The organism is Phenylobacterium sp. FG114, assembly GCF_057809855.1.
Map to the genome: position 1 here is coordinate 1 of NZ_JBMDKU010000014.1, position 109,324 is coordinate 109,324.

Below are 109,324 nucleotides of genomic sequence, written 5' to 3' on the forward strand. Positions count from 1 at the left end.
CCTTTGGTCGGGCGGACTCTAGCTATTCCTGGCTGAGTTTCAGGGGGTCACGTCAAACGCCATGCGTCTGGCACGCGACTTGTTGCGTAACGCGTTAGGCGAGCCAATTCGGCACGCTGGCCCGAATGGAGACTTACCGATGGTGTCTTCCGTTGTCGTGGCCCGGACCAAGTCGGACGGGCTTGAGTACCTTGCGGAAGCTGCGCCGGTCGCGTGGACCGACGCCTCTGATTCCGCGCAACACTTCCAGAACGTTCGCGACGCCACCCGCGCCGCGATGCGTCTGCCCAGCCGGTTCCGGGCCTTCGCCCTGCCGGTCACCGACCTCGCCAACTAAGGCGTCGCCTCGCCCCACTCGTTCCAGCCGGCAAAGCGCGGGGTTCCAGGGACGTACATGCTGTCCTGACGCCGCACCGTGAACCCGGCGGCCGCGATCGCCGACGTGACCGGGCGCGTGAGGTGGCAGCCGCCGGCGAGGCGTTTCCAGACCGGCTCGATCCGGCGCTGCCACTTGGCGACGTCGGGCTCGGGCGCCAAGCCGTGCTCGCAGTAGAGGAAGCGTCCGCCAGGCTTCAGCACCCGCCGCGCCTCAGACAGGGCCGCCGCCGGCGCCTGCACCGAGCACAGGGTGAAGGTGCAGACCACGCAGTCGAAGCTGCCGTCCTCGAACGGCAGGGCCTCGGCCGTGCCGTCCTCCACCTTGACCGACAACCTCGGATCGCGCGGCGCGGCTTCCGCCACCGCGCGAAGCTCCGGCGCCGGATCGACGCCCGTAACGCTCTCGACCTTCGCCGCGTCGTAGAAGCCCAGGTTCAGGCCCATCCCGATGCCCAGCTCCAGCACCCGGCCGTCGGCCAGGGGCACGACCTTGGCGCGCTGCTTCATCATCGGCTTGGCCGAGCAGGCGCACTTGAGAAGCTTGGGCAGGACGAAGCGATCGTAGAGCGAAGCCATGCGCCCAGCATGGCCCAGTCAGTTCGGTTCGTACACCTTGGGTGCAGGGGCGATGGCGACGGGCCCCAGCGTCGTTTGCCCCGCCTCGAAGTTGAGCGTGGCGCGGGCGACGTCGCCGTCCTGGCGCGCCTGGGCGACGGCGGCCGCAGCGTCGGCGCGGTCCTGCGGGATCGTCCCGGTGGAGCCCAGGGCGCCGAGCGCACGGGGCGCCTGGCGGAGCGAGACGTCCAGCACCCCGACGGCCCGTCCGTCCGTTCCGACCCGCAGCGTGCCGGCGTTGACGCCGATCAGGGCGTCGCCCGCCGTAAGGCCGCCGCGCTTGACGCTCATCTGGCCACCGGCCGCGGTCCAGCTCCGCACGGCGCTGGGCCAATCGCGGCCGTGGAAGGCGCTGATCTTCGACATCCTGCCGTCCCATTCGATGGAGATCGGTTTCTCGCCGGCGATGCGCCCGAGGAGGCCAGAGAGTTGGGCCTTGCCATTCTTCACCGTCAGCCAGACGCCGCCCTCGTCGCCGACCTCGCTAGGGGCTTGGCGCAGGTGGAACTCGACCCGTTCGGCCGCTTGCAAGCCAAAGGGCTGGGCGCCGGCCGCGGGCTGGAAGCGCAGTTCCGCGCCCTCGAACGAGAAGTTCGGCGGGGTGTTGGTCAAGTGACTGATGCTCGCTCGGATCAGCTTGCCGGTGACCTGCACGGGACCGCCCAGCGGACGCACGAACGTCAGGCCCTGCGGCGCGGCGATCAGCCAGGTGGTGGGCGCGTGCATGAAGGCCTGGGCCTCCAGCTCGGGCGTTTCCAGGGCCCAGCCGGAGCGGTCTCGAATCCGCGCGTCGGTCAGCTTCACGTTCAGCCGGAACGGATAGCCGCCGATGCTGCGCTCCTTCCAGGCCACCTCGTAGCCCGCGGTACGCAGCGCCTCGGCGCCGGCGTCGATGCGGGACTTGGCTTCGCCCCGCGCCCAGATCCAGGCGGCGGTCCAGGCAATGACCAGAACGAAGGCCAGCCCGAAGGCGACATAGAGGCGGAGGCGGCTCAGTTTGCGGGGCGCGGACGGATCGGGCACAGACGTCTTCAGGATGGTTCGAGGGGCGTATGGCGTCGGAACGGTGGGTCTTCGGCTATGGTTCGCTGATGTGGCGGCCGGGATTCCCGTTCGCGGAGCGGCGAGGCGCCACCTTACACGGGCGCCGCCGGGCCTTCTGCATCTATTCAGTCCATCATCGCGGCACCTATGAACGGCCGGGCCTTGTGCTGGGCCTGGCGCCGGGCGGGGCCTGCCGCGGGGCCGGCTACCGGGTCGACGACAAGGATTGGGACGAGGTCTACGCCTATCTGCTGGAACGCGAGCAGCCGACCGAGACCTACATCGAGGCCCGCCGCTTCGTTCGCCTGGACGACGGCCGGCGGGTCGAGGCGCTGTGTTTCCTGTCGGACGTGCATCACCCGCAGTGGGCGGGCGCGCTGAGCCATGAGCGCCAAGCCGAGCTGATCGCAGGCGCCACGGGCCTGTCCGGCAAGAACGTCGACTATCTCCGCGACCTGGTGGACCACCTGCGCGAGATGCGGGTGCGGGACGTAGGCATGGAGCGGCTGCTCGGCATGGTGGAGGCGCGCGAACTCGCGGCCTAGTTTCCGACCAGGGCGTTCGATTTCGCTTCGATCCGCTCTTCGAGGATGCGCATGAACTCGGCGCGCTTCAGCCCGGGTGGGATGGGTTCGAGGTATTCGTAGACGATCAGGCCGGGCTTCAGTTTGAGGCCCTTGGCGGACCAGTGCTCGCCGGCGTTGGTGGCCACCGGATACACGGGCACGTTCAGCTCCTTGTAGAGCGCGGCGATGCCGGGCTTGTAGTCGGGCGGCGCGCCGATCAGCTGGCGGGTGCCTTCCGGGAAGATCACCACCTGCGCGCCCCACTTGAATCGCTCGGCGCCCTCGCGGATGAGCTGGCGCATGGTCTTGGCCGCGCCCGCCCGGTCGATGACGATCGCGCCGGCCTTTTTCCCGTACCAGCCGAACCACGGGATCCAGGCCAACTCCTTCTTCATGACGAAGGCGTTGGCGGGAAGCCACGTGAACTGGGCGAAGACGTCCAGCATGCACTGGTGCTTGGGCGCCACCAGGGCGGCGCCGGTGGGGATATGCTCGGCGCCGCGCAGTTCGACCCGGACGCCGACCAGGCCCAGGAGCGCGATGACGCCCTTGCCCCAGACGTTGAACATGCGGTGCGACCAGTGGCGGGGGCCGAAGAGGATCGGCGTGCAGCCGACGGCCACGATCGATGTCCAGGCGCTGAACAGAACGAGGTAGACGATCGAACGGAGGGCGTTCACGAGCCGGCCTTCTGCTGCGCCGCCGGGGCTTCGCGGGGCCCCAGCCCCAGCACCGCCTCGCGGCCGAGGATCGCCAGATACTTGCAATACTCCACAACCATCAACCGCGCGGCCCGCGGATTGCGCCACCAGCGGCGCGCCTTCAGGGCCGGGGTTGGGACGGCGTAGGTCTGGGCGGTGACGCCCGTGCCACGCAGCACGGCATTCAGCTCCAGCATGGCGCGGGGCATGTGGTAGTCGGCGGTGACGATGATCAGCCGGTCGTAGCGCATGGCCTGGGCCCAGGCGGCGGTCTCGCGCGCGTTGCCCACGGTGTCTGCGGCGGTGAACCCGAGGTCCACGCAGCAGTCGTAGAGCCGGCGCACGGCACGCGAAACGTTGCGGATGTCCTCGCGGCTGGCCTTGCGGTTGACCCCGGACACGAGGACGCGGCGGCCATAGCCGTCCTCGAGTAGCCCCATGGCTGCGGCCAGCCGTTCGTTGGATCCGGCGCCCGTGAGGGCCACGATCCCCTGGGCGGGGACCGGCGCGCGGGCGGGCGTCTGGTGCTGCACCCGGCTGGCATAGGCGAGCAGGCCGGAGAACCAGATCAGCGCCACGACGAGGAAGGCGGCGATCGACTTCATCAGAGCTTCTGTATCAGCCGCCGCGCCGTCACGCGCGCCGCCACCGCCGCAACGAGGGCGGCGAGCACCGGGCAGGGGAGGACGGCCAGCAGGTCGATCCAGGCGATGGGGAGAGCCGGCGTGATCCCCTGGCCGCCGCCGACCAGCCGCAGCACGGCCCCCAGCATCGCGGCCGCCAGCGCGCCGGCCGCGCCGGAGATGGCCGCGATGCGGGCGAAGCGCAGCTCGAACAGATTGGCGATCTGACTGTCTTCGGCCCCGGCCAGATGCAGGACCTCGACCACGTCGCGGCGGGCGGCCAGGCCGGCGCGGGTGGCATAGGCGACCACCGCGCCGGCGGCGCCTGCGATCAGCAGCAGCAGGGTCCCGGCGGTCCAGCGGACGACGCCGGCCGCGTGGCGGATGTCCTTGATCCACACGCTGTGATCGTCGACGACGGCGTCGAGCCCATGGTTCTTGAGCGCCGCTCCGAGCGCGGCGGCCGTCGCGGGCTTCTTGTCGTCAAGTCCGACCGCCACCAATCGCGGGACGGGCAGGTCGTCGAGATCTGCCACGTCGCCCAGCCACGGCTTGATCAGGGCGTAGGCCTTTTCCTTCTCCAGGGCGCGCGCCTCGGTGACCCCCGGCACGCCGGCCAGGGCCTCGGCGGCGCGGGCGGCGGCGGCATCGGGGGTTTCGCCGCCGCGGGCGCGGACGATGACCGTGGCCTCGCCGGTGAGCTGGCTGGCCCACCCCTGGGCTGCCCGGTTGCCCGCGATCACGCCCAGTCCGGTCAGGCAGGCCAGGAAGCACAGCACCGCCACCACGAACAGCAGCGCGGGATCGCGTGCGTCTTCCTCGGGCAGGAACGAAGCCGGCCGCCAGCGCGAGGGATCGAAGGGTTCGCTCATTCCGCCGGCTCCGCGACGGGACCCTGCGGCGGCAGCGGACGCAGGCGGCCCTTGTCGAGGTGCAGCACGGGTCGCGCCGACCGGGCGACCAGGTCCTGGTCGTGCGTGGCGATGATGATCGTGGTGCCCAGGCGGTTCAGTTCGACGAACAGGCGGTAGATGCGCAGCGCCATCTCGTGGTCGACGTTGCCGGTGGGCTCGTCGGCCAGAAGGATCTCGGGCCGGTTGACCACCGCGCGGGCGATGGCCAGCCGCTGTTTCTCGCCGCCGGCGAGGGTTGGCGGCAGGGCGTTCATCCGCTGGCCGAGGCCCACCCAGGTCAGCAGCTCGGCGACGTCGTTGCGGTATTCCGAGGGCTTGTGGCCGGCGATGCGCAGGGGCAGGGCCGTATTGTCGAAGGCCGACAGATGGTCCAGCAGCAGCAGGTCCTGGAACACCACGCCGATACGGCGGCGGATCGGCGGCAGATCTCGCGCGGACAGGGCGTCGATGTCCTCGCCGAACAGCCGCACCGAACCCGACGAGGGTCGCGCCGCCAGGTAGATCAGCTTGAGGAGCGAGCTCTTTCCAGCCCCGGACGGCCCCGTGACGAAATGGAACGACCCGCGCGGCAGGCTCAGCGAGACGTCGCTCAGGACCTCGGGGCCGCGTCCGTAGCGCATGGAAACGCCGGCGAAACGGAGGATCTCGTCGGCCGATGTATCAACCGGCGGCGTCATGGGCGTTTCTGGACATGGAGGCCGAAATCGGCGACCTCGGAGTGAGGGTGCTGGAGCGTCCGATTCGACCTCATGATACTGACCTGCCCAGAGTGCGCCACCAGCTATTTCGTCGACGACCTGCGCATCCCGCGGGGCGGGCGCATGGTCAAGTGTACGACCTGCGGGAACCGGTGGCGCGCGTACCAGGACCGATCGATCGCAGAGGGTGAGCCGCCCGAGGACGAGATGCTGGTCGAGGGACCGCGGCCGCCCGCGCCCGAGGACGACCTCGAGTTCGTCGCCGCCCCCACGGTTTCGGCCCACAAGCCGGCTGAGAAGAAGAAGGCATCGCGTGGCCTGGTCGTCGGCGCAAGCATCGCCGCGGTGCTGGCCGTCGCGCTGGGCGCGGCGGTAATTTTCAGGCAGCAGGTGGTGGGCGTCGCACCCGCCACCGCGCCCGTGTTCGCCGCCATCGGCTTGCCGGTGAACATGTTCGGCCTCGTGATCGACGCCAAGTCGCAACCGGTGCTGCAGGGCGGCAAGCCTGTCTGGTCGGTGACCGGGTCGATCCACAACGTCAACAAGCAGGCCACCGAAGTTCCGCCGATGCGGTTCAGCCTGCTGGACAAGGCGGGCAAGCCGGTCGCCAGCCTGCTGGCCCAACCGTTGAACGCCCGGATACCGCCCGGCGCGACGCGCTACTTCGCCGTTTCGCTGCCGGATCCGCCGGCGGGCGCCGACGTGCTGGATATCGCCTTCGAGCCCGCCGCCAAGGAGCACGCGACGCCGGTCGAGACCCAGGCCGAGCCGGCGGCGCCGGCCGCCGTGGAGGCCCAGCCGCTTCCTGCCGACTCTCCTCACGCCCTGAAAAAAAATGAGCAGCACTGAGCAGCAGCCCACCGTCCTGATTCCCGAGGACGAGATCGCCAGCCGGATCGAGGCGTTGGCCGCGCAGATCGCGCCGCGCATCGACGACGAGACCGTGGTGGTCTGCCTGCTGACCGGGGGCATCTGGTTCGCGGCCGACATCACGCGCGCCCTGGCGCGACAGGGGCGGACGGTGCGGTTCGACGCCCTGTGGCTGGCCTCGTACAAGGACGAGCGCCAGTCGAGTGGCCGGTGCGAGGTGCGCGCCGACCTGCAGCGGCCCATCGCCGGCCGGAAGGCCCTTGTGGTCGACGACGTGTTCGACACGGGCCTCTCGCTGTCCGAGGCTGCCCGCCTCGTGAAGGACTCGGGCGCCACCGAGGTGCTGACCGCCGTCTTCGCGCGCAAGCCGTGGCCGACGCCCCGGGCGATGGAACCAGATTTCGTCGCGTGGGAGGCGCCAGGGCGGTTCCTCGTGGGCTACGGCCTGGATGTGGCCGGGACGATGCGCGGCCTCCCCTACATCGGCGCAATGGACTAGACATCCTGAAATTCGTCTCTCATAGGAGACGAATGGATAGTTTAGTTGACGACTCCTCGGCGAAGCTCGCGCGGCGCATCCTGCTGGAACGCGAGGCGCGCGGCTGGTCCCTCTCAGAACTGTCGGAGCGCTCGGGCGTCTCCAAGGCCGCGATCAGCAAGATCGAACGCGGGGAGGTCAGTCCCACCGCTGTCATCCTAGTCCGTCTGGCGACAGCTTTCGAACTTACTTTGGCGGGCCTGCTGCTGCGGGCGGAAGGCGACGCCGGGCGGCTGGCGCGGTCCGAGGACCAGGCGGTGTGGCGAGACCCTGACACCGGCTACGTCCGTCGCCAGATCTACAGCCGCCCGGATCACCCGCAGGAGCTGGTACAGGTCGAGCTGCCGCCGGGCCGGCAGGTTGAGTTCCCAGCCTCGGCCTACGCCCGCATCCGTCAGGCCGTCTGGGTGACCGCCGGCGAGCTGGTCGTGCACGAGGGCGGCGAACGCCACGTTCTGCGCGCCGGCGACTGCCTGGGCTTCGGCGCGCCGGCGCCCGTCGTCATCGCCAACCAGAGCACGCTGCCGTGCTCGTATGTCGTCGCCCTCGTGAGGATCTGACCATGGACGCCGCCCTCGTTCCCCTCATCGTGCGTAGGGACGACCTGTCGAACCCGCAGACCCAGGACCTGCTGCGCCTGCATCTTGCCGGAATGCAGGACAGCTCGCCGCCGGGGCATTGCTTCGCGCTGGACGACTCTGGCCTTCGGGAGCCGGAGGTCACGCTCTGGAGCGCCTGGCGCGGCGACCGGATCGCCGCCATCGGGGCCCTGAAGGCGCTGGGTGACGGCACGGGCGAGATCAAGTCGATGCGCACCCACCCCGATCATTTGCGACGGGGCGCGGGTGCAGCGATCCTTGATGAGATCATCGCGGAGGCGCGCCGCCGCGGCTTCCGCCGCCTAAGCCTGGAGACCGGCAGCGGCGAGGCGTTCGAGGCGGCGCTGGCCATGTACCGCGCGCGGGGCTTCCAGCCGGGCGGCGCGTTCTCGGACTATGTCGGCAGCGCCTTCAACCAGTTCATGCACCTGGAGCTGTGACTCAGGCCTCGTAGGCGGCCGTCAGCATCAGCAGGAGGCGGTTCAGGGCCTTCTCGACGTAGAGCCTGGCCTGTGGCCGGCCTTCCAGTTCGTAGGACTGGATCGAGACCACGGTGTCGATGGCGGGCATCACCACGATATAGCGGCCGCCGTTTCCGGCCGCGGTGTAGCTGCCGGGCGGCAGGCCGCTGGCCGCCGGGTCGGCGTCGACCCACCAGAGATAGCCGTAGCCCGACATGATGCCGGGATCGCCGGTGCGGGAGATCGCCCGGGTGCTCTCGGCCACCCACGAGGCCGGGATCAGCTCGCGGCCCTGCCATCGGCCCTTTTGAAGGACGAGCTGGCCGAAGCGGGCCATGTCGCGCGCGGAGAGCCAGAGATTGTAGGCCGGGAAGCGCGGCTGGGCGGTGTCGTAGCCCCAGCGCGCGTGCTTCAGCGGATCGAAGTCCTGGAAGCCCAGCGGCCGGGCGAGCTGGTGTTCGAAGGCGGTGAACAGCGGCGTGCCGGTGAGGCGCTGATAGGCCTCGCCCAGGGCGTTGAAGTCCCAGTTGTTGTAGTACCAGAACGTCCCCGGCGGGTGGCTGCCGCGGGCGGGCCGTGCCGCCTTCATCGCCGGCGTCTCGGCCGACGAGGGTATGTAAACGCCCGAGCGCGCCTCCAGTAGCTGGCGGATCGTGGCGCCGCGCTCAACCTCGGTGAGGGGCGTGTAGTCGTCGACCCCGACCTGGGCGAGGGTCTGATCCAGGTCGATCTGCTTGTCGCGCACGGCGATGCCGTACAACGCCGACAGGAACGACTTGCGCACCGAGGCGATGCGGTCGGCGGCCGAGACGTCGCCATCCGAGACCAGGGTGTGACCGGCGTGCAGGACCACCAGGCCCTTGACCTCCAACGCCTTGGCCTCGGCGCGGAACGCGTTCAGCTTGGGCTCCGACCAACGGGCCCTGGCATACGCCGGGGCGGCGAGGGCGGCCGCGCCGGCCGCCAGAACGGTCCTGCGGCCGATCAGTCCAGCCATGGGGCCGAGCGTTCCTTGTCCAGCATGTCCTGATAGGTCGGTCGCGGACGGACGACAGCGAACTGGTCGCCCTTCACCAGCACCTCGGGAACCAGCAGGCGCGAGTTGTACTCGCTGGCCATGGCCGCGCCGTAGGCGCCGGCGCTCATGAAGGCCACCAGGTCGCCGGCCTGCATCGGCGGCAGCGGCCGGTCACGGGTGAAGGTGTCGCCGGTCTCGCAGACCGGGCCGACCACGTCGTAGGTCACCAGCTCGCCGTCCCGCGGCTTCAGGGGCCGGATGTCGTGGTAGGCGTCGTACATGGCGGGACGCAGCAGGTCGTTCATGGCCGCGTCGAGCACCAGAAACTTCCGCCCCTCGGGCCGCTCGTGCACGTGGTTCACCTGGGCGACGAGAACGCCGGCGTTGGCGGCGATCATCCGGCCGGGCTCGAAGGCGAGCTGGACCTCCAGGCCACGGGTCACGCGGCCGATCATGGCGGCATAGTCGGCGGGCGAGGGCGGCTCGGGCTGGTTGAAGTAGGGCACGCCCAGGCCGCCGCCCAGGTCGAGCCGCTCGACCGACAGACCCTCGGCCTTCAGCCGTTCGACAAGGCCGCGCATCTTGGTGAAGGCCGCCTCCATGGGCGCCAGGTCGGTGATCTGGCTGCCGATGTGGCAAGCGACGCCGGCGGGGCGGACGCCGGCCATGTTCGAGGCGTTGGCATAGAGCCGTTCGGCTTCGGAGAAGCTGACGCCGAACTTGTTCTCGGCCTTGCCGGTGGCGATCTTGGCGTGCCCCCCGGCCTCGACGTCCGGGTTCACCCGGATGGCCACGGTGGCCCGCTTGCCCATCTGCTGGGCCACGCGGTTGACCAGGTGCAGCTCGGGCTCGGACTCGACGTTGATCTCGGCCACGCCGGCGTCGACCGCGAAGGCGATCTCGCCCTCGGTCTTGCCGACGCCCGAGAAGACGATCCGTTCCGGCGGCACGCCGGCCGCCAGGGCGCGGCGAACCTCGCCCTCGGACACCACATCAGCGCCAGCGCCCAGGTTGGCCAGGGTGCGCAGCACGGCGACGTTCGAGTTGGCCTTCACAGCGAAGGCGATCAGCGGATCCTTCAGGCCGGCGCCCGTCAGGGCGTCGCGCAGGACGGTGAAGTGCCGTTCCAGTGTCGCCGACGAATAGACATAGACTGGCGTCCCGACCGCCTCGGCGATGCGGGACAGCAGAACGCCTTCACACGCGAGCTCGCCCTCCAGAAGCTCGAAGTGGTTCATCGCGGGTTGGAATAGGGGTCGGGCATGGCGCTTTGCGGGGCCACCGCGCCGGGGCCGCGATTGGTGCCCGGGATCGGCAAGGTGCGCGGCGGCGCCGGATCGGTCGAGCGGTCGCGCGGGTCGACGGTGTCGACCGGCCGTGTCGGGTCCTGCTGCCGCTGGGCGTCGTCGGCGTCGCGGGTGCGGTTGCGCTCGGCGCCGAACAGCGGGCCGGGGCGCTCGAGCTGGCCGACCTTGCCGCAGCCGGCGAGACCGGCGGCCAGGATCAGGGCGCTCGTGAGAGCACCCGCGCGGCGTCGCCGCGCTACCTTGGCTTTCGCGCCTTCCGGACGTCGAACCGGTTCCCACTTCGACTGAAGACGCGTGCGACGGCTCATGCCAGGGCTTCCTTCCAACGCTTGATCTGGGCGCGGACCTGGTCCGGCGCGGTTCCACCATAGCTCTTCCGGCTGGCCACGGAGGCCTCCGGCGTGAGCACGTCGTAGATGGCAGGCGTGATGCGTTGATCCAAGGCCTGAAGTTCGCCGATGGGCAGGTCGGGCAGACCGACGCCCAGTTCCTCGGCCTTCTTCACGGCGCCGCCCGTCACGTGGTGGGCGTCGCGGAACGGCAGGTTCAGTTCGCGCACCAGCCAGTCTGCGAGGTCGGTCGCGGTGGAGAAGCCCGCGCCGGCGGCGGCGGCCATCGTCGGGCGCACCGGCTCCAGATCGGCGACCATGCCGGCCATCGCCCGCAAGCTGAGCTCCAGGGCGTCGAAGGCCTCGAAGGTGGGGACCTTGTCCTCCTGCATGTCCTTCGAATAGGTCAGCGGCAGTCCCTTCATCACCACGCTGAGCTGGGTGAACGAGCCCAGCAGGCGGCCCACCTTGGCGCGCACCAGCTCGGCGGCGTCGGGGTTCTTCTTCTGCGGCATGATCGAGCTGCCGGTGGTGAAGGCGTCACTGAGCCGGATGAAGCCGAACTGCGGCGTCATCCAGATCACGATCTCCTCGGCCAGGCGCGACAGGTGAACCGCGCAGATGCTGGCGGCGGCGAGGCTTTCCAGGGCGAAGTCCCGGTCGGCGACGCTGTCCAGCGAATTGGCGGTCGGCCGGTCGAAGCCCAGCGCCTTGGCGGTCATGTGCCGATCGATGGGGAAGGGCGAGCCGGCCAGGGCGGCGGCGCCCAGCGGGCTTTCGTTCATCCGCGCGCGGGCGTCGGCGAAGCGGGCGGCGTCGCGGCCGAACATCTCCACATAGGCCATCAGGTGGTGGCCGAAGGTGACCGGCTGGGCGGGCTGCAGATGGGTGAAGCCGGGCATGACCGCATCGGCGTGCTCGTCCGCCTTGGCGAGCAGGGCCTTCTGAAGCGCCCGGATCTGGCCGGCGGTGCGATCGCAGGCGTCGCGGACCCACATGCGGAAGTCGAGCGCCACCTGGTCGTTGCGCGAGCGGGCGGTGTGCAGTCGGCCCGCGGCCGGGCCGATCAGCTCGCGCAGGCGCGCCTCCACGTTCATGTGGATGTCTTCGTACTCGTCGCGGAACGGGAAGGTCCCGGCCTCGATCTCGGCCTCGATCGTCTCGAGGCCCGCCTGGATGGTCGCCTCGTCCTCGCTTGTAATCACGCCCGCGGTGCGCAACATCGCGGCGTGCGCTCGGGACCCGGCAAGGTCCTGCGCCGCGAGCCGCTTGTCGAAGCCGATGGAGACGTTGATCGCCTGCATCAGCTCGGCAGGCTTGTCGGAGAACCTGCCGCCCCACATGGCCTGTCCCGCCCCCGACGACCCAGGGGAGGACGGTCCAGCGGGCGGGGCTGAGGAAGAATTGGTCATATGAGCGAAGGTCCGGAAACAGGCGCGGCGGGCAAGCCCAAGGCCGGCGCTTTGACCTGGGGCCTGTGGGGCGCCGCCCTCGCGGGCGTCGCGGCGGTTGTCTACATCATCGGCTCGGCTTCCACCACGCCGCCTGCGCCGACCGCGAAGAACACCGGCGCGCCCGCGGCGGTGGCGTCGCTCGCCAGCAAGGTCACGACGCCCGCCCAGCCGACGCCGGCGCCCGACTACACCTTCTACGACGCCGGCGGGAAGGCGATGAAGATCGCCGACCTCAAGGGCAAGGTGGTGGTGATGAACATCTGGGCCACCTGGTGCGGGCCGTGCGTCACCGAGATGCCGACCCTGGCCAAGCTGCAGGCCGCCTACAAGGGCCAGCCGGTCGAGGTCGTGACCGTCAGCATCGATTCCGAGAGCTCCGCGGCCAAGGCGCGGCTGTTCATCGCCCAGCACGAGCCGCTGAAGTTCTACCACGACCGCGAAATGAAGCTGCCGTTCAAGCTCTCGCCGCCGGCCCCCGGCGCGCCCACGACGGTGATCTACGGCAAGGACGGAATGGAAGTGGCCCGCGTGGCCGGCGAAGCCGACTGGTCGGGCGCGGAGGCCCGCGCGCTGGTGGACAAGGCGCTGGCGGGTTAGGGGCGGGAGTCCGACCCCAGTCGGACATTTCGCGAGTTGCTCCTCTCCCACGGCGCTGCCGCGCCTGGGAAAGGAGATGGCTCCCAACCACCCATCCCGGACGTTCGCCCTGGCCGCTTCTCGATGTCGGCGCATGCGGAAATGCGCCAGGGCGCGTGCGGCTGGCGTTGGGTGGTCGGCTGGCTGAGGTCGAGGCGGTAAGCGCAGTGTTCGGGGGGGCGACCTCAGGACGAATCCACGAGGCGAAGCACGGCGGCGCCGGCCATCAGGCTGGCGCGTGGGGGGCGCCCGGGCGTGGAGACCGGGCGGGGCCGCAGGGCCCGGACGCCGCGGCGAAGGCGCGCGACGCCGGCCTCCAGGGCCGCGTCCAGGCGCTCGAGGTCGATGGGCTCGTCCTCCGGCGTGTCGGCCAGGCGGTCCAGTTCGTCGACGAGTTCGTCGCAGTCCAGGCGTTCGTATTCGTTCCAGCCCGTCGGTTCGGTCCGCTACCGCGTCGCGTTCCGACGTGGGCGGCTGGGTCGCCGCGCCGAGCTGGCCCGCGCCACTCGCGAAGCCCTCTTGGCCGAGGTTGAGCTGCAGCGCGTGGCGACGATCTCTTCGGCGACGCCGTGAACAAGGCCAGCCACCTGGGCGAGGACGTGGCCAAGCGGGGCCAAGTGTTGTTGACCGATGTGGCGCTCGACTCGCTGGCGGTATCACTCGAGCCATAGCCGTCGCGCTTCTGAACTCGCCGCGTTCGATGCGGCCAGAAGGAACGCCACCGTCGCCATGACCAGGCGAAGCAGCTTCCTAGGCGGGCAGCAGGCGGGACTTCAGAATGCGCCGCAACCACGGGTCCCAGAAGCGGTCGGCGAGATCCGCGCTTACCGCGACTACAGCCATCGCCGCAGTGACGACTAGGACGGGCGGAACACCGAACGCCTCTAGCACCATGATCGTGGCATAGCCCACCGGGACGTGAAGGACGTAGACGGCGTAAGAAGTTCGCCCGAGCCACCTTGCCGCCGTGCTGGTGAGCGGTCCTGGTTCTACGGCTGCTGCAGTCAGGATCACGAGCGGAAAGAGGATCATCGTCGTCGGAAGGTCGAACCACCAGCGACCAGGACCGAGGGATAGCGCAAGGGTCAGCACGACAGCGATCGCCGCCACTCGCCCGTCGGACTGGGTATTGGCCCCTGAGAATAGGCGTCGCAGGAGGACGCCGACCAAGAATCCAAAAGAGACGCGTACCGTCGCCAACGGGATGCCGTCCCAGGTTACGCCACGGTTCAGCCAGCCGCGATAGATCCCGCCCAGGACGAGCAAGACGGCCAGCACGGCAATCATGCTCACGAGCCGGCGCGTGGTCAGGAGACTGACGGCTAGGGCGAAGGCGATGTTGATCGCCATCTCATAGGCGAGCGACCACGTCGGATAGTCAGCGAGGAAGAACCAGCCGTGGGGTGACAGGGCGGGCGGCGTGGGCAAGTAGAACAAAGCCAAGGCGCTCGCGACAGCCACGTTCACCAGGGCTGTGCCCTCCGCCAGGAGGTAAAGGGCGCTAAGGCCAACTCCAAGAGCCAGCAATGGCCAAAGGCGTACGACGCGGATCCAGAAGAACTGCATCGGCCCCATGCCATCCTTCAACCGCTCCTCGTAAGCGGTCGCGATCACGAAACCGCTCAGCATGAAGAAGAAGTCGACAGCAAGGTAAGCGCTGGGCGACGCTGGTAAGCTCAGCGGTCCGCAAAGATGCATCAGCGCAACGGCCAACGCCGCGACGCCCCTAAGCCCATCTAGAGTTTCAAATCGGCGCCCCACCACCATCGTATGGGGCCGCCGCGGGCGCCCGTAGTCAAGCCATCTCGCGCTCGGAGCGAGTGGGCGGTCCGTAAGACCCCGATAATGGGCTGCTCGCGGCCGCGGCCCTTCAGCGGCTCGGTGGGATCGAAGATTGAGCCCTGAGCCACTGCATCACGAGATCCGGCAAGGCGGCCCGGGGCGGCCTTGTCGGGGTCCGCTCGGCCAATCCGGACATCAACGGACCCGTGGCGCCGCCGACCTTCGCGACGCCGTCGACCAGTTCGTAGGTGGACTTCTAGATGCGGCCGTCGACTTCAAGGCTGATTGGATTGAACCTGGGCATGACCGCCAACCTGATATGGCGAAAGCTGATGGGCAAGGCGTCTCGCCCGGGCGCTGGGCGGGGCGTAGGGAGCGGGCGGGCTTGGCGCCTTCGACCGGTCAGACGAATGGACGACGCACCCGCGCCCACGCTCAGCGCGCTCCTCCCCCCGGAGAACATCCACTTGGTTGTGGCCTGCACCTTCGGCGGACGCCGCCACAAGGCGCGATGGTCCGCGCTCCAGCCGTCCAGCGCCTCGGCCCCGACTGCACCGTGGCCGAGGCCAAGCGCCGCCTGCGATGCGCCAGGTGCGGCCGGAGGGGCTGCGGGAACTGGATTGACGTCTATCCCTGCACGCTGGACGCTGGCGCGTCCTGGGCGCACCGGCAGCAGACGACATCGGCAGAGATGCCGCCCTGGTCCCTGGAGGAGGCGCTGGCCACGTATCGGCAGCTGCTGGGGGGTAAGAGCTGGGCGGGGACGGCCCCGTTCAGTGGCCGGTTCGACGGGGCTTCGAACGGCCTGTGAAGGCCGCTCAATCCCGGCCCGCTATTTTCTAAGGCACTCTAGAACCAAGTGTCCCGCTGCACCACTTTCGCGAGCCGCCAGAGCAGCGCGATCTCTTCGTTCATGGCCGGACGCGGCGGGCATTAACTGACATGACGCAGTGATCAATCTCCCGCTCTTGCCTCGGCCTGTCATGCATCTTTTGCGGGACGAGGGGGTGTTTAGGTGAGAACGTAGTTGCCGAGTCACTTTCGACAGGCGTATAGGGGAGGTCATGAGCAATGACCCCAGAGCCCTAGTGTCTGCGCTTCAGGACCAACTGAGGCGTTGGATGGATGAGCGCGCTGCCTTGCAGGCGGCAATTGATGCGCTCGACGCGAAGCTGGCCAACGCGGCGCAAGCGTTCGGGCTTGACCCCGAAGTGCTGCCGATGCCCCGCGCCGACGCGCACTATATGAAGCGGGGGCCGGGCAAGCCGCGCGAAGGCACGATGACGGAAATGATCATCAACCTCTTGGCCGCCGCTCCTGATGGGATGGAGCGTCGCGAGATCGGCCGGGCGCTGGAGGCGTCGGAGTTCGGCGATATGCACCGCGTGAACCCCAACAACATGTACAACATCGTCCGCCGCGCCCTGAATAAGGGGGAGTTGGTTGAGGTCGACAAAAAGATCTATCACTCGACGCGCCAGCCGAAGGAGTCTTCTGACGTAGAGCGAAAGGCGCACGTTCTGTTCGCGGTTTCCGGGAATGAGGGGTGATGATCGTGTGATCTAGATAGCAAAAGGCCCGCGCGAGGCGGGCCAATCACCGGTCGGAATCCAAAGGCTTCCAACGCGTCTAAGCACCGCGCAGCCTACGGATTCCGGCCCAAAAATCAAGCCTTTCCGTGGGGGCTGGAATGTCCAGTCATGCCTTGGGCTGGCGGCGTAGTCCGCTCGTCCTCCCGCACCGCAAACGCCAAGGGTACCGGAAGCCTAAGCCGCGTCCGCATCCTCGCCGCTAGTCAGGGGCCGCCGGGGGCAACCTCGGCGGCTATTGGTTCTCTCCACCACTTAGACTACGGACTCCGCCTTTAGGCCTAGGTACCCGTTGACGACCCTCGCCCAAACCAAAGCCCACTATGAGGGATTGCGGAACGCCGCGTGTTTGCAGGCTGGGAAGGCCTTGAGGGCGCATGGCGTGGACGTGCGCCTAATGACAGCAAGTCGGCGGGCATGGGAATATATTCGCGAGCACTGGACCCCAGCCGGACGCCATCCTGACTGCGCGCATTGGGATTGGGAACAGCTTTGCAGAGAGCATCGCGCGCCGAAGACACTTGAACTTGCGATCTGGACGCCAGATGAGCGGTTGGCGGGGATGGTGCTGGCGACACTGAGCTCGGAAGCGGCCTTTATAAGGCGGGTAGAGGGCGACCCGAGGGACGGCTGCCAGCTCCGCGGAAAGCGCGTCCTGATCGCGTTGGAAACCGTGGCGAACTACGCCCAGGGCGCCGGGCTGAGCGAAATCAGGCTGGAACCGATCAATGCAAAGTTAGCTTCTCTGTACGAAACCGTGTATGGTTTTGAATTGCACCAACCTCGGAAAGCCTCGCCATATCATCGGAAGGCGATTTAGAGATGACCGCGCTCCTAGCTCTACTCCAAGCCCCGTTTAAGCGGGTGTTCCTCCACAGCAAGCCGCTGCCGGATCCCGAGCCTGTGCGCCCCGCCGCCCGTCCGATGACCGGCTTTCTAGCGACGCTCACCCCAGATCAACGCAGGGAAGCGCTTGCTTATTGCGGCGAGGATCATCACGGCTGACATCGGTCATCCGTCGCCCTTTACCCGTTTCTGACGCGCCTCTTCGGTTTTCAACTGCTCCGGCGTAACGCGGAAAAGCCCCCTCGCGAGGGCTTCGAAGTTACCGCGAGTGACCTTGTCCTCGGGCGCCTCGTTTTCCGCGTCCTTGCGGACGCCTTCAGGCGGCGGATGAGAAGGCATGGCTCGTCAGGTCTTTCCACGTCAGCCGCTTACCGGCGACCGATCCTAGCACAGAGCGGAAGCGGGTCAGATCGGTTCCCTTCCGCTCGTTGTAGGGGAAGGCCTGTTCGCCGATGTAGGCGTTCAGGTGCTGGGGATCGACCGAGACGTACGTGCCCTTGATCGACCGCTTCAGAAGGCTCCAGAAGTTTTCCACTGAGTTCGAGTGGACGTTGCCTTTCACGTACTCGATGGCGTGGTTCACGTAGGCGTGGACGTATTCCTTGCCGAGCCCGCGATAGGACATGTGGGTCGGTGTAGAGGTTCGCGCCCGCCTCGACGTTGGCCCGCACGAAGCCCTGAATGTTCTTCGCGTTGCGGTCGCGGATCACGCGGGCGTGGACGCGGCTTGCAACGGTGCCGTCGCCGCGCTGGATGATGCCCATGACATCGGCCTTGTCGGCATCGCCGCCGCCAGCCGTGACGCGCTGCTTGCGCTTCTTCTCGTGCATGTTCTTCGCGAGCCCGCCGATGAACGTCTCGTCCGCCTCGACGGTGCCGTTGAACTTCTCGATGCCGCCCGCGTCCATCGCGACCCGGATGCGATGCAGAACGAACCAAGCCGACTTCTGCGTCACGCCGGTAGCGCGGGCCAGTTCGTACGAGGAAATGCCGTTCTTGCAGTTGGCGACCGACCAGATCGCGACGAACCACACGTCCAGCGGAAGGGCGCTGTCCTCAAAGATCGTCCCGGTCTTCACGGTGAACTGCTTCTTCGGGTGCCTCTCCTTGCACTCGAACAGGCGGCGCGGGGTCTCCTTGCCGGTCTTGCGGTTCTTCGTGGTCGCCACGAAATAGCGCACGTCGGTGCGGCCGCAGGTCGGGCAATGGACGCCGCCCGGCCAGCGGAGTTGAACCGCCAGGTCATGGGTGCGCTGCGCGTCGGCGAAGTACCGAACCGCTTCCATCAGCGTCTTGGGTTGGGGCAGCGTTTCCATGCGCCAAAAATAGGCGCGGGCAGTTACTGCGTCAAGTCAATTATTGCCACGCGGCGATATGAACAAAACGAGAACATCAATAGGCGCGCGCGTCAAGCCTCAAGATCAGAGGAGGGCCGCCGCTCCCGCCGGAGGCTTCGCTCGGCTTCAGACCGGGACGGTTCGCCGGGCCGCGTCGCCGGCCGCCTGCTGGTTGATGAGCGTGCGGACCAGGTTGACCAGGGAGCTGCGGACCTCGGGCGCGAGGCGCTCATAGGCCGACAGCAGCTCGAGGGCGCCTGGCGTGCGCATCCGCGTCAGCAGGTCCAGGTCCTCGGCGGTCTCCTTGTCGGCGCCGTCGAAGACATCCATCAGGTCGGTCACGCGGCATCGGAGCGCGCGCGAGATCTGCACCAGGCGCGAAAACGAGATGCGGTTCGCGCCGTTCTCGTACTTCTGGATCTGCTGGAAACTGACCCCGCACTGTTCGGCGAGCGCCTCCTGCGACATCCCGATGGTCCTGCGCCGAATGCGCACCGCGGCCCCGAGCGCGATGTCCATCGGATCAGGAGCCTTGGTCGAAACCTCGGCCATCTGTTTCAATCCTTCCCTTGCGCGATGTCCCCGTCCGACACCGCAAGCCCTAGTTGCGACTAAAGTCCTTTGTCTTGGAACTGCAAAGCTTTTTCAGCCCTGAGGAGAGTCCCGTGCAACCAGCTGCGTTTGCGGCGTCGGTCGCGCGGTCAAGGTCTTGGTAACCGAAACACCGCGGAACTGCAGGTCGTAGGAGTAACGATTCCCAAGGCCATGCGCGTCATTCAGCTGCATCCCCCGTTCGACCACGGCGCCGCGCTCCGGGTTCCCCCGGCGCACGACAAAAAAAACTGGTCGGTGCTTTGGCAGTGGCTGGGCGAGGACGCCCAGTCGGTGGCCGAGGCGTCCGCCGCCGTCCAGGTCCGCACGCCCGAAGGACCGGTCGTCGCCCATTGCGGCGACTGGATCGTGCTCTCGCACTCGGGCTCGTTCCACGTCGCTCACACCTCGCGGCCGCTGGATTCGTAGGTTCCGTGCGCCGAGATCGCCCAACGAGCCGTGTCATCCCCGCTCTCCGCTGCGCTCCGGCTCGGATGACAGATCTTTTTCTTTCTGACGCTCGAGAGCCCGCGACCTCAGGGCTTCCAGGAGATCCTGACGCCCAGCTTGTGGGGCTTCATCTCGACCGCCGGGCTCGGGCGGTAGGCCGCCAGGGTCGCGGCGTTCCATGACAGGCGGTAGCGGACGAGATAGCCGTCGTGGTCCGAAAGGGCGCGCTTCGACGACGTGGCCGTGAACAGCGCCTCGCTGCGGATCGGCTGTACGCGGACCGCGCCCTGGCTGAAAGCCTGCAGGTCCTGGGTGCGGAGCCAGGGCTCGGACGTGGCGTCGGCAGCGCCCTCGCCGCAGCCCGAGGCCGGCTGGCTGCAGAATTCGCCGACCACCGTGTAGGGCCGCTCCATCGCCTCATAGTAGTAGCGCGCCGGCGAGTTGCGGATGTTGAAGTCGCCGCCCAGCAGCAACGGGTTCGCGCGCTCGCGGTTGGCGTCCAGGAAGGCCGACAGTTCGCGGACCTGGCCATTATGGGCCGGCAGGGTGCGCGAGCGCGGCGCCATCGAGGCCTTGCGCGAGTTCATGTGGGTGTTGACCACGTCGATGGTGGCGGGCACCCCGGCCGGGGCCAGGCGCACCAGCATGGCGCCCTTGTTGGCCAGGCAGTCGAAGCCCGCGCAGTTGTTGTAGGCGGCGCTGCGCACGTCGAGGATCGGCGCGTCGCTGAAGACGTGCAGGCCGCCGCCCATCAGCTTGCCGACGCCCTCGCCGCGGAAGACGTCGCGGGCGGCCAGGACGGCGCCCTGGAATGGCGTGCGGTCGGCGCGGCCGGGACCCTGGGCCCAGTAGCGATAGCCGCTCTCCTCGAAGAGCCGGCGGACCTCGCCGCGGAAGCCTTCCTGGATCAGGACCACGTCGGGCTGGCGGCCCTCGCGGCGGAGGGCGGCCAGTTCGCGGCCGATCTCCCGCAGCGCGGCGCCGCGCCCCAGGGCGATGGGCCAGGGCAGGCCGCGCACGTTGTAGGTCAGGACGCTGAGCTCGGCCTGCCGGAGCGACGGCTGGGAAGAGACCGCTCGAAGCGGCGCGGTCGACGTGACGCCCCCCGCCGTAATCTCGGCGGCCGGAGCCGAATAGGCGGCCGGCGGGGTAATCGGTTCCAAGTACATCTCTCGCCGCTCCAGGACATGCGGCCCCGTTGCTTGGCGGAAATCCCCCGATTCCGCGGCGACGAAGCATCGCGTTGTTCAAGTACGGCCCGATGTATTTTCGATCTTGTCCGGGCGAGGCTGGAAATGACCTGAATCGTTTACCGGCATGTGACAGTTCGAACGTCGTTTCGCGACATGCAGGACCCGCCGCAGGGGGTGACGCGGAGGCAGGCGCGATCTGGGCCATAGTCGCCGCCGGACACTTCGGAGGACGGCATGAGCGATATCCTAACGGTCGAGGACCTGGAGGGCGGCGCCCAGCGCCTGACCATGAACCGGCCCGACCGGCTGAACGCCCTCAACCAGCCGATGGCCGAGGGACTGCTCGCCTATTTCGAGGGCCTGCGGCGCAACCGTGACGTCCGGGTGGTGATCGTGCGCGGGGCGGGCCGGGCGTTCAGCGCCGGCGCCGACCTGAAGGCCATGGGTAGCCCCGAGGCGCTGCAGGACGGGCCGCGCGGCGACTGGGTGCTGCGCGACCTGATGCGGGCGATGCGCGTCTGCCCGCAGCCGCTGGTGGCCACCGTGCGCGGGGCGGCGGCGGGCGGCGGAATGGCCATCGCGCTGAACTGCGACATCATCCTGGCCAGCGAAGGCGCCGCGTTCCACTCGGCCTTCACGGCGATCGGCCTGTCCGGCACCGAGTTGGGCGTGAGTTGGCGTCTGCAGCGCATGATCGGGATCTCCAAGGCGCGAGAGGTGCTGATGGCCGGTCGGCCGCTGCCGGCGCAGGCGGCGCTGGAGGCCGGGCTGCTGTCGGCGGTGACGCCCGAGGAGGGGCTGGACGAAGCGGGCCTGGCCATGGCGCGCGACATGCTGAAGGCGGCGCCCGACGCGCTGCGCCTGTCCAAGCGCGCGATGGACGCCTCCCTCGAACAGCCCAGCTTCGACGCGGCGGTGGAGGCCGAGGAACGCAGCCAGATGCTGATGATCGTGCGGCGCGGCCGGGAGTAGGCTTACGCCGGCAGCACGCCGCGTCGGTCGTTCCGACCTGGGATGACAGGGAGATCAACGAGGCCCTGCCTAGCCCGCCTCCTCCGGGATCACGTCCACCTCGACCTTCAGGGTCTGGACGCCCGAGGCCAGGATGACGCCGTCGATCGGCGCGACGTCGGCGTAGTCGCGGCCGATGGCCAGGACGAGGTGGTCGTCGCCCGCCAGGATCGCGTTCGTGGGATCGAAGCCAACCCAGCCCAGCGCGTCGCCGCACCAGACCGAGACCCAGGCGTGAGTGGCGTCGGCGCCTTCCAGCCGCGGCTGGCCCGGCGGAGGGATGGTGCGCAGGTAGCCCGAGACGTACTTGGCGGGCAGGCCCAGGCCGCGCAGGCCGCAGATCATGATCTGGGCGAAGTCCTGGCAGACGCCGTGGCGCGCCTCGAACGCCTGGGCCACGGGGGTCGAGACCTCGGTCGCGCCCGGATCGTACTTGAACTCGGCGAAGATGCGCCGGTTGAGCTCGGACAGGGCGGCGACGATGGGCCGGCCGGCCGCGAAGCTCTGGCGCGCATAGTCGGTGATCGCGGGAACGATGGGCGTGCGGGGCGTGGGAAACAGGTACGACGCGGGGCCCTCAGGCGAGAGATCGGCGGTGGCCAGCGCCCGGCCGCGGACGGCCTCCCATGGCGGGCTGGCGTCGGGATCGCCGGGCGGCGGGACGTGGACGTCGATACGAGAGGTGGCCTCGATCACCAGGGCCTTGTGCGGCGTGTCGACGGTGACGGTGAGGATTTCTGCGCCGAACGGGCCGATGCGCGCGACGCGGGCCGACGGCGGCGGGGTGACGGCGATGGCGCTCTCGAGCACCGTCTGGGTGGCCGAGGCGCGGGGCGTCAGGCGCAGGACGCAGCGGGCGAACGACACCTCCTGCTCGTAGCTGTAGGTGGTGCGGTGCCGCAGCCGGTACCTCACGCCAGCCCCACCAGCTTGACGGTCGGGACCGCGTTGGCGCCCTGCAGGAAGAAGCGGTCGGCCACGGCGTTGGACAGCCGCATCAGCGCGCGCTCGTAGCCCAGCACCTTATCGGCGTGGAGGGCGGCGGCGTCGGCGGTCTCCAGCTCGGCGGCGAGCGGCAGCAGGATCTTCGACGGCTCCTCCAGGATGCCGTCCTCCTGCAGCGTCGGCAGGACGGCCAGGTGATCCTTCAGCGCCGCCACCTGGAAGGCGACCGAGCGGGTGTTGTACGGGTCGAGCATCACCAGGTCGCGGACGGCGGTCAGCGCCAGGCCGACGAGGTAGCGGGCGCGGTAGGTGATCTGGCTGTCGTTGAGGTCGAGCAGCAGGTCGAGGTCGTCGATGGTGGCCGCGTCGTGGGCCAGGGTGCGGGCCAGCTGGCAGGTGGCGGCGCCCCGCTCGATGCGCCGGCCCATATCGAGGAAGCGCCAGCCGGCGACCCGGTTCATGTTCTCCTGGGTGAGGCCCGCCAGCCCGGCGATGTGGCGGAGCGCGTTCTCGACCTGCTCCAGGGCCTGGGCCTCGGAGTTGATTTCGTTGGCGCCCCCGGCCAGATCGCCCTCCAGGTCGACCAGCAGCCCCCAGAAGTCGGCGGACAGCCGCTCGCGCATGCCGGAGGCGGTGCGCTTGGCCGCGCGGACGAGGTAGGTCACCGAGCCCCAGGCGCCGGCGTCGTGCAGGGCGTCGCGGGCGGAGTCCAGGGCGCGGGCGGGCCGCGCCTCGCCGCTGAGCGCGCCCCAGTCGACCAGCACCTTGCGCAGCGACTCGAAGGTCTGGCCGCGACCGTGCAGCGAGGACTCGGAGTCCATCAGGCTGGAGCACAGGGCGCGGACCATCCGCAGCGTCGCCTCGGTGCGCTCGATGTAGCGGCCCAGCCAGAACAGGTTGTCGGCGGCGCGGCTGGGCAGATGGCCCAGGATGCGCCGCACCTTCACCTCGTCGCCCGCGGCGATGAGGGTGAGGCGTTCGACCGGCTTGTCGTCGACAACCCAGACGTCGGCGGTGCGCGCGCCCTCGCCCATGGAGATCACCCGGGCGTCGAGATGGTCGGAGGTGCGGCAGAAGCCGCCGGGCAGGATGCGCAGGCCCTCCGGCGTCATGGCCGCGAAGACCCGGAGGGTGAAGGGGGCGGGCTGCAGCCGGCCGTCGCGCAGGACCGGCATGGTGGAGAGCTGGGCGATCTCCTGGCCGACGAAGTCGCCCGGCCGCTCGGCCATCCGCTGGCGGAGCAGGGCCTTGTCGCCGGGCGTGAGGTCGGCGGCGAGGCGCGGGCCGGCGAAGAGGCCGGGGTTCTGGAAGGCGGGGGCGATGGCGAGCTGGTCGAGGCGGCTTTCGACCAGGGCCTGCTCCGTGGGCTGGCCGCACCACCAGGTCGCGATGTTGGGCAGCTTCAGGGGCTCGCCCAGCAGGCGCTCGCAGAGGCCGGGCGCGAAGCTCATCAGGGCGCGGGACTCCACCAGGCCCGAGCCCGGCATGTTGAGCACGGTGACCCCGCCGGCGCGGATCGCCTCCAGCATCCCCGGCGTGCCCAGGCGCGACGCGGCGTTGAGCTCCAGCGGGTCGAGGAAGTCGGCGTCGACCCGGCGCAGGATGACGTCGGCGCGCTTCAGGCCGGCGATGGTGCGCACCCAGACCTTGCCGTCGCGGGCCACCAGGTCGTCGCCCTCGACCAGCAGGAAGCCGAGGTAGCGTGCGAGATGGGCCTGCTCGAAATAGGTCTGGCTGAACGGGCCGGGGGTGAGCAGGCAGATGCGCGGCTCGGCCCGGTCGGCGGTGGCGGCCAGCCCGCGCCGCAGGGCGTCGAAGAAGGGCGCCAGGCGGTGGACGTTCAGGCCGTTGTAGAGGTTGGGGTAGGCGCGGGAGACGACGAGGCGGTTTTCCAGCGCATAGCCCGCGCCCGAAGGCGCCTGGGCTCGGTCGTCCAGCACCCACCAGCGGCCGTCGGGGCCGCGGCCGAGGTCGGCGGCGTAGAGCTGGAGGTAGCGGCCGGCTGGCGGTGGCGCGCCGCGCATGGAGCGCAGGAAGTCCGGACTGCCGGTCACGACGGCGGCGGGCAGGGCGCCTTCGCTCACCAGCCGGCCCTCGCCGTAGATGTCGCGGAGGATGGCCTCCATCAGCTCCGCGCGCTGGGCGACGCCGGCGGCGATCCGGTCCCATTCGCCCTGGGGCAGGATCAAGGGCAGCGGGTCCAGTGGCCAGCTACGCTCGGTCTCTTCCCCGTAGATGCGGTACGAGGCGCCGGAATCGCGAATGTGGCGCGCGGCCATCCCGAAGCGGCCGTCCGAATCCGCGTCGGGGTAGCTTGCGAACTCACGCAGGAAGCCGAGCCAGTGCTCGCGGGGCCGGCCGTGGGCGTCCACCAATTCGTCCGGCACGCCGGGCAAGGGGCGGTAGCCCGCCAGCCATTCGGCCAGCCGGCCTTCGTTGGCGCGCGCCGCGGTGGAAGTCCCTGCCACTTCTGCGTTCCCTGCCCGACGCCTGATCTTTCCGAGACCGTAGCATATCCGGCTAGTATGGCGGGGCTTCAGCCGGGGGATTCGATGCTTCGCCTGTTCCTGTCGGTCGACATGGTGGGTTCGACCGAGTTCAAGGCCCGCTTCACCGGCCAGGGGTCGGAGGGCTGGCTCGGTATTTTCCAGACCTTCTTCACCAGCTTCCCGCTGATGGCCGCCGGGCAGATCGGCATGGAGTTCCTGGACGACGACGCGACGCCGGCGATCGACGTCTGGAAGGTGATGGGCGACGAGGTGGTGTTCGTCACCCGGCCGTCCTCGCCGGAAGAGCTGACCTCGATCCTGATCGCGCTGCTCAGGACCATGCAGCTCTACGAGGACCGCCACTTCCAGCAACTGCCGCTCCGGCTGAAGGGCACGGCCTGGCTGGCCGATTTCGCGGGCCAGAACATCGAGGTGGAGATCCCCGAGCTCTCCAGCGGCACGGGCGCGCACCTGGACTTCATCGGGCCCGACATCGACCTGGGCTTCCGGATCAGCAAGTTCGCGCGGCCGGGCAGCCTGGTGATCTCGCTGGACGTGCTGGAGGTCGTGCTGGGCGCCCGCAACGCCGGCGAGGCGGCGCTGTACCTGATGGGCAAGGAACCGTTGAAGGGCGTGATGTTCGGTCGCCCCTATCCCATCGTCTGGCTGCTGGCGGCCGACAGCAAGTTCGCCTTCCTGCCGTGGGAGGTGGAGCAGGATCCGCTGATGGCCCAGGCGCTGAGGACCGAGCCCGCCTCCACCGCCGACCTGCGCCGCGTCATCGACGACATGCGCCACTATCTGAAGAAGGTGCACGGCCGGGAACGGCCGCCGGTGAAGCTCGGCTAAGGCCGACGCGCGCCCCCGCCGGGTCGGCGAGGGCGCGGCTCGACCTCGGGCGCCGCTAGAACGCGCCGCCCATCGGCCGGACGATGATCTCGTTCACGCCCACCTCGGCCGGTTGCTCGATCGCGTAGCGGATGGCCCGGGCGATCACGTCGGGCTTCAGGGCCACGGCGCGCGCCTCGTGGATCGCGGCCGCCGTCGCGGGGTCGGTGATCGTGCCGGCCAGCTCGCTCTCGACGACGCCTGGCGAGATGATGGTGGCGCGGATGTCCGGATGCTCCTGGCGGATGCCGTCGGTGATGGCCCAGACGGCGTATTTCGTGGCGCTGTAGACCGCGCACGTCGGATAGACTTGGTGGGCGGCGACCGACGCCACGTTGACGAAGTGCCCGCCGCCTTGGGCCTGGAACCGCGGCAGGGCGGCGGCCACGCCGTTCAGCACCCCACGGATGTTGACGTCGATCATGTTGTCCCATTCGGCGGTCTTGAGCGCGGCCAGGGGCGATAGCGGCATGACGCCGGCGTTGTTCACCAGCACGTCGATGCGTCCGAAGCGGGCCTCGGCGAAGGCGACGAAGGCTTCGACATCCTCGCGGCGGGTGACGTCCAAGGCCTGGAACTCGGCCTCGCCCCCGGCGGCGCGGATCTCCTCGACCAGCTTCTGGAGGCGCTCGGTTCGGCGCGCGCCGACGACGACCTTCATGCCGGCAGCGGCGAGCAGGCGGGCGGTGGCCTCGCCGATGCCGCTGCTGGCGCCGGTCAGGGCGACGACTTTCTGAGAGGTGTCGGACATGGTGTTGGCTCCTTTCGGCCGGCCGCTTCGTGCCGCCGGCGATCGAGCCGTTGTGCTTCCGCCCGCCGCCAGGGCGGTAGAACGGCCCTCCAGGATTCTTGCACGATCCTACGACGCCGCCGCGCCGGATGTTGCATCTGCTCCCGTCCGATGAGAGGACAGAGCATGTCCAAGATTGACGCAATCGCCGACGTGATCGCTCGCCATGTTCCGGCGAACGGGATGCACGCGAGCGCGCTGCCTCGCGTCAGCCTTGTCCGATCCTGCACGCCGACGGACTCAGTGCACACGGTCTACAAGCCGTCGCTCTGCATCATTGCCCAGGGCAGCAAGCAGGTGGAGCTTGGCGGGCGCAGCTATTTCTACGACCCGGCGACCTACCTGGCCGTGTCGGTCGACCTGCCGCTGGTTGGCTCGGTGCTGGAGGCCACGCCCGAGCGGCCCTACCTGTGCCTGGTCCTGGACATCGACCTCGCCGTCCTGTCCGACCTGATGCTGCGGCATCCGCCGGAGCCGGGCCCCGAACCCAGGGGACCCGCGATCGGGGTCAGCGAGGTGGAACCCGGCCTGTTGGACGCGGTGTTCCGACTCGTCAGCCTGCTCGACGCGCCCAAGGACGCGGACGCCTTGGCGCCGCTCGCCGAACGGGAAATCCTCTATCGGCTATTATCGGGCGGCCAAGCGGACAGCATCCGCCGGATCGCCAGCGCCGAGGGCCGGTTGCGGCAGGTGAGCCGCGCGATCACCTGGCTGCGCGAGAACTATGCCAAACCGGTCAGCGTGGAGCGGTTGGCGGTGGACGTCGGCATGAGCCCGTCGTCGTTCCACAGTCACTTCAAGGCCGCCACCACCATGAGCCCCTTGCAGTTCCGCACCCGCGTGCGGCTGCAGGAGGCTCGGCGGATGATGGTCGTGGAGGGGATGGACGCGGCCAGCGCCGGGTTCGCGGTGGGCTACGAGAGCCCTTCGCAGTTCAGCCGAGACTACAGTCGCCTCTACGGCGCCCCGCCCCTGAAGGATGTGCTGCGGCTGCGCGCGTCGCCCGAGTACGCGATGGTGGCCTAGGCGAGGTCGGCCGAAGTCCCGGGCGTCAGGCTCCCGCCCCTTCGTACCGCACCACCAGGATGGCGATGTCGTCGGACTGCGGCGTCGCGCCGACGAAGACGCGGACGTCTTGCGCCAGGCCTTCGGCCAGGTGACGGGCGTCGTCCTGGGGCCGGGCGGCGTTGAGCGCGGCTTCGATGCGAGCCGTGGTGTAGAGATCGTCGTCGGCGTTGGCGGCCTCGGACACGCCGTCGGTGAACAGCAGCAGGGCGTCGCCGGGGCTCAGGGCGAAGGTCGAGGTCTGGTAGGGGGCGTCCTCTATGACGCCTAGGGCCATGCCCTTCAGCTTCGGCAAGCGCTCCACCTTGCCGTCCGCCCGGCGGACGAAGGGCGCCTCGTGGCCGCCGTCGGAATATTCGACCACGCCGGTGCGCAGGTCGAGGATGCCGGTGAAGGCGGTGACGAACATCTCCTGGGCGTTGTCGCGCGCCAGCTCGTTGTTGACCCGCGACATCAGATCGCCGGTCGAGGCCGCCGACAGGGCGGTCGCCTTGAAGAGGGTGGTGGTCATGGCCATGAACAGGGCCGCCGGCACGCCCTTGCCCGAAACGTCGCCCACCACGAAGAACAGCCGGTCGCGGTCGAGCAGCGCATAGTCGTAGAGGTCGCCGCCCACGTGCTTGGCCGACTCCAGGAGGGCGAAGACGTCGATGTCGCGGCGTTCCGGGAAGGGCGGGAACACCCGGGGCAGCATGCCCACCTGGATGTCGCGCGCGGCCGACAGCTCGCCCTCGACCCGCTCGCGCGCGGCGGTGGCCTGTTGCATCTCGAGGAGGTAGCGCTGCAGCCGGGCGATCATGGCGGTCATGGCCTCGGCCAGGCTGCCCACCTCGTCGGGCCGCCGCCGGCTGATGGCGTTCATGGCCGCCAGTTCGCGCTCGTCGGGCTGGAAGTTGCGCTGGCCCATGTTGCGCGTGAATTCGGTGAGCCGCATCAGCGGGCCGACGATCCGGTCGACCAGCAGCCAACCGAGCGCCATCGAGAGCGCGAACATGGCCGTGCCGACGGTCACCGACATCTGCAGCGCCTTGATCAGGCGTTGCTGCACCATGGCCAGGTCGACGTCGGCGCCGATGACGTAGGTGCGCTCGTCGACGCCGCGGACGGGCAGGTAGATCGAGCGGAAGCGGCCGAAGCTGTCCTTGTATTCGTCGAACCGAACCTCACCATCCTCGAAGGCCTGGTAGAGCGACTTGGGCGCGGTGTCGTAGAGGGCGAAGAACGGGGTCTGGGCGCGCTTCTCGATCTCGCGCGGGGTGGCGCTGGTGGCGACCGTGCGGATCTCGTCCCCGAACTTCATGTAGGTATAGACGTAGACCAGGTCGGAGCGGGCCGCGAAGCGCGACAGGCGGTATTGCAGCCGATCATACTCGGCCTTCGGGATCGACTCGGGGCCGATGATGCGGGCGTGGTACTCGTCCGGGACGATCTCGTTCACCGCGAGCACGGCCGTGCGCAGCCGGCCGTCGATGCCCTCGACGATCTCGTGGCGGTCGATGTTGTAGAGCACGACCGAATAGGCGGTGGCCGAGATCAGGCTCAGCGCGAACAGCAACAGCAGCAGCTGGGTCTTCAGCCCGAACCGCCGGCGGCGCGCGGCCATTTCTGCGGCGGGCTCGTTCATCGCGCTGGCGGGACCTGTCGGCGAAGGGTTCGGGAAGGCGAAGCTAGTCTATAGAAAATTAGGGCGTGGACGTTAACGCGGTACGAGCGGCGTGACCGCCGCGGGGAAAAACGTGCAGCTCCTGTTGAATCGTCTGTTCCGGGTCGAGCGCGGCGAGTGGCCGAAGCTCCTGCAGTTCGGGCTGTTCGGCCTGCTGCTGCAGACCGGCATGGGCGTTGGCTTCGCGGCCGGGGACGCGGCGTTCCTGAGCCACGTGGGCCCCGACAAGCTGCCGGTGATCTTCCTGCTGACGCCCGCGGTGATGCTCGTCTACACGGCGATCTTCTCGTACCTGCTGGTGCGGTTCTCGATCGACCATGTGGTGGACGTGACGCTGGCGGCGCTGATCGCCGGCGGAGCGATCCTCTGGGGGCTGATCCAGCTGGGCCTGCCCGAGCCGTTCCAGACAGGGCTCTACTACGTCCTCAAGCTGTACCTGGCGATGTGGTACATCGCGCTCTACTCGCTGTTCTGGAACTTCACCGACGCCTACTTCGACATCCAGGACGCCAAGCGGCTGTTTCCGCTGTTCGCCGCGTTCTGCGCGCTGGGCACCACGATCGGGGCGCTGATCGTCAGCCTGTTCGCCGCCGTCATCCCGATGCACGGCTTCCTGCTCGTCTGGGCGGCGGTCGCCCTCGCCACCGCGCCCGTGGCGCTGCTGCTGCGCAGGCGATGGACCCGCATCGCCGACAGCGACACCGACCTCGACGCCGAGGACAAGGGCGTGCTGAGCCAGCTCGGCCAGGTGGGCCGGGCGTTCAAGACCTCGCCTTATGCGGTCACGCTGGTGCTGACCCTGTTCGTCACCCTGCTGATGACCAACTTGGCCGAGTACCAGTACTCGACGGTGCTGCAGAAGGGCCGGAGCGAGGCGGATCTCGCCGCCCTGTTCGGCCAGCTGTATGCGGGCGCCAGCATCTTCAACCTGGTCGTCTGCCTGTTCGTGTTCAACCGGCTGGTGACGCGGGCGGGCGTGCGCAACGTGGCCCTGATCCTGCCGCTGACCTATTTCGCGGTCTTCGCCTATTTCTTCCTGGCGGGCGGCACGCCGGCGGCCCTGGCGGCCTTCTTCGCCTATCACGGCGTGCTGACCTCGATCGAGTACAACAACCAGAACCTGCTGTTCAACGCGACCCCGTCGCAGGTGAAGCGGCCGTTCCGCACGGTGGTCGAGGGCCTGGCCGAACCGCTGGCCAGCCTGCTGGCCGGCGGCTTCCTCCTGCTGGCGGCCAAGAACGCCGACATGCGCGAGCTATCGGGAATCGGCGTGCTGCTGGGCGCGGCCCTGATCGCCGTGGTGATGGCCCTGCGCCACTTCTATCCCGCCGCCATGGAAGCCAACATGCGTCGAGGCTGGCTGAACTTCGGCGACCCCGACCTGCAGGCGCCGAAGTTCGACGAGGCGGCGACGGCCATTCTGCGCGAGACGTCCGGCCAGGCGGACTCCGGGGCGGCGGCCGCGGCCCGGGCGCTGCTGCACGGCAAGGCCGGCAAGGCCGCGCCGCGGGAATCCGCGCTCGAGGCCGAGGCGTCCGAAGCCACCGAGGCCTTCGCCGCGAAGCTCTCGGATCCGTCGCCGTCCGTGCGCAAGGCGGCGCTGCTGTCGCTGGCCAGCCTGGTGGGGCCCGGCGACATCGGCCTGGTGGCGCCGCTGGTGCAGAGCCTGCCCGCGATGGATCGCGCAAGCCGGGCGACGATCCTCACACTGTTGGGCGTCATCGGCGACGTCGAGGCGATCCCGCAGATCCTCGCCGCGGCTGCCCGGCTGAGCCCACGCGAGCTGCGCGCCACTGAGGCCCTGCTGGTCGACCTGGGCGAGGCGGCCATCCCACGGCTGATGCAGGCGCTGACCAGCTACCAGACGCCCTACCGCGCTCGCGCCGTGGCCGCGCGCGCGCTCAGCAGCCTGTCGCACGCCCAGTTCGTGTCGCAGCTGGACCGGTTGGTGCGCGAGGAGCTGGACGAGACCGGCCACAGGCTGGCCGTCGCCGAGCGGTTCGCCGCCGAGCGTGACCGCTCTCCCGCGCTGGAGCTGCTGGCCGAAGCCTATCGCCAGCGAATCGGCGAGTCGGTGGACTTCACCCTGGAACTGCTGGCCCTGGGCGGCCTGCTGCCCGACTTCGACCTGTTGATCGTCTCGTTGCACTCGGCCAACCCGAAGGTGCGCGGCAATGCGGTGGAGACCATCGCCACCGGGGTCGGACATGCCACGTGGCGGCGGCTGGAGCCGCTGATCAACCGCACGGGCGCCACGGTGGCGGCCGGGGGAGACCTTGTCGAACTGCTCCGCGGCGCGGTCGAGGACGGCCAGGGTTTCGAGGCGGCGGCGGCGGCGCAGGCGCTGCGCGACCAACTTCCGCAGGCCGAGCTGGCGGGCGCGCTGCGGCGGGGCCTGAAGCCCGGCCTGGCGCCGATCTTCCGCGATAGCTTCGCCAGCCTGCTGGCCCTGGAGAGCGGCAAGCCGACGGTAGTGGACCTGGTGGCGGCGGTGCGCGCGGCCCCGGACTTCGCCTCCGCCTCCATCGACGCCCAGGTGGCGCTGGCCGAACGGGCGACGACCCAGCCCACGGCTGCCCGGCGCGCCGTGGAACTCGCCGTCGGCGGACGTCCGTTCTGGATCCCCCGCGCCGACGTGGAGGAGGTGGCCGCCCGTTACGCCGACCTGGCGCTGACGATGCTCAAGGCGAAGGACGACCGGTCCTATGCCGTCTGACGGGACACCAATCAAAACCCTGCTGTGGCGGACGTTCACCCCCGCCATCCTGGTGCTGGCCATCGCCCTGGGCGCGCTGGTCTACAATCGCCTGTACGACACCATCCTGGACGGCTTCTCGCGCAAGCTGATCACCACGAGCGCGCTGACCGGGGCCCTGATCGATCCCGCCGACCACGACTTCCTGCTCCGCGCGGCGCAGGTGAAGGCGCCCGCCGAGAACGTCGAGGAGATGGCGCAGTACCGGCGCAACGTCGAGCCGATGCGGCGCATCCGCCGCGAGCTGGGCCTGACCTACCTCTACACCCAGGCGCTCGGCGGGCTGAAGGACGTGATCTACGTCCTGGATTCCACCGAGGGCGACGAGCACTCGCTGATCGGCTCGGAGGACGAGCTGACGGCCGAGACGCGTACCGGCCTGCGGCGCACCACGCGGGACGGCACGATCTATGTCTCGCCGATCGAGTTCCAGGAGCAGTGGGGGCTGCTGAAGACGGCGGCGGCGCCGGTGCGCAGCCGCGAGGGCAAGATCGTCGCCACCGCCGGCGCCGACGTGAACATCTCGGTGATCGAGGTGGCGACCCAGAACGCGCTGTTCGCCAGCGCCCTGATCGGCGTGGCCTCGCTGGCGGCCTCGGCGCTGGTGACGTTCCTGATCGTCCGCTGGGTGGCTCTGCCCATCGAGGGGCTGAAGGCCGATGCGCTGCGCATCGCCGCCGGCGACCGGGCCCCGCCCGCGAAGATGAAAGGTCCGCGCGAGGTCTCGCGGCTGCGTGAGGCGCTGGCCGAGCTGGCGACCCACCTGATCGGCGCCATGCGCCAGGCGTGGGTGGACACGCTGGTGCTCGACGGACAGCGCAACGCGGCCCGGCTGACGGAAGCGCTGCCCGAGGCCGCGCCCGTGCGCCTGGTCGACGGGGTGACCTGGACGCCGCGCGGCGAGGGCCTGGAGGTCCGCCTGGAGCATCGCGCGATGGTGGAACTGGCGCGGCGCTTCGCGGCCGATCCCAAGCTGGCCACGGGCTGGCGGGACCTGGCGATCGCCCGCCATGGCGAGTTCTCGGAGGCGCGCGCATGATCGGGCCGGAGATCGTTCGGCGCCTGTTCGCGCTGCGCGCCATCGGTCCGTTCCAGCGGCTGGAGGACGCCGAACTGCTGCTGATTGCCCGCCACGCCCGGTCGCGGACGTTCGCGCCCGGCAGGCTGGTGATTCCCGCCGGAACGGTGGCCGACGCCCTGTTCGTGGCCGTCGCAGGCGCCGCCCTGGCGGATGGCAAGCCGACGCCTGCGGTGTTCGATGCGCCCGGGCTGCTGTTCGGCCTGGCCACGCCGAGCGATCATTCCGCCGGGCCGGAGGGGTTGGAGGCGCTGGTGATCGCCAAGCCGCACGTCTTCACCATCGCGCGCGAGTGCCCGGAATTCGTCGTCGGCCTGCGCGACCTGGTGGGGGCGGCATGAGCATTCGCCGGACCTTCCTCCTGCTGATCGCGCCGCTGTTCCTGCTGCTGGCCGGGGTGAACGGCGCGCTGCTCTATTGGTGGGAGCGCGCCGAGGCCGAGCGGGGGCTGGCGAGCCAGGCCATCGCCGCCGCCGTGACCACCGCCGCCTTCGCCGACGCGTCCGAAGACCTGGCGGGGGCGTTGGCCGAACCGGGCCGGGCCGCGGCCTTGCGCGACGCGGTTCACCGCGTGGAGGGGCTGAAGGGCCTCTATCTCGTCACGCCCGACGGCGCGACCCGACGGCTCGCCGGCCAGCCATCGACGTTCTGGCCGGGTGTGTTCGAGGCGCCGCGCGCGCCGGTCTCCGCGCCGATCCACTCCGACGCGTCGGGGCTGCGACGGGCGACGGGGTTGGCGCCCGTCAGGGGCGGCGGCTTCGTGATCGCCCAGATCGACGCCGAGCCGCTGTTCGCGCAGGTGGCGGGCCTGCAGCGGCTGGTGGTGGGCCTGGTCATCGCCGCCGGCCTGCTGGGGCTGGTGATGGCGCTGGTGATCTCGCGGATCATCGTGGGCGAGCTGGCGCGCAACAGTGCGACCATCGCCGCCATCCGGGCGGACGTGCCCGCCGAGGACGCCGACGGCTTCGCGATCCGGGAAACCCGCGACCTGGCGTTGGCGGTGCGTCTGATGCGGACCAGCGTCGCGGGCCGCCTGGCGCGGGGCCGTCGCGAACTGGCCCGCCGCGATCGCGCGCGCGACGAGGCGGTGAGCGTCGCGGCCTATCGCGAGACCTCGTTCCCGCCGCTGGCAGCCGACGCCGCCGGGGCGGCGGTGGCCGCGCGGATGCTGGGCGACGCGCCGCCGGGCACCTTCCACGTGCTGTGCGTAGGCGGCGAGCGGGCGGTCCTGGTGCTGGGCATATGCCGGGGCGACAGCCCTTCGGCCGCCCTGGCGCAGGCCCTGGCCGCGCGCGGCTTCCTGGAGCAGAGGCTGCTGGAAGGATCGCCCGCCGACCGCATCGAGCAGGCCCGCAGCGCGTTCGCGCTCGAGCGCGTCGCCTGGTTGGAATGGTCGGCGAGCGCCCCGCCGGCGGCGCAGGCGCTGGCCCTCCTGGAGGGGGATGCGGCCGAACGGGTGCAGGCCTATGTGGCGCGCGCGGCGGGGGTCAGCCCCGAGGCGATGATCGACGATCTCGCCCTACTGCTGGACGCCAACGGCGTGCTGGCGTTCGTGAACTCGACGTCAGGTCAGGCCGGCCAGGGCTGAGTCGACGTCGGCCTCGATGCTGAAGATGCTGGAGAAGCCGGAGATGTCGAACACCTCCCGAACCGACTCCGAGAGCCCGGTGAGGACCAGCTTGTGTCCCTTGGCGCGGGCGGCCTTGGCGCCGATCAGCAGGACGCGCAGACCCGCGGAACTGACGTAGGGCACGTCGGCCAGGCTGAGCACCACCTTGTCGTTGGCCTGCACCCGGGGCGGCAACACGGCCTCCAGCTCACCGGCCGAGCCGGAGTCGAGCCGTCCCGAGGCCGAGAGCACGAGCGCGCCGCCGCGGGTTTCTTCCTTGATCTGCATCGGGGCCTCGGGATCGGCCGCGCGGGCGGCCGTTGAGATAGTTCGCGGGGCGACTAGACTGGCAACCGTGAGTCCCCGCAAGGCCCCGGAGCCCGCGCGATCTATGGAACCCGACTTCGCCCATAGGCTGCCCGCGGGGGGCGGAGGCCTGACGACGCTGCTCGACACCCTGGAGGCGGAACTCGCCGGCCGAGGCGTGCCGATGGCGGCGGTCAGCTCGGTGCTGATCGCGGCCGACGAGGTGATCAGCAACGCCCTCAACCACGGCGGCGCGGCGGCCTCGGTGGAGGTGGCGGGCAAGGTGGCGGACGGCGAGGTGACGGTGCGCATCACCGACAACGGGGTGGCGTTCGATCCGCTGGCGGCCGAGGCGCCGGACACCACGCTGTCGCTGGAGGAGCGGGAGATCGGCGGCCTGGGCGTCCATCTCGTCCGCAAGTTGATGGACCACGTCGCCTATACGCGCCTGGGTAAGTATAACTGTTTGCAGTTTTCCAAGAGCTACGCGGCACCGTCGGATTCCCGACAGACCGCCGACGGGGCATCCTAGGTCGAAATGCCAGCTTCCCACGAATCGCAGGCCCCCGGCGCGCCGGACGAGGCCCTCGAAGTCTGCGACACCGATTCCGAGTACGGATTGGGCGTCCGCACGCTGGTCCCGCGCGGCCGCGGCGAGGTGATCCATCGCTTTACCGGCGTGGTCACGCCCGAGCTTAAGCAGCACACCCTGCAGGTCAGTCCCGGGCTGCACATCTCGGAGACGAAGGTCATCGGCTTCCTGTCGCACAGCTGCGAACCGGACTGCCGGCTCGACATGGCGCGGTCGGAGGTGCTGGCGCTGCGCGACATCCGGGCCGGCGACCTGCTGACGATCGACTACGCCGAGACCGAGGACGTGCTCTTCCGCCAGTTCGCCTGCCACTGCGGCGCCAAGACCTGCCGGCACTGGATCACCGGCCGGCTGGAGGCGCCGAACGCCGAGGGACAGGCCTATCTGGCGAGGCTCGAACGGTGAGCTCCGCCGGTGCGGGGTTCTGGTGGGCCCGCGACGACCTCGGCTTCGAGAACGGCCGGCTCTGCCTGGCGGGCCAGGACTTGGGCGGCCTCGCCGAGACCGTCGAGGGGCCGGTCCACGTTCTGAGCGCGGCGCGCGTGGCGGCCAATCTGTACCGGGTGCGGGAGGCGCTGGCGGCCACCGGCGGGCCCTCGCGGCTCTACTACGCCATGAAGGCGAACCGGTTCGAACCGCTGCTGCGGGCCATCGCCAAGAGCGGCCGCTGCGGCGTGGACATCTGCTCGCCGAACGAGCTGGACCGGGCGCTGGATTGCGGCTTCGCCCCGGCCGACATCAGCTTCACGGGGACGGCGGTGTCGAACCGCGACCTGGACCGGCTGCTGGCCGAACCGGACATCACGATCAACTGCGACTCCATCGGCATGATCCGGCGGATCGGCGAGCGGATGCCTGGTCGGGCCATCGGCATACGCGTGAACCCCGAGCGTGGGACCGGCTACAGCGGGGCGGAGAAACTGACCTACGCCGGCGAGGCGGTGACCAAGTTCGGCGTCTATCGCGAACAGTGGGCGGCCGCGCGCGAGACGGCGCGGGCCCACGGGCTGCGGATCACCGGCCTGCATTTCCACGTGGGCTGCGGCTGGCTGAATCGCGAGCTGGAGGCCTGGGACGCCGCGGTCGAGGCGGGGCTGGCGTTCGCCGACGACCTGCCGGACCTGCGCACGGTCAATGTGGGCGGGGGCCTGGGCCTGCCGCACCGCGAGGGCGACGTGGCGCTCGACCTCGGCCTCTGGGCGGCGGCGCTGCGGCGGCGGTTCGCGGGCCGGGGCGTCACCGTGGCGGCCGAGCCCGGCGACTACATCGTGAAGGACGCGGGCGTCCTGGTGCTGCAGGTCACCGACGTGGAGCGCAAGAAGGACGTGACCTTCGCCAGCGTGGACGGCGGCTTCAACCTGGCGCCCGAGCCGGCCTATTACGATCTCCCGTGCGAGCCGGTGGCCTGCGCGCCCCGCAGCCTGGACCGCGCGACATGGAAGCCCGTGACCATCGCCGGCAACATCAACGAGGCGCTGGACATCTGGGCTCGTGGCAAGCCGATGCCCGAGTTGCGCGAAGGCGACCGGATCGCGTTGCTCAACGCCGGGGGCTACGCCGCCGCCATGAGTTCGAACCACTGCATGCGCGGGGACTTCACCGAGATACTGCTGCCGGCGTGACTCCGCCAAGCCTCCGTTAAGTGAATCACGTGCTCATAGGCGCCTCGGTTTCCGAAGGATACGGCATGACCCTCCGCCCAACGCTCCCTGGCCTCGCCGCGCTCGCAGTCCTGGCGCTCGCGTCGCCGGCCGTGGCCCAGGAGGCCGTCAGCTTCGACGTCAACGTCGGCGTTGCCAGCGACTACGTCTTCCGGGGCGTGAGCCAGACCGACGAGGGCGTGCAGGTGTTCGGCGGCGCCGACGTCTCGGCCGGCGCGTTCTACGCGGGCGTGTGGGGATCGAACGTCGATTTCAACGATTCCACCGATGCCGAATACGACCTCTACGTCGGCTACAAGCCGACGGTGGGACTGGTCTCGCTCGACCTGGGCGTCCTCTACTACGGCTACGTCGATCAGCCGTCGGGCGCGGATCTCGACTACTTCGAGTTCAAGGCCGCCGGCAGCGTGCCGCTGGGCCCGGCGACCCTGGGCGCGGCGGCCTATTATTCGCCGAACTACTACGCTGGCGTCGACCACGCGCTCTACTACGAGGTCAACGGCTCCTACTCGCCCACCACGACGCTCTCGTTCAGCGCCGCCCTGGGCCGCCAGCAGGTGGACGGAGCCGGCGACTACACGACCTGGAATGTCGGCGTGGGCTATGCGCTGAACGATCACCTGAGCGTGGATCTGCGCTATCACGACACGGATAAGCACCGCCTGGGCGACATCTACGGCAGCCGGGCGGTGGTCAGCCTGAAGGCCGCCTTCTAGGGACGCACCCATGACCGACACCCTTGCCCAGATCGTCACCGAGGTGGGCAAGGCGGTGGCCGAGGCGCACCGTGGCGAGGGCAAGGTCGCCGACTACATCCCCGCCCTCGCGCGCGTGGACGCCAACCGCTTCGGCCTGGCGGTGATCACCGTGGACGGCGAGATGGCCGAATACGGCGACGCCTGGATGCCCTTCTCGATCCAGAGCATCTCGAAGGTCTTCACGCTGACCATGGCGCTGCAGCGGATGGGCGACACGCTGTGGGCGCGGGTCGGCCGCGAGCCGTCGGGGTCGCGCTTCAACTCCATCGTCCAGCTGGAGGCCGAGAAGGGGGTGCCGCGGAACCCCTTCATCAACGCCGGGGCGATCGTGGTGACGGACGCCGTGCTGGCCGGCCGGACGCCCGAGGTCGCGGTGGCCGATATCCGCGACGCGATCCGCGGGCTGGCCGACAACGACACCATCGACGTGGACAAGGAGGTGGCCACCTCCGAGGCCGCCACGGGCTTCCGCAACTACAGCCTCGCCAACTTCATGCGTGGCTTCGACAACCTGAACAGCCCCGTCGAGGACGTGCTGCAGACCTATTTCCATCAGTGCTCGCTGCGGATCACCTGCCGCCAGCTGGCGCGGGCGGGCCTCTTCCTGGCCAACGAGGGCAAGGACCCCCCGACCGGCGAGATGGTCGTCAGCCCCGAGCACGCGCGGCGGATCAACGCCATCATGATAACCTGCGGCCACTACGACGCCTCGGGCGAGTTCGCCTTCCAGGTTGGCCTGCCAGGCAAGAGCGGCGTGGGCGGCGGCATCCTGACCATCGTCCCCGACGTGGCGGCCGTCGCGGTGTGGTCGCCCGGCCTCAACGAGGTGGGCAACTCCCAGGTCGGGACGCTGGCCCTGGAGCGGCTGGCCGCACGGATGCGGTGGTCGGTGTTCTAGCTAGCGCCCCGTGAACACGGGCTCGCGCTTCTCCACGAACGCCTTGGCGGCTTCCTTGTGGTCGGCGGTCTGGCCGCAGTGGACGTGGTGGGTGGCCTCCAAGTCGAGGCAGTCGTCCCAGTCGCCGGCCATGGCGCGGTTGAGGTTCTCCTTCATGTAGCGGTAGGCGATGGTCGGGCCGTTCGCCAGGCGCAGGGCGATCTCGCGGGTCCTGGCCTGCAGCTCGTCTAAGTCGCAGACCCAGTTGGTGAGTCCGAGCCGCAGCGCCTCGTCGGCGGTGATCCGGTCGGAGAGGAAGTACATCTCGCGCGCCTTGGCCGAGCCCACGAGCTGGGTGAGGAAATAGGTGCCCCCGTAGTCGCCCGAAAAGCCCACCTTGGCGAAGGCGGTGGTCATGATCGCGCTGGAGGCCATGACGCGCAGGTCGCAGGCGAGCGCTAGCCCCAGGCCCGCGCCGGCTGCGGCGCCTGGCAGGGCGGCGAGGGTCGGCTTGGGCATCTTGAACAACTTGCCCGCCGTGGCGCGCTGGTTGACGCGCTGGCGGTGGATGGCCGCGTCGATGCCTTCGCCCGCGCCGCCGCCTTCGTTGCGGCTGTTCATGCCTTTCACGTCGCCGCCGGCGCAGAAGCCCTTCCCGGCGCCGGTGAGCACGACGACTTTCACCGAGGCGTCGAGCTCGGCCCAGGCCAGGGTCTTGCCAAGCGCGTCGTTCATCTCGCCGGACATGGCGTTGCGCGCCTCGGGGCGGTTCATGGTCAGGGTCAGCACCCCCGCGTCCAGGTTGGCGAGCAGGTCGGTCGTGCCGGTGTCGATGTCGGCCATGGGGCTCCCTCCGTCTGTTGGTTGCGGCGACGATAGGCGCTCGCCGCTTGACCGTCATCCGGCCGGCTTCTCTAGTTCGCGGCAAAAGAACGGAGGAAGACATGCGGCTTCGGCAGATCGCCCTGGTGGGCCAGGACCTGGAGGCGTGCCGCGCCGAGATCGAGGGCGTGCTGGGGCTCGGTCTGGCCTATGCGGATCCGGGGGTGCGCAAATACGGCCTGCACAACGCCGTCTGGCCGGTGGGCGACACGTTCCTCGAGGTGGTTTCGCCCACCCAGGAGGGCACGACCGCAGGCCGCCTGCTGGACAAGCGCCACGGCGACGGCGGCTACATGGTCATTCTCCAGACCGAGGACCTGGAGGGCGCCCGCGCCAGGTTCGCCGAAAAGGGCGTGCGCGTCGCGGACCAGTTCGACGGCGACGGCGTCCACTTTACCCACCTGCACCCCAAGGACGTGGGCGGCGCCATCGTCTCGGTCGACAAGATGGTCCCGACCGGGCGCTGGGAGTGGGGCGGTCCGGACTGGCAGAAGAACGTCCGCACCGAGACCTCTCTGGAAATCGTCGGCGCCGAGGTGCAGGCCGATGACCCGGCCGCCATGGCCAAGCGCTGGGGCGAAGTGCTGGGCCTTGAGGTGCGCGGCGACGGGCTGAGCCTGGGCCTCGACGGGGGCGAGATCCGGTTCGTCCAGGCGTTCGACGGGCGCGGCGACGGGCTGAGGGCCTTCGACGTCAAGGTGCGCAACCCAGCCGCGGTGAAGGCGGCGGCCGAGGCGCGCGGCGCGATCGACGCCCACGGCTACGTGGTCCTGTGCGGCACGCAGGTGCGGCTGGTGCAGGGTTAGATGGCCAGGCGGCGGCGCCTGATCGCTTCCCCTTGGGACTCGAATGTGTAGAGTTCTAAGTAAATGAGGGAGGCGACGGTATGGAAGGCCTGAAGGCCCGGCCGCTCTGCGTGGTGGATATCCGGCTCGACGACGATGCGCCCTTGCCGCTGGGCAAGTCGCCGTGGCGCAACCGGCGGGTCAGCTACATCGCCGGCGGGACCCTCGAGGGCGAGCGGCTGCGCGGCGAGGTGATGGCCGGTGGCGGCGACTGGTCCGAGCTGGGCCAGGGCGCGGACGGTGCGGCCCTGACCCTGGTGGACGTACGCTCGCTCTGGAAGACCCACGATGGCGCGATCATCGACGTGCGCTACGGAGGCCGCCTGGTGATCCCGCAGGCGGTGCTGGGCGACTTCCGCGATCCCGCCAAGGTCGAGGGGCTTTCCGACGACGCCTACTACTTCCGCATCCAGCCGATCTTCGAGACGGCCGACGCGCGCTACGACTGGCTGAACGCGCTGGTGGCCGTGGGCTATGGCAAGCGCACCGCCAAGGGCGTCCGCTACCGGATCTTCGGCCTTGAGTAGCGGGTCGCGCGCCCCTCAGTCGAATGGGGGCGGGGGTTACGCCTGGTACGTCGTCGCGGTCCTGCTGCTGGCCTACACGCTGTCGTTCATCGACCGGATGATCCTGAGCCTGCTGGTCGGTCCGATTCGCGCCGACCTGGGGATCAGCGACACGCAAATGAGCCTCCTGATGGGGTTCGCCTTCGCGATCTTCTACAGCGTGCTGGGCATCCCCCTCGGCTGGCTGGCCGACCGGGGCAGCCGGCGGGGCCTGATCGTGGCGGGCGTCGCGGCCTGGAGCGTGATGACCGCCGTCTGTGGCCTCGCGAAGGGCTATGTGGGCCTGTTCCTGGCGCGGATCGGGGTGGGCGTGGGAGAGGCGACGCTGTCGCCGGCCGCCTATTCCATGCTGGGCGACTATTTCCCGCGCGAGAAGCTGGGCCGGGCCATGGCGGTCTATTCCATCGGCGTGCCACTCGGCTCAGGCATCGCGCTGGTGGCCGGCGCGCTGGTGGTGAGGTTCGTGACCGAGGGCGGGGCGCTGTCGGTCCCGCTGCTGGGCCCGATGGCGCCTTGGCGGCTGACGTTCGTGGTCATCGGCCTGCCGGGCCTGCTGGTGGCGACCCTGATCGCGCTGACGGTCCGCGAGCCGGCGCGAACCGGCGTGAAGGCCGGCCTGGAGAAGGGCGAGTTCACCGCCTTCCTCCGGGCCCATCCGGGCGCCGTGGCCGGGCACTTCGGCGCCATGTCGATGATCACCCTGGTGATGTACGGCGCCATGGCCTGGATCCCCCAGTTCCTGCACAGGACCTACGCCATGCCCGTAGCCGAGGCCGGCCTGTGGTTCGGCGCGGCCACGGCGCTCTGCGGGGCTGCGGGTCTTCTGCTCGGAGGCTGGCTGGCGGACCGGATGTATCGCCAGGGCCGCAAGGACGCGCACCTGCGGGTCATCCGGTTGAATGCGCTCCTGCTCCTGCCGCTGCTGGTGGGCATGGCGCTGGCGCCGAGCGCCGGGATCGCGCTGGCGTTGATGGTCCTCATGATGCTGATCGGCACGATCCACGGCGGCGTGGCCGGCGCGGCGCTGCAGATGATCACGCCCAACCGCCTGCGGGCGCGGATGGTGGCGCTGTACTTCCTGGTGGCGAACCTCATCGGCCTGGGCTGTGGCCCCACCGCCATGGCGCTGGTCACCGATCGCGTGTTCGGCGACGACGCGGCCCTGCGCTACGCGATCGCCCTGATCACGGCCATCGCGATGCCGGTCTCGGCGCTGGCGGCGACGTTGGGGATGAAGCCCTTCGCGCGCGCCGCGGAGGCTGCGGAAGCGGCCGTCACATAAATCCTTAGCATACTATCTAATTTGCTGTAGCGTCCTTCCTAAGCGCCCCGCCCAGAGACGGGGCACATGAAGGGGAGGTTCGCGATGTCGAAGTCGCTGGCGCATGGCGTCTCGTGGTTGGCGTTTGGCGTGGCCGTGCTCGGAGCCGGGCAGGCGGCGGCGCAGGCGAAGGAGGCCGAGGTCTCCGAACTGGTGGTCACGGCCCAGCGGGTCGAGGAGAACATCCAGCAGGTGCCCATCGCGGTCAGCGCCTATTCGGCCGCCGCGCTGGAACGCCAGTCGATCGAGACCATCCAGGACATCGCGATTCGCACGCCGGGCTTCAGCGCCGGCGCGGTCGACCCGATCCAGTCCAACTTCGCCATCCGCGGCATCGGCTCGGCGTTCGGGATCAGCCAGAACGCCGGCGGCGACGCCTCGGTCGTTGTGTTCGTCGACGGCGTCTACGCCGGTCGAGGCGGCACGCCCGACATCGACGCCCTGAACCTAGAGCGGGTGGAGGTGCTGCGCGGTCCGCAGGGCACGCTGTTCGGTAAGAACACCGTGGGCGGCCTGATCCAGTACGTGAGCAAGAAGCCCTCGGCGACGCCCTCGTTCCGGATCGAAGGCCAGTACGGAAACTACGATCGCCGGCAGCTGAACGCCCGGGGCAACATCCCTATCAGCGACAAGCTGTTCGTCTCGCTGGGCGGCTCGATCAAGAAGCGCGACGGCTACGAGTTCAACGAGACGACCGGCAACGACGTCAACAACCAGGACCTGAAGACCGCGACGCTCGCGGTCCGTTTCCTGCCCAGCGACGACCTGGACATCGTCCTGGCGGCCGACTTCACCGACCAGGACCAGGCCGGCAATCCGCGCCACAACAACTGCGACCGGACGTTCGACAATGGCATCCACTGCGCCGGGATCAATCCCGACCCGCGGGTGGTGAACGCCTTCACTGACGGCTATCTGCGCCGCTGGCTGCGCACCTATCGCGGTGAGGTGAACTGGACGACGGCGTTCGGCACGGTGACCTCGATCACCGCTCTGCGCGACGTGACCCTGAACTTCCGCACGCCGTTCTTCTCCAACCCGGTGCGGCCGCCGGCCCAGATCGAGTCGACCGAGACCGACCACGAGAACAATAGCCAGTTCAGCCAGGAGCTGCGGCTGTCGTTCGACGCCATGGACAGCCGCCTGAAGGGCCAGGTCGGCGCCTACTACCTGCACGAGGACAACCAGCGGATCGAGGACCTGCAGCAGGACTTCCCCGCGCCGGCGCAGACGGGGATCGCCACCTATCCGCAGGAGGTCACCGGCAAGAGCTACGCCCTGTTCGGCCAGCTCAGCTATGCGATCACCGACCAGCTCACCGCCACGGCCGGCCTGCGCCAGACGTGGGAGAAGAAGAGTGGCCACTTCATCGGCCGCAAGGTGTCGGGTCCCGGCCTCCCGCCGCCGCTGGCCGCCAACTACGACGTGCGGGCCTCCAAGAAGTGGAACGCGCTGACGCCGCGCTTCGCCCTCGATTACCAGATGACGCCTGACGTCCTGGTCTATGCCTCGGCCACGCGCGGCTTCAAGAGCGGAGGCTTCCAGGGCTTGGCCGGCTCGGCGCTCAGCCAGGCGACGCCCTACGACCCCGAGTACGCCTGGAGCTACGAGGGCGGGATGAAGACCCAGTTCTGGGAGCGCAAGGCGCTGTTCAACGCCTCGATCTTCCAGACCAACTACAAGGACCTGCAGGTCTCGCAACTGGTGCCGCTGTGCTGCGTGGTGGTGGGCAACGCCGCCACCGCCAAGATCAAGGGCGCCGAGTTCGAGATGGTGCTGCGGCCGGTGGCCGGGCTGCAGATCGACGGCAGCTACGCGCGCCTGCAGGCCGAGTTCACCAGCTTCGCCAACGGGGCCACCGCCAACTTCACCGGCAACGACCTGCCGCGCTCACCGAAGGACAAGGTGCACCTGGGCGCCCAGTACAGCGTCGACGTCCAGGGCTGGGAGGTGCTGGGGCGGGTGGACTACACCAACCAGTCGCACATGTACTTCGAGGCCTCGAACATCCCGACCCAGAAGCAGGAAGGCTATATCAACGTCGACGCCCGCCTGGGCGTGACCTCGCCCGACAAGCGCTGGGAAGTGGCGGTGTGGGGCAAGAACCTGACCGACGAACTGGTGGCCACCTACGTCACGGCCTTCGCACCCTATCGCCAGGTGCTGGTGCCCTACGCGCCGCCGAAGACCTACGGCGTGACGCTGGTCTGGAAGATGTAGAGCGACCTACCGCCGGCCGAACCGGACCGTCATCTCGACGGCGATCCGGTCGCCGGCGGTGACGCCGGCCTTGCGGCGCACCGCGTCCTTCAGGGGCAGGAGATAGCTCCCGTCGCGCGGGAAGAGCGAGGTGGTGAAGGTGGTCTCGCCGATCGTCGCCTCGACCGGGATCACGCCCCAGCCATAGCTGGCCGCGCGCGCGACGCGACGGATCTCGTCGGCGTCGTCCGGCGGCACGGGCGCGAAGAAGTAGGGCGACGGGCCGCGCCAGGTGACGACCTGGGCCTCGAAGGCAAGCTCCAGCAGCAGGTCGGCGTCGGCGGACATGCCGGCGATCCTGCCGGATCGCCGGGCCGCCCGCCAGCCGCGCCTAACGCGCGCGGTTGGGGCTGAGGAAGTCCGAGGCGTTGAAGCCTTCGGGTGCGGCGACCTCGACGATGGGGTCCTCGCGGTTGTCGTACTCCATGCGCAGGGCCCGCGTGATCACCGCATGCATGGCGTAGAGGGTGGTGATGTAGGTGAACTCGAAGATCTCCTCGTCGCCCCAGAAGGTGCGGAGCTTCTCGAACACCTCGAGCGGTGTGCGGCCGTCCCCGGCCGTCAGGCAGTCGGCGTAGGCCAGCACGGCGCGTTCCTGGTCGTTGTAGACGTCGGAAACCTGCCAGTGCGGGATGGCGGCGATCTTCTCGTCGGCGACGCCGAGGCCGCGCAGCGACTTGCAGTGCTGGGAGAAGACGAACTGGCTCCCCTTCACCCAGCCAGCGCGGGTCTGGCCCAGCTCGCGCAGCACCGGGTCGAGCTTGCGGTCGGGGTGGCGGTAGACCGCGAAGCCGTCGACGGCGTGCTTGAAGATGTCGGGGGCGATGGCGAAGACCGTCCACCAGTCACCGGGCGTGCCAGTGGCGGTGCCGGGGCTGGCGACCGGATCGCGGTCGGGGCCGAACAGGCGGTCGTAGTAGGCCCTCACGACGTCCGAGGTGACCTCGGCGCGGGGAATCTGCTTCAGGACGGGCATTCGGGGCTCCTCAGGCGAACTTGCGGAATTCAGCGACGCGGGCGCTGTCGAAATACTCGTCCAGCCGGGTGATCTTGCCATCCTTCACCGCGCAGACGATGCAGGCGGGCAGGTGCACGCGCACCCCGTCGTGCGAGCGGGTGCCGCGCAGGACGTGCTGCTGCACGAAGCCGCCCGGGAAGACCTCGACGCGGCGATCGTCGTACACGCGGTCGAGGACGCGGGTGACCATGCCGGCCAGGGTCTTCCTGTTGTCGTCCGGGCCCTGGATCTGCTCGTCGGTGTTGTGCCAGATCTCGGCGTCGGGGGCGTAGCAGGCCACGAGGCCGTCGATGTCGCCGGCCTCCACGCAGTCGAAGAAGCGCTTGGCGAGCGCGCGCATATCGGCGTCGGACATGGTGTCTCCTCTTAAGCCTGGGGCGCGGCGTACGGCCGGCCCTGCATGTCGTGCTGGAAAAGCTGTGCCCACTGCTCGGGCGTGACGGCGGCCTTGGTGGCGCCCTGCTTGAGCTGGAAGTTCTCGGGCGGCACGTGGGCGCCTTCCTGGACCGCGGGCCGCTCGCCTACCCTGGCGAACCAGGCGGAGAGGGCCGGCCACTCGGCGATGTCGATGTCGATGGCCCGCGCGGCGCGCACCCACGACCAGCAGGCGATGTCGGCGATCGAATATTCGTCGCCGGCCAGGTAGGGGGCCTCGGCCAGCCGGGCGTCCATCACCGAGAGCAGGCGCCTGGCCTCGGTCATGTAGCGGTTGACCGCGTACTCGTGGGTGTCCGGGGCATAGCGGACGAAGTGGTGCGCCTGGCCGTGATAGGGGCCCAGTCCCGACATCTGCCACATGAGCCATTGGTGGGCGCGGTAACGGGCGCGCGGCTGGACGGGGAGGAACCTGCCGGTCTTCTCGGCCAGGTAGATGAGGATCGCGCCGCTCTCGAACATCGCATAGGGCGCGCCGCCGCCGATCGGGTCGTGATCGACGATGGCCGGGGCCTTGCCGTTCGGGCTGATGGCGCGGAACTCGGGCGTCCGCAGGTCGCCCGCCAGCAGGTTGTGGCGGATGATCCGGTGCTCGAGGCCGGTCTCAAGCAGCATGATCGACAGCTTGTGGCCGTTGGGCGTGGGAACGAAATGCAGGTCGATCATGCCTTCACCGCCACGTTCATGCGCTTGGCGCCATTGGCCGCGATCAGGCCGGCGATGTCGTCACCCTGATAGTCCGGGTCGGCCGATGGGCCGAAGGCGGCCAGGATCTCGGCGAAGCCCGCCTCGGTCATGGCCTTCCACTCGGGGTGGGTGAAGATGAAGAACTCGCCGGCCTCGATGGCGCGGGCGACGCGCTCGCCGATCCTGGCGGGCGACATCCCGCCGGCGAGGACATTGCCCATGTTCTGCGCGGTCTGGGCGGCGGCGCCCTGTTCGCCGGCGCCCGGGCGCAGCTTGGCGGTGGTCGCGACGATGTTGGTGGCCGACATTCCGGGGCAAAGGACGGAGATGCCGACGTCGGTGTCCACCAGCTCGTTGCGCAGGGCCATGGCGATGCCCAGGGTGGCGAACTTCGACGAGATGTAGGCGACCGAGATCGGCGGCGGCACGATGGCCACCATCGAGGCGGTGACCGCCAGGTGCGCCGGCTCGCCCGCGGCCTTCATCGCGCCCAGGAACGTGCGGCAGGCATAGAGGTGCGCATGGGCGTTGACCGCGTAGGCCCAGCGCCAGACGTCGGTGTCGTAGGTCTCGAACTTGCCGGAGCCACCGCCCACACCGGCGTTGGAGAACAGGATCCGGACGTCGCCGAACTTCGCGGCCTCTTCGCCGGCGCGAGCCCAGTCGGCCTCCTCGGCGACGTTGAGCTGCAGGCCGATGGCGTCGGCGCCCTCGGACCGGAGTTCGGCGGCGGCGGCCTCGGCGCGGGCGCCTTCGATGTCGGCGAGGATCGGCCGGGCGCCGCGTTTCGCGAGGGCGCGCGCGGTCTCCAGCCCAATGCCGCTGGCGCCCCCGGTGACGAAGGCGGTCTTGTCCTGCAGGTCCTTCATCCGGCGGCCTCCTTGAGAACGGCTTCGGCGTCGCGGCCCACGGCGCCGGCGACGCCGAGGTAGGCGAGGGCGGACAGCACAGCCACGGGGGTGGCGCACAGCAGGGCCGTGCGCAGCGGCGTTTCCGCGCCCGACGCCGACAGCGCGTCGCTGACCATGCCGATGACGAGCGGCCCGCCGCCCAGGCCCACGATGTTGAAGGCCAGCAGCACCAGGGCCGTCGCCGTGGCGCGTGCGTTGACCGGCATCAGGTTCTGCACCAGCGCCAGCACCGGCGCGGTGAACATGGTGCAGGCGACCATGGGGACCAGCATCAGCAGCAGCGAGGTCTGCCAGGACGAGGCCATGATCGCGAGGGCGAGGGTCGGGGCGGTGACCAGGACCGCCAGGCCCGGGACGTAGGCGAAGGCCCGCAGGTCGCGCTTGCCCAGCCAGTTCACCAAGGCGCCGCCGCCCCAGATGCCCAGGCCCATGCAGAGCCCGGCGGCGGGGCCGAACCACTTGGCCACTTCGCCCAGCGGCATCTGCTGCACGCGCATCAGATAGGCGGGGATCCAGTTGAGCATGCCGTAGCTGACGAAGGCCGACAGACCGCTGGCCAGCAGCAGGAGGCGCAGGCTGGGGCGCGAGAGGAAGAGCGCGAGCGTCGGGCCGAGCTTGGCCGGCGCGTGGGGCCGGGTCGGCGTTGGATCTAGGGCGCCGCGCGCCGGCTCCCTCACGAAGAGGGCCAGCAGCAGGGCGGCGACCACGCCGATCCCCGCCACCATCACGAAGGCGCCGCGCCAGCCGAACTGCTCGGCCGCCCATCCGCCGAGGCTGGCGCCGATGAAGACGCCGAGCGGGCCGTTGCACGTGAACAGGCCGATCACCGCGGGACGCTGCGACGGCGGGTAATAGTCGGCCAGGATCGACAGCGAAGGCGCGGTGCCGCCCGCCTCCCCCACGCCCACTCCGAAGCGGGCGAGGGCGAGCTGCCAGAACGACCCCGCCAAGGCGCAGGCCCCGGTGAACCCGCTCCACACCAGGCAGGCGGCGGCCACCAGGCGCACCCGGTGGATCCGGTCGGCCAGCATGGCGGCCGGCACCCCCATGACGGCGTAGAACAGGGCGAAGGACAGGCCGGTCAGCAGGCCGAGCTGGGTGTCGCTGAGGTGGAGCTCCTGGCGGATCGGCTCGGCCAGGACGGAGAGGATCTGGCGATCGACGAAGTTCACCGTGCCGACCGCCGTCAGCAGCAGGAGGGCCAGCGTCCGACCGTGCCGCGGCGCGGCGGCGGGCGGGCTCATGGCGGCGGTGGCGGCCTGGTCCATTTCACTCCCAACGGCGTCGTGTCGCGCCTTGCGGGCCACCCTATGGCGGGGTCCCCTAGTGTCAATCAAGTTTACGGTCTGGTTCGCGGCGCGCTAGGCTGGCGGCAATCAGAATAAGGGAGCCGGACGCCGTGAATATCGAGGGCAAGACGTGTGTGGTGACGGGCGCGGCGGCGGGCATAGGCCGCGCGGCCGCCCTGGCGTTCGCGGCCAAGCGTGCGAACGTGATCCACATCGCGGACGTGGACGAGCCGGGCATGGCTGAGACGGTGCGGCTGATCGACGAATTGGGCCTGCAGACCCGCGCCCGGACCTGGATCGTGGACCTCGCCGACCTGAAGGCCGTGCAGGCCTGGATGGACGCCCTGGCCGAAGAGGGCGGCTATGACGTGCTCTACAACAACGCCGGCGTCGTCCTGGGCTCGCCGCAGTTTCCCGACGCGCCGGTCGAGCGGCTGCAGTGGATCATCGACGTCAACCTGACGTCCGTGGTCGCCGCGACCCAGATCGCAGCCAACGCCATGCGCGCGCGGGGCGGCGGGGTGATCGTCAACACCGTCTCGACGGTGGCGCTGGGCAAGGGGTTCTCGGACGTGATGTACGCCACCACCAAGGCCGGCGTGATGATGTTCACCCGCAGCTGCGCCAGCCTGAAGGAGAGCTGGAACGTGCGGGTCTGCGGCGTGCTGCCGGGGCTGACCAAGACGCCGATCCTGAAGAAGACCGGGGCCGACGGCGACTATGCGCCGTGGATGGCGCCGATCCTGGCCAACAACGCCATGTGCATGCCCGAGGATATCGCCGCGGCGGTGATCGACCTGGTCGAGGACGACAGCCTGCCGGGGGGCGACTGGGTGGCCGTGCGCCACATCGACGGCAAGATCGAACGCCAGTGGGGGCATGACGAAGGCGGCTAGGCCTCGCTGCTCTTGAGCATGTTCTCGCCGAACAGGTTGGACCACTGCTCGTCGGTGAGAGTTGGGCGCAGGCTCGAGAGGTTCGGCGCGTTCTTGACCTCGGTGCCGCGCTGCACGGCGGGCCGGTCGCCGACGGCGCCGAACCAGCGGCAGATGTTGGCGTAGGGGGCGAGGTCGAGGGCGATCGCGCGCGTGGCGCGCACCCACGGCCAGGCGGCCATGTCGGCCACCGAATATTCGCCGGCGAGATACTCTGCCTCGCCCAGGCGACGATCGAGCACGGCCAGTAGGCGCTTGGCCTCGTTGGTGTAGCGCGCGACGCCGTAGTCTTGCCCCTCGGGCGCGTAGCGGATGAAGTGGTGGGCCTGGCCGTGCGAAGGGCCCAGGCCCGACATCTGCCACATCAGCCACTGCAGGCAGAGCGAGCGGCCGAGGGGATCGGCGGGCACGAAGGCGCCGCCGGCCTTCTCGGACAGGTAGAGCAGGATCGCGCCGGACTCCATGACCGCGAAGGGTGCGCCGCCGCCGATGGGATCATGGTCCAGGATCGCCGGCAGGCGGTGGTTGGGATTCACCCGCCGGTACTCGGGCTTCAGGTGGTCGCCGGCCAGCATGTCGTAGGGGATGAGACGGTGGGGGAGGCCGGTCTCCTCCAGCATGATGCTGACCTTGTGACCGTTGGGCGTCGGCACAAAGTGGACGTCGATCATGCGGCGCTCCCAAATCTGGCGCGGGCCGCGGCGAACGCGGCGTCGAAGGCTGGGCGGCCGCCCTGGTGGCCGGCGAGGCGGAACGTGCAGGCGCAGATCTTCCAGGCGTCGGCGCGGCGGCGGAAGCGGTGGACATAGGTCCCGCAGGCGAAGCCTTGCAGGTCGCCGATGAAGTGGGCGGCGTCGACATAGGAGACCACGACGGCCTCGTCGCCATCGAGCTCCACCCGAAAATTGGAGACCTTGTGCTGGGTGGCGTCGAACGCACCCAACACCTTGCAGCGGTCGACCCAGGCCTGGGCGGGCATCACGGACTGGATCGAGCCCAGGGAGCTGTAGTCGACCTCGATCTCGTCTTCGAAAAGGTCGCGGAAGCCCGACCAGTCGTGGGCGTCCAGGGCCATGGCGTAGGCCGTGACCACGTCGGTCAGCAGGAGGCGGACGGCGAGCGCTTCAGAACTCACGCTCGCCGTCCCTCCTCGGACTAGAACTTCAGGCCGGCCTCGACCGCGATGCTGCGGGTCTCCTCGAGATAGAGGATCGCGCGCGGCGCCGCGGTGATCGGGGCAGGCAGGTTGAAGGCGCTGCCGGTGGTCAGCTCGTCGGTCAGGTTCTTGCCGACCACGGCCACGTGCCAGCGCTCGTCGCTCGGGCCGTACTGCACCCGGGCGTCCAGCTTGGCGTAGCCCTTCTGGCGGCCGAACAGCGGGCTCTCGTTGTCGCTGTCGAAGTACTTGGAACGGCCGTGCACGGCGACGGTGGTGTCGAGCGCCATGTCGTTGCCGAACTCGTAGCGGTAGTGCCCCTGGGCCGAGAAGCTGAACTTCGAGGTGTAGGGGAGCGGCGCGCCCTTGATGTTGTTGGCCGCGATACTGGCTGGGACGGCCGGGTTGCAGGCGCTGATCGGCTGGGTGGCCAGGCAGGCGGCGCCCGGATAGTCGTCGTACTTGGCGTCCTGGTAGGCGGCGGCCAGGGTGAAATCGAGGCCCTTGGCCGGATAGAATGCCGCCGAGCCTTCGATGCCGGTCGAGCTGGCGTTGGCCGCGTTGCCGGTCTGGTAGGCCGAGATCGTCGGGTTGTAGACCGAGACCTGCAGGTCCTTGAACTTGGTCTTGTAGACCGAGACGTTCAGGATCGCGCGGCCGTCGAGGAGCGTCGATTTCACGCCCGCCTCGAAGTTCTCGGACTTCTCGGGCTTGTAGGCGAACGTGGCGTTGGTCGTGCCGTAGGTGTTGGACACGAAGCCGCCGGACTTCGAGCCTCGGCCGTAGGTCGCGTAGGCCATGATCTGCGGCGTGAAGTCGTACTGAACGGTGATCGAGGGATCCCAGTTGTCCTCGCCGTTGATCTCGCCGTTGGCCACGGTGTTGACCGGACGCAGCGCGAACGGGCCGTACAGCAGCCGGCCGAAGAAGTGGCCGCGCTTGTCAGTCGAGGTATAGCGCAGGCTGCCGATCACGCGCAGCTCGTCGGTCGCGTGGAACGTGCCTTGACCGAACGCCGACCAGGTCTGGCTCCGCTGGCGGAACTCGGTGTTGAGCAGGCCAAAGTAGTTCAGCGAGGCGATGTTGAACCCGCCGAGCTGGGTGAGCTGATAGAGCGCCGTGTCGTAGTAGGCGCCGATCACATATTCGAACCGCTGGCCGGTGGGGGAGAGCAGGCGGACTTCCTGCGACCACTGCCGGAAGTGCTCAGGGTAGCTGTTGTAGACGCTGTTCGGCGTGAAGGCGCCGTTCCCGCCCGGGATCGACTGGTCGAAGCCGTTGATGATGTTCGAGCGGAAGAAGGAGTAGCCGGTCACCGACGTCAGGGTGAAGTCGCCGATCGACAGGTTGCCGGTGCCCGAGACCAGCCAGGACGTGGCCTTGGTGCCTTCCGGACCGAGCGCCGACTGCGCGAGGTAGCGGGTCTTGTGCGGCTGTTGGCTCGTGGTGAGCGGGCTGGAGACCGTCAGGCCGCCCTTCACCTCGCGGTCGCTGTACTCGGTCTTCAGCGTGTAGTTGAAGGCGTCACTGGGCCGGAACTGCAGGGTCAGGCGGGCCAGGGCCATCTTGTTGCCCGGGTCGTCGTGGCCGGTCGCGCGGTTCTTGATGTAGCCGTCCTGGTCCAGCAACTTGACCGCCAAGCGGGCGCCGACCGTGTCGCTGATGGGCCCCGATATGTAGCCGGACACTTCCGGGCCCTCGAGGTCGAAGTTGTAGAGCGCGGTGACGCCGCCCTCGAACGACGAGGTCGGCCCGGCCGAGACGATGCTCACGGCGCCGGCGGGCGTGTTCTTGCCGAAGAGGGCGCCCTGCGGTCCGCGCAGCACTTCCACGCGGGCCAGGTCGAAGAACGGCGCCTGGGCCTGGCGGTTACGGCCGGCGTAGACGCCGTCCATGTAGAGCGAGACCGCCTGGTCGAACGAGAAGTTGGCCGGCGGCGAACCGAAGCCGCGGATGTAGATGGTGTCGTTGCCGGCTGTGGTCTCGACCGAGACGTTCGGCGTGAACTTGACCATCTGCTTGAAGTCGTTGGTGGCGAAGTCCGACAGCTTCTCGCCGGACACGACCTCCATCGAGATCGGCACGTCCTGAAGCTTCTGCTCGCGCTTCTGGGCGGTGACGACCACCTCGCCCAGGGTGGACGGAGCCTCGTCGGCCGCCTCGGCGGCAAGGGCGGAGCCTGCGCTCAGGCTCACGAGCATCGTGGTGGACAGTAGCAGCCGGGCGATCATCGCCGTCTCCCCCTCTTGATCGGATATCTGCGTTCTGTTGATCGAACGTTGGTTGGAGTATCTGCGCTCACGCGCGTCGAGTGTCAATTTACTTGACGGTTATCCGCCGCCTGAACTTGCACTTCTAGGCTGGATGGCGTTGCCCGCATGCTCGCCCGGTGGTGGAGGCTCCGAGCGCATCATCGCCTCCACCAGCCGCCGTCCGCGCAGGGCATGGACGTCGGCGCGCAACGGGATCTCGTCGAACTCGCCCGCCTCGCCGAGCAGGCGCTCGATCTCGCCGATCGCCTCGACATCCTCCGTGAAGATCTTCAGCGCCGAGGCGGTGTCGGGCGGATGCTTGCGGCTGAGCTCGAACGTGGCGGGATCGACGGCGCTGGACGCGAAGTAGTGGCAGCGGTTGAGCGTGGCGGGCGTCACCGCATGGAAGATGCGAATGTCCAGCATGGGCTTGGTGGTCGCCGGGTCGGAGCCGGCGGGGAAATAGCGGTCGTGGCCGAAGTGGAAGCCGGGCGCCACGAAGGTCAGCATGATCTCGCGGTCGACGGCCCCCTCGATCCCGCGGCTCCTGCGCACCCAGTCGGTGACGGCGGCGTTGGGAATCCAGCGGACGCTGCGCACCCAGCCGTCGCCCTCCTCGGAGCGCTCCTCGGTTCCGGCCACGTCGCCACCGCCGATGGTGTCGGCGTGCAGGACGGTGAGGTGGGTCAGGTCCAGCAGGTTGTCGTTGAGCAGTTGGTATCGGCCGTCGACCTGCCAGTAGAGCGGCGGGCGCTTGATCCAGTTGGGGTCAGTCAGGCCGAGAGCCTGATGGTCCGGCAGCAGGGCGGGGTCGGCCAGTTCCGGGTCGCCGGGCCAGATCCACATCCAGTCCCACAGCTCGACCAGCGGATAGGCCTTCACGCGCGCCTTGGGCGGCACGATCGCCTGGCTGGGAATGTGCGAGCAGCGGCCATCGGTCTCGAAGCGCAGGCCATGGTAGCCGCAGACGATGGCGTCGCCGTCCACACGGCTCTTGCCCAACGGATAGCCCCGGTGCGGACAGCGGCCGGCCAGGGCCACGGCGTCGCCGCTTTCCGTCCGGTAGAAGACCACGGGTTCACTGAGGACGAAGCGCTCAAGCGGCGCGCGGCCGACCTCCGCGGAGCGGGCCGCGACGTACCAGCGGTTGCGCGGGGCATAGAGACCGGCAGCGAAGGGATACATCCGCGCCTTCCTCATTGGCGTTGGACGCATAATTAGATTGCTAAGTGTTTCTGTCAATCGACTCCCGTGCGGTGGTTTCCGCTACGGGAGCCGACGGAAAGAGGGTCTTACTTCGTGGTCTCGAGCGCGCGCTCGTCGTTCTCGGCCAGCAGCGTCTCGGCCTTCAGGACGACCGGCCGCGACTTCTTGCCTTCGGCGTCGACGGCTTCGTGGGCGACGTCCTTCTCGGTGAAGCCCTTGTGGGTCCAGGAGGCGAACTCGAGCATCACGCCGTCGGGATCCCAGAAGTAGACTGAGCGGACGAACACGTCGTCGTGCAGCTCGGACGCCACCTGGGTCTCGGAGTTGTCGTGGTTGAGCACCTTGCCCAGCTTCACGCCCTTGGCTTTCAGTTTCTCGACGTACTCGTCGAACTTCTCGGCCGGCACATTGAGGGCGATATGGTTCATCGAGCCGTGCGCCGAGCGGATGTCGCCGCCACCGGGCAAGTCGGCCGGCGCCGAGATGCCGGGCACGGCCTCAGGCGCGTTCGGGAACCAGAAGAACGCCAGCGAGTCGCCGTTGCCGATGTCGAAGAAGAAGTGCTGGCCCCGGCCGCCCGGCAGGTCCAGCGTCTTGACCAGCGGCATGCCCAGCACATCGCGGTAGAATTCCACGGTCTTGGCCATGTCCTTGCAGACCAGGGCCAGGTGGTTGACGCCGCGGATATCGAACTCGCGGTTGATCGGCTGAGCCATAACGTCCTCCTGCCGGGCCCGAGGCCCGATCATCGTTGCCTATAATAAACGCCGGGCGGCGCGCGACGTCAATTTAATTGACACTCCTTCGCGCGGTCTGGACCGCCGTCACTTAGAGTTCTAACTATCCCGACCGTGCCATCGGAAACCGACATCGTCGAGGCCCTGCAGCGCGGGGGATTCCTGCCGCCGGACGCCCAGCCGCGCCTCGAGTCGTTGACGGGCGGCGTCTCCAGCGACGTGTTCCGCATGGACCTGCCGACAGGCCCGGTCTGCGTGAAGCAGGCGCTGGCGAAGCTGCGGGTGGCCGCCGATTGGCGCGCGCCGGTGGAGCGTTCGCACTACGAGGTGGAGTGGCTGAAGACCGCGAAGCCGTTCGCGGGCGACGCGGTGCCGAACGTCCTGTTCGAGGACGAGGCGGCGAGCCTGTTCGTCATGAGCTTCTACGACCCTGCGACGCACAGCGTCTGGAAATCCGACCTGGCGGCAGGGATCGTCGATACCGCCTTCGCCGGGCAAGTGGGGCGGATGCTGGTGGCGATCCACGCCGGAGCGGCCGGGTCGTCGGAGATCGAGGCGAAATTCCAGACCACGGCGCTGTTCGAGGACTTACGTCTGGCGCCGTTCCTGCGGCGCTGCGCCGAGGTTCATGCCGACCTGGCCTGGCGGCTTGTCCCGCTGGCGGACCGCACGGCGGCGGCGCGGATCACCCTGGTCCACGGCGACGTCAGCCCGAAGAACATCCTGCACGGTCCGAACGGCCCGGTGCTGCTCGATGCCGAGTGCGCCTGGTACGGCGACCCCGCCTTCGACCTGGCCTTCTGCTCAGCGCATCTGTTGCTGAAGACCGTCTGGAAGCCCGAGCACCGGGCGGCCTATCTCGATGCGTTCTACGCGCTGCAGCGCGGATACCTGCCCGGCGTGTCCTGGGAGAGCCCGGCAGCGCTGGACGCCCGCGCGGCGCCCCTGACCGCGGCGATCCTGCTGGCGCGCGTGGACGGCAAGTCGCCCGCCGACTATCTGCGCACGCCCGAGGACAAGGGCTTCGTGCGCGACGTGGCGCGCCGGCTCGTGGGCGAGGGGACGCCGGCGATGGCCGCGCTGGCTGGCGTTTGGAAGGACGCGTTGGGGACACGATGAAGACGACGATCGCGAGCGTGCGGGGCCGGCAGGTCTGGGACAGCCGGGGACGGCCGACCGTCGAGGCGGAGGTGACGCTGGAAAGCGGCGCCGTGGGCCGGGCGATCGCGCCGGCCGGAGCTTCGCGCGGCGCTCACGAAGCCATCGACCTGCGCGACGGCGGCGAGCGCTTCGGCGGTCTGGGCGTCGACCGCGCCACGGCGGCGGTGAACGGCGAGATCGCCCGGCTGCTGACCGGCCGCGACGCGACCGACCAGGCGGGGCTGGACGCGGCCATGGCCGAGACGGACGGCACGGCGAACCTCGCGCGGTTGGGCGGCAACGCCACGGTGGCGGTCTCGCTGGCGGCGCTGCACGCGGCGGCCGCGGCCGAAGGGCTGCCGCTGTGGGCCTATCTGGCGCAGGGGCGGAAGGTGCGCGTGCCGCTGCCCGAGATCCAGATCTTCGGCGGCGGAGCGCACGCCGGGCGGCGCACCGACGTCCAGGACTTCATGGTTATGACGCCGAAGGCCGGCACGATCCGCGAGGCGTTCGAGATCACCGCCGACGTCTTCCGCGCCGCCGGGCGGCTCATGGAAGAGGCCGGCCGGCTCGCGGGCGCGGCGGACGAGGGCGGATGGTGGCCGATGTTCGACAGCAACGAGGACGCCCTGGCCGCGCTACTGAAGTCGATCGAGATGTCGGGCCACCGGCCGGGGGAGGACGTGTTCATCTCGCTGGATGTGGCTGCCAACGAACTCGACGGCGGCGACGGCCGCTATCGCATGGGACTGGACGGCGCCGAGTTCGGGCGCGAGGCGATGGTCGAGCGGGTGGCCGACTGGGTGCGTCGCTATCCGATTCTGTCGATCGAGGATCCGGTCAGCCAGGACGACCTGGAGGGGTTCGCGATGGCCACGCGCGCCTACGGAGATCGGGTGCAACTGATCGGCGACGACATCCTGGTGACCAACGCCGAGCGCGTCCGCGCGGCGGCGCAGGCGAAGGCCGGCAACGCGGTGCTGGTCAAGGTGAACCAGGCCGGCACGGTCAGCCGCGCCAAGGCCGCCCTGGACGCCTCCAAGGCTCTGGGCTGGGCGGCCATCGTCTCGGCGCGATCCGGTGAGACCGAGGACGTTTCCATCGCCCACTTGGCGACGGGCTGGGACGCCGGCCAGATCAAGGTGGGCAGCTTCTCGCGGTCGGAACGCATGGCGAAGTGGAACGAGCTCCTCCGGATCGAGGAGGCCATGGGGGCCGACGCTCAGTTCGCCGGCGCCTCAGCCTTTGCGGCCTCGGTCGCGGCCGGGCTCAAGTGAAGGCGGTCCTGCACTACCGCGCCTCGGACGGCTTTCGGGCCATGCTGGCGGGCTACGCCAAGGCGGCTGGCGTCCAGGCCGTGGTGGTGGACGAGTTCGACGCCGCCGCCTTCGGCCGCGAGATCGCCGACGCCCAGGTGCTGCTGCACGTGCTGAAGCCGGTGACCGCCCAGATGATCGGCGGCGCGCTGAACCTGCGGCTGGTCCAGAAACTGGGCGTGGGCGTGAACACGATCGACCTGGAGGCCTGCAAGGCCGCCGGCGTCGCCGTCTCGAACATGCCCGGGACCAACAGCCAGGCCGTCGCGGAGATGGCGCTGGCGCTGATGCTGTCGGTGCTGCGCCGGCTGTCCTACCTCGATCCGCTGACTCGGCAGGGGCAGGGCTGGCAGCCTGACCCCGACCTGATCGACGGCGTGGGCGAGCTCTGCGGACGCACCGTCGGCTTCGTGGGCTACGGGGGCTCGGCGTCGCGGCTGGGCTCGGCGCTGCAGGCCCTGGGCGCGGAGGTGATCTACACGGCCCGGAGCGAGAAGCCGGAGCTGCCGGGGCGCTTCCTGCCGCTGGCAGAGGTGCTGCGTCAGGCGGATATCGTCTCGCTGCACCTGCCGCTGACGCCCGAGACCCAACGGATGATCGACGCGCCCGCCATCGCCCGGATGAAGAAGGGCGCCATCCTGATCAACACGGCGCGCGGCGGGCTGGTGGACGAGCCGGCGCTGGTCTCTGCTCTCTGCTCGGGCCAGCTCCGGGGCGCCGGCCTCGACGTGTTCGACCAGGAGCCGGTCGATCCCGACAACCCGCTGCTGGGCCTGCCCAATGTGGTGCTGGCGCCGCACCAAGCCTGGCTGACGCCCGAAACCCTTGACCGCAGCCTGGCCGCCGCGTTCGAGAATATCCGCCGCCTGAAGTCCGGCGAGCCGCTGAACAACCAGGTCGTCTGATGCCGCGTCCCCCCGTCGTCTTCGCCTCAGGGCAATTGCTCACCCACGAGTGCTGGGCGCCGCAGCTGCCGGCGCTGTCGGGCGACTACGACCTGCGCTTCTCGGACCATACGCGGGACGAGACCATCGACAGCATGGCCCAGCGCCTGCTGTCCGAGGCGCCCCAGCGCTTCCATCTGGTCGCCCACGCCATGGGCGGCTTCACCGCCTTCGAGGTCATGCGCCAGGCGCCGGAACGGGTGATCAGCCTGGTGCTGATCGCCACCCTGGCGCCCAACGACGGCCCGCCTCAGACCGAGCGTCGGCAGGGTTACATCCGCCTGGTGGAGGCCGGACAGTTCGCCGAGGTGGTGGAGGAGCGCATCCCCATCCTGGTCCATCCCGCCCGGCGCGAGGACGAGCGGCTGCTGGCCGTCGTGCGACGCATGGCGGCGGAGACGGGCCCCGAGACCTTCCTGCGGCAACAGCGCGCGATCATGGGCCGCGCAGACAGCCGCCCGTCACTCAAGGCGATCGGTGTCCCGACCCTGCTGGTCCGGGGAGCGCAGGATGGGATCACCACCCAGGCCCACGCCGACGAGATCGTGGCCGGCGTGCCGGACGTCCGCTTCGAGGAGGTCGCCGACTGCGGCCACCTTCCCACCCTGGAAAAGCCCGCGACCACGAACGCCTTGCTGGCGGCCTGGCTGGCGGCGCGACGTTAGGCGCGAGCAAGCGCCCGACGGGGCCGGCGCGCCAGGGCGCCCACGGCGCCGAAACCCAGGATCATCATCGTCCAGGTCGCCGGTTCGGGCGCCGAGCCCACCGGGGTGCCGCTCTCGGCGGTGTAGAATCCCACCGTGTGGTTGTCGGACTCGTAGCCCGCGTTCGCGAGGCTCTCGGTGAAGGTGACCGTGTCGAAGGCGCCGTCGGTGTCGAAGAAGTTCAGGAAGACATAGGGCTGGCCGCCGTTCTGTCCCGCGTATGTCCCGCTCGGATTGCCGAAGTAGGCGGGATTGCCGCCGACCAGCGCCAGCACGTCCACCGGCGTGAAGCTGAACAAGGCCGTCCCCGCGCGGGAGAAGGTCACCGTGTTGCCGCTGTCCAGCGCCGACAGCCAGAAGCCGAAGTAGTTGACGCCGGCCGGGTCGGACGTGCTGAGGCCCAGCGAATAGCCGCTGAACGAACTCGCGAAATTGCCCGTCCCGGCCGCGCCGCCGTACTGGTCCGCGCCCACGACGTCCACGCCCGAGTAGTTGCCGCTGATGACGCCGCCCGACCCGAAGTCGGTCGCGAAGTCCTGGCCGCCGCCCACGCCTACGCCGTCGAAGGTCTCGACGCCCTTGGAACTGAAGGCGGCGGTCGAGTTCAGCACGCCGGGCGCTTCGAACGTCACATGAAAGGTGTCGGCGTGCGCGGCGCCGGCCACGCCGAGGGCGGCCACGAAGGGCGCGATCCGCTTGATCATCTTGTCGTCTCTCAGGTTGGGATGAGGTTGGATCAGGCCGGCGTCGCGACGCCGCGGCGGCGCATCGCCCCGCCCACGGCGCCGAAGCCGAGGATCATCAGCGCCCAGCTAGCCGGCTCGGGCACGGCGACCGGGCCTGCGGTGAGCTTAGCAATGTCGCGGTCGTTCTCCGGCGCGTTGACGTCGGAACCGGGCGCGTAGTGGCCGTTGTAGAACCCGTCCGTCGCCAACTGGACGTCGCCCGCGACCGCGCCAGGCGCGATCAGGGTGAAGCCGTAGACATGCCGTGCGTCTGGGAAATTGCCGGTCCCGACGCGATCGAGCGGCATCGTGAAGACCACCTTGGAGCCGCCGTCCAGGACTTGGCCCGTCCAGGCCAGTTGGTAGTCGTTGAGCTCCTGGTACGGGAAGTCGCCGCTGGTCGGACCGCTCACGGCGGTGACGCCCCACAATCCGTTGAGCGTGATCGTCGCGTGGATGCCCGACTCGTTGATGCTCATGTTGTCGTAGTCGCTGTAGACCAGGGTGTAGGTCCAGGCGTCGCCCACATGGGACTCGAGGACGAAGTCCACGGCGTGGGCCGGCGCCGCCAGGGCCGCGAATGCGCCCACGCCGGCGGCAAGGCTGGCAAGTTTCTTCATCGGTTTTGCACTCCACGCACGCCACTGCCGACAAGGCGCGCTCGCCGGAAAGATCCTGCCTCATGCTTTGTCGGGAGCGGCCGGCCGACAATCCCGCGTTCCGGGGATGCGGAGCGGTTAAGTCGCCGAAATCCGCGATTTCTGGCCGACCGGAGCCTCGGTCGGGATCGTCAAGACCAACCGCGCGCCCTGTCCGGACGCACTGTCGACGAGGAGCTCACCGCCCATCTGGCTAGCGCGGCGGCGCATGTTGGTGAGGCCGCGTCCTTCGCCCGGTGAGCCCGCGGCCCCATCCGGCTCAAACCCCGCGCCGTCGTCTTCCAGCCGCACGCGGATCGCGCCCGGCCCGCCCACTTCGACCACGAGTTCGATCCGCAAGGGCGCGGCGTGGCGCAGGCTGTTGGCGACGCCCTCCTGCAACAGCCGGTACAGGCTGAGCAGGCGCCGCGCATCCAGGCTGGGCGCCGGGGCCGGCAGGCTGCAGCGGTAGTCGAAGGCGATGCCCGCGCGGGCAAGGCGGCCGGCCAGACGTTCGCGGAACATCGCCAGGGCCTGGTCGATCGGCTCGTTGCCGGCGTCGATGGCGCTCGCCATGTTGCGCAGGTCGTCGACCGCCGCTTGCAGCCCCTGTTCGATCTCGCCGGCGCTGAGGCGGTTCCCACGCACGTCCAGCAGGAGATGGGTCAGTACGCCGCCGACCCCGTCATGCATGTCGCGCAGCAGACGCTGGCGCTCGGCGTCGACGGCGATCAACCGCTCCTGGTGGCGGAGCAGTTGGGACGAGCGCAGCAGACTCGCGTCCTGCTCCAGCACCTGCCGCTCCAGGTCGCTGCGCGCGCCTTCCGCCTCCTGGTTGAGCCGCAGGCCCTGCAGCGCAATCTCGAACAGGACGCCGAACGTGGTCAGCGGCGGCGCCAGGACCGAGGCCTGGAGCACGAAAGGCGACGGAGGGGGGAATAGGAACAGGTCGAAGACGATGGACGCCAGGCCGACGAGCAGGAGCGCCAGCACGCGGATCGCCGGGCCAGGCGCCGTGCGCGCCATTCGCAGCAGGGCGACGGCGCCGTAGCCGGTCAGGAGGATCATGGCGAGGGCGTCGAGCCAGGAGGTGATCACGTCAAAGCGCCCGCCCAACAGCAGCGTCGCAACCAGCACGGCGAAGGCCGCCGCGAAGCACCCGCCGGCCGTCCAGGCCTCCCGGGCGCGCCAGCCGGCGAAGGCGTTCACCGAGACCGCCGCCGCGGCCAACATCAGGTATTCGACGCCGTAGCGGAGCAGCGGGAAGCCGGCGAACGGCAGGGCGGTGGCGCCGAACGTCGTCAGCCACGCGTCGGCCCCGACCAGCAGCATGAAGACGCCTGTGGCGGCCTGCAGGCGCGAGTTGCGGTTGACCGGCAGCAGCACCAGCAGCGCGAGGCCCAGGATCATCGCCTGGGCGACGGCCAGCCAGACCATGTCGAAGCGCTGGAAGCGCTCCAGGGCGGCGGCCTTGCGCATCGCCCCGATCGGGCCGGCATAGGCCTGCGGGCTTCCGGCGCAGGGGGACCCGAGGCAGGTCAGCGATGCGTGGCCCGCGGCGTTGCCGGCGTCTGCGCGCGACAGCAGGGTCGCCTGGCCCGGCGACACCACAGCGGGCTGCCATCCGGGGATCGTCAGGATCGCAGGTCCCGACAGGTTGGCCACGTAGGCGCCGGCGCGGCCGGGCTGCGCGGGAAGCGACGTCGCCGCGGCCGGAAGGCGATAGCCCTCCTGTGTCCCCAGCTGCCGCAGGCCGAGGACGATCAGGCCGTAGACGCTCCAGAACAGCAGCTGCGCGCCCAGGATGACGGTCACCGCGCGGCGCCATCCGGTCAGCCGCCCGGCGGCGCTCACAGGTGGAGCAGCCCGCTGCGGAACGCCTGGACCATCGCCTCGCCGCGGCTGCTGACCCGAAGCTTGCGGTAGATCGACTTCACATGGTCGCCGATGGTGTGCGGCGAGATCCCGAACTCGGCGGCGGCGGCCTTGTTGCTGTAGCCGCGCGCCAGCAGCTGCAGCAGTTCGATCTCGCGCGGCGACAGGATCGGGTCGGCTTCGTCAGGCTTCCCCCGCGCCTCCTGTTCGCGCAGGTGCCGCAGGACGTAGGCGGCGATGCTGGGCGACAGGGGCGCGCCACCGGTCAGGGCGTCGGCGGCCTGCTGGCCGATGTCGAGCGTGTCGAGGTCTTTCAACAGATAGCCATCCGCGCCCGCCAGCACGGCGGCCAGGACCGTGTCCTGATCGCCAAGCACCGAGAGGACCAGGATCTTCGGCTGCCGCCCGGGCCGGGCGCGGATCGCTTCGATCAGTTCGATCCCGCTGCCGTCCGGCAGGCCCAGGTCGAGGACGAACAGGTCGGCGCCGCGATCCAGCAGGGCGCGCGCCTCGGTCAGGGTGGCGGCCGAGCCGACCAGGGTCAGCTCGTCGCGCGCCGCGACGCCGCGCGCCACGTGGTCGGCGACGACCGGATCATCCTCGACGATGACGACGCCGGCCCCCACCCTCTCCCCTCGATCCGTCCCCGGGCTCATTCGGAAAGCAGCCGCGTCGGCCGATCAATCCTGTCCGGCGCCTACCACACGCCGATCGACGGGGCGCGGACAAGCGATTTCGTCATCCGCCCGCTAGCGACCCGCCAGCTCCTTCCGCACGATCGCCGCGCCGTCGGCCATGGCCTTCAGCTTGCCGAAGGCCACTTCGCGGCTCTGGTATTTCATTCCGCAGTCCGGGGCGATGATCAGGCGCTCGGCGTCGATGTAGGGAAGGGCCTTGCGGATGCGGGCAGCGACGGTGTCGGCGGTTTCGATGTTCGGGTCGTTGAGGTCGATGACGCCGTACATGATGGTCTTGGTGGGCAGCTCGCGGAGGATCACCGGGTCCAGATTGGGCTGGGCGGCCTCGATGGAGATGATGTCTACGTCCGACGCTTCCAGCTCTTCCAGGAAGGCGTAGCCGCCGGGCTTGGAGGCGCCCTTGTGCACGTGGGCGTAGCCGAAGCAGATGTGCAGGGCGGTGATACCGCCCACGCCCTTGCAGGCGCGGTTGATGGCTTCGATGGCGAAGCTGCGGGCCTCGTCGGCCTTGGCCTGGAGATAGGGCTCGTCGAGCTGGACGATGTCGCAGCCGGCGGCGAACAGGTCGCGCATCTCGGCGTTGACGGCGTCTGCGTAGTCGAGCGCGAGCGCGCGCCCGTCCGGATAGTGATCGTTCTGCGCCTGCTGGGTCATGGTGAAGGGGCCGGGGATGGTGATCTTCACCGGACCGCCGACGCGGGCCTTCAGGAAGGCGGCGTCCTGAGCCTCGATCGGCCCCTTGCGGCGAATCGGGCCGGCCACGCGCGGGACCGGGTTCATGGCGCCGGTGCGGTCCATGGCCATGCCGGGCGGGTCGGTCTCGATGCCGGCGAGGGCGGTGGCCAAGCGGTTGGAATAGCTCTCACGGCGCATCTCGCCGTCACCGACGATGTCGATGCCGGCCATCTTCTGATCGCTGATGGCGACGAGGGTGGCGGCCTCCTGGGCGTCGGCCAACTGCTGCGGATCCTTGATACGCCACAGTTCCTGGGCGCGAACGCGGGGCGGCAGGCGGCTCTTCAGACCCTCGCGGTCGATCAGCCAGTCCGGCTGGGGGTAGCTGCCGACGATGGTTGTGGGCAACAGCGGCAGACCGGGAAGCAGCATGAGGCGATCCAAAAAGATTAGTATTCTATCTATTTCGTAGGTAGAGGTCGGCAAGCTGTCAACGCACCGCGTCCCGGGTTGTAACGACGCGGGGAGGCAATCGGGACGCGAGCAATTGCAGCGCTTCCGTCGTAGTGGAATGGTCGGGGGATGAGCGACACACAATTCTACGCCGACCCGTCCAACAGCATCGGCTACCTGACGCGCATCGCGTTCCGGGCCTTTTCTCGCGCGCTCGAGGTGCGCACCGCCCCGCACGGAGTATCGAGCGGCCAGTGGCGCTTCCTTCGCGTGCTGTGGCGCGAGGACGGAATCACCCAGCGCGAGCTCTCCCGCCGCGTCGGCATGCGCGAGCCCACGACGGTGATCGCGCTGAAGAGCCTGGAGCGCTCCGGCTTCGTCGTGCGCCGGAAGAGCGAGGAAGACCGGCGCAAGGTGCACGTCTTCCTGACGCCCCAGGCCCAGGCGCTGGAGGCCGTGCTGCTGCCGGCGGTGGCCGAGGTCAACGCCGTGGCGCTGGCGGGCCTGAACAAGACCGAGATCGACATCCTCAGGAAGGCGCTCACCCAGGTGGGCCGCAACCTGGCCGCCGACGTCGGCGAGGACACACCCACCGATTCCGCCGCGTAGAGACGCACACAAAGGACCCTCGATGACCGTCAAGCTCCTCGCCTTCGCCGGCAGCACCCGCAACGGATCGCTGAACCAGGCCCTGCTCGAGTTGGCGGTGAAGGAGGCACGGAGCCGCGGCGCCGAGGTGACGACCATCCGGTTGAAGGACTTCGACCTGCCGCTCTATGACGGCGACCTCGAGGCCAACGCCTTTCCGCAGGGCGCCCGCGACCTGAAGGCGCTGTTCCGCGCCCACCACGGCTTCCTGATCGCCAGCCCGGAGTACAACGGCTCGGTCAGCGGGGTGCTGAAGAACACCATCGACTGGGCCTCGCGTCCGACCGACGGCGAGAGCCTGGTGGCCCTCAGCAGCTTCCGCGGCAAGGTGGCCGGGCTGATGGCGGCTTCGATCAGCCCCTTCGGCGGCCTGCGCGGCGTGACCCACATGCGTCAGATCCTCGGCACCATCCAGACGGTGGTGGCCACCGAACAGGTGCTGGTGCCGTTCGCCCACGGCGCCTTCGACGAGAACTGGGCGCTGAAGGAGGCCCTCCCGGCGCAGCTCCTCGGCGGGCTGGCGGCGCGGGTGATCGAGCTGGCGGAGAAACTGCAGCCGCCGGTGAGCTGAGCCCTACCGCTTCAGGTTCGGATCGAACGGCAGCTCGTACCCCGTCAGCCGCGTCCGTAGCAGCTTCTTGTCGATCTTGCCGGTGGGGCCGAGGGGAATTTCGTCGACGAAGAGGACGTCGTCAGGCATCCACCAGCGGGCGATCTTGCCTTCGAGGTAGTCGAGGAACTCCTGCTTGTCGGCGGCGTGGCCGGGTTCGAGCTGGACCAGCAGGATCGGGCGCTCGTCCCACTTGGGGTGGACCACGCCGAGGACGGCGCAAAGGGCGGCCTTGGGGTGGCCGACGGCGATATTCTCGACGTCGATGGAGCTGATCCACTCGCCGCCCGACTTGATGACGTCCTTCGCGCGGTCGGTGATCTGCATCCAGCCGTCGGCGTCGAGGGTGGAAACGTCCCCGGTGTCGAAGAAGCCCTCGTCGTCCAGGGCGCTGTTGTGCGGCTGGCCGTAGTAGGCGCTGGCGATGGTGGGCCCCTTGATCATCAGCCTGCCGAAGGTCTTGCCGTCGTGGGGGAGGCGGCTTCCGGCGTCGTCGACCAGCTTGAGGTCGAGATTGCAGATCAGCCGGCCCTGCTTGAGCTTGTAGGGGAGCTGTTCCTCGAACGTCGCGCCGGCGAGCTTGGGAGAGGGGGTCGACACCGTGGCCAGCGGCGAGGTCTCGGTCATGCCCCAGCCCTGGATGATGTCGACGCCGTGCTCCTCGCGGAAGGCGCGGATCAGCGATTCCGGGCAGGCCGCGCCGCCCGTCGTGAGCCGCTGCAGGGTGGTGAGCCGGCCCTTGGTCTCGCGCAGGTGCGCCAGCAGCATCTGCAGCACGGTGGGCACGCCTGCGGAATAGGTGACGCCTTCGGTCTCCATCAGCTCGTGCAGCGAGGCGCCGTCCAGCTTCTGGCCCGGCAGGACCAGCTTCGCCCCGACCATGGGGGCCGAGTACATCACGCCCCAGGCGTTGGCGTGGTACATCGGCACAACCAGCAGCACCGTGTCGCGCGCCGACAGGTTCAGGGCGTCGGGCTGCAGGGTCATCATGGCGTGCAGGTAGTTCGACCGGTGGCCGTACAGGACACCTTTCGGGTTGCCGGTCGTGCCGGAGGTGTAGCAGAGGCCCGCAGCGGCGTTCTCGTCGAAGCCGCCCCAGGTCGCGTCGGCCGGACGATCCTCCAGCCAGGGCTCGTACGCCTCGGCCGCGAACGGCGTCGCCGGCGCTTCCTCGCTCAGGAAGATCACCCGCTTGATGGTCGGGCACTGGGGCAGGAGCTCGGCCAGGAGCGGGGCGCAGGCCGGGTCGGCGAACAGCACCGTGTCCTCGGCGTGGTTGGCGATGTAGACGATCTGCTCGGGGAACAGGCGCGGGTTGAGCGTGTGCAGCACCGCACCGATGCCGATGGTCCCGTACCAGACCTCCAGGTGGCGGTCGGAATTCCAGCCCATGGTGGCGACCCGGTCGCCCGGCTTGATCCCCATCTCCCGCAGACCGTGGCTGACCTGCTTCGCGCGGCGATGCAGGGTGGCGTAGTCGGCGCGGGTGACCGGGCCTTCGACGGAACGGGTGACCACCTCGCGGTCACCGTGCCAGCGGGCGGCGTGGTCGAAAATCTTGTCGAGGGTCAGCGACCAGTCCTGCATCAAAGCCTGCATGGGCGGGCTCACTCCGGTTGTCTCTGGATCGGGGATAATGATTAGATTACGAAGTATCTAGCGAGCCGCCAAGCGGCCGGACCACATAGCCAGACTAACGGTAGGGGAGAGAACGCGTGATCATCGACGACAGCGACCTGATGGCGAAGGTCGACCGGGAATTCATCGGGGTCACGTCGCCGACGGCGCCGCGGATCATGGCCGGCGGGCATCCCTGCCAGGGGATCTACACCACGCCCAAGGGCCGGCGGCCGAAGGTCGCCTTCATCGCCACCCACTACAACGTCGACTTCTCCGAGCACTACGTCGCCCCCTACATCGCGGCGCGCGGGTTCGGCTTCCTGGGTTGGAACACACGCTATCGCGGCGCCGAGGACCAGTTCCTACTGGAGCACGCCGTGATCGATATCGGCGTGGGCGTGCGCTGGCTGAAGGAGGTCGCAGGCGTCGAGAGTGTCGTGATCCTGGGCAATTCCGGCGGCGGTTCGCTGATGGGCGCCTACCAGGCCGAGGCCATCGCCCCGACCCTGGGGGACCTGGTGAGCGGCGCCGGGCTGGAGGCGCTGAACAGCCTGCCGAAGGGCGACCTCTACATCTCGTTCAACGCCCACCAGGGCCGGCCTGAGGTGCTGACGGACTGGATGGACGCCTCAGTGGTGGACGAGTTCGATCCCGTCGCGACCGACGAGAGTCTGAACCCCTTCAACCCTGACAACGGCCCGCCCTATTCGGAAGAGTTCATCACCCGCTACCGCGCCGCCCAGAAGGCGCGGAACCAACGGATCACCGACTGGGCCAAGGCCGAGCTGAAGCGTCTGAACGACGCCGGCATCCCGGACCGGCTGTTCCCGCTGTTCCGCTGCTGGGGCGACCTGCGGATGATGGACGGCTCGATCGACCCGTCCGAACGCAAGACGCCGATGTGCTACCGCGGCCATCCCGAGGTGGCGAACCGCTCGCCCTCGATCGGCCGGGCCAACAACCTGAAGACCTGGCTGTCGATGTGGAGCCTGGAGACCTCGAAGTGTCGCGGCGCCGACCAGTTGGCCAAGATCACCCAGCCGGCGCTGGTGGTGCAGGGGCTAGCCGACACCGGCGTCTTCCCGAGCGACGCCAAGATCATCTTCGACAACCTGGGGACCTCGGACAAGAAGCTCGAGCTGATCACCGGGGAGCACTATTTCGAGGACAGCCGCAAGGTGCGCGAAGCGGCGGCCAACCTGCTGTGCGACTGGGTGGAGGCGAAGCGATAGGATTCGGCGGGTCCCCGCGCGATTCTTGAGGCGGGGTTCCGGCGTCCGGCATAGCGTGACGGCTCCGCTGTCAGGAGCCCTTCGCATGCCGCGCCTCATCGTCCTGGCCCTCGCGCTGCTCGCCCTTGCGAGTCCGGCGACCGCCGAGTCCTTCGCCTTCCCGAGCGGGTTCGCCAGCCGCGAGGTCGCCTCGAACGGCACGACCATCCACGTACGCGTGGGCGGCAAGGGGCCGGCGGCGCTGCTGCTGCATGGCTATGGCGAAACCGGCGACATGTGGGTCCCCATGGCCGCCGAACTGGCGCGCGACCATACGGTGGTCGTGCCGGATCTGCGCGGCATGGGCCTCTCGGCCAAGCCGGCCACCGGCTACACCAAGGTGATCGAGGCCGCCGATATGGCCGGCGTGCTGGACACGCTGAAGATCCAAAGCGCCGAGGTCGTCGCCCACGACATCGGCAACATGGTCGCCTACGCCCTGGCCGCCCGCTATCCGGGGCGCGTCACCAAGCTGGTGCTGATCGACGCGCCGGTGCCCGGCATCGGCCCCTGGGAAGAGGTGCTGAAGAACCCGCTGCTCTGGCACTTCCGGTTCGGCGGGCCCGACATGGAGCGGCTGGTGGCGGGCCGCGAGCGCATCTACCTCGACCGTTTCTGGAACGAGTTTTCCGCCGACCGCACCCGCTTCACCGAGGCGGCGCGGGTCCACTACGCCAAGCTCTATGCCCAGCCGGGCGCCATGCACGCCGGCTTCGCCCAGTTTGCCGCCTTCGACCAGGACGCCATCGACAACCGCGCCTGGCTGGCCACGAACGGCAAGTTGCCGATGCCGGTGCTGGCGCTGGGCGGGGAGAAGTCGTTCGGCCCGATGATGGCGACCGTGATGCGCGGCGGGGCGACCAACGTCGCCGAGGGGATCGTTCCGGACTCCGGCCACTGGATCATGGAAGAGAACCCCACCGCCACCGTGAAGCTGGTGCGGGCCTTCCTGGACGCCAAGCCCTAGGGTCTGCTCTCCCCGGCCGAAGTCCGCTGGACCTCACGGGGCCGCAGCTTCTAAAGCGATCCGATGCATACGCGGGTACGGGCGGCCTTTCGGGGCGAAACGGACGGCTACGACATCGGACGCGAGCGGCTGCTGGGCCGTCACACGGCCGGTCATGGTCTGCTGCGCGCCGCCATGGCGGCGGCGCCCGGCGCGCCCGTGATGGGATACGGCCCTAGTCGGGCAGGGGGCGAGGCCTTCGCCCGGCTGGTGAGGACCATCGATCCGGCGGCGAAGGTGGGCTGGGCCCTGTCGGACGATCCGGCCGCGCTTGCCGAGATGGGCGTGCTGTATCTCGCCGACCCGACGATGGCGCAACCTGCCCGCCAGCGCCTGCGGGCGGGGGTGGCCGCCTATTCGCTCTGCGGCGTCACGCATACGACGGCGAGCACCGCCGCGATGGACCAGATCGCGGACCTGCTGAGCGAACCCCTGGCCCCCTGGGACGCCCTGATCTGCACATCGTCCGCCGTGCTGGAGACGGTGCGCGTGGTGCACGAGGCGGAGGCCGACTACCTGCGCTGGCGGCTGGGCCCGGGCGTGCGCATCGCGACGCCGCAGCTGCCGGTCATTCCACTGGGGGTGCACGCCTCGGATTTCACCTTCACGCCCGAGCAGACGGCGCAGGCGCGCGCCGAGTTCGGGCTCGAGCCGGACGAGGTGACCGCCCTCTACGTCGGACGCTATTCGCCCTACGGGAAGGCCCATCCCCTGGTGATGTTCCAGGGGCTCGAAATGGCCGCCCGGCGCATTGGCGTGCGGGTGGCGCTGGTCCTCTGCGGCTGGCCGGCGACCCCGGGAATGGACGAGATCTACCGCCGCGCGGCGGCCGACCACGCGCCGAGCGTCCGGACGATCTTCGCCGACGGCCGCGTCGCGGAGGAACGGAACCGCTCCTGGGCGGCGGCCGACCTGTTCGTCTCGCTGGTGGATGGCGTCCAGGAAACCTTCGGCCTCACGCCCATCGAGGCGAAGGCGGCGGGCCTGCCCATCGTCTGCACCGACTGGAACGGCTATCGCGACACGGTGCGCGACGGCGTCGATGGCTTCCGCATTCCAACGCGGGCGCCGTCGGCCGGCGCGGGCGAGGCCATCGCCCGCTCGTTCGAGGCCCAGACGATCTCCTACGACTACTATGCCTGGGCCGCGGCCAGCCTGACGACGGTGGACCTGGCCGCGCTGGCCGAACGCCTGACCGCGCTGGTCGGTGACGCCGAGCTGCGGCGGCGGATGGGCGCCGCCGGCCGGGAGGACGCGCTGGCCCGGTTCGAGTGGGCCAAGGTCTATGCCGACTATGAGGCGTTGTGGGCCGACCTCACCGCCCGCCGGAAGGCCGCGCTGGAGAATCCCGAGTCGTTGGCCTGGGTGCGCGCCGCGCCGCCGGCCGATCCGCGGCGGTTGGACCCCTTCAAGGCGTTCGGCCACTACCCCACCGACCTGCTCACCGGCCAGACGGTGGTCGTGGGCGCGCCAGGCATGACGCGCGATCTGGTCGAGGCGCTGGGCCGCCATCCGCTGTTCGTCCCGGCCATCGTGCCGCCGGATGTCCAGCTCGCCGTTTGGGACATCGCGCAAGGATCGGCCGCGACGGTGGCTCAGGTGGCGGAACGGGCGGGCCTGACGCTGCCGTCCGCGACGCGGGCGGTCGGCTTCCTGGCCAAGATGGGCGCGGTGCGACTGAGCGACCCGGTCTGACGTCGCTCCGCGCGCCGCCTCAGTCGTTCTTGACGTCCTCGGGGGTGAAGGTCAGCGGAGGTCCCCAGTCCTCGTTCAGGAGGTGGGCCGCCTTGAGGAAGGTGGCCTTGCCCAGGCGGCGACCGAGCTCCTCGCCCATCAGGATCATCGAGCGCTGGGCGTCGATGCGCATCGTCTCGCCCATCTGGGTGGGCGCGATGATCTTCACGCGGCCGTTCGAGGGGTCGTCGACGAGCTGGACGATGCCCAGGTCGATCATCTGGTTGATGGTGGCGTGGATCGCCTGCCGGCTGACGCCCATGTTGCGGGCGACGTCGGAGGGACGGCGGACGCCCAGAACCAGGTTGGCCATCACCATCGACTGCGGCCGCGTCACGACCGGCCAGCCCCGCGCCTGGAGATAGTTCTGCAGGCCCTCGTCGAACCAGTAGAAGCCACGCAGCAGCGACAGCAGTACGTGCCTGACATCGTCCTCGGCCGTCACGCCCGAAACGCCTCCGGATACCCCATGGATTTCCAGTGAGGCGCTTCCGACGGATTGTCAAAGAGATGGACGGTTAGGCGCGACTATTCGGCCGCCTCGGCCCGCGCGTTGCGCGTGGTGAAGGCGCGCCAGTTCGCGGTCCTCGGCACGACCCCCTCGAAGGACGCGAGGTCGACGGTGCGGGACGAACTGCGCGCGCCGATGGCCGCTTCGCCCGCGGCGCAGGCCTTGGCGGCCGCCACCATCTGCCGGCGGAACTGGATGATCGCCACGTCGCTGGAGCCCAGGTGGTCCTCGCTGCGATCGGCGATGGGGCCCATGCTCTCCCACATCGCCATGTCCTGAGCCGGGATGCCCTCGATGCCGGTGAAGTCGCCGGCCTTCATCCTGGCGCGGTCCTGCAGGAACCAGTTGTCCAGGTTGCGGACCTTCTTCCAGTCGTCGGTGAGGTCGACGCCGGGCGTGGCGGCGCAGAACCGACGCCAGGCGTCCTGTCCGATGCCCTTCGTGGGGTGCCAGGCGATCCAGTAGAACATGCAGTTCACGTCGTCGGTGGGCACCAGCATCTGGGCCAGGTTGTACTGGTCGTTCGGCGGGATCAGCACGGTGAAGGGGGCGATGAACACCGTGGTGCGGATGTAGACGTGCGTCTCGGGATCGCGGATCGGGCGGCGGATGGCGGCGTAGTGGAAGCCGTAGTCCGTGGCCTCGACCTCCAGACGCGGGGCCTTGTCGTTGGAGGGGCGCAGCCAGGCGGTCTCGGTGGCGGTGGAGCCTTCCACCTCCGCCGTCGGCATGTTGGTGGAGTGCAGGCTGGACGAGTGGGCGCTGTCGATCGAGCCCTCCAGCACCTGGGCCCAGTTGCAGGCCGCGTGGATCTTCACGATGGAGATCTTCGTAGTGTCCGTCGGGGCCCAGGCCGGCGCCTGGAACGGCCGCACCTGATCGGCCTCGCCCATCCAGACCCAGATGAAGCCGCCCGCTTCGGCGACCGGATAGGCGCGGGCCTTGAGGTTGCGCATGCGGCTATCGGCGGGCTCGGAGGCCATCTCCTGGATCGCGCCGTCCACGCCGAACTTCCAGCCGTGGTATAGGCAGCGCAGGCCGCAGTCCTCGTTGCGGCCGAAAGCGAGGGAAGCGCCACGGTGGGGGCATTTCTCGTCCAGCACCCCGACCCTGCCCTTGCTGTCGCGGAAGACCACCAGGTCGACGCCCAGCAGTCGCGCCCGCACCGGCGTGCCGTCGGCTTCGGCCACCTCTTCGCTCATGCAGGCCGGCAGCCAGTGCTGGCGCATGACCTGGCCCATCGCGGCGTCGCCCTCGACGCGGCAGAGGATTTCGTTGTCGGCGGGTCTCATGGGGCGCTGTCCGGGCGTCGGGTTGTAAAACTTAGATATCGAAGTATTCTACGCATCGAGGCCGTGATGTCCAGCGGCCCGCGGGCGAGGGGACGACTGACCGTATGGCCGACCGCGTGCTGCGCCTGGGCGTCGTGGGCCTGAGCCGGGGCTTCGACCTGACGCGGCCGACCCTGGCCGCCGACCCGCGCGTGCAGCTTGTGGCCGCTGCCGATCCGCGCGACGAAGGTCGCGCCGCCTTCCAGGCCGAGTTCGGCGCGCCGGCCTTCGCCACCGCCGACGAGCTGTTCGCCGACCCGCGCGTCGAGATCGTCTACATCGCCGCCCCGCACCAGGCGCATGTGGAGCTGGCCACGGCGGCGGCGCGAGCGGGCAAGCACATCCTGGTCGAGAAACCGATGGCGCTCAGCCTGGCGGACTGTCGGGTGATGACGCGGACCGCGGAGGCGGCGGGCGTGCGGCTGCTGGTGGGACCCAGCCACGGGTTCGACCCACCTGTCGCCTGGGCCGCCGACCTGATCGCTTCGGGGGCCGTGGGGGCGGCGCGGATGGTGACGGCGACGACCTTCACCGACTTCCTCTACCGGCCACGACGGCCCGAGGAGCTCGACACGGCGCAGGGCGGCGGCGTGGTCTTCAGCCAGGCCGCGCATCAGGTGGACGTGGTCCGCCGGCTGGTGGGCGCGAAGGTCGCGAGCGTCCGCGCGACGACCGGCGTCTGGGACCCGAGCCGGCCAACCGAGGGCGCCTACCAAGCCTTCCTGGGCTTTGAAGGTGGGGCCTCGGCAGCGATCACCTACTCCGGCTACGGCCGCTACGACACCGACGCCCTGATGGACTGGATGGGCGAGACGGGCGGAGCCAAGGACCCACAGGCCTATGCGGCGGCGCGGCGGCGGCTGGGGACCGCGCCCGAGGCCGAGCTGAAGGCCGCACGGGCCTATGGGGTCGCCGCCCAGGCGCCGCCGCCCATGGGGCACGAGCACTTCGGCTTCACCCTGGTCGCCTGCGAGCGGGCGGACCTGCGGCTGACCGCGACCGGCGTAGAGATCTGCGGCCCGGACGCGCGGCGCATGGTCGAGTTGCCGATCGGCGCCGCCACCCGGCACGGCGTGATCGACGAGCTGTGGAACGCGGTGGTCGAAGGGGTGCGCCCCATCCACGACGGCGCCTGGGGAACCGAGAACCTGGCCGTCTGCCTGGCCATCCTGCGATCCGCCGCCCTGGGCCGCGAGGTCGCCATTTCCGAGATCGAGGACGACGCATGAGCAAGCTGCGCCTGACCCTGGCGTGCTGGGACTATGACCGCACCCGCGCGCTGGCTGACGGCCGCGTGACGCCCGAGGGGATCGACCTCAACTTCCTGCCGCTGCACGTGGAGGAGACGTTCTTCCGCATGCTGCGCAACCGCGAGTTCGACGTGGCCGAGATGTCGCTGTCGTCCTACTGCGTGTCGCTGATGCGGGACGATCCGGCGTTCATCGCCATCCCGGTGTTCCCGTCGCGCTTCTTCCGCCACTCGTGCATCTTCGTCTCGGCGAAGAGCGGCATCCGCGAGCCCCGGGACCTGGTCGGCAAGCGGTTCGGCGTGCCCGAATACCAGATGACGGCGCCGGTCTGGATCCGCGGGATCCTGTCGGACGAGTTCGGCGTGAACCCGACCTCGGTGAAGTACTTCACCGGCGGGGAGGAGGAGCCGGGGCGCGACGAGAAGCTGAAGCTGAACCTGCCGGCCGACTTCAGCGTGACGCCGATCGGTCCGACACAGACCCTGGCCCAGATGCTCGCCGATGGCGAGATCGACGCGTTGCACACGGCGCGCACGCCCTCGACCTTCTACTCGCGGCCGGACGACGTGAAGCGACTGTTCCCGAACTTCGTCGAGGTCGAGAAGGACTATTTCCGGCGCACCGGCATCTTCCCGATCATGCATGTGGTGGCGATCCGCCGGACCGTCTACGAGGCCAACCGCTGGATCGCGCAGTCGCTGTTCAAGGCGTTCAGCGCGGCGCAGCAGCTCACCTATGACAACCTCGCGGTCACCTCGGCCATGACCACGATGCTGCCGTGGCAGGTGGCGGCGGTCGAGGAGGCGCGAGCCGAGCTGGGCGACGACTGGTGGCCCTATGGCTTCGCGAAGAACCGGGCCGTGCTGGACACCTTCCTGCGCTACCACCACGAGCAGGGGCTCTCTCAGCGGCGGTTGGCGCCCGAGGAGCTGTTCGCGCCCGAGACCTTCGAGGCCTTCAAGATATGAGCGGCGACCTCGATCCGATCCGCAGCCTGGGGTTCCAGGTGCGACGTTGCCACCGCGCCTTCGACCGGGTGCTGGCGGGCCACTTGGCGCCGGCCGGCATCACGAGCGGGTTCTGGTACTTCCTGCGGGCGCTCTGGCAGGAAGACGGCGCGACCCAGAAGCGCCTCGCCCAGCTCAACAACGTCACCGAGCCCACCGCCGTGGCGGTGCTGGCGGCCATGGAGCGGCTGGACCTGATCCGGCGAGAGCGCAACACCGAAGACCGACGAAAGATCAACGTGCGGCTGACCGAGCGCGGCCGGGCGATGAAGGCCGAGCTGATGCCCACCGCGCACCGGATCAACGAGATCGCCGGGGCCGGCATCTCGGCGGCGGAGCTCGACACCTGCCTGTCGGTGTTGGCCCGGATGTCGGAGAACCTGACCGCCGAGGCCGCGCGGCTTTCGGCCTAGCCCTTCTTTGGCTTCTTCTGCTTGGACGCGTTCAGGTCGGCGGCGTCCTTCACCAGCGCCTTCAGCGCGGCTTCGTCGATCGCCTCACCCTGGCGGATGTCGATGGCGCGGCGGGTATTGCCGTCGAGGCTTGAGTTGAACAGCTTCTTGGGGTCGGACAGCGAGGCTCCCTTGGCGAAGGTGAGTTTCACGACCTCCTTGTAGGTCTCGCCGGTGCAGATGATGCCGGCGTGGGACCACACGGGCGTTCCGCGCCATTTCCACTCCTCGACGACCTCGGGCACGGCGGCCTGGATGAGGCCACGCACCCTGGCCAGCGTCTCGCCACGCCAGTCGCCCAGGTTCTTGATCCGGGCATCGATGAGTTCGGAGGCCGAGGCGCCGCCGTCGGTGGTGAGTCCGTCGTCCTTGATCATGGCGTTTCCCTACATGCGCTCGCCGGGCAGGGCGCTGGCCTGCCGCACCCAGTCGGTGAACCGGGCCTCGTCGAACTCGTCGTGTTCGTGGATATGGAAGTAGCGGGTGTCCTGGACCTTCGACTCGACCGGCGGGACGGGGCGCAGCTTCGCGCCCCGGAAGAAGGTGACTTTCACGTACCGATCGAAGCAATGGTAGCTGAGGAACCAGCTGCCGGCCTCGAGCCCATAGAAGGGGGAGTTCCACTTCACCGCCTTGGCGACGCCGGGGACCGTCCGCTCGATCAGGTGGTCCAGGCGGCCGCCGACCGCCCGCTTCCAGCCGGGCATGGCCGCGATGTAGGCCTGGACCGGGCCGTCGCCTTCGCCCTTGGGGATCTGCGGATTGCCGCCCGAGAGCAGCTTTGGCTCGGTGGACATCGCGTCCGTTCCTAGGCGCGCCGCCGAACGTACGGCAGGGCGAACATGTACAGGCCCGTGAGCGCCAGGAAGGCCAAGGGCGCCAGCGGGATATAGTAGACCCACTGCGCCGGCTGCTTGCCCAGCCCCAGGGTAGCGAAGATGGCGGCGACCACCCCCACGAAGGCGATCGAGACCCAGCGGTGGGTCTGGCGGATCAGGCCGGTGAAATTCATGAGATCTCCTCCTCAGGCGGTCCGGTCCAGGACCTGTTCGAGCTTGCCGAAGAACTGCTTCCAGCCGGCGTGGGCGCCGCCGTAGGCCTGCTTCTGGCTGGGCCTGAAGCCTTCCTGCTCCATGCGGAGGTGCGTGCCGTCGCGCGTGGGCGTCAGGGTGAAGGTCACCACGCTCTTCAGGCTGAAGTCGGGGTTGTCGTTGTCGAAGTCCCAGCGGTAGGCGAGCGTGCGGTCGGGCTCGACCGTCAGGACCTCGCAGTCCAGCACGCCGCCCCACTCGCCCCGCAGGTTGAAGCGGTGGCCGATGGTTGGCGCGAAGTCGTTCTTCATCAGCCACTCCTCTATGAGGTGCGGCTGGGTAAGCGCGCGCCAGAGCTTCTCCGGTGGGTGAGGGAATTCGCGCTCGACGATGACGGAACGGGTTTCGGTCGTGGCGGTGGTCATTGGTCCATCCTGTTGAGCAGATCGTCCAGGTCGTCGAAGCGCCGCTCCCAGAAGCCGGCCATCTCCTTCGTCCAGTCGAGCAGGGGTGAGAGCGCCGAGAGCTGGGCGCTGTAGTGCGTCTGACGACCCGCGTGGCGGTCGCGGACCAGCCCGGCCTGCTTCAGCACGCCGAGGTGCTTCGAGACGGCGGGTTGGGAGACGCCGGCCTGAGCGGTGATCGCGCCGACCGTCTGCTCGCCGCCGCGGCACAAGCGCTCGAAGATCGCCCGCCGGGTGGGGTCGGCGAGGGTCCGGAAGAGCAGGTCATGGGCGTCGGAAGCGGGCAATACATAACTCTCTGGCTATGATTTGACTCATAACCAGTGAGCTATGGGTTGGTCAAGTGGCTCTGTTCGGACCTAGGTGATGGCGTACATGAAGTGGTTGATGCCGGCGCTGGTGCGCTCGCCGCAGCCAACGGCCAGCACGCCGTTCAGCCAGGCGTATCGCGGGTCGGCGGTCTCGAAGACCGGGGCGATGCGGATCAGGTAGCGGCCGGGATCGACGTGCGGCTGGGCGGGATCGCGGAAGAGGGCCCCGACCTCGGCCGGGATCACGCTGCGGCCGGTGTAGGTGACGTAGATCGTCGCCCCGTCGTCGGTGCGCCAGACGACCCGCGCGTCGAAGGTCCCGACCGCCGCGCCGTCAGGCCCGGCCCCGCTCTCGGACCAGTTGCCCCCGCCTGGCAGGATGTCGCCCTTCAGCCGCGGCCCCTCGAACCGGCCGCCCGTGACGTAGCCGACCCGGCGATTGCGCCAGGGCGACTGGCCCAGCGCCATTATCTCGCCGCCCACCTCGAAGGCCGCCATGCACAGCGGTTCGCTCTTGAGCGAACGGGCGCCGAAGTCGAAGGCGGACATGGCAGGCTCTCCATTTGCTTAGAGAGCTAAGCTATCGGCCCCGCCGGGGCCGGGTCAATGCGCCGAGGTTCGATCGTAGCCGAACGGGCCGGGTCCGCGTAGGAAGACAGGAAGCCTCGATCCCGGACCGCCCGTGAACGCCAAGACCTCGTCCCTCATCCTCGCCACGCCCTGCTACGGCGGGATGATCCATCTGATCTACATGCAGTCGCTATTGAAGCTGCAGAAGGCCTGCGCGGCGCGAGGGCTCGCCCTGCGCACCGACCTTGGCGGCGGCGACGCGCTTATCGGCCGGGCGCGCGGGGGGATGATGGCGCGGTTCCTGGCGTCGGAGGCGACCCACCTGCTGTTCGCCGACGCGGACGTGGGGTTCGAGCCTGACGACGTCTTCCGGCTGCTGGCGGCGGATCGCGACGTGATCGGCGGCTTCTATCCCAAGCGGCGGGTCGACGATGCGGCGCTGGGACGGGGCGACCGGCTGTCCGACGCGACGACGCTGGAGGCCCGGCCGCTGGAGGCGGGCTATGGCGAAGGCCTGCACAAGGTGGCGGCCCTTGGCACGGGCTTCCTGCTGGTGTCGCGGCGCGCCGCCCAGCGGATGGCCGACGGCTATCCGCAGCTGCGCGCCAGCATGCGCGACGTGGCGGGGGCGACGGTGAGCCATGCGCCGATGGTCTTCGACTCGTTCATCGAGCCCGAGACTGGCCGCTACCTTACGGATTACGAGGCGTTCTGCCGCCGGTGGCGCGACCTGGGCGGTGACGTCTGGGCCGATCCCGCGGTGCGTGTCAGCCACCTGGCCGAGATCGCGGTTCGGGCCTAGAGCGCGTCAGGGTCAAGTGGAAGCCGGTTAACCCGCCCGACGCGCTCAACACAGGCTCTAGACGTCACTCCGGCACGTGGCCGGTGCGGACATCGGTCGATCCCACAGGCAAGGTGTAGAGGCTGCCGTCCTCCGCGATGTTCCAGTCGCCGCGCCGGGCCTGGTCCACGCCCCGGGCGAAGATACGCCGCGCCATGATGTTATCGGGCGGCGGGATCAGATGGTAGAAGACCAGGAGTTTCACGCCCGCGGCGTTGGCCACCCCGGCCGCCTCCGTCGGACTGATATGGTAGCTCTGGATGTCGGCCATGATGTGGGCGACCCGGGCCCTGCCGGCGTCCCGCGCCGTGCGCTCCATCGACCGCACCATTTCGCGGTTCATCGCCTCGGAGAACAGGATGTCGGCGCCTCGCGAGGCGGCGACGAGGCGCGGGTCGGCGGTGGTGTCACCCGTGACCACGATCGAACGACCCTTGTAGTCGAAACGGTAGGCGTAGGCCGGGGCCACCGGCGCGTGGTTGGTCTCGATGGCCGTGATCTTCATGGCGCCGTCGTCGAGGACGACGGCCGTGTGCGGCTGCGCGCCGGTCATCGCGATGGTATGGGCGACCATGGTCCCCGTCGCCGGCGGCAGGAGCGCGGCGGTATGGTGCGCCGTGCGGTACACCTCATCCTGGGCGTAGGCCGTGTTGAAGCCCGCCACGACCTGTTCGACGCCCGGGCCGCCGTAGACCGCGAGCTGCGCAGGCCGGCCGGCCACCCAGGTCTGGAGATTGAGCTCGGCCAGGTCGCCGATGTGGTCGGAATGGAAATGGGTGAGCAGCACCCCGGCCACCTTGTCCAGCGGCACGCCCCACAGCATCAGGTTCTTGGTCGACTCCGGGCCGCTGTCGACGATGTACATCTTGCCGCCCGCCATGACGGCGACGCACGCCTTGGCGCGGTCGCGGCTGGGCAGGGGGGCCGAGGTGCCGCAGAGGGCGACGCGCAGCGCGTCGTCGGCCAGCAGGCCGGTGTTGTCGCGCCGGATGTTGTGCTGGATGAACTTCAGGAACAGGCGGTCCTGGACCTGCGGACTATGGGCCGCGAACGCGCCGACCGCGCCCAGGGCCACAAGCACCCCGGCTGCGCCGACCAGGCCGCGTAACGGCCGGCCGGGGTCGCCGGCTTCGGGCGGCTGGCCCCGGAGATGGAGGACGAGCGCGGCGAGAGCGATCGCTTCGATGGCGAGCGATCCGGGCGGACCGGCCAGTTCGCCGCTCACGGCCCAGGCGATCAGGCGGCCCGTGACGATGGCGGCCATCACGGCCGCGGCGGCCAGCAGCAGGCCGCGCCGCCGAGCGTAGAGGCCCACCAGGCAGAGCACGGACAAGGCCACGAAGGCGCCGCCCATGTCCGCGCGCAGGGTCGCGAGGCCGCCGAGGCCCAGGGCCTCGAGGCCGAAGCGCCCCGCAAGACGTTCGGGTGCGACCCAGAAGCCGACACCGAGGGCGGCGAACAGCAGGCCGTAGAGCGTGATGACGACCCGGGTGATCAGGCGCATGGGGTGGGTCCTGGCGAGAGGGGTCAGGCCGGCGGGGCGTGGCCGGCAAAGAGGTCGGCGGAGGCCTTGGCTGCGATCGCGTGGGCCGAGGGCGGGTCGAGGCCTAGGCCGCGCAGGAGGCCGAACGCGAGATCGCGCGACACAGCCGCGGCCTCCCCCGGGATGTCTCTGTCGAGGACGCGGGCGACGGCGATCTGCACCTGACCCACCGCCATCAGCACGCCGGCCTCAAGGGGAAGTCCGGAGAAGCGGCCCGCCTCGAAGCCGGCCTGGATGTCGGCGCGCACGCCGCGGTTCATGGGCAGGTCGGGGATGCCGGCGCCCTGGAAGAGGCGCTGCACCAGTCGCGCGCCGTCCGGAAATTCCATGGCGTTGCGCGCGAAGCCGCACAGGGCGCGGGCGACGCGCTCGGCCGGGTCGTCGACGCCTTCGGCAAAGCGCGCGGCCTCGACCTCGACATGCCGCCGGGCCTGGTCGGCGAGTTCGCGGGCCAGCGCGTCCTTGTCGGGAAAATGGTTGTAGAAGCTGCCCTTGGCCACGTCGGCGGCGGCGACGATGTCGTCAACGGACACCCCGTCGACCGAGCGCACCGCGAACAATTCCTGGCCTGCGCGGAGCAAGGCGGCTCGGGTGCGCAGTCTGCGGCGATCCGTGCGGGCTTCAGGCTCCGGCATGGCGAGTCTCTATTGAACTGTTCGGTCATTATTGGACGGAACGGTCAGAAACGCAAGCCGGGTCGGAGGAGGCCGCGCAGGCCTCCTCCAGGGGAGAGGTCAGTACCGGTAGCGCAGGAAGGCCCCGAGGCTGCGAGGCCGGTTCAGCGTGAGCAGGTCCTCGCCAAGGCTGTCGATGTTCGAGATCGACACGAAATAGGTCTCGTCGAACAGGTTGCGGGCGAAGACGCCGGCCTCGACCTTGCCGTCCTCCGACCGCCAGCCCGCCTGGGCGCCGACCACCCAGACGCCGTCCTGCGACAGGCGTTCGGCGTTGGAGTTGTCGAAGTAGATCTTCGATGAATAGGCCGCGTCGACCGTGCCGATCAGCGAGCCGCCGGTGGGCAGCGGGTGGCTGTAGTTGGCGGCGACGTTGAACGTCACCTTCGGCGACTGGGGCAGGCGGTTGCCGCTGAAGTCGTCGCCCTCCGAGACATAGTCGCCGTAGCTGGCGTCGAGCAGCGACAGGCCCGCATCGATGGAGAGGTTGCGGGTGATCTTCGCCGTGGCCTCGACCTCGGCGCCGTAGACGTCGGAGTTGGCGGCGTTGTCGAGCACGAGGACGGTCAGGCCGTTGCGCAGCGCCTGGGCGAAGACCTGCTGGTCTTGGTAGTCGTAGTAGAAGGCCGAGAGGTTCAGGCGCAGGCGCCGGTCGAACAGCTCGGACTTGAGGCCCACCTCGAAGGCGTCGAGCTTCTCGTTGTCGTAGGGAATCAGCTCTTCCGGCGTCGTGGCCAGGCCGCCGAAGAAGCCCCCGCTCTTGAAGCCCCGGTTGTAGGTCGCATAGACGCTGGCGTCGTCGCTCAGCTCGTAACGCAGGCCCAGTCGGCCGGACCAGGCGGAGAAGGTCTTGCTCTGTTGCGAGGTGAGCAGGACGATCAGCCCGCCCTCGGCCTGGCTGCGGTAGTCGAAGCTCTTGTCGTCGGCCGAATAGCGCAGGCCGAGCGTGGCGGTCAGCCGGTCGGTGACCTTGTAGTCGGCCTGGCCGAAGGCGGCGTAGCTCTTGGTCTTCTGAGTGTAGGGATAGCTGAAGGCCGCGACGCTGTCGGCCAGGCTGAAGCCGTCCGGGAACAGCGGGCGCAGGTCACGCAGGACGTCCTGGGTCGAGGCGTCCTTCACCGTCTCGTCCATGTAGTAGGCGCCCAGCACCCACTTCAGCCGCGCGGCCGGGTCGTTCGACTGCAGCCGCAGCTCCTGGGTGAACTGGTGCTGGCGGGCCAGATAGTTGATCTCAAGCATCTGGTTCGGGCTGGCGTCGGTGTTCTCGAAGGCGTTGCGGTGGGCCCATGACCAGGCGGTGATCGACACCAGCGAGACGTCGCCGAGGTTCCAGCTGACGTTGGCCGAGGCGCCGAAGAGGTCGATCTTGTCCTTGCCCTCGCTGTTGGCGTCGAGCGCGCGGTCGTCGTTGTCAGTGTCGACGTAGCCGAAGGCGTCGCCGCATTGGGCCGTGCCGTAGAAGACGGGTTTGCAGAAGCCATCCGCGCCGGCGGCGCCGGGGGTCGCCGGGAACAGGGCGCGGTGCTGCGGCTGGGTGGCGTCGCCCCGGTTGGCGAAGCGGTTCACTTGGAACAGCGCCTCGATGTCCTCGGTCGGGGTGTAGAGGGCCGACAGACGCAGGGCCCAGTAGTGGGTGTCGTTGACGTCGTGGCCCGTGACGCGGTTGTAGGTGTAGCCGCCATCGTCCACGAACAGGCCGGCCGCGCGCACCGCCAGGACGCCCGGGATCACCCCGCCGCCGACGCCGGCGCTCAGGTTCACGGCGTCATAGGTGGCGTATTCGGCGCTGGCTTCCGCGGTGAAGGCTTCGGTCGGGCGTTTGGTGGTGACGTTGACCGCGCCACCGTTGGTGTTGCGGCCGTAAAGCGTGCCCTGGGGCCCGCGCAAGATCTCGATCTGGCCGATGTCGAAGAAGCCGGCCATCTGGGCCAGGGGCGAGCTGACGTAGACGCCGTCGACGTAGATGCCCACGCCACTCGACGAATTGGGGTTGAAGTCGCTGAGGCCCACGCCGCGGATGAAGATCTTGGGGTTGGCGGCCGCGTCGCCGCTCGAGACGCGGAGGCCGGGCGCCAGGTTGTTGAGGCCGATCACGTTGGTCACGCCGCGGTTGGCGAGGGCCTGGCCCGACAGCGCGGTCACGGAGACCGGCACATCCTGCAGGTTCTCGGCGCGCTTCTGCGCGGTGACGACGATCTCATCGACCGAGACGACGTCGCCGCCGGCGGTCTGGGCCGCCGCGGTCCCGGCGGACAGGGCAAGAGCCGCACAGCCGGCAAGCAGTATCGATTTCATGGTTCATCCCCTGACGTTGTCGTCTTTGCGACAGGTCATATACGATAGTAAAAACTATGGAATGCCAAATCCTGCGATCGCGGTGGACGCGGGTCCCCGAGGTGACGGATTTTCGGGCGCCTGGCCGGGACAGTGACGGCGGCGCGTGCGGACGGCGCTGAGCGCCGGGCTTTTGAACGAGACGAGGGGATCCCATGCCGGCCTGCTACACCGACCGCCTGAGCGTCCGACCGGGCGAGCGTTTCACGCTTCACGCCAGCGCCGCGAACGGCCCCTGCCGGCTTTCGATCGCGCGCGTCGGAGCGGAGCGCCACGAGGTGTTGGCGCGGGGCGGACTGCCGGTCGCCGACCATCCGACGCCGCCCAACGCGGACCGGGACGGATGCGGCTGGCCCGCCGCCCTCGAGGTCGAGGTCGGGGCCGACTGGCCGTCCGGATATTACGACATCGTCCTGACCGACGCGGCGGGGGCGGAGGCCCACCATTTCGTCTGCGTGAAGCCGCCGTCGGGCGTGCGCCGATCCACGGCGCTGCTGGTGCTCGCGACCAACACCTACCAGTCCTACAACTACTGGGGCGGGGCGAACGCCTATTCGAACGTCACGGGGCTGATGAGCGGTCAGGTCCCCTTCGCCCAGGCGATGGACGAGGCGATCGGCGTGCTGTCGACGCACCGGCCGTTTCCGCCGCTGATCGTCGCGCCGCCGGCCGACGCGGCTCGGCTGGTGAACCTGCGCAAGCGCGGCTTTCAGGAGCGGCCGTGGGCGGGCGATCCCGACTGGATGCGCAAGCATCGGCCCTCGCCTTACGACGGTTCGGCCGGCTTCCTGCACAAGTGGGAGCATGTCTTCGTCGCCTGGGCGGAGGCCGAGGGTTATGTGTTGGACTTCGCCACCGACTACGACCTGGAGGCGGAGTCCGACCTCCTAGCGGGCTACGAGGCGGTGCTGTTCGTGGGGCACAGTGAATACTGGTCGGCGGGCGAGCGCGACCAGGTCGAGCGTTTCGTCGACGCTGGCGGCAAGGCCGCGATCCTCTCGGGCAATTCCTGCTTCTGGAAGGTGCGCTGGGAGAACGACGGCAAGACCTACGTCTGCCACAAGTGGAAGGGGTTCGAGGCCGAGGACGTGCCGGCCGAGCAGGCCACGCACCTTTGGTCGCATCCGGCCTTCGGTCGGCCCGAGGCCGAGATCACCGGCCTCAGCTTCGTCTTCGCCGGCTACCACCGCCTGGGCATGTGTGTCTCGCGCGGGCAGGGCGGGTTCACGGTCTATGACGACAAGCACTGGGCGCTCGCGGGCTCGGACCTCTTCTATGGCGACGTGATCGGCGGCGACCTGCCGCTGATCGGTTACGAGAGCGACGGTTGTCGCTTCCAGTTCGGCGATGACGGCCTGCCGAGGGCGACCCCGATGCTTGGGGTGCCGGCCAACCTGGAGATCATCGGCATCGCCCCGTGCGCCTTCGGCGAAGAGGCGGGGCGCGGCTACAATCCGATCATTCCGCCGGAGAAGCTGGACGTGATTGCCGATGTGATCTTCGGCGACAGCAGCCTGGAGGCCCAGGCCAAGGTGCTGCGGGGCCATGCCGTCCTCGCCAGCTTCAAGCGCGGCAAGGGCGAGGTCTTCAATTCCGGGACGACCGAGTGGGCGCACGGTCTGGGCGCGCGCGATCCCTTCGTCGAAACGATCACCCACAACGTGCTGCGGCGGTTCGGCGTGAGCCGGGCTAGTGATCCAGCATCTGGTTCATGAAGGCGAGCTTGGCCGGCGGTTCCAGCGGGCCGGCTGCCTTCAGCAGCTTGAAGGCCTCGTCCGCCGCCCCGACCGCGTGGTCGATGTCGGCGTCGGTCATAGCCGCGCAGATGAACATGTTGTGCCAGGGGTGGAAGTAGACCCCACGCTTAATCAGCGCCTGGTTCCAGAAGTAGCCCTTGGCCAAGGTCGGGTCGTCGTCGACCATGATCAGCGGCAGTTGCGCAGGTCCGGTCTGGCGCAGCGCGAAGCCGTGGCGGCCGGCGGCCTCGTCCAGGCCGTCACGCAGGCGCTGGCCCAGGGCCTGGGTGCGCTCGAGGTAGTCAGTGTCGCGGATGCGCTGCAGCGTCTTCAGCGACGCGGCCATCGGCGCGGCCGAGAACCAGTACGAACCGGTGGCGTAGATGGTCGAGGCGGCCATCCGGGCGACGTCGGCGCCGAGCAGGGCCGAGATCGGGTGGCCGTTGGCGATGGCCTTACCCCAGCTCGACAGGTCGGGCTTCACGCCCACAAGCGACCAGCTGGAATCGCGGGCCAGTCGGAAGCCGGCGCGGACGTCGTCGACGATCAGCAGAGCGCCGTGCTCGTCGCACAGCTCGCGGGCGCGGCGGGCGTAGGCGGGGTCGGGCAGTTCCTGGTCGACGAAAGTGTCGTGCTTGATGGGGGAGGCGAAGATGGCGGCCAGGTCGCTGCCGGCCTCGCGGACCGCCGCCTCCAGGCTCTCGACGTCGTTGTAGTCGTAGAACACCTGGTTCGCCCGATCGCCGGGGGCCACGCCTCGCTTCAGCGGCGTGCACCAGGGGGCGGCGCCGTGATAGGCGCCCCGCGCCAGGACCACGGTGTTCCTGCCCGTGTGGTTGCGGGCGATCATCAGCGCCATCGTCGTGGCGTCGGTGCCGTTCTTGCAGAAGATCGCCCAGTCGGCATGGTCCACCATGCCCACCATCGCCTCGGCTAGTTCCACCATCGCCTCGCCCGGGCCGGTCATGGTGTCGCCCGCCCGCATGCGCTCGGCGTAGGCGTCGTCGATCTCCTTGTCGCCATAGCCGAACAGGTTGGGGCCGTAGCCGCACAGGAAGTCGAGGTAGCGGTTGCCGTCCACGTCCCACAGGTGCGCGCCTTCCGCGCGGGCGAAGAACTGCGGATAGTCGTCAGGGAGAAGCAGCACCGACTGGTGTCCGTACATGCCCATGGGGATCACCGCCTGGGCGCGCTCGGTCAGCGCCTTGTTCTTGCTGTTGGTCCAGGTCATCGGCGCGCCCTCGGCGTAAAAAGATAGTTTTGACTAGCTTATCGCGAGGCGGCTACAAATCAACCGAGCTTGAAAGGTGAGGCATGGGCGAGGGTCTTCTCTGCATCGGGCTGACGACGCTCGACATGGTGGCGCGGCCGATCGACGCCCTGCCGACGAGCGAGGGCACGCGGCTCATCGAGGGGATCGCCGTGGCCCCAGCGGGCACTGCCGCCGGCGCCGCGATGGTTGCGGCGCGGCTGGGCGTGAAGACCGCCCTGGCTGGCAGCGTCGGCGGCGACTTCATGGGCCGGGTGGTGCGCCTGGGCCTGGAGGAGCAGGGGATCGACACGGGCCTGGTGCAGGTGCTGGACGGCTATCCCACCTCGGCCACCATCCTGACCATCGACTCGCAGGGCCGGCGGCCCAACTTCCACGCGCTGGGCGCGGGCCTGTTTGCGCCGATCGGCGAGGCGGTGATCGCGGCGGCGGGCCAAGCGGCCTTCCTGCACTATGCCGGGATCGGCGGGCCGAAGCTGGATGGCGGCGCGGGACTGGCTGTCGTGCAGGCGGCGAAGGCCGGCGGGGCGACGGTGACTTGCGACCTGATCTCGCCGCAGCCGACGGCGCTGGCGGAACTGGAGCGGCTGCTGCCCCACGTGGACTATTTCATGCCCAGCGTCAGCGAGGCCTTCGCCCTGTCGAAGACCGAAAGCCTTGGCGCGGCGGCGGACTTTTTCCTGGGCCTGGGCGCCGGCGCGGTGATCATCAAGAACGGCGGGGCCGGGTCGTACGTAGCCCTGGGCGCCGAGCGGACGTCGCTGCCGGCGTACGCCATCACGCCCGTGGACACGACCAGTTGCGGCGACTCGTATTGCGCGGGCTTCATCGCGGGATTGAGCCGCGGGCTCGCGCCGCTGGACGCCTGCCGGTTCGCCACCGCCGTGGCGGCGCTGGTGGCCCAGGGGCTGGCGACGCTGGGCAAGCTGGAAAGCTACGACGGCGTGCTGGAGGCGATGAAGACCATGACGCTGAAGGAACCCGGCTGATGCCGACGCCCGAGGAAGGCAAGCTCAGGACCCGCATGGTCGAGGTGATGCGGGCGATGGACGCGCGCGGCCTGAACCGCGGCACGTCCGGCAATGTCTCGGCGCGGTTCGGGGAGGGCATGCTGGTGACGCCGAGCGGCGTGCCGCCCGAGCGGCTGAGTCCCGAGGCGATGGTCTTCGTCGGCTCCGACGACAGCATACCGGAAGGCCAGCTCAAGCCGTCCAGCGAGTGGCGGATGCACATGCAGATCCTGCGCCGGCGTCCCGACGTGGGCGGCGTCGTGCACTGCCATTCGCGCCACGCGACCATCCTGGCCTGCGCGGGCAAGCCGATCCCGGCGGTGCACTACATGGTGGGCGTCAGCGGCGGGGCCAGCGTGCCGGTGGCGCCCTACGCGGCGTTCGGCTCCGAGGACCTGGCGGATGCCGTGGTGGCGGCGCTGGACGGCCGTAACGCCGCCCTGATGGCCAACCACGGCCAGATCGCCGTGGCGCCCAGCCTGAGCCACGCCCTGCTGATCGCCGAGGAGATCGAGGAGCAGGCCGCGGTCTACTGGGGCTGCCTGGCGATCGGCGGGCCGAACCTGCTGTCGGACGGCCAGATGGACGAGATCCTGACGCGTTTCCGCTCGTACGGGCAGAAGTCGTGAGCGAGAACGCGCCCGCGCCGCAGCCGCTCAACCTGCCGGTGCTCTACATCGGGGTGGTGGCCCTCTTGATCGCGGGGCTGCAGCCGGTGGTGCTGGGCGGCCTGGCCGAGGCGGGGCGGTTGTCGGCGTCGGGCATCGGACTGGCGGCCACCGCCGAACTGCTGACGCTGGGCCTCGGCTGCGGCGTGGCGGCCGCGATGCTGAAGCCGACGGGGCTGCGCGCCAAGCTGGCGCTGGCCTGCCTGGGGCATACGCTGTGCAATCTCGCGAGCCTGTGGGTGGCGGATGGCGCCCTGATCGGTCTGCGCGGCGTCACCGGCCTGTTCGCCGGGGTGATGCTGTGGTCGACGGTGGGGATGATCGCCCGTTCGGCTCGGCCTGAGCGGCAGGCCGGCATCTTCGTGACGGCGCAGACCCTTGCGCAACTGCTGCTGGCGGCGGCGCTGCCGCGCACGGTGATGACGGCGTGGGGCGTCGATGGAGCGCTGGTGGCGCTGGCGGCGCTCTCCCTCACGGCGGCCGCGACAGCCTTCTCCGCGCCGCGCGCCTTCGCGCCCCTGCCGAAGCCCGAGCAGGGCGGCGGGCGCCTGAGCGGACTGGCGTGGGCCGGGCTGGCGGCGGTCTTCCTCTACCTGGCCTTCATCGTCGCCATCTGGGTCTATCTCGAACCCCTCGCGGCCATGGTGGGCCTGAATCCCAGCCAGGCGCACGACGCGGTGGCGGCGGCGCTGGCGATGCAGGTCGTGGGCGGCCTCGCCGCGACCCTGGCCGGCGAGCGCCTGAAGGCGAGCCACGTCCTCGTCGGCGCCGGGGTGATCAACCTGGGGCTCGTCACGGCATTGTCGGCGCACCCGACGGGCGCGCTGTTCATGGGGCTGGTCGCGGCCTTCGGCTTCCTGTGGCTGTTCGTCCTGCCCTTTCACACGGTGTTGCTGATCGCCATCGACCCCTCCCGGCGCGCGGCGATGCAGCTTGGCGCGGCCCAACTGTTGGGCAGCAGCGCCGGGCCGCTGGCCGCCTCGCTGCTGGTGGGCGACGCTGACGTGGGCGGGGCCATGAGGCTGGCGGCGGGATGCCTCGTCGCGTCGCTCGCACTGATCGTCGGCGTGGTGGCGGTACTGGCCCGTCGCGGCCCGCTCGCCGAGACGCTTTAGCCAGCCTTGGCGTAGCGCTGAGCGAGGCGCTGGTAGTGCATGGCCACCATCCAGCAGACATCCTCGTTGATCCGCGCCTCGTCGAGGGCCGGCTCCTCCAGCACCATTTCGGTGGCGGCGTAGGATACTTCGGTGGTCAGGCGGGCGGCGCGGAACAGCTCGCTCTCGGGCACGCCGGGATAGGCTGCGGTGAGGCGGGCGCTGATGAACTGGGCGACCTTGTCGCGCGAGGCGATGCGGATGTCGCGCAATAACGGCACCGCCCGAAGCGCGCGCATGATCCAGATGCCCCCCGGGATCTGCCGGGTGATCTCGTTCACTTGCTGCTGGAGGTCGCGGTTCTTGGCCACGGCCTGGTCGAGGTTCGCCGCTTCCAGGCCGCCGGCGTCAACCCAGGCGAAGACCGCCTCGTCCTGCGCGTCCATCAGCCGGCGGGCGAGCTCGCCCAGTATGGCGTACTTGTTGGGGAAGTAGCGATAGAGCGCCGGCGGCGTCATGCCCGCCCGCTCGCAGACGAGGTTCGTCGTCAGCCGCTCGAACCCTACCTCGCCCAGCAGTTCGCCGGCCGTCGACAGCACCGCCTCGAAGGTGTTGCGGGCGCGGTTCTGGGAAGGGGTGGTCCGGGCGTCGAGCTGCATGACGGGCGTCTCGGCAGGTCGCGCGGCGCGCTTCGTCATCTCACCTCGGCGGAGCTTCGAGCCGCCATGGTATTTCATCGCGGCCGAGCGGTCATCCCTGCATGGGACCATGCCTCGCGGCGGGTTTGACAGGGGGACGGGGCGCTCTTAGGCCGGACGTGTGGCGCGTTGCGGGGAGGCGAGGTGGCCTTACTGAAGTCCAAGCCGGTCCGGCGCTCGAAGCTCTCGGGGATGAAGCTCATCCGCGGCGGGGCGTTCCTGATGGGCTCCGATCGCCACTACGCCGAGGAGCGGCCGGTGCGCCGCGCCGAGGTGGGCGACTTCTGGATCGACGAGCACCCGGTGACCAACCGCCAGTTCGCCGAGTTCGTCGCCGCCACCGGCCATCGCACCCTCGCCGAGGTCGCGCCCGATCCTCGCGACTATCCGGGAATGCCGCCCGAGATGGCGCGGGCGGGCTCGGCGGTCTTCGTCAAGGCGTCCACGCCCACCGCGCCGGACGATCCCGCGAAGTGGTGGACCTTCGCCTTCGGCGCCGACTGGCGCCACCCCCTGGGCCCCGACAGCAACCTGGAGGGTCTCATGGACCATCCGGTGGTGCAGGTCGCCTACGCCGACGCCCTGGCCTACGCCAAGTGGGCGGGCAAGGCGCTGCCGACCGAGGCCGAGTGGGAGTACGCCGCACGCGGCGGCGTGGAGGGCGCGGCCTATGCGTGGGGCGAGGAATTCGAGCCCGGCGGCCAGCCCCAGGCCAACTACTGGCAGGGCCGGTTCCCGTGGGAGAATACCCTGGCCGACGGGCACGAGAGGACCTCTCCCGTGGGCGCCTTCCCGGCGAACGGCTTCGGCCTCTCCGACATGATCGGCAATGTCTGGGAGTGGACGACGGACTGGTACGCGGCCGACGCCGCGGAGACCACGCGCAGCTGCTGCGGGCCGCCGCGCGCGCGCCAGGCGGCTGAGAGCGAGAGCTATGATCCCGCGACGCCGCACGTCCGGATCCCGCGCAAGGTGCTGAAGGGCGGCTCGCACCTTTGCGCCGAGAACTACTGCCAGCGCTACCGGCCGGCGGCGCGCCACCCGCAGGCGATCGACAGCCCGACCTCGCACATTGGCTTCCGCTGCATCGCGCGGCGTTGAGGGTAAGGCGCTAGGCGTCCTCGGTGGCCGGGGCGACGAACCCTGCCTTGCGCAGCTCGAGAGCGCTCTGCGCCCAACCCTGGCCCGGAACGCTCTCGTCGCGGCGATCGGTCACCTCGGCCAGACGCGCGACCAGAGCCTCGGCGGACGGCTCGCCGGTCAAGTGGACGCCCTCGGTCAGGGTGATGTTAGCGGCCTCGAAACTGCCCGCGCCGGCGCACAGGATCGTGCGTGTCGGGGCGTCGTCGCAAACCAGGGCCAGCACCGCGGGGCTGACCAGCTCCGGCCGCAGCAGTGCGAGCTGTTCGGGCGGCAGGATGCCCTCCATCATCTGGGTCGCGGCGGTGGGCGCGATGCAGTTGACGCGGATGCCGTACTTCGCGCCTTCCAGGGCCAGAGTTTGCATCAGCCCGACGAGGGCCAGCTTCGCGGCGCCGTAGTTCGCCTGGCCGAAATTACCGTAGAGCCCCGAGGACGAGGACGTCATTACGATCCGGCCGTAGTTCTGCGCCCGCATGGCGTCCCAGACGGCCTTGGTGCAGTTCGCCGCGCCCATCAGGTGGACGTCGACGACAAGGCGGAAGTCGTCGAGGGTCATCTTGGCGAACGTCCGGTCGCGCAGGATGCCAGCGTTGTTGACCAGGATGTCCACCCGGCCCCAGGCGCCCAGCGCCTCGTCGACAATCGCCTGCATCCGTTCCGCGTCGGTGACCGACCCGAGCGCCGCCTCGGCCTGACCGCCTGCCGAACGGATTTCCTCGGCCACGGCGTGGGCTGCGTCGCCCAGGTCGTTCACGAGGACCCGAGCGCCGCGCAGCGCCAGGAGCAGCGCATGGGCGCGCCCAAGTCCGCCGCCCGCGCCGGTCACAAGGGCCACCCGTCCCGTCAGATCGATCACGCTTCGTCCCCCTACGCGTCTTGCTGCAGCGCACCAAGATCGCAACGGGTGCGAAGCGGAGTCAATATTCATTCACGACTGAGTTAATATTGACAGGCTAAAGTGAGGCCGTCACGCTTGCCGCCCGGCCCGGCTCTATAGTGCGGCAGAGCTGGTCGGCGATGGTAGGCCAGCGCGCCCACCTGACCGATCGTCCCCGGGTTCGCGGGTGGGCGACCCCACAATTCGAACTGGCCCGCTCATTTCATGCAGTCCTACTCGCTCACGATCGACAAGTTCCTGGACCATGCGGCCAAGTGGCGGCCCGAGCGCGAGATCGTGACGGCCGAGGCCGGCCGTGCGTCGCATCGGATCGGCTATGCGGACCTGCGCCTTCGCAGCCGCCGCCTTTCGGGCGCCTTCGCCGCGCTTGGCCTTGAGTTCGGCGACCGCATCGGAACCCTGGCCTGGAACACGCAGCACCACCTGGAGACCTACTACGCGGCCATGGGCATGGGCCTGGTCTGCCACACGCTCAATCCGCGGCTGACGGCCAACCACCTGGCGGCGATGATCAATGAGGCGGAGGATCGGCTGCTGGCCGTCGCGGGAAACCTCGCCCCCCTCGTCGCCGAGCTCGCCCCCCTCTGTCCTGGCCTGGAGCACATCGTCTGGCTCGACGGCGGCGAGGCCCTGCCGCTGCCTGGCCATGCGGCCCGGGTGATCGCGCACGACGGACTGCTCGCGAGCCTGGGCGCCGACACCGAGTGGGGCGGTTTCCCCGAAGAGTCGCCCGCGGGCCTCTGCTACACCTCCGGCACGACCGGCTCGCCGAAGGGCGTGCTCTATACCCACCGGTCGAACTACCTGCACACGCTGCGCGCGCTGCAGGCCGACGCCTTCGCGCTGGCGGGCGCCGATTCGGTGCTGGTCGCGGTGCCGATGTTCCACGCTAACGGCTGGGGCCTGCCGTTCGCCGCGCCCGCGGTGGGCGCCAAGCTGGTCCTTCCCGGCCGCCAGGCGGACGGCGCCAGCCTCGCGGCCCTGATGCGCGAGGAGGCCGTGACCGTCGCGGTCGGGGTTCAGACGGTCTGGCTGGGGGTGGTCGATCACCTCGAGGCCACGGGCGGAGAACTGCCTGACCTGCAGAGGGTGATCATCGGCGGTTCCAGCTGCCCGGACGCCCTGATCCGGCGACTGGAGGAAGGCCTGGGCGCCCAGGTGCAGACGAGCTGGGGCATGACTGAGCTCTCGCCGCTGGGGACCGTCGCGCCGCCTGGGGTCGCGGCGATCGGCGTCGGCGCCGGACGGCCGGTCATGGGGCTCGACCTGAAGCTCACCGACGCCGACGGGGTCACCCTGGAGCAGCAGCGCGATGTCGTAGGCCACCTGAAGGTGAAGGGCGCCAGCGTGCTGGACCGACATTTCGCCCCAGAGGGCGACGCGCTCGACGCCGAGGGCTATTTCGACACCGGCGACTTGGCTTCGATCGACAGAACGGGCGCCCTCACGATCCGCGGCCGGTCGAAGGACCTGATCAAGTCGGGCGGGGAGTGGATCAACCCGGCGGAGATGGAGGCGATCGTCGGACGCGAGCCGACGGTGGCGCAGGTGGCGGTGATCGGGCGGGCGGATCGCAAGTGGGGCGAACGCCCCTTGCTCATCGTCGAGCCCCGACAGGGCCATGTCGTCGACGATCAGGCGTTGATCTCGGCGCTTCGGGGAAAGGTCGCGGACTGGTGGCTTCCGGACCGGGTGGTGCGGGTCTCAGCCATGCCGCTGGCCGTCACCGGAAAGATTGACAAGGCCAGGCTCCGTGCGGACTACGCGGGCGGTGATGTATTCCAAGGCGAGCCTCCGCCCTGATCCGATCCCGAAGGCTCCCTCACGACGGCGACTGAAGGAGCAGGCTGGATGACTGAGGGTCCCGCACCCCAGAAGGTGCGCCGCAAGAAGGCGGAGCAGCGCGCGGAGACGCTGGAACAGATCCTCGACGCAGCGGAATACCTGTTCTCGAAGAACGGACTCCACGGGGTCACGCTGCGCGACGTGGCCCAGCGGGTCGGCGTGCATACGACCCTCCTCCACTACTACTTCGACGACAAGCTGAGCCTCTTCGAGGCGGTGTTCGCGCGTCGGGCCGGCACCACCAGCGGCCGCCGGATGGAAGCGCTGGAGCGGTACGAACTGGAGGCCGGGGATCGCCCGACCGTCGAAGGGGCCCTGCACGCATTCCTGGACACCGACCTCGACCTCTACGTCGGGGGCGGGGAGCCGTGGATGAACTACGCCGCCTTCTGCGCGCGCGTCTCCAACACGCCTGAGGGCGCCGCTCTGATGGACGTCCACTTCGACCCCGTGGTTCTCAAGCTGGTGTCGATCCTCAGGAAGGCGATGCCGGAGACCCCCGAGGAGGACATCTTCTGGGGCTACCACTTCGTGACCGGCTCCCTGATGAACACCCTGGCCCGGACGGGCCGGATCGATCGGCTCTCCGGCGGGATCTGCCATTCCGACGACTTCGCCGCGGTCAAGGCGCGGATGGCTCACTTCATGGCCGCCGGCTTCCTCGCATTGCGCGACCGGCCGAAGGGGCCACTCCCGGCCTAGGCTCGTCGCGCGCGCAGATGGCGCGGATGCCTTCGGCGATGAGGATCGGCAGGCGGTCGGCGATGGCGATCCGGGCTACGGCGTCCAGGGCGACCTTGGCGCCTATTGGGCCCACTCGGCCCGATTGGACCGGTTCGCGACCGTTCGTTCCGCCGCCAGGTTGCGACCTTCTGCCAGCTGACAAGCTTCGTGATGGCGTCGGATCTGGGACCGTTGCAGGCGCCGAAGGTCGCGCGTCCCGCATGAGCGTGGATCAGCGCTGGGGCGGCTTGAACCCGTCCGGCACGAAGCCGCGCAGCAGCGCCTCGACCGCCACGGTCACGGGTCCCGAGATCTGGCGCTTGCCGGCCTCCATCTCGAGGATGCGGCTGCCGCCGTGCTTGTCGTTGAACCGCAGCGCCCGGGCGAGATCCTCGGGCGTCCAGCCCATCGCCTCGCGCGCCTGACGCAAGTGCTCGCCGGTCTCGATCACGCCTGGGCTCCTGACCATCGGGAGTGTGGACGCGCGCGTCCTTGCAGGATTTCGCGCGGCTCGCAACACGCCTCGACGCCCGCGCCGTGAAACGCGCTCAGCCTGGGTTCTCCAGGATCAGGTGGCCGACCGCCGTGTTGGACGCCGGCACATGGTAGAAGCGGTGGACGACGTTCACGCCGCGGTCGAGCGCGCCGCGCATGACCAGCCACATCACCAACTCGATGCCCTCGGAACCTGCCTCGCGCACGTATTCGATGTGCGGGACCGCTGCCTGGCCGTCGGGATCGTCGACGAGCCGGTCGAGGAACGCCTCGTCGAACGCGCGGTTGATCAGGCCCGCGCGCGGACCCTGGAGCTGGTGGCTCATGCCGCCGGTGCCCCACACCTGCACGTTCAGGTCTTCCGGGAAGCTCTCCACCGCCCGTCGGATCGCCTTGCCGAGGTCCAGGCAACGCTTGCCGGTCGGGGGCGGGTACTGAACCACGTTGACGGCCAGGGGGATCACCTTGCAGGGCCATTCCGGCGGCTGGCCGAACATCAACGACAAGGGGACCGTCAGGCCGTGGTCGACGTCCATCTTGTTGACGATGGTCATGTCGAACTCGTCGAGGATCAACTTCTCGGCGATGTGCCAGGCGAGTTCGGGGTGGCCCTGCACCATCGGCACGGGGCGCGGTCCCCAACCCTCGTCGGCGGGGGCGAACTCGTCGGCGCAGCCGATGGCGAAGGTGGGGATCAGCTCCAGCGAGAAGGCCGAGGCGTGGTCGTTGTAGACCAGGATGACGACGTCCGGCTTCTCCCGCGCGATCCAGGCCTTGGAGGTCTCGTAGCCGGCGAACACGGGCTGCCAATACGGCTCGCCGGCCTTGGCGTTGTCGAGCGCCGCGCCGATGGCGGGGACGTGGCTGGTGGCGACGCCGGCGGTGATCCTGGCCATTAACGCCCCCTATTTCTGAAAGCTTCCGTCTTCGAGCGGTTGCCCTCGATGCCGCGGCCGCCGTCCAGCATCATCTGGGCATAGGTCTCCTCACTCACCCCGCTCATGATCGCGGCGATCTGGCGGAACGACAGGCCGTCGGTCGCGGCGATCTTGGCGGTGAAATAGATGTTGCCGCCCAGAGCGATCATGCCGTTCCAGTCGCGGTCCAGCACCGCCTGCTTCTGCGCCTCGCTCATCTTCCAGCGATCGAGGTAGGCCCGCTCGTCGGCTTTGAACGCGGCGCGGTTCTCGGCCTTCATCAGCGACATGCAGAACTGGTTGAGGTGAAATCCAAGGCAAGACTGTCGCGAGTCGAACAGGGTGGTGCCCGGGATGTCCTGGAACGGGTTTTCGGTCATGATTCGGGCCAGTAGAGGCGCATGGGATTGTCGACGAGGAGCTGGTGCTGCAGCTCGGCGGTCGGCGCGATCTTCGGGATGAAATCGACCAGTTGGCCCTCGTCGGGCGTGTGGGTCTTCATGTTGGGATGCGGCCAGTCGGTGCCCCACAGCACGCGATCGGGAAAGGCCTCCACGACGCGCCGCCCGAAGGGGACGACGTCGGAATAGAAGGGCGGCCCCTCTACTGAAAGCCGCTCCGGACAGGTGACCTTGCACCAGATATCGTCGCGGGCCGCCATGAAGGCCATGAAGCGGTCGAACAGCGGGCTGCCGGCGCCCTGGGCCACGTCGGGCGTGCCCATGTGGTCGACCACCAGCGGGGCGGGCAAGCCCAGGAAGAAGTTGGCCAGCTCGGCCAGTTCGGCGGCCTCGAAATAGAGGACGATGTGCCAGCCGAGCGGGGCGATCCGGGCGGCGATCTCGCTCAGTTCGTCGGGGTCCAGCCGGTCGACCAGCCGCTTCACGAAATTGAACCGCACGCCGCGGATGCCGCCGTCGTGCAGGCGGCGCAGTTCTTCGTCGCTGACGTCGCGCTTCACGGTCGCCACGCCGCGGGCCCGACCGTCGGAATGGGCGATCGCGTCCAGCATGGCCCGGTTGTCGGCGCCGTGGCACGTGGCCTGGACGATCACGTTGCGGCTGAAGCCCAGGTGATCGCGCAGGGCCCAGAGCTGGTCCTTGCCGCCGTCGCAGGGCGTGTATTTGCGGCCCGGGGCATAGGGGAAGACGTCGCCGGGTCCGAAGACGTGGCAGTGGGCGTCGACCGCGCCGGGCGGGACCTGAAACGTCGGCTTGGCCGGGCAGGGGTGCCAGACCCGCCAGCCGGCATCCATGACGAACGCGGTCATCGGCCCTGGCTCTTCAGGATGGCGTCGAGGCGCGGATAGACCCGCCGGGCGTTGGCCTCGAACACCTTGTGCTTGTCGGCCGTGCTGATCGCTAGCGCGTCGACGTAGCGCTTGGTGTCGTCGAAGTAATTGCCGGTCTCGGGATCGATGCCCCGCACCGCGCCGACCATCTCCGAGCCGAACAGGATGTTGTCGACGTCGATCACCTTGAACAGCAGGTCGATGCCCGGCTGGTGGTAGACGCAGGTGTCGAAGAAGACGTTCCGCATCACATGCTCGCGCAGCGGCGGCTTCTTCAGCATGTCACCCAGCCCACGATACCGGCCCCAGTGGTACGGCACGGCCCCGCCGCCATGCGGGATGATGAACCGCAAGGTCGGGAAGTCCTTGAAGAGGTCGCCCTCCAAGAACTGCATGAAGGCCGTGGTGTCGGCATTGATGTAGTGCGCCCCGGTGGCGTGGAAGTTGGGGTTGCAGGACCCCGAGACGTGGACCATCGCCGGCACGTCCAGCTCCACCATCTTCTCGAAGAACGGATACCAGGCGCGGTCGGTGAGCGGCGCCGACGTCCAGTGGCCGCCGGAGGGGTCAGGGTTCAGGTTGCAGCCGATGAAGCCCAGCTCGGTCACGCACCGTTCCAGCTCGGCGATGGAATTCTCGATGCTGACGCCGGGCGACTGAGGAAGCTGACAAACCCCGGCGAAGGTCTCGGGGAAGAGGGTGACGACCCGATGGATGAGGTCGTTGCAGCGGCGCGTCCAAGCCTGGCTGACCGCCTCGTTCCCGACATGGTGGGCCATGGTTGAGGCGCGCGGGCTGAAGATCGTGAAGTCGCCCCCGCGCTCCTTGATCAGGCGGAGCTGGTTCTTCTCGATGGTCTCGCGGATCTCGTCGTCCGAGATCTCGGGATAGGCCGGATCGATGTCGCCGCCGGCCTTGAACGCGGCCTTCTGGGTGTCGCGCCAGGCGTCGTGCGGCGCGGGCGCGGTGGTGTAGTGGCCGTGGCAGTCGATGATCAGGGTCATTCCGGGCTCCAGATCGAAGCAGGCACATAGACCTCGCCGCGCATCAGCCGGCGGCAGGTGCGCAGCAGGGCGGAGCGGCGGATGCGGCCGTCGGGGGCGACGTCCATGGCCACGGTGAAGAAACCGGTGGGGTGCTCGACCTCCAGCGACTGCGGGTCGCTCACCTGGGCGACCTCGGCCGCCACGGAGCCTGGCGTCACGCAGGCGGTGGCGACGCTGACCGCGCCGAACACGCCGATGGCCTCGTGCACCCGGTGCGGGATGAAGTTGCGCGTGCAGATCGCACCGCCGTGCTGGGCCGGCGCCACCAGGCACATCTTGGGGACGGTCTTCTTCGTTACGTCGCCGAGGTTCATGCGCGGGCCGATCTCCAGGCGGATCGCCTCCACGCGCGCCTTGAGCTCGGCGTCGGCCTCGAGCTCCTCGGGCGTCTCGTAGCCGGTCTTGCCGAAGTCGGCGGCGCGCATGACGACCACGGGCATGCCGTTGTCGATGGCGGTGACCTCGACGCCTTGGATCACGTCGCGCGCGTTGCCCGTGGGGAGCAGCGCGCCGCAGGTCGAGCCGGCCACGTCCAGGAAATCGATGGGAACGGGCGCGGCGGTCCCGGGCACACCGTCGATCCGCGCGTCGCCGTCGTAGCGGACCTTGCCGCCCGGCGTCTGGATCGCCGCCACCGCCAGGCTCTTGGTGTTGAGCATGTTGATGCGGACGTTGGTGACGTCGCCGGTCGGTGCGAACAGCCCTTCCTCGATCGCGAAGGGCCCCACGCCCGCCAGCAGGTTGCCGCAGTTCTGGCCGGCGTCGATCCGCGCCTCGTCGACCACTGCCTGAAGGAACAGGTAGTCGATGTCGGCGTGAGGATGAGTGGACGGCCCGACCACGGCGATCTTGCTGGTCAACGGATGCGCGCCACCCATGCCGTCGATCTGGCGCGGGTCGGGCGAGCCCATGGCGGCCAGCAGCACGGCGTCGCGCGTGGCGACGTCGGCCGGCAGGTCGGACGCGCGGAAGTAGAGGCCCTTCGAGGTGCCGCCGCGCATCACCGTGCAAGGGATGGCTGTCTGGGTCATTGGCCTGAGACCGTGGGCGCCTCGTCGACCCAGCGCAGGCCCTTCTCCGCCAGCCGCTCGCGCATCTTGTAGAGGTCGAGGCCCAGGACGCCGGCCTCGAGCTGCGCGCGCTTGTCGACCTCGTTGGCCTCCCGCTTGCGGGCCGCCTCGGCCACCGCGGCGGCCTCCTCGCGGCGCACGATGCAGACGCCGTCGTCGTCGGCCACCACCACGTCGCCGGGGTTCACCAACTGGTCCGCGCAGACCAGCGGCAGGTTCACATTGCCGATCGTCTCTTTCACCGTGCCCTGGGCGAAGACCGCCTTCGACCAGACGGGGAAACCCATCTCGGTCAGCACCGCCACGTCGCGGACTCCCGCGTCGATCACCAGGCCGCGCACGCCGCGCGCCCGCAGCGACGTCGCCAGTAGGTCGCCGAAGTAGCCGTCCTCGCAGGGGCTGGTGGGCGCCACGACAAGCACGTCGCCGGGCTGGCACTGCTCGACCGCCACGTGGATCATCCAGTTGTCGCCCGGCGCCACCTCGCAGGTGACGGCCGAGCCGGCGATCCCGCACGGTCGGTAGATCGGCCGCATGTGGCTGGCCAGCAGGCCCTTGCGGCCTTGGGCCTCGTGGACCGTGGCGACGCCGAAGCCGGCGAGGGCGTCGACGACGCCGGCATCGGCGCGGCGGATGTTGCGGACGACGAGGCTCATCAGAGGAGGCTCCTCTCGATCTGGTCCAGGGCGCGGTAGGCGGGAAAGACCTGGGCGACAGAGCCGTTCGGCTCGCGGCCCTCGCGGATCGCGGCGAAGAACTCACGGTCCTGCAGCTCGATGCCGTTCATCGACACGTCGACCGCAGACACATCGATCGGCTGCTCCTTGCCGTCCACCAGGTCGTCGTAGCGGGCGATGTAGGTGCCGTTGTCGCAGATGTAGCGGAAGAAGGTGCCCAGGGGGCCGTCGTTGTTGAACGACAGCGACAGCGTGCAGATGACCCCCGAGCCCACCTTCATCTGGATCGACATGTCCATGGCGATGCCCAGCTCGGGATGCATCGGGCCCTGGACGCCGCGGGCGACGCTGATCTCCTCGCCGGTCTGGTAGGCGAACAGGTCCACCGTGTGGGCGGCGTGGTGCCAGAGCAGGTGGTCGGTCCAGCTCCGAGGCTGGCCCAGGGCGTTCAGGTTCTTGCGCCGGAAGAAGTAGGTCTGCACGTCCAGCTGCTGGAGCTTCAGCTCGCCCGCCCGGATCCGGTTGTGGATCCACTGCTGGCTCGGGTTGAAGCGGCGCGTATGGCCGGCCATGGCGACCTTGCCGCTGGCCTTCGCGGTCGCGAGCAGCCGCTCGGCGTCGGCCAGGCTGTCGGCCATCGGGATCTCGACCATCACGTGTTTGCCGGCTTCCAGCACCTGGATCGCCTGGGCGGCGTGGATCGGCGTCGGCGTGGCCAGCAGCGCGGCCTCGACGCCGGGGCGGGCCAGCGCCTCGGCGAGATCGAGTGTCCAATGTGGGATGCCGAAGCGCTCGGCGGTCGCCTTGGTCGCCTCGGCCACGCCGCCCGCCAAGCTGACGACCTCGACGTCCGGGATCGCCGCGATCGCCTCCAGGTGCTTGACGCCGAACGCGCCTTCTCCGGCAAGGACCACTTTCATGCGCATCTACTCCAAGCGAAGGCCGACATAGTTCTCGGCCAGCACGGTCTGTGCGGCCCGCGAACCGCGAATGTAGGTCAGTTCCGCCGTCTGCATGCGGCGGTCGAAGCCGGTCATGGCCGGGAAGCGGTGGGTGAGGCCGGTGAACCACCAGGAGAACCGTTCGGCCTTCCAGACACGGGCCAGCGCCCGCTCCGAATAGCGGTCGAGGGCGGCGTCTGAGCCGGTGCGGTCGAACTCGGCCACCGCCTCGCTGAGCATGATCACGTCCGACGCCGCCAGGTTCAGGCCCTTGGCCCCGGTCGGCGGCACGATGTGGGCGGCGTCGCCCGCCAGGAAGAGGCGGCCGTACCGCATCGGCTCGGCCACGAAGCTGCGCAGCGGGGCGATGCTCTTCTCGAATGACAGGCCGCGGGTGACCCGGCCGCCGGCTTCGGGGCCCAGGCGCAGGCACAGCTCGTCCCAGAACCGCGTGTCGGGCCAGTCCTCGACCCGTTCTTCGAGGCCGCACTGGATGTAGTAGCGGCTGCGGGTGGGCGAGCGCATGCTGGCCAGGGCGAAGCCGCGGTCGTGGTTGGAATAGATCAGCTCGGGGTCGCACGGCGGGGCGTCGGCGAGCACGCCCAGCCAGCCGAACGGATAGATGCGCTCGAACGTCGCCAGCGCCTCGGCGGGGATGCTGGCCCGGCTCACGCCGTGGAAGCCGTCGCAGCCGGCGACGAGGTCGCAGTCCAGGCGGTGCTCGGCGCCGTCCTTGCGCCAGGTGACGTGGGGCCGCGCCCCGGCGATGTCGTGCAGGGCCACGTCCTCGGCGTCGAACACGATCTGCAGGCCGCGCGGGCCGGCCGCGTCGAAGAGGTCCTTCATCACCTCCTGCTGGCCATAGACCACGACGGTGGAGCCGCCGGTCAGCTCCGCCATGTCGATCCGGAAGACGTCGCCGTCGCAGGCGAGGTTGGTCCCCGCGTGGACCAGGCCCTCGGCGCGCAACCGCGCGTCCAGGCCCAGGCGGGCCATCAGGTCGACAGTGATCTGCTCCAGCACCCCGGCGCGGACGCGGCCTTCCACATGGGCCCGGTCGCGGCGCTCGACCACGACGCAGTCCACGCCCGCCTGGCGCAGCAAGTGGGCCAGGAACATGCCCGCCGGCCCCGCCCCGATGATGGCGACCTTGGTGCGGATGCTCCGCCTCCCTCTTCCGCCATGTCATGGCCGGCGGCTGGCTTGGAGCATAGGCCCGGCGCAGCGGTTGACGATGGACCGTTCGGTTCAATACTTGGATTTTTCGTCCCCACGTGGCGGCGCATCGCCGACGGGATGAGGGAAGGGGACGCCGTGGCCCTGGACGAGATTCCTCGCTTCTTCCTCTACGGTGAACCGCCGCGCGCCGTGGGCGACCGGTTTCTCCACGTCGAGCCGATCGACAACCGGACGCGGCCGGCGAACTGGAACATTCGGCCCCACACCCACGCCAACCTCTGCCATGTCTTCCACATCGAGCGGGGCGGGGGCGAGATGCGGGCCGACGCCCGGCTGATCCCGTTCCGGGCGCCCTGTCTGTTGCTGCTGCCCTCGCGGGTCGTCCACGGCTTCGCCTACGAGACCGAGACGTCGGGCTCGGTGTTGACGATCTCCGAGACCTATCTTCAGGAGCTGTTCCGACGCGAGGCCGGGTTCGAGCGGGTGTTCGCCGAGGCCGCCGCGCTGGGCGCCGCCGACAGCGAGCTGTTCGCCGGCCTGCTGGCCCGGCTGTCGCGTGAGCTGGCCTGGACCGCCATCGGCCACGCCGCCGCCGTCGAGGCGCTGCTGATGACCCTCCTGGTCGAGGTGCTGCGGCTGGCGCACCACGAGGCGGACGATGCGCAGGGCCAGGCGAACGGCGCGCATGCGGCCCTGGTGGCGCGGTTCCGTGAGCTGATCGAGGGCCGCTATCGCTCGGGCGACGGGGTCGAGGCCTATGCCGCCGCGCTCACCGTCCCGCCCAAGCGCCTGCGCGCCGCATGCCTGTCCGTGGCGGGCGCGCCCCCGCTGCAGATGATCCAGGATCGGGTGACGCTGGAGGCGAAGCGAGCGCTGCTCTATTCGAACAAAACCGTCGCCGAGGTGGCCTATGACCTGGGCTTCGAGGACCCGGCCTATTTCTCCCGCTTTTTCGCCCGAACAGTGGGCCGCTCGCCCCGCGCCTTCCGAAGCGCCAGCGGCGCCTAGGCTCCGGATTGCCGTTTGCCAGCCAAGGCTATTTCTTCAGGACAAGTGAACGGCGGGGTCCAGACGTCGTGGGGTCGGTGTCCTCGCCGCACGACCGTCGAACTGCTTTGGCGCCGTGGCGCTCAGCGCCCGATGCGACGCAGAAACGCCTTCGCGAAGCTGAAGAGGCCGTATGCCAGAAAGCCGATCCCCAGCGCCGCCAGCAGGGCGGGACCGACGGGCTGGCCTTTCAGCGCCTCCAGCGCACCCCCGAAGCCGCGCGCGTACTCCGCCCTGGCCTGCAAGCCCGCCAGTGCCGTGAGCGCCCCGACTGCGACCAGGGCGAAGCCGCGCGAGAACAGGCCGAGCCGCCCCACGAGCCCAGCCAGGAACGCATGTCGGCCATCGCAGTCCAGGTCTTGCGTGAAGCGGCCTGTCGCGGCTCGCCACATGTTCGACACGCCGCTCGCCGCAACGCCGGCGCCTACCGCGACGAGCACCAGGCCCCCGCCCGGTAAGGCGAGCACCTGCTGGGCCAACACCTGCGCGCGCGCCTGGTCGTCCACGTCCTCCCGCGCCCCGAGGGCGATCACGACGTGCAGGATCGAAAGCGCCATCCCGACGTCGACGACGCCCTCACCCGCCTTTCCCGCCCGCCGCATCAGGGCGTCGGTCGCGTCTCCGACCCGGTCCGCATCCAGAGCGGCCTGCAGGAAACGCCAGCTCGCCATCGCCAGCAGCCCCACGGCGATCGCGCACAGCAGAAGGGCGCCCATAGGCCCGTGGGCCCAGGTCTGCAACGCGCCGATCGGGCTTTCCGCGCGTTGGGCCGGAGCCCAGGCGGCCAGCAAGCTGAGGCCGCCCACGCTGATGTAGACGGCGCCTCGCGCGATGTAGCCGAAGCGCGCGATCGCATCGATGCCTCGCGCGAGCGGCTTGGTCCAACGCCGCGTGCGTTTCTCCGCCGGGAGTATCTTGCGCGCGAGACGCCGGGTTCCGCCCGCGGTCATCCGGGTCGCCCTCGGCCGCGCGCCGGGGATCGGCCTGCGCCGACCGGGGGAGACCCGCGCGTGCGGGGCTGCGACACCTCAGACCGTCTTCGGGCTGAGACGGGCGGGCGATGCGGGGAGACCTTCGGACCGCAGGTCAGTCGCGACCTTGGCCAACTCATGCTTGGCCGCGGCCCGACGCAGCCACGGCTGCCACGCGTCCCTGGCGCCGACCGGATCGCCGATGTGGAAGGTGGCCACAAAGGCCGCCAACGGCTTCAGCGGCGTGTGTTCGATGGGGCGAAGCCGGCAGTGGCCGCGACCGCGCAGGGCTTCGATCCCCGCTCCGATCCCGCCCGAGGCGCGGATTGCGCGTTCCAGCACCTCCTCCTCGCACGCGAGCCAGTGGGCGATCAGGCGGGTGCGGATCGCGCGGATGGCGGCGCGCGACGCCGTACGGGTGTCGCCCGCGGGTTCGACCGACACGTCGCATTCGGTGTCGAAGCCCATGGAGCGGTTGTTCAGGTTGGCTGATCCCACCCGGATCAGCACGTCGTCGATGATCGCGATCTTCGCGTGCACGATGATCGTGCGGCCCATCGCGGTCACCGGACTGTAGATCCGGAAGCGATTGAATTTGTCGGCGTCCTTGAGCCGCTTGATGAACAGCGAACGTGTCCGGTCCATCGTCATCTGATCGAAGTAGCTCGGGGAATGCTCGGTGGAGACCAGGATGACCTCGGGCCCCGCAGGCTCACTCAGGCGCTTCGCCAGGGCCTCCGCGATCATCGGCGAGGTGAAGTACTGGTTCTCGAGATAGATGCAGGTGCGGGCCGCAGCGATCGAAGCCAGGTAGAGGGACTCGACCTCACGATGCTTGGGATGGTTTCGCCAACGGGCTCGCGAGCGTGACAGCCCCACGCGAACATCTTCGAAGTGCGGAACGACCTCAGTAGGCCACGGGTCGCCTCGCGCCGGACGAGGCGGCGCCAGCTCCTCGCCGGTGGCGCGCAGCCAGCGGTCGCGGAAGAGTTCGCCCAGCGCCTGCGCCGGGGCGCCGTCCACCAAGCTCATCACCTCATGGCGCGCGTCAAAGCAGGGATGCTCGCCCGGGATGGCCGCGCGACGCGGATTTTCGTCCTCGTGATCGCAGGTGTCCCAGCGGTCGGGACCGAAGTCACAGCCTCCGGCGAACGCGACCTTGTCGTCCACCACCACGACCTTCTGATGGTGGCTCGCCCCGGTGGGCAGGCGCCCGTCGAGCGCAAACCTCACGCGTGATCCCTCGAAGCACTTGCCCGCGCGCTGTGGGTAGAAGCCCTGGGTGATCGCCACGGGGACGGCGGCCTTCCAACAGAGGACTCTAACGTCGACATCGGGCCGCTCGTCCGCCACCTCCCGCAGGAAGGCCGCGATCCCACAGTCCGCCGGGTCGCTGGACTCCGGGGTAGTGTCCAAGATCGTCTTGGGATTGAAGGCCCAGCCGAGGATGTGGACCGACCGCTTGGCCTTGCCGATCGCGGCCTTCACCGCCGCGAAATAGTCGGCGACGTCCACGATAATCGCCGCGCGCGATGCGACGCCCGCCCGCCAGCACGTCGTGTCTTCCTTCAGCAGCATGCAACCGCCCGCGTAGGACCGGATTGGCGGCGCCGCCCGGCCGTTGAACTGTCTGAGCAAAGACCGCTGCGGCTCGCGCCGGGTGCGGCCCATGGCCCCGGTTGCCGTAAGCCCGCGTCCACGGCTTCGGTTCCACGGTCCTCGCGATCGAAGGGGGTTCGCGTTGGCGATGATCTGCTCCGGGCGCCGACGGCTCGCCACCCAGCCCAGCTGGAAAAGGGCCCCGCCTAAGTTGGCCCGACGAAGGCTGGCGGCCCGGGAGGGATTCGAACCCCCGACCTTAGCTTTAGGAAAGCTCTGCTCTATCCTGCTGAGCTACCGGGCCACGCGCGCGGTTCGTGCCACGGGCCGCCCGGCGGGGCAACCATCCGCGTCGGACCCGAGGCGGGCGGTCGGCGCGGCGGTGGCGGGATCCGCCGTCGCGCTGGCCCCGAACGAAAACGCCCGGCGGTGAGGCCGGGCGTCTCGAAGTCGAAGCTATGTGGACGATCAGGCCGCGACGGCCGCCGTCTTCACCAGCGACTTGTTGAGCATGGCGATGGCCGCGTCGCGGTCGATGCGCTCGATGGCGGCGACCTCGCGGGCCATGCGGTCCAGGGCGCTCTCGTACAGCTGGCGCTCGGAATAGGACTGCTCGGGCTGGTTCTCGGCGCGGTGCAGGTCGCGCACCACCTCGGCGATCGAGATCAGGTCGCCCGAGTTGATCTTGGCTTCGTATTCCTGGGCGCGGCGCGACCACATGGTGCGCTTCACGCGGGCGCGGCCCTTGAGGGTGGTGAGCGCCTTGGACACCACGCCGGTTTCGGCGAGCGGACGCAGGCCGGCGGTCTTGGCCTTGGCGGTCGGAACGCGCAGCGTCATCTTCTCGTGGTCGAAGGTGATGACGTAGACCTCAAGCTTCAGACCGGCGACTTCCTGGGTCTCGATCCCTTGCACCTGGCCCACGCCGTGGGCCGGATAGACGACGTGATCGCCGACCTGGAACTCCGTACCGCTCTTGCTCATCCGAGATACCTTTCTATCCGTCCGCGTCGCCGCGGCGCTCTCGTCACGCGCTCCCGAAAAAGCGAAATAGCCACCCTGTCCGCGAGAACGTTCCGCGGCGGCGCTATCTCTGTGTTCGGAAGCTAGACCTCTTAGACACCCTTCGCCCGTGCCGACGCGGGGCGCGTCAGCCGGCTGTTCTTGCTACAGACAGACGCGGGCGAAGCCTTCGTGTCTTGTCGTTTGCGACATTAACACAAAAATGAGCCGAATGAAAGGGTTGCGCCCCGCGCGCGCGGAAGGGACGAAGGTGCGCCCTAGGACCCGCGGCCAGGCTTCTCGGAAAAGTATTTCTCGAACTTACCGGTTTCGCGCTCGAAAGCTTCCTTGTCGGCTGGCGGCTCACCCTTGACCGTGATGTTTGGCCACACCTTCGAGTATTCGGAGTTGATCCGCAGCCATTTCCCGTCGGCGTCGTCTTCGGTGTCGGGCTTGATCGCGTCGACCGGACACTCGGGTTCACAGACGCCGCAGTCGATGCACTCGTCCGGATTGATGGCCAGGAAGTTCTCGCCTTCGTAGAAGCAGTCGACCGGGCACACCTCCACGCAGTCCATGAACTTACATTTGATGCAGGGATCCATCACGATGTAGGTCATGGCGCGCGCTTGATACTCCGGCAGCGTTCCCGAGTTCGGGGCGCGGGTTTTTCACGGCGCAGCCCCCACTTGTCAATGCGAACGGCCCCCAGGAATTCTGGAAGCCGGCTCAGGCTGGACCTCTGTCGATCGCCGAATAGAGGGTTCGCGCCTCGGTCGCGGGTCCCCGGCGATCGCCCATGGCGTCCACGACGATGGCGATGAGGCGGCCGCCCAGGGCGAAGACGAGTTGGTCCCCGACCTTGATGGGGCGGGCGGGCTTGTCCAGCCGGTGCTCGTCCTGGCCAGCGCGGGTCAGGCGTACGCGGCCCTCCTCGACGAACTTGGCCGCCATCGAGCGGGTCTTGAAGAAGCGGGCGCGCCAGAGCCAGACGTCGGCGCGGCAGGCATCGGGTTCGCTCACGCCTGGGCGGCCTTCTTTCGGCGGCGGCGTGGCCGGCGTGCCGGCGGCGGGCGGTCCTTGAGCGCGGCGAGCGCGGCGAAGGGCGAGTGGGGCGCGGGGCGGGCCTCGGGCGAGGCCTTGCGCTCGGCGCGCCGCCGCCAGGCCAGGCGCTCACCCGCCTTCGGCCGGTTTACGGGGGCGAAGCCCAGGCCGCGCAGGATGGTCTGGCCATCCTGCGGGCTCCAACCCAGCTCCTCGCGAGCCTGGTCCGACAGGATCACGCCGCCATTCTGGATCGGCGCGGACCGCAGCAGCTCGTCCAGCCTTTCCAGCTGTTCGACGGGAACCGCGAGGCCGCGGACGGCGCGCAGACCATGGGCGGCCAGCGTGCGCGCGGTGGGTGTCGGATCGGGCAGCCGGCCGACTCCGGGCGCCGGCGTCCAGCCCGCCGCCTCGCGCCGGCCGATCGCCTGGGCCAGCGCCTGGGCGTCGGGTCTCAGCAGGGCCGGCAGGTAGAGCGAAAAGGCGCCGATGCGGACCCCCAGGCTGCGCAGCATCCGGCGCTCGACCTGACTGAGGGCGCGGGTGTCGGCGGCGACGTCCGCGCGGTCGAGCACGCCGCCGGCCTCGATCAGCCGATAGGCCAGGCCACGGGCCAGGCCCCGGATCTTTCCGTCTGCCACCGCGGTTTCGAGCCTGCGCAGGGCGCTCAGCCGCCGGCCTGCCTCGGCGGACACGAAGGCCTCCAGCCGGCGCGCCGCCCGCTGCCGCGCGGCGTCGTGGCCCAGTTCGCCCAGCAGGCGGACCTGCGGCGCGAAGGGCTGGCCGCCCGTCACCACGCCGACGACGGCGCCCTCCCACAGCACCGAACCGTCCGGATTGAGCGCGAAGGCGTCGTCGGGCGCCGCGGCCAGCTGGCCCAGTCGGCGGCCGATTTCCGGCCCGACGGCGTGCTGGGCCGCCGCGCGGAGCGCCTTCTCCTCGAGCACGGTTCCGCCTTGGGCGGGCTCGAACGCAACGCCGGACAGCTTGCCAACGTAGTGGCCCTCCACGGTGACGCTGCCGTCCGCCGCGACCCCGGCCAGCATCTCCTCGCGGACC

General features: G+C 69.4%; 115 protein-coding genes, 1 tRNA gene and 1 pseudogene (1 of these 117 cut by a window edge). 49 read left to right on the forward strand and 68 right to left on the reverse strand.

All coding sequences use genetic code 11. The features are described from left to right. Positions 1–139 precede the first annotated feature (139 nt). Entirely contained in the window at positions 140–337 is a 198-nt protein-coding gene (locus ACODSY_RS20535) for a hypothetical protein (protein ID WP_488953750.1), read from the forward strand. On the opposite strand, the gene ACODSY_RS20540 is transcribed toward ACODSY_RS20535, so the two are convergent. Then, positions 334–954 (reverse strand): class I SAM-dependent methyltransferase, encoded by a 621-nt coding sequence (locus ACODSY_RS20540; RefSeq protein WP_488953751.1) that lies wholly within the window; start codon positions 952–954, stop codon positions 334–336. The two genes, ACODSY_RS20535 and ACODSY_RS20540, sit on opposite strands and share 4 nt — an antisense overlap. Before the next feature lie 18 nt (positions 955–972). Further along, positions 973–2,016, reverse strand: coding sequence for a DUF2125 domain-containing protein (locus ACODSY_RS20545; RefSeq protein ID WP_488953752.1), 1,044 nt, complete (start codon positions 2,014–2,016; stop codon positions 973–975). Positions 2,017–2,045: 29 nt separating this feature from the next. On the opposite strand from ACODSY_RS20545, the gene ACODSY_RS20550 reads away from it, so the two are divergent. Next, a complete protein-coding gene (locus ACODSY_RS20550) occupies positions 2,046–2,582 on the forward strand; it encodes a gamma-glutamylcyclotransferase (protein ID WP_488953753.1) in 537 nt (178 codons plus the stop codon). Here the strand turns inward: ACODSY_RS20550 and ACODSY_RS20555 are convergent. Genes ACODSY_RS20555 through ftsE form a run of 4 tightly spaced genes read right to left on the reverse strand, consistent with a single transcriptional unit; the run spans position 2,579 to position 5,518 of the window. Further along, positions 2,579–3,283 (reverse strand): lysophospholipid acyltransferase family protein, encoded by a 705-nt coding sequence (locus ACODSY_RS20555; protein WP_488953754.1) that lies wholly within the window; start codon positions 3,281–3,283, stop codon positions 2,579–2,581. The two genes, ACODSY_RS20550 and ACODSY_RS20555, sit on opposite strands and share 4 nt — an antisense overlap. Continuing rightward, positions 3,280–3,909, reverse strand: a complete 630-nt coding sequence (locus tag ACODSY_RS20560) for a YdcF family protein (protein WP_488953755.1) — start codon at positions 3,907–3,909, stop codon at positions 3,280–3,282. Before ACODSY_RS20560 ends, ACODSY_RS20555 begins: the two co-directional genes overlap by 4 nt. Further along, positions 3,909–4,799, reverse strand: a complete 891-nt coding sequence (locus ACODSY_RS20565; protein ID WP_488953756.1) for a cell division protein FtsX — start codon at positions 4,797–4,799, stop codon at positions 3,909–3,911. The genes ACODSY_RS20560 and ACODSY_RS20565 overlap by 1 nt, the downstream gene beginning before the upstream one ends. Beyond that, positions 4,796–5,518, reverse strand: a complete 723-nt coding sequence (gene ftsE, locus ACODSY_RS20570; RefSeq protein WP_488953757.1) for a cell division ATP-binding protein FtsE — start codon at positions 5,516–5,518, stop codon at positions 4,796–4,798. The genes ACODSY_RS20565 and ftsE overlap by 4 nt, the downstream gene beginning before the upstream one ends. Before the next feature lie 72 nt (positions 5,519–5,590). On the opposite strand from ftsE, the gene ACODSY_RS20575 reads away from it, so the two are divergent. Genes ACODSY_RS20575 through ACODSY_RS20590 form a run of 4 tightly spaced genes read left to right on the forward strand, consistent with a single transcriptional unit; the run spans position 5,591 to position 7,986 of the window. Then, a complete protein-coding gene (locus ACODSY_RS20575) occupies positions 5,591–6,388 on the forward strand; it encodes an MJ0042-type zinc finger domain-containing protein (RefSeq protein ID WP_488953758.1) in 798 nt (265 codons plus the stop codon). After that, positions 6,375–6,908 carry a phosphoribosyltransferase gene (locus tag ACODSY_RS20580; protein WP_488953759.1) on the forward strand — a complete coding sequence of 178 codons (534 nt, stop codon included), beginning with the start codon at positions 6,375–6,377 and terminating at the stop codon, positions 6,906–6,908. The genes ACODSY_RS20575 and ACODSY_RS20580 overlap by 14 nt, the downstream gene beginning before the upstream one ends. A gap of 32 nt (positions 6,909–6,940) precedes the next feature. Continuing rightward, positions 6,941–7,507, forward strand: a complete 567-nt coding sequence (locus ACODSY_RS20585) for a helix-turn-helix domain-containing protein (protein ID WP_488953760.1) — start codon at positions 6,941–6,943, stop codon at positions 7,505–7,507. A 2-nt stretch (positions 7,508–7,509) separates the two neighbouring features. Further along, complete coding sequence (locus ACODSY_RS20590) at positions 7,510–7,986, forward strand: GNAT family N-acetyltransferase (RefSeq protein WP_488953761.1); 477 nt, start codon at positions 7,510–7,512, stop codon at positions 7,984–7,986. Between the two features lies 1 nt (position 7,987). On the opposite strand, the gene ACODSY_RS20595 is transcribed toward ACODSY_RS20590, so the two are convergent. The 4 genes from ACODSY_RS20595 to argH are packed head-to-tail and all read right to left on the reverse strand — an operon-like array spanning position 7,988 to position 12,073. Continuing rightward, positions 7,988–9,004, reverse strand: a complete 1,017-nt coding sequence (locus tag ACODSY_RS20595) for a serine hydrolase domain-containing protein (RefSeq protein ID WP_488953762.1) — start codon at positions 9,002–9,004, stop codon at positions 7,988–7,990. Then, a complete protein-coding gene (gene lysA, locus ACODSY_RS20600; RefSeq protein ID WP_488953763.1) occupies positions 8,992–10,263 on the reverse strand; it encodes a diaminopimelate decarboxylase in 1,272 nt (423 codons plus the stop codon). Before lysA ends, ACODSY_RS20595 begins: the two co-directional genes overlap by 13 nt. Then, positions 10,260–10,640 (reverse strand): hypothetical protein, encoded by a 381-nt coding sequence (locus tag ACODSY_RS20605; protein ID WP_488953764.1) that lies wholly within the window; start codon positions 10,638–10,640, stop codon positions 10,260–10,262. The genes lysA and ACODSY_RS20605 overlap by 4 nt, the downstream gene beginning before the upstream one ends. Continuing rightward, the gene (gene argH, locus ACODSY_RS20610) at positions 10,637–12,073 is read right to left on the reverse strand and encodes an argininosuccinate lyase (RefSeq protein WP_488953765.1); all 1,437 of its coding nucleotides are present in this window, start codon (positions 12,071–12,073) and stop codon (positions 10,637–10,639) included. Before argH ends, ACODSY_RS20605 begins: the two co-directional genes overlap by 4 nt. Between argH and ACODSY_RS20615 the strand changes: the two genes are divergently transcribed. Next, positions 12,074–12,712 carry a TlpA family protein disulfide reductase gene (locus ACODSY_RS20615; RefSeq protein ID WP_488953766.1) on the forward strand — a complete coding sequence of 213 codons (639 nt, stop codon included), beginning with the start codon at positions 12,074–12,076 and terminating at the stop codon, positions 12,710–12,712. Positions 12,713–13,501: 789 nt separating this feature from the next. On the opposite strand, the gene ACODSY_RS20620 is transcribed toward ACODSY_RS20615, so the two are convergent. Next, on the reverse strand, positions 13,502–14,518 hold the full coding sequence (locus tag ACODSY_RS20620) for an acyltransferase family protein (protein WP_488953767.1): 1,017 nt from the start codon (positions 14,516–14,518) through the stop codon (positions 13,502–13,504). Positions 14,519–15,044: 526 nt separating this feature from the next. Here ACODSY_RS20620 and ACODSY_RS20625 point away from each other — a divergent pair. The 3 genes from ACODSY_RS20625 to ACODSY_RS20635 all read left to right on the forward strand — a co-directional run bounded on the left by ACODSY_RS20625 (position 15,045) and on the right by ACODSY_RS20635 (position 16,942). Then, a complete protein-coding gene (locus ACODSY_RS20625) occupies positions 15,045–15,344 on the forward strand; it encodes a hypothetical protein (protein ID WP_488953768.1) in 300 nt (99 codons plus the stop codon). Positions 15,345–15,654: 310 nt separating this feature from the next. After that, the gene (locus tag ACODSY_RS20630) at positions 15,655–16,083 is read left to right on the forward strand and encodes a hypothetical protein (RefSeq protein WP_488953769.1); all 429 of its coding nucleotides are present in this window, start codon (positions 15,655–15,657) and stop codon (positions 16,081–16,083) included. Positions 16,084–16,504: 421 nt separating this feature from the next. Further along, positions 16,505–16,942, forward strand: a complete 438-nt coding sequence (locus ACODSY_RS20635) for a hypothetical protein (protein ID WP_488953770.1) — start codon at positions 16,505–16,507, stop codon at positions 16,940–16,942. Between the two features lie 191 nt (positions 16,943–17,133). Here the strand turns inward: ACODSY_RS20635 and ACODSY_RS20640 are convergent, their stop codons facing one another. From ACODSY_RS20640 to ACODSY_RS20650, 3 genes and pseudogenes are all read right to left on the reverse strand, one after another. Next, entirely contained in the window at positions 17,134–17,307 is a 174-nt protein-coding gene (locus ACODSY_RS20640) for a hypothetical protein (protein WP_488953927.1), read from the reverse strand. Next, positions 17,285–18,284, reverse strand: a pseudogene (locus ACODSY_RS20645) (IS1595 family transposase). Before ACODSY_RS20645 ends, ACODSY_RS20640 begins: the two are co-directional and overlap by 23 nt. A 147-nt stretch (positions 18,285–18,431) precedes the next feature. Beyond that, the gene (locus ACODSY_RS20650) at positions 18,432–18,857 is read right to left on the reverse strand and encodes a helix-turn-helix domain-containing protein (protein ID WP_488953771.1); all 426 of its coding nucleotides are present in this window, start codon (positions 18,855–18,857) and stop codon (positions 18,432–18,434) included. 213 nt (positions 18,858–19,070) lie between these two features. On the opposite strand from ACODSY_RS20650, the gene ACODSY_RS20655 reads away from it, so the two are divergent. Next, on the forward strand, positions 19,071–19,325 hold the full coding sequence (locus ACODSY_RS20655) for a hypothetical protein (protein ID WP_488953772.1): 255 nt from the start codon (positions 19,071–19,073) through the stop codon (positions 19,323–19,325). Positions 19,326–19,432: 107 nt separating this feature from the next. Here the strand turns inward: ACODSY_RS20655 and ACODSY_RS20660 are convergent, their stop codons facing one another. Continuing rightward, a complete protein-coding gene (locus tag ACODSY_RS20660) occupies positions 19,433–20,515 on the reverse strand; it encodes an endonuclease/exonuclease/phosphatase family protein (RefSeq protein WP_488953773.1) in 1,083 nt (360 codons plus the stop codon). A gap of 258 nt (positions 20,516–20,773) precedes the next feature. Here ACODSY_RS20660 and ACODSY_RS20665 point away from each other — a divergent pair, with 258 nt between their 5' ends. Continuing rightward, a complete protein-coding gene (locus ACODSY_RS20665; protein ID WP_488953774.1) occupies positions 20,774–21,511 on the forward strand; it encodes an enoyl-CoA hydratase/isomerase family protein in 738 nt (245 codons plus the stop codon). A 69-nt stretch (positions 21,512–21,580) separates the two neighbouring features. On the opposite strand, the gene ACODSY_RS20670 is transcribed toward ACODSY_RS20665, so the two are convergent. Both ACODSY_RS20670 and ACODSY_RS20675 read right to left on the reverse strand, forming a co-directional pair. Next, positions 21,581–22,465 (reverse strand): transglutaminase family protein, encoded by an 885-nt coding sequence (locus ACODSY_RS20670; RefSeq protein ID WP_488953775.1) that lies wholly within the window; start codon positions 22,463–22,465, stop codon positions 21,581–21,583. Next, complete coding sequence (locus ACODSY_RS20675) at positions 22,462–24,963, reverse strand: circularly permuted type 2 ATP-grasp protein (protein WP_488953776.1); 2,502 nt, start codon at positions 24,961–24,963, stop codon at positions 22,462–22,464. Before ACODSY_RS20675 ends, ACODSY_RS20670 begins: the two co-directional genes overlap by 4 nt. Positions 24,964–25,047: 84 nt before the next feature. Here ACODSY_RS20675 and ACODSY_RS20680 point away from each other — a divergent pair, with 84 nt between their 5' ends. Beyond that, entirely contained in the window at positions 25,048–25,833 is a 786-nt protein-coding gene (locus tag ACODSY_RS20680) for a nucleotidyl cyclase domain-containing protein (RefSeq protein ID WP_488953777.1), read from the forward strand. 55 nt (positions 25,834–25,888) lie between these two features. Here ACODSY_RS20680 and ACODSY_RS20685 read toward each other — a convergent pair whose 3' ends face one another. Then, positions 25,889–26,623: an SDR family oxidoreductase gene (locus tag ACODSY_RS20685; RefSeq protein ID WP_488953778.1), complete on the reverse strand. Its 735-nt coding sequence runs from the start codon at positions 26,621–26,623 to the stop codon at positions 25,889–25,891. Positions 26,624–26,788: 165 nt separating this feature from the next. On the opposite strand from ACODSY_RS20685, the gene ACODSY_RS20690 reads away from it, so the two are divergent. Then, positions 26,789–27,688: an AraC family transcriptional regulator gene (locus ACODSY_RS20690; protein WP_488953779.1), complete on the forward strand. Its 900-nt coding sequence runs from the start codon at positions 26,789–26,791 to the stop codon at positions 27,686–27,688. 25 nt (positions 27,689–27,713) lie between these two features. Here ACODSY_RS20690 and ACODSY_RS20695 read toward each other — a convergent pair whose 3' ends face one another. Beyond that, entirely contained in the window at positions 27,714–29,351 is a 1,638-nt protein-coding gene (locus tag ACODSY_RS20695; protein WP_488953780.1) for a PP2C family protein-serine/threonine phosphatase, read from the reverse strand. A 112-nt stretch (positions 29,352–29,463) separates the two neighbouring features. Here ACODSY_RS20695 and ACODSY_RS20700 point away from each other — a divergent pair, with 112 nt between their 5' ends. The 4 genes from ACODSY_RS20700 to ACODSY_RS20715 are packed head-to-tail and all read left to right on the forward strand — an operon-like array spanning position 29,464 to position 34,811. Next, entirely contained in the window at positions 29,464–32,106 is a 2,643-nt protein-coding gene (locus ACODSY_RS20700; protein ID WP_488953781.1) for a hypothetical protein, read from the forward strand. Beyond that, positions 32,096–33,184 carry a methyl-accepting chemotaxis protein gene (locus ACODSY_RS20705; RefSeq protein ID WP_488953782.1) on the forward strand — a complete coding sequence of 363 codons (1,089 nt, stop codon included), beginning with the start codon at positions 32,096–32,098 and terminating at the stop codon, positions 33,182–33,184. The genes ACODSY_RS20700 and ACODSY_RS20705 overlap by 11 nt, the downstream gene beginning before the upstream one ends. Further along, the gene (locus ACODSY_RS20710) at positions 33,181–33,564 is read left to right on the forward strand and encodes a cyclic nucleotide-binding domain-containing protein (protein ID WP_488953783.1); all 384 of its coding nucleotides are present in this window, start codon (positions 33,181–33,183) and stop codon (positions 33,562–33,564) included. The genes ACODSY_RS20705 and ACODSY_RS20710 overlap by 4 nt, the downstream gene beginning before the upstream one ends. Continuing rightward, on the forward strand, positions 33,561–34,811 hold the full coding sequence (locus ACODSY_RS20715) for a hypothetical protein (protein ID WP_488953784.1): 1,251 nt from the start codon (positions 33,561–33,563) through the stop codon (positions 34,809–34,811). The genes ACODSY_RS20710 and ACODSY_RS20715 overlap by 4 nt, the downstream gene beginning before the upstream one ends. Here ACODSY_RS20715 and ACODSY_RS20720 read toward each other — a convergent pair. Further along, complete coding sequence (locus ACODSY_RS20720) at positions 34,788–35,120, reverse strand: STAS domain-containing protein (RefSeq protein WP_488953785.1); 333 nt, start codon at positions 35,118–35,120, stop codon at positions 34,788–34,790. The genes ACODSY_RS20715 and ACODSY_RS20720 overlap by 24 nt on opposite strands. A gap of 103 nt (positions 35,121–35,223) precedes the next feature. Here ACODSY_RS20720 and ACODSY_RS20725 point away from each other — a divergent pair, with 103 nt between their 5' ends. From ACODSY_RS20725 to ACODSY_RS20745, 5 genes are all read left to right on the forward strand, one after another. Next, the gene (locus ACODSY_RS20725) at positions 35,224–35,670 is read left to right on the forward strand and encodes an ATP-binding protein (RefSeq protein WP_488953786.1); all 447 of its coding nucleotides are present in this window, start codon (positions 35,224–35,226) and stop codon (positions 35,668–35,670) included. A gap of 6 nt (positions 35,671–35,676) precedes the next feature. Further along, positions 35,677–36,135 carry an SET domain-containing protein-lysine N-methyltransferase gene (locus ACODSY_RS20730; protein WP_488953787.1) on the forward strand — a complete coding sequence of 153 codons (459 nt, stop codon included), beginning with the start codon at positions 35,677–35,679 and terminating at the stop codon, positions 36,133–36,135. Then, the gene (locus ACODSY_RS20735; protein ID WP_488953788.1) at positions 36,132–37,352 is read left to right on the forward strand and encodes a diaminopimelate decarboxylase; all 1,221 of its coding nucleotides are present in this window, start codon (positions 36,132–36,134) and stop codon (positions 37,350–37,352) included. The genes ACODSY_RS20730 and ACODSY_RS20735 overlap by 4 nt, the downstream gene beginning before the upstream one ends. Before the next feature lie 65 nt (positions 37,353–37,417). Further along, positions 37,418–38,107 (forward strand): TorF family putative porin, encoded by a 690-nt coding sequence (locus tag ACODSY_RS20740; protein ID WP_488953789.1) that lies wholly within the window; start codon positions 37,418–37,420, stop codon positions 38,105–38,107. Positions 38,108–38,117: 10 nt separating this feature from the next. Further along, positions 38,118–39,047 (forward strand): glutaminase, encoded by a 930-nt coding sequence (locus ACODSY_RS20745; protein ID WP_488953790.1) that lies wholly within the window; start codon positions 38,118–38,120, stop codon positions 39,045–39,047. Here the strand turns inward: ACODSY_RS20745 and ACODSY_RS20750 are convergent, their stop codons facing one another. After that, a complete protein-coding gene (locus ACODSY_RS20750; protein ID WP_488953791.1) occupies positions 39,048–39,869 on the reverse strand; it encodes an enoyl-CoA hydratase in 822 nt (273 codons plus the stop codon). It abuts the gene before it with no gap. Positions 39,870–39,970: 101 nt separating this feature from the next. Between ACODSY_RS20750 and ACODSY_RS20755 the strand changes: the two genes are divergently transcribed. The 4 genes from ACODSY_RS20755 (at position 39,971) to ACODSY_RS20770 (ending at position 44,860) form a co-directional block, all read left to right on the forward strand. Further along, the gene (locus ACODSY_RS20755) at positions 39,971–40,714 is read left to right on the forward strand and encodes a VOC family protein (protein WP_488953792.1); all 744 of its coding nucleotides are present in this window, start codon (positions 39,971–39,973) and stop codon (positions 40,712–40,714) included. Positions 40,715–40,794: 80 nt separating this feature from the next. Then, complete coding sequence (locus ACODSY_RS20760) at positions 40,795–41,280, forward strand: DUF3237 domain-containing protein (protein ID WP_488953793.1); 486 nt, start codon at positions 40,795–40,797, stop codon at positions 41,278–41,280. Then, positions 41,273–42,601, forward strand: a complete 1,329-nt coding sequence (locus tag ACODSY_RS20765; protein ID WP_488953794.1) for a spinster family MFS transporter — start codon at positions 41,273–41,275, stop codon at positions 42,599–42,601. Before ACODSY_RS20760 ends, ACODSY_RS20765 begins: the two co-directional genes overlap by 8 nt. A gap of 84 nt (positions 42,602–42,685) precedes the next feature. Beyond that, positions 42,686–44,860, forward strand: coding sequence for a TonB-dependent receptor (locus tag ACODSY_RS20770; protein WP_488953795.1), 2,175 nt, complete (start codon positions 42,686–42,688; stop codon positions 44,858–44,860). A 6-nt stretch (positions 44,861–44,866) separates the two neighbouring features. Here the strand turns inward: ACODSY_RS20770 and ACODSY_RS20775 are convergent, their stop codons facing one another. Genes ACODSY_RS20775 through ACODSY_RS20800 form a run of 6 tightly spaced genes read right to left on the reverse strand, consistent with a single transcriptional unit; the run spans position 44,867 to position 49,218 of the window. Next, a complete protein-coding gene (locus tag ACODSY_RS20775; RefSeq protein WP_488953796.1) occupies positions 44,867–45,187 on the reverse strand; it encodes a DUF1905 domain-containing protein in 321 nt (106 codons plus the stop codon). 43 nt (positions 45,188–45,230) lie between these two features. Beyond that, complete coding sequence (locus ACODSY_RS20780; protein WP_488953797.1) at positions 45,231–45,875, reverse strand: carboxymuconolactone decarboxylase family protein; 645 nt, start codon at positions 45,873–45,875, stop codon at positions 45,231–45,233. 10 nt (positions 45,876–45,885) lie between these two features. Then, positions 45,886–46,272, reverse strand: coding sequence for a nuclear transport factor 2 family protein (locus ACODSY_RS20785; RefSeq protein ID WP_488953798.1), 387 nt, complete (start codon positions 46,270–46,272; stop codon positions 45,886–45,888). A gap of 11 nt (positions 46,273–46,283) precedes the next feature. Further along, on the reverse strand, positions 46,284–47,018 hold the full coding sequence (locus tag ACODSY_RS20790) for a glutathione binding-like protein (RefSeq protein WP_488953799.1): 735 nt from the start codon (positions 47,016–47,018) through the stop codon (positions 46,284–46,286). Then, positions 47,015–47,908, reverse strand: a complete 894-nt coding sequence (locus ACODSY_RS20795; protein ID WP_488953800.1) for an SDR family NAD(P)-dependent oxidoreductase — start codon at positions 47,906–47,908, stop codon at positions 47,015–47,017. The genes ACODSY_RS20790 and ACODSY_RS20795 overlap by 4 nt, the downstream gene beginning before the upstream one ends. Continuing rightward, positions 47,905–49,218, reverse strand: coding sequence for a spinster family MFS transporter (locus ACODSY_RS20800; RefSeq protein ID WP_488953801.1), 1,314 nt, complete (start codon positions 49,216–49,218; stop codon positions 47,905–47,907). The genes ACODSY_RS20795 and ACODSY_RS20800 overlap by 4 nt, the downstream gene beginning before the upstream one ends. Before the next feature lie 131 nt (positions 49,219–49,349). Between ACODSY_RS20800 and ACODSY_RS20805 the strand changes: the two genes are divergently transcribed. Then, positions 49,350–50,135, forward strand: a complete 786-nt coding sequence (locus ACODSY_RS20805; protein WP_488953802.1) for an SDR family NAD(P)-dependent oxidoreductase — start codon at positions 49,350–49,352, stop codon at positions 50,133–50,135. Here the strand turns inward: ACODSY_RS20805 and ACODSY_RS20810 are convergent. The 5 genes from ACODSY_RS20810 to ACODSY_RS20830 all read right to left on the reverse strand — a co-directional run bounded on the left by ACODSY_RS20810 (position 50,132) and on the right by ACODSY_RS20830 (position 55,504). Further along, positions 50,132–50,845, reverse strand: coding sequence for a glutathione S-transferase N-terminal domain-containing protein (locus tag ACODSY_RS20810; protein WP_488953803.1), 714 nt, complete (start codon positions 50,843–50,845; stop codon positions 50,132–50,134). The genes ACODSY_RS20805 and ACODSY_RS20810 overlap by 4 nt on opposite strands. After that, positions 50,842–51,309, reverse strand: coding sequence for a nuclear transport factor 2 family protein (locus ACODSY_RS20815; RefSeq protein ID WP_488953804.1), 468 nt, complete (start codon positions 51,307–51,309; stop codon positions 50,842–50,844). Before ACODSY_RS20815 ends, ACODSY_RS20810 begins: the two co-directional genes overlap by 4 nt. Positions 51,310–51,329: 20 nt before the next feature. Then, positions 51,330–53,561 (reverse strand): TonB-dependent receptor, encoded by a 2,232-nt coding sequence (locus tag ACODSY_RS20820; protein WP_488953805.1) that lies wholly within the window; start codon positions 53,559–53,561, stop codon positions 51,330–51,332. Positions 53,562–53,660: 99 nt separating this feature from the next. After that, positions 53,661–54,767 (reverse strand): Rieske 2Fe-2S domain-containing protein, encoded by a 1,107-nt coding sequence (locus ACODSY_RS20825; RefSeq protein ID WP_488953806.1) that lies wholly within the window; start codon positions 54,765–54,767, stop codon positions 53,661–53,663. 107 nt (positions 54,768–54,874) lie between these two features. Then, positions 54,875–55,504 (reverse strand): VOC family protein, encoded by a 630-nt coding sequence (locus tag ACODSY_RS20830; RefSeq protein ID WP_488953807.1) that lies wholly within the window; start codon positions 55,502–55,504, stop codon positions 54,875–54,877. A gap of 135 nt (positions 55,505–55,639) precedes the next feature. On the opposite strand from ACODSY_RS20830, the gene ACODSY_RS20835 reads away from it, so the two are divergent. From ACODSY_RS20835 to ACODSY_RS20850, 4 genes are read left to right on the forward strand one after another with little or no spacing between them, the layout of a single operon-like run. Further along, positions 55,640–56,644: a phosphotransferase family protein gene (locus ACODSY_RS20835; RefSeq protein ID WP_488953808.1), complete on the forward strand. Its 1,005-nt coding sequence runs from the start codon at positions 55,640–55,642 to the stop codon at positions 56,642–56,644. Beyond that, on the forward strand, positions 56,641–57,942 hold the full coding sequence (eno, locus tag ACODSY_RS20840; RefSeq protein ID WP_488953809.1) for a phosphopyruvate hydratase: 1,302 nt from the start codon (positions 56,641–56,643) through the stop codon (positions 57,940–57,942). The genes ACODSY_RS20835 and eno overlap by 4 nt, the downstream gene beginning before the upstream one ends. Continuing rightward, positions 57,939–58,886 carry an NAD(P)-dependent oxidoreductase gene (locus ACODSY_RS20845; protein ID WP_488953810.1) on the forward strand — a complete coding sequence of 316 codons (948 nt, stop codon included), beginning with the start codon at positions 57,939–57,941 and terminating at the stop codon, positions 58,884–58,886. Before eno ends, ACODSY_RS20845 begins: the two co-directional genes overlap by 4 nt. Then, positions 58,886–59,590 carry an alpha/beta fold hydrolase gene (locus tag ACODSY_RS20850; RefSeq protein ID WP_488953811.1) on the forward strand — a complete coding sequence of 235 codons (705 nt, stop codon included), beginning with the start codon at positions 58,886–58,888 and terminating at the stop codon, positions 59,588–59,590. Before ACODSY_RS20845 ends, ACODSY_RS20850 begins: the two co-directional genes overlap by 1 nt. Here ACODSY_RS20850 and ACODSY_RS20855 read toward each other — a convergent pair. The 5 genes from ACODSY_RS20855 to ACODSY_RS20875 all read right to left on the reverse strand — a co-directional run bounded on the left by ACODSY_RS20855 (position 59,587) and on the right by ACODSY_RS20875 (position 64,672). Next, on the reverse strand, positions 59,587–60,333 hold the full coding sequence (locus ACODSY_RS20855) for an Npun_F0296 family exosortase-dependent surface protein (protein WP_488953812.1): 747 nt from the start codon (positions 60,331–60,333) through the stop codon (positions 59,587–59,589). The two genes, ACODSY_RS20850 and ACODSY_RS20855, sit on opposite strands and share 4 nt — an antisense overlap. Positions 60,334–60,365: 32 nt before the next feature. Next, a complete protein-coding gene (locus ACODSY_RS20860; RefSeq protein WP_488953813.1) occupies positions 60,366–60,974 on the reverse strand; it encodes a PEPxxWA-CTERM sorting domain-containing protein in 609 nt (202 codons plus the stop codon). 117 nt (positions 60,975–61,091) lie between these two features. Beyond that, a complete protein-coding gene (locus ACODSY_RS20865) occupies positions 61,092–62,807 on the reverse strand; it encodes a sensor histidine kinase (protein WP_488953814.1) in 1,716 nt (571 codons plus the stop codon). A gap of 35 nt (positions 62,808–62,842) precedes the next feature. Further along, complete coding sequence (locus ACODSY_RS20870) at positions 62,843–63,493, reverse strand: response regulator (protein WP_488953815.1); 651 nt, start codon at positions 63,491–63,493, stop codon at positions 62,843–62,845. Positions 63,494–63,616: 123 nt separating this feature from the next. Further along, positions 63,617–64,672, reverse strand: coding sequence for a hypothetical protein (locus ACODSY_RS20875; RefSeq protein ID WP_488953816.1), 1,056 nt, complete (start codon positions 64,670–64,672; stop codon positions 63,617–63,619). Positions 64,673–64,822: 150 nt separating this feature from the next. On the opposite strand from ACODSY_RS20875, the gene ACODSY_RS20880 reads away from it, so the two are divergent. Together ACODSY_RS20880 and ACODSY_RS20885 are read left to right on the forward strand one after the other, a co-directional pair. After that, a complete protein-coding gene (locus ACODSY_RS20880) occupies positions 64,823–65,302 on the forward strand; it encodes a MarR family winged helix-turn-helix transcriptional regulator (protein ID WP_488953817.1) in 480 nt (159 codons plus the stop codon). 22 nt (positions 65,303–65,324) lie between these two features. After that, positions 65,325–65,912, forward strand: coding sequence for an NADPH-dependent FMN reductase (locus tag ACODSY_RS20885; protein ID WP_488953818.1), 588 nt, complete (start codon positions 65,325–65,327; stop codon positions 65,910–65,912). A gap of 3 nt (positions 65,913–65,915) precedes the next feature. Here ACODSY_RS20885 and ACODSY_RS20890 read toward each other — a convergent pair whose 3' ends face one another. Next, complete coding sequence (locus ACODSY_RS20890) at positions 65,916–67,550, reverse strand: long-chain-fatty-acid--CoA ligase (RefSeq protein ID WP_488953819.1); 1,635 nt, start codon at positions 67,548–67,550, stop codon at positions 65,916–65,918. Between the two features lie 116 nt (positions 67,551–67,666). Between ACODSY_RS20890 and ACODSY_RS20895 the strand changes: the two genes are divergently transcribed. The 3 genes from ACODSY_RS20895 (at position 67,667) to ACODSY_RS20905 (ending at position 71,543) form a co-directional block, all read left to right on the forward strand. Beyond that, positions 67,667–68,803: an alpha/beta hydrolase gene (locus ACODSY_RS20895; RefSeq protein ID WP_488953820.1), complete on the forward strand. Its 1,137-nt coding sequence runs from the start codon at positions 67,667–67,669 to the stop codon at positions 68,801–68,803. Between the two features lie 85 nt (positions 68,804–68,888). Continuing rightward, entirely contained in the window at positions 68,889–69,809 is a 921-nt protein-coding gene (locus ACODSY_RS20900) for an alpha/beta fold hydrolase (protein WP_488953821.1), read from the forward strand. A gap of 63 nt (positions 69,810–69,872) precedes the next feature. Further along, a complete protein-coding gene (locus tag ACODSY_RS20905; RefSeq protein WP_488953822.1) occupies positions 69,873–71,543 on the forward strand; it encodes a glycosyltransferase family 4 protein in 1,671 nt (556 codons plus the stop codon). 19 nt (positions 71,544–71,562) lie between these two features. On the opposite strand, the gene ACODSY_RS20910 is transcribed toward ACODSY_RS20905, so the two are convergent. Together ACODSY_RS20910 and ACODSY_RS20915 are read right to left on the reverse strand one after the other, a co-directional pair. Further along, positions 71,563–72,027 (reverse strand): MarR family winged helix-turn-helix transcriptional regulator, encoded by a 465-nt coding sequence (locus tag ACODSY_RS20910; RefSeq protein ID WP_488953823.1) that lies wholly within the window; start codon positions 72,025–72,027, stop codon positions 71,563–71,565. An 83-nt stretch (positions 72,028–72,110) separates the two neighbouring features. Continuing rightward, positions 72,111–73,385 carry a Rieske 2Fe-2S domain-containing protein gene (locus tag ACODSY_RS20915; protein WP_488953824.1) on the reverse strand — a complete coding sequence of 425 codons (1,275 nt, stop codon included), beginning with the start codon at positions 73,383–73,385 and terminating at the stop codon, positions 72,111–72,113. A 104-nt stretch (positions 73,386–73,489) separates the two neighbouring features. Here ACODSY_RS20915 and ACODSY_RS20920 point away from each other — a divergent pair, with 104 nt between their 5' ends. Genes ACODSY_RS20920 through ACODSY_RS20930 form a run of 3 tightly spaced genes read left to right on the forward strand, consistent with a single transcriptional unit; the run spans position 73,490 to position 76,094 of the window. After that, positions 73,490–74,653, forward strand: coding sequence for a Gfo/Idh/MocA family protein (locus tag ACODSY_RS20920; protein ID WP_488953825.1), 1,164 nt, complete (start codon positions 73,490–73,492; stop codon positions 74,651–74,653). Next, positions 74,650–75,642, forward strand: a complete 993-nt coding sequence (locus ACODSY_RS20925; protein WP_488953826.1) for a substrate-binding domain-containing protein — start codon at positions 74,650–74,652, stop codon at positions 75,640–75,642. Before ACODSY_RS20920 ends, ACODSY_RS20925 begins: the two co-directional genes overlap by 4 nt. Next, positions 75,639–76,094, forward strand: coding sequence for a MarR family winged helix-turn-helix transcriptional regulator (locus tag ACODSY_RS20930; protein ID WP_488953827.1), 456 nt, complete (start codon positions 75,639–75,641; stop codon positions 76,092–76,094). Before ACODSY_RS20925 ends, ACODSY_RS20930 begins: the two co-directional genes overlap by 4 nt. Here the strand turns inward: ACODSY_RS20930 and ACODSY_RS20935 are convergent. The 6 genes from ACODSY_RS20935 to ACODSY_RS20960 all read right to left on the reverse strand — a co-directional run bounded on the left by ACODSY_RS20935 (position 76,091) and on the right by ACODSY_RS20960 (position 78,488). Continuing rightward, complete coding sequence (locus tag ACODSY_RS20935; RefSeq protein WP_488953828.1) at positions 76,091–76,510, reverse strand: DUF1801 domain-containing protein; 420 nt, start codon at positions 76,508–76,510, stop codon at positions 76,091–76,093. The two genes, ACODSY_RS20930 and ACODSY_RS20935, sit on opposite strands and share 4 nt — an antisense overlap. A 9-nt stretch (positions 76,511–76,519) precedes the next feature. Further along, a complete protein-coding gene (locus tag ACODSY_RS20940; protein ID WP_488953829.1) occupies positions 76,520–76,930 on the reverse strand; it encodes a DUF1801 domain-containing protein in 411 nt (136 codons plus the stop codon). Between the two features lie 11 nt (positions 76,931–76,941). Continuing rightward, positions 76,942–77,145, reverse strand: a complete 204-nt coding sequence (locus ACODSY_RS20945) for a hypothetical protein (RefSeq protein WP_488953830.1) — start codon at positions 77,143–77,145, stop codon at positions 76,942–76,944. A gap of 12 nt (positions 77,146–77,157) precedes the next feature. Beyond that, positions 77,158–77,589, reverse strand: coding sequence for an SRPBCC family protein (locus ACODSY_RS20950; protein WP_488953831.1), 432 nt, complete (start codon positions 77,587–77,589; stop codon positions 77,158–77,160). After that, entirely contained in the window at positions 77,586–77,915 is a 330-nt protein-coding gene (locus tag ACODSY_RS20955) for an ArsR/SmtB family transcription factor (RefSeq protein WP_488953832.1), read from the reverse strand. Before ACODSY_RS20955 ends, ACODSY_RS20950 begins: the two co-directional genes overlap by 4 nt. A gap of 72 nt (positions 77,916–77,987) precedes the next feature. Next, complete coding sequence (locus ACODSY_RS20960; RefSeq protein ID WP_488953833.1) at positions 77,988–78,488, reverse strand: DUF3237 domain-containing protein; 501 nt, start codon at positions 78,486–78,488, stop codon at positions 77,988–77,990. Between the two features lie 133 nt (positions 78,489–78,621). Between ACODSY_RS20960 and ACODSY_RS20965 the strand changes: the two genes are divergently transcribed. Then, complete coding sequence (locus ACODSY_RS20965; protein WP_488953834.1) at positions 78,622–79,311, forward strand: hypothetical protein; 690 nt, start codon at positions 78,622–78,624, stop codon at positions 79,309–79,311. A gap of 64 nt (positions 79,312–79,375) precedes the next feature. Here ACODSY_RS20965 and ACODSY_RS20970 read toward each other — a convergent pair whose 3' ends face one another. The 3 genes from ACODSY_RS20970 to ACODSY_RS20980 form a co-directional block, all read right to left on the reverse strand. Further along, complete coding sequence (locus ACODSY_RS20970) at positions 79,376–80,854, reverse strand: MBL fold metallo-hydrolase (protein ID WP_488953835.1); 1,479 nt, start codon at positions 80,852–80,854, stop codon at positions 79,376–79,378. A gap of 23 nt (positions 80,855–80,877) precedes the next feature. Next, positions 80,878–81,528 (reverse strand): TetR/AcrR family transcriptional regulator, encoded by a 651-nt coding sequence (locus tag ACODSY_RS20975; protein WP_488953836.1) that lies wholly within the window; start codon positions 81,526–81,528, stop codon positions 80,878–80,880. A gap of 99 nt (positions 81,529–81,627) precedes the next feature. Next, positions 81,628–83,862: a TonB-dependent receptor gene (locus ACODSY_RS20980; RefSeq protein ID WP_488953837.1), complete on the reverse strand. Its 2,235-nt coding sequence runs from the start codon at positions 83,860–83,862 to the stop codon at positions 81,628–81,630. Between the two features lie 194 nt (positions 83,863–84,056). Here ACODSY_RS20980 and ACODSY_RS20985 point away from each other — a divergent pair, with 194 nt between their 5' ends. Then, positions 84,057–85,616: a N,N-dimethylformamidase beta subunit family domain-containing protein gene (locus ACODSY_RS20985; protein WP_488953838.1), complete on the forward strand. Its 1,560-nt coding sequence runs from the start codon at positions 84,057–84,059 to the stop codon at positions 85,614–85,616. On the opposite strand, the gene ACODSY_RS20990 is transcribed toward ACODSY_RS20985, so the two are convergent. Then, positions 85,591–86,868 (reverse strand): aminotransferase class III-fold pyridoxal phosphate-dependent enzyme, encoded by a 1,278-nt coding sequence (locus ACODSY_RS20990; protein ID WP_488953839.1) that lies wholly within the window; start codon positions 86,866–86,868, stop codon positions 85,591–85,593. The two genes, ACODSY_RS20985 and ACODSY_RS20990, sit on opposite strands and share 26 nt — an antisense overlap. Before the next feature lie 83 nt (positions 86,869–86,951). Here ACODSY_RS20990 and ACODSY_RS20995 point away from each other — a divergent pair, with 83 nt between their 5' ends. Genes ACODSY_RS20995 through ACODSY_RS21005 form a run of 3 tightly spaced genes read left to right on the forward strand, consistent with a single transcriptional unit; the run spans position 86,952 to position 89,700 of the window. Beyond that, entirely contained in the window at positions 86,952–87,896 is a 945-nt protein-coding gene (locus tag ACODSY_RS20995) for a carbohydrate kinase family protein (RefSeq protein ID WP_488953840.1), read from the forward strand. Beyond that, entirely contained in the window at positions 87,896–88,546 is a 651-nt protein-coding gene (locus tag ACODSY_RS21000; protein ID WP_488953841.1) for a class II aldolase/adducin family protein, read from the forward strand. Before ACODSY_RS20995 ends, ACODSY_RS21000 begins: the two co-directional genes overlap by 1 nt. Beyond that, entirely contained in the window at positions 88,543–89,700 is a 1,158-nt protein-coding gene (locus tag ACODSY_RS21005; RefSeq protein ID WP_488953842.1) for an MFS transporter, read from the forward strand. The genes ACODSY_RS21000 and ACODSY_RS21005 overlap by 4 nt, the downstream gene beginning before the upstream one ends. Here the strand turns inward: ACODSY_RS21005 and ACODSY_RS21010 are convergent. Beyond that, positions 89,697–90,377: a TetR/AcrR family transcriptional regulator gene (locus ACODSY_RS21010; protein ID WP_488953843.1), complete on the reverse strand. Its 681-nt coding sequence runs from the start codon at positions 90,375–90,377 to the stop codon at positions 89,697–89,699. The genes ACODSY_RS21005 and ACODSY_RS21010 overlap by 4 nt on opposite strands. 144 nt (positions 90,378–90,521) lie before the next feature. Here ACODSY_RS21010 and ACODSY_RS21015 point away from each other — a divergent pair, with 144 nt between their 5' ends. Then, positions 90,522–91,478, forward strand: coding sequence for a formylglycine-generating enzyme family protein (locus ACODSY_RS21015; RefSeq protein ID WP_488953844.1), 957 nt, complete (start codon positions 90,522–90,524; stop codon positions 91,476–91,478). 10 nt (positions 91,479–91,488) lie between these two features. Here the strand turns inward: ACODSY_RS21015 and ACODSY_RS21020 are convergent, their stop codons facing one another. After that, complete coding sequence (locus ACODSY_RS21020) at positions 91,489–92,373, reverse strand: SDR family NAD(P)-dependent oxidoreductase (protein ID WP_488953924.1); 885 nt, start codon at positions 92,371–92,373, stop codon at positions 91,489–91,491. A 249-nt stretch (positions 92,374–92,622) separates the two neighbouring features. Between ACODSY_RS21020 and ACODSY_RS21025 the strand changes: the two genes are divergently transcribed. Further along, on the forward strand, positions 92,623–94,221 hold the full coding sequence (locus ACODSY_RS21025) for an AMP-binding protein (RefSeq protein ID WP_488953845.1): 1,599 nt from the start codon (positions 92,623–92,625) through the stop codon (positions 94,219–94,221). Positions 94,222–94,269: 48 nt separating this feature from the next. Then, positions 94,270–94,965: a TetR/AcrR family transcriptional regulator gene (locus tag ACODSY_RS21030; protein WP_488953846.1), complete on the forward strand. Its 696-nt coding sequence runs from the start codon at positions 94,270–94,272 to the stop codon at positions 94,963–94,965. A 253-nt stretch (positions 94,966–95,218) separates the two neighbouring features. On the opposite strand, the gene ACODSY_RS21035 is transcribed toward ACODSY_RS21030, so the two are convergent. From ACODSY_RS21035 to pobA, 9 genes are all read right to left on the reverse strand, one after another. Then, positions 95,219–95,437, reverse strand: a complete 219-nt coding sequence (locus ACODSY_RS21035; protein WP_488953847.1) for a helix-turn-helix domain-containing protein — start codon at positions 95,435–95,437, stop codon at positions 95,219–95,221. Between the two features lie 97 nt (positions 95,438–95,534). After that, positions 95,535–96,377, reverse strand: a complete 843-nt coding sequence (locus ACODSY_RS21040) for a class III extradiol dioxygenase subunit beta (protein WP_488953848.1) — start codon at positions 96,375–96,377, stop codon at positions 95,535–95,537. After that, positions 96,377–96,778, reverse strand: coding sequence for a protocatechuate 4,5-dioxygenase subunit alpha (gene ligA, locus ACODSY_RS21045; RefSeq protein WP_488953849.1), 402 nt, complete (start codon positions 96,776–96,778; stop codon positions 96,377–96,379). The genes ACODSY_RS21040 and ligA overlap by 1 nt, the downstream gene beginning before the upstream one ends. Continuing rightward, positions 96,775–97,668: an amidohydrolase family protein gene (locus ACODSY_RS21050; protein WP_488953850.1), complete on the reverse strand. Its 894-nt coding sequence runs from the start codon at positions 97,666–97,668 to the stop codon at positions 96,775–96,777. Before ACODSY_RS21050 ends, ligA begins: the two co-directional genes overlap by 4 nt. Further along, positions 97,665–98,693 (reverse strand): amidohydrolase family protein, encoded by a 1,029-nt coding sequence (locus tag ACODSY_RS21055; protein ID WP_488953851.1) that lies wholly within the window; start codon positions 98,691–98,693, stop codon positions 97,665–97,667. Before ACODSY_RS21055 ends, ACODSY_RS21050 begins: the two co-directional genes overlap by 4 nt. Beyond that, positions 98,690–99,766, reverse strand: a complete 1,077-nt coding sequence (locus ACODSY_RS21060; RefSeq protein WP_488953852.1) for a 4-oxalomesaconate tautomerase — start codon at positions 99,764–99,766, stop codon at positions 98,690–98,692. The genes ACODSY_RS21055 and ACODSY_RS21060 overlap by 4 nt, the downstream gene beginning before the upstream one ends. Beyond that, on the reverse strand, positions 99,763–100,461 hold the full coding sequence (locus ACODSY_RS21065) for a 4-carboxy-4-hydroxy-2-oxoadipate aldolase/oxaloacetate decarboxylase (protein WP_488953853.1): 699 nt from the start codon (positions 100,459–100,461) through the stop codon (positions 99,763–99,765). The genes ACODSY_RS21060 and ACODSY_RS21065 overlap by 4 nt, the downstream gene beginning before the upstream one ends. Next, positions 100,461–101,402 carry a Gfo/Idh/MocA family oxidoreductase gene (locus ACODSY_RS21070; RefSeq protein WP_488953854.1) on the reverse strand — a complete coding sequence of 314 codons (942 nt, stop codon included), beginning with the start codon at positions 101,400–101,402 and terminating at the stop codon, positions 100,461–100,463. Before ACODSY_RS21070 ends, ACODSY_RS21065 begins: the two co-directional genes overlap by 1 nt. 6 nt (positions 101,403–101,408) lie before the next feature. Then, complete coding sequence (gene pobA, locus ACODSY_RS21075; RefSeq protein ID WP_488953925.1) at positions 101,409–102,584, reverse strand: 4-hydroxybenzoate 3-monooxygenase; 1,176 nt, start codon at positions 102,582–102,584, stop codon at positions 101,409–101,411. Positions 102,585–102,719: 135 nt separating this feature from the next. On the opposite strand from pobA, the gene ACODSY_RS21080 reads away from it, so the two are divergent. Continuing rightward, a complete protein-coding gene (locus ACODSY_RS21080; RefSeq protein WP_488953855.1) occupies positions 102,720–103,610 on the forward strand; it encodes a helix-turn-helix domain-containing protein in 891 nt (296 codons plus the stop codon). 122 nt (positions 103,611–103,732) lie between these two features. Here the strand turns inward: ACODSY_RS21080 and ACODSY_RS21085 are convergent, their stop codons facing one another. The 7 genes from ACODSY_RS21085 to ACODSY_RS21115 form a co-directional block, all read right to left on the reverse strand. Further along, positions 103,733–104,599, reverse strand: a complete 867-nt coding sequence (locus tag ACODSY_RS21085) for a DUF1206 domain-containing protein (RefSeq protein ID WP_488953856.1) — start codon at positions 104,597–104,599, stop codon at positions 103,733–103,735. Between the two features lie 78 nt (positions 104,600–104,677). Further along, positions 104,678–106,198, reverse strand: a complete 1,521-nt coding sequence (locus tag ACODSY_RS21090) for a phospholipase D-like domain-containing protein (protein ID WP_488953857.1) — start codon at positions 106,196–106,198, stop codon at positions 104,678–104,680. Between the two features lie 248 nt (positions 106,199–106,446). Next, positions 106,447–106,523, reverse strand: a tRNA-Arg gene (locus tag ACODSY_RS21095). A gap of 164 nt (positions 106,524–106,687) precedes the next feature. Further along, positions 106,688–107,203: a CarD family transcriptional regulator gene (locus tag ACODSY_RS21100; protein ID WP_488953858.1), complete on the reverse strand. Its 516-nt coding sequence runs from the start codon at positions 107,201–107,203 to the stop codon at positions 106,688–106,690. Between the two features lie 296 nt (positions 107,204–107,499). Then, positions 107,500–107,841, reverse strand: a complete 342-nt coding sequence (gene fdxA, locus ACODSY_RS21105; RefSeq protein ID WP_296454860.1) for a ferredoxin FdxA — start codon at positions 107,839–107,841, stop codon at positions 107,500–107,502. A 109-nt stretch (positions 107,842–107,950) separates the two neighbouring features. After that, positions 107,951–108,244 carry an RNA-binding S4 domain-containing protein gene (locus ACODSY_RS21110; RefSeq protein ID WP_488953859.1) on the reverse strand — a complete coding sequence of 98 codons (294 nt, stop codon included), beginning with the start codon at positions 108,242–108,244 and terminating at the stop codon, positions 107,951–107,953. Further along, positions 108,241–109,324, reverse strand: partial view of a helicase-related protein gene (locus ACODSY_RS21115; RefSeq protein WP_488953860.1) — the 3' end only. The gene runs 1,457 nt beyond the window's last position; only the last 1,084 of its 2,541 coding nucleotides appear in the window; its start codon lies beyond the right edge, outside the window; its stop codon occupies positions 108,241–108,243. The genes ACODSY_RS21110 and ACODSY_RS21115 overlap by 4 nt, the downstream gene beginning before the upstream one ends.

Coding starts and splice junctions, on each gene's coding strand:
- ACODSY_RS20930 (WP_488953827.1), top strand. CDS start 75,639: ATGAGCGGCGACCTCGATCCGATCCGCAGCCTGGGGTTCCAGGTGCGA.
- ACODSY_RS20855 (WP_488953812.1), bottom strand. CDS start 60,333: ATGATCAAGCGGATCGCGCCCTTCGTGGCCGCCCTCGGCGTGGCCGGC.
- ACODSY_RS20730 (WP_488953787.1), top strand. CDS start 35,677: ATGCCAGCTTCCCACGAATCGCAGGCCCCCGGCGCGCCGGACGAGGCC.
- ACODSY_RS20760 (WP_488953793.1), top strand. CDS start 40,795: ATGGAAGGCCTGAAGGCCCGGCCGCTCTGCGTGGTGGATATCCGGCTC.
- ACODSY_RS20960 (WP_488953833.1), bottom strand. CDS start 78,488: ATGTCCGCCTTCGACTTCGGCGCCCGTTCGCTCAAGAGCGAACCGCTG.
- ACODSY_RS20850 (WP_488953811.1), top strand. CDS start 58,886: ATGCCGCGTCCCCCCGTCGTCTTCGCCTCAGGGCAATTGCTCACCCAC.
- ACODSY_RS21050 (WP_488953850.1), bottom strand. CDS start 97,668: ATGACCGCGTTCGTCATGGATGCCGGCTGGCGGGTCTGGCACCCCTGC.
- ACODSY_RS20820 (WP_488953805.1), bottom strand. CDS start 53,561: ATGATCGCCCGGCTGCTACTGTCCACCACGATGCTCGTGAGCCTGAGC.
- ACODSY_RS20995 (WP_488953840.1), top strand. CDS start 86,952: ATGGGCGAGGGTCTTCTCTGCATCGGGCTGACGACGCTCGACATGGTG.
- fdxA (WP_296454860.1), bottom strand. CDS start 107,841: ATGACCTACATCGTGATGGATCCCTGCATCAAATGTAAGTTCATGGAC.
- ACODSY_RS21040 (WP_488953848.1), bottom strand. CDS start 96,377: ATGGCCAGGATCACCGCCGGCGTCGCCACCAGCCACGTCCCCGCCATC.
- ACODSY_RS20800 (WP_488953801.1), bottom strand. CDS start 49,218: ATGGACCAGGCCGCCACCGCCGCCATGAGCCCGCCCGCCGCCGCGCCG.
- ACODSY_RS20950 (WP_488953831.1), bottom strand. CDS start 77,589: ATGACCACCGCCACGACCGAAACCCGTTCCGTCATCGTCGAGCGCGAA.
- ACODSY_RS20665 (WP_488953774.1), top strand. CDS start 20,774: ATGAGCGATATCCTAACGGTCGAGGACCTGGAGGGCGGCGCCCAGCGC.
- ACODSY_RS21070 (WP_488953854.1), bottom strand. CDS start 101,402: ATGAAAGTGGTCCTTGCCGGAGAAGGCGCGTTCGGCGTCAAGCACCTG.
- ACODSY_RS20785 (WP_488953798.1), bottom strand. CDS start 46,272: ATGTCCGACGCCGATATGCGCGCGCTCGCCAAGCGCTTCTTCGACTGC.
- ACODSY_RS20620 (WP_488953767.1), bottom strand. CDS start 14,518: ATGGTGGTGGGGCGCCGATTTGAAACTCTAGATGGGCTTAGGGGCGTC.
- ACODSY_RS20985 (WP_488953838.1), top strand. CDS start 84,057: ATGCCGGCCTGCTACACCGACCGCCTGAGCGTCCGACCGGGCGAGCGT.
- ACODSY_RS20615 (WP_488953766.1), top strand. CDS start 12,074: ATGAGCGAAGGTCCGGAAACAGGCGCGGCGGGCAAGCCCAAGGCCGGC.
- ACODSY_RS20885 (WP_488953818.1), top strand. CDS start 65,325: ATGACCGTCAAGCTCCTCGCCTTCGCCGGCAGCACCCGCAACGGATCG.
- ACODSY_RS20695 (WP_488953780.1), bottom strand. CDS start 29,351: ATGAACGAGCCCGCCGCAGAAATGGCCGCGCGCCGCCGGCGGTTCGGG.
- ACODSY_RS20540 (WP_488953751.1), bottom strand. CDS start 954: ATGGCTTCGCTCTACGATCGCTTCGTCCTGCCCAAGCTTCTCAAGTGC.
- ACODSY_RS21000 (WP_488953841.1), top strand. CDS start 87,896: ATGCCGACGCCCGAGGAAGGCAAGCTCAGGACCCGCATGGTCGAGGTG.
- ACODSY_RS20860 (WP_488953813.1), bottom strand. CDS start 60,974: ATGAAGAAACTTGCCAGCCTTGCCGCCGGCGTGGGCGCATTCGCGGCC.
- ACODSY_RS21030 (WP_488953846.1), top strand. CDS start 94,270: ATGACTGAGGGTCCCGCACCCCAGAAGGTGCGCCGCAAGAAGGCGGAG.
- ACODSY_RS20810 (WP_488953803.1), bottom strand. CDS start 50,845: ATGATCGACGTCCACTTTGTGCCGACGCCCAACGGTCACAAGGTCAGC.
- lysA (WP_488953763.1), bottom strand. CDS start 10,263: ATGAACCACTTCGAGCTTCTGGAGGGCGAGCTCGCGTGTGAAGGCGTT.
- ACODSY_RS20725 (WP_488953786.1), top strand. CDS start 35,224: ATGGAACCCGACTTCGCCCATAGGCTGCCCGCGGGGGGCGGAGGCCTG.
- ACODSY_RS20770 (WP_488953795.1), top strand. CDS start 42,686: ATGTCGAAGTCGCTGGCGCATGGCGTCTCGTGGTTGGCGTTTGGCGTG.
- ACODSY_RS20890 (WP_488953819.1), bottom strand. CDS start 67,550: ATGCAGGCTTTGATGCAGGACTGGTCGCTGACCCTCGACAAGATTTTC.
- ACODSY_RS20875 (WP_488953816.1), bottom strand. CDS start 64,672: ATGCTGCTTCCCGGTCTGCCGCTGTTGCCCACAACCATCGTCGGCAGC.
- ACODSY_RS20945 (WP_488953830.1), bottom strand. CDS start 77,145: ATGAATTTCACCGGCCTGATCCGCCAGACCCACCGCTGGGTCTCGATC.
- ACODSY_RS20655 (WP_488953772.1), top strand. CDS start 19,071: ATGCGCGTCATTCAGCTGCATCCCCCGTTCGACCACGGCGCCGCGCTC.
- ACODSY_RS20575 (WP_488953758.1), top strand. CDS start 5,591: ATGATACTGACCTGCCCAGAGTGCGCCACCAGCTATTTCGTCGACGAC.
- ACODSY_RS21060 (WP_488953852.1), bottom strand. CDS start 99,766: ATGACCCAGACAGCCATCCCTTGCACGGTGATGCGCGGCGGCACCTCG.
- ACODSY_RS20790 (WP_488953799.1), bottom strand. CDS start 47,018: ATGATCGACCTGCATTTCGTTCCCACGCCCAACGGCCACAAGCTGTCG.
- argH (WP_488953765.1), bottom strand. CDS start 12,073: ATGACCAATTCTTCCTCAGCCCCGCCCGCTGGACCGTCCTCCCCTGGG.
- ACODSY_RS20980 (WP_488953837.1), bottom strand. CDS start 83,862: ATGAAATCGATACTGCTTGCCGGCTGTGCGGCTCTTGCCCTGTCCGCC.
- ACODSY_RS20660 (WP_488953773.1), bottom strand. CDS start 20,515: ATGTACTTGGAACCGATTACCCCGCCGGCCGCCTATTCGGCTCCGGCC.
- ACODSY_RS20680 (WP_488953777.1), top strand. CDS start 25,048: ATGCTTCGCCTGTTCCTGTCGGTCGACATGGTGGGTTCGACCGAGTTC.
- ACODSY_RS20580 (WP_488953759.1), top strand. CDS start 6,375: ATGAGCAGCACTGAGCAGCAGCCCACCGTCCTGATTCCCGAGGACGAG.
- ACODSY_RS20595 (WP_488953762.1), bottom strand. CDS start 9,004: ATGGCTGGACTGATCGGCCGCAGGACCGTTCTGGCGGCCGGCGCGGCC.
- ACODSY_RS20970 (WP_488953835.1), bottom strand. CDS start 80,854: ATGCGCCTGATCACCCGGGTCGTCATCACGCTCTACGGCCTGCTGTTC.
- ACODSY_RS20685 (WP_488953778.1), bottom strand. CDS start 26,623: ATGTCCGACACCTCTCAGAAAGTCGTCGCCCTGACCGGCGCCAGCAGC.
- ACODSY_RS20780 (WP_488953797.1), bottom strand. CDS start 45,875: ATGCCCGTCCTGAAGCAGATTCCCCGCGCCGAGGTCACCTCGGACGTC.
- ACODSY_RS21090 (WP_488953857.1), bottom strand. CDS start 106,198: ATGCTGCTGAAGGAAGACACGACGTGCTGGCGGGCGGGCGTCGCATCG.
- ACODSY_RS20690 (WP_488953779.1), top strand. CDS start 26,789: ATGTCCAAGATTGACGCAATCGCCGACGTGATCGCTCGCCATGTTCCG.
- ACODSY_RS20830 (WP_488953807.1), bottom strand. CDS start 55,504: ATGGCTCAGCCGATCAACCGCGAGTTCGATATCCGCGGCGTCAACCAC.
- ACODSY_RS20650 (WP_488953771.1), bottom strand. CDS start 18,857: ATGGCCGAGGTTTCGACCAAGGCTCCTGATCCGATGGACATCGCGCTC.
- ACODSY_RS20605 (WP_488953764.1), bottom strand. CDS start 10,640: ATGAGCCGTCGCACGCGTCTTCAGTCGAAGTGGGAACCGGTTCGACGT.
- ACODSY_RS21055 (WP_488953851.1), bottom strand. CDS start 98,693: ATGACCCTGATCATCGACTGCCACGGCCACTACACCACCGCGCCCGCG.
- ACODSY_RS20630 (WP_488953769.1), top strand. CDS start 15,655: ATGGATGAGCGCGCTGCCTTGCAGGCGGCAATTGATGCGCTCGACGCG.
- ACODSY_RS20640 (WP_488953927.1), bottom strand. CDS start 17,307: ATGCCTTCTCATCCGCCGCCTGAAGGCGTCCGCAAGGACGCGGAAAAC.
- eno (WP_488953809.1), top strand. CDS start 56,641: ATGAAGACGACGATCGCGAGCGTGCGGGGCCGGCAGGTCTGGGACAGC.
- ACODSY_RS20925 (WP_488953826.1), top strand. CDS start 74,650: ATGAGCAAGCTGCGCCTGACCCTGGCGTGCTGGGACTATGACCGCACC.
- ACODSY_RS20795 (WP_488953800.1), bottom strand. CDS start 47,908: ATGAAGGACCTGCAGGACAAGACCGCCTTCGTCACCGGGGGCGCCAGC.
- ACODSY_RS20935 (WP_488953828.1), bottom strand. CDS start 76,510: ATGATCAAGGACGACGGACTCACCACCGACGGCGGCGCCTCGGCCTCC.
- ACODSY_RS20920 (WP_488953825.1), top strand. CDS start 73,490: ATGGCCGACCGCGTGCTGCGCCTGGGCGTCGTGGGCCTGAGCCGGGGC.
- ACODSY_RS20720 (WP_488953785.1), bottom strand. CDS start 35,120: ATGCAGATCAAGGAAGAAACCCGCGGCGGCGCGCTCGTGCTCTCGGCC.
- ACODSY_RS21065 (WP_488953853.1), bottom strand. CDS start 100,461: ATGAGCCTCGTCGTCCGCAACATCCGCCGCGCCGATGCCGGCGTCGTC.
- ACODSY_RS20705 (WP_488953782.1), top strand. CDS start 32,096: ATGCCGTCTGACGGGACACCAATCAAAACCCTGCTGTGGCGGACGTTC.
- ACODSY_RS21085 (WP_488953856.1), bottom strand. CDS start 104,599: ATGACCGCGGGCGGAACCCGGCGTCTCGCGCGCAAGATACTCCCGGCG.
- ACODSY_RS20560 (WP_488953755.1), bottom strand. CDS start 3,909: ATGAAGTCGATCGCCGCCTTCCTCGTCGTGGCGCTGATCTGGTTCTCC.
- ACODSY_RS20825 (WP_488953806.1), bottom strand. CDS start 54,767: ATGTATCCCTTCGCTGCCGGTCTCTATGCCCCGCGCAACCGCTGGTAC.
- ACODSY_RS21100 (WP_488953858.1), bottom strand. CDS start 107,203: ATGAGCAAGAGCGGTACGGAGTTCCAGGTCGGCGATCACGTCGTCTAT.
- ACODSY_RS20710 (WP_488953783.1), top strand. CDS start 33,181: ATGATCGGGCCGGAGATCGTTCGGCGCCTGTTCGCGCTGCGCGCCATC.
- ligA (WP_488953849.1), bottom strand. CDS start 96,778: ATGACCGAAAACCCGTTCCAGGACATCCCGGGCACCACCCTGTTCGAC.
- ACODSY_RS20755 (WP_488953792.1), top strand. CDS start 39,971: ATGCGGCTTCGGCAGATCGCCCTGGTGGGCCAGGACCTGGAGGCGTGC.
- ACODSY_RS20590 (WP_488953761.1), top strand. CDS start 7,510: ATGGACGCCGCCCTCGTTCCCCTCATCGTGCGTAGGGACGACCTGTCG.
- ACODSY_RS20900 (WP_488953821.1), top strand. CDS start 68,889: ATGCCGCGCCTCATCGTCCTGGCCCTCGCGCTGCTCGCCCTTGCGAGT.
- ACODSY_RS20990 (WP_488953839.1), bottom strand. CDS start 86,868: ATGACCTGGACCAACAGCAAGAACAAGGCGCTGACCGAGCGCGCCCAG.
- ACODSY_RS20715 (WP_488953784.1), top strand. CDS start 33,561: ATGAGCATTCGCCGGACCTTCCTCCTGCTGATCGCGCCGCTGTTCCTG.
- ACODSY_RS21025 (WP_488953845.1), top strand. CDS start 92,623: ATGCAGTCCTACTCGCTCACGATCGACAAGTTCCTGGACCATGCGGCC.
- ACODSY_RS20880 (WP_488953817.1), top strand. CDS start 64,823: ATGAGCGACACACAATTCTACGCCGACCCGTCCAACAGCATCGGCTAC.
- ACODSY_RS20915 (WP_488953824.1), bottom strand. CDS start 73,385: ATGAGACCCGCCGACAACGAAATCCTCTGCCGCGTCGAGGGCGACGCC.
- ftsE (WP_488953757.1), bottom strand. CDS start 5,518: ATGACGCCGCCGGTTGATACATCGGCCGACGAGATCCTCCGTTTCGCC.
- ACODSY_RS20940 (WP_488953829.1), bottom strand. CDS start 76,930: ATGTCCACCGAGCCAAAGCTGCTCTCGGGCGGCAATCCGCAGATCCCC.
- ACODSY_RS20775 (WP_488953796.1), bottom strand. CDS start 45,187: ATGTCCGCCGACGCCGACCTGCTGCTGGAGCTTGCCTTCGAGGCCCAG.
- ACODSY_RS20745 (WP_488953790.1), top strand. CDS start 38,118: ATGACCGACACCCTTGCCCAGATCGTCACCGAGGTGGGCAAGGCGGTG.
- ACODSY_RS20740 (WP_488953789.1), top strand. CDS start 37,418: ATGACCCTCCGCCCAACGCTCCCTGGCCTCGCCGCGCTCGCAGTCCTG.
- ACODSY_RS21080 (WP_488953855.1), top strand. CDS start 102,720: ATGAGGGAAGGGGACGCCGTGGCCCTGGACGAGATTCCTCGCTTCTTC.
- ACODSY_RS20975 (WP_488953836.1), bottom strand. CDS start 81,528: ATGCCGGAGCCTGAAGCCCGCACGGATCGCCGCAGACTGCGCACCCGA.
- ACODSY_RS20535 (WP_488953750.1), top strand. CDS start 140: ATGGTGTCTTCCGTTGTCGTGGCCCGGACCAAGTCGGACGGGCTTGAG.
- ACODSY_RS20565 (WP_488953756.1), bottom strand. CDS start 4,799: ATGAGCGAACCCTTCGATCCCTCGCGCTGGCGGCCGGCTTCGTTCCTG.
- ACODSY_RS20750 (WP_488953791.1), bottom strand. CDS start 39,869: ATGGCCGACATCGACACCGGCACGACCGACCTGCTCGCCAACCTGGAC.
- ACODSY_RS20585 (WP_488953760.1), top strand. CDS start 6,941: ATGGATAGTTTAGTTGACGACTCCTCGGCGAAGCTCGCGCGGCGCATC.
- ACODSY_RS21010 (WP_488953843.1), bottom strand. CDS start 90,377: ATGACGAAGCGCGCCGCGCGACCTGCCGAGACGCCCGTCATGCAGCTC.
- ACODSY_RS20550 (WP_488953753.1), top strand. CDS start 2,046: ATGGCGTCGGAACGGTGGGTCTTCGGCTATGGTTCGCTGATGTGGCGG.
- ACODSY_RS20905 (WP_488953822.1), top strand. CDS start 69,873: ATGCATACGCGGGTACGGGCGGCCTTTCGGGGCGAAACGGACGGCTAC.
- ACODSY_RS20625 (WP_488953768.1), top strand. CDS start 15,045: ATGGTCCGCGCTCCAGCCGTCCAGCGCCTCGGCCCCGACTGCACCGTG.